Below are 115343 nucleotides of genomic sequence, written 5' to 3'. Positions count from 1 at the left end.
AAGAGCTGGGAGTAAAGCTAGTTATTCGCGACGTGCATGACCTGGACGAAATGTTCAATCAACTGCGCGATCCCGAAAGCGGCGCACACTTCGCCGCTGCCGGTCTCACCGTCACCCCGGAGCGCCGCGAACAGGTCCGCTTCACCCCGTCCTACTTCGAGATCCGCCAGCAAGTCATCTATCGCGTAGGCCAACAGCGCCCGCGCAAGACCAGCGATCTCGAAGGGAAAAAGGTCGCCGTGATTGCCGGCAGTGCCCACGCAGAAGAAATGAAGAAACTCTCCGCCCGCTATACCGGGCTGGACTGGGAGGAAGTCTCCGACGTAGACGCCATGGAATTGGTAGAGATGGTGCAGGAGGGAAAATACAGTTATGCGATTGTAGATTCCAACGCCTACGCCGTTCACCGCGGCCTCTACCCCAACACCGCTGTCGCCTTTAACCTCACCCAGTTCCAACCGGTTTCCTGGGCCTTCCCGCAAAGTGATGACGACAGCCTATACCGCAGCGCCCGCCGCTTTATGTTGCGCGCCAATACCAACGGTATGATCGACCAATTGCGGGAGGAGTTTTTCGGCCATGTCAGCGACCTGAATGTGGGCGGCGCCCAGGCCTTTGCCAAGCGCAGCCGCGAGCGGCTGCCCAAATGGCGCGGCACCATGCAAAAAATTGCTGGCCAGTATGACCTCGACTGGCATCTGCTCGCGGCCCTCAGTTACCAGGAGTCCCACTGGAATCCCCGCGCCCGCTCCCGCACCGGTGTGCGCGGCCTGATGATGCTCACCCTGAATACCGCCAAAGACCTCGGTGTGAATCGCCTCAACCCCGAGGAGAGCATTGAGGGCGGCGCCCGCTATATCGTACAGATTCGCAACAAACTGCCGGAACGTATTCGCGAGCCCGATAGAACCTGGATGGCCCTGGCCGCCTACAACGTGGGCTACGGCCACCTGGAAGATGCCCGTGTGCTCACAGAGCGCATGGGGGGCAATCCAGACCTGTGGCCCGATGTGCGCGAACACCTGCCCCTTCTGGCCAAGCGCCAGTATTACAAGACCACCAAGCACGGCTATGCCCGGGGCTGGGAGCCGGTCACTTATGTAAAGAATATTCGCCACTACCAGGCCCTGCTGAGCTGGAGTAGCCGTATCGAAGAGCAGCGCCTGGCCGCTGCCAACGATGACGACGGCGGGGCTCTTGCCGATAGCGGCGCGCTGGAAGCAGAAGGCAGTGCCGCCCCCGCGCTCTGAGCCCCTAATCGAACTGAACTCTAAATTCCTACAGATCTTGCCGGTTTGCTGCCAGTCGCGCCCATGGGTACAGCGCCACCGCGCTTAATCCTCGACCTGAACACCCTGCCAACTCACCTGCCAGGCCTCGGGCAAAAATGGCAGGTCCTCGGGATCGTCAATATCGGTCAGCACTTGTAGGCGCCGGCACTGCATTGCGCACTCCTGCAATCGATCCAGGGTCTGCTGTGCCACCACTTCGGTGCTCCAACAGATATCCTCAAACAGGCGCGAATCGACTCGCTTTAAACCCAACAGGGTGTAACCGCCATCTTTTGCCGGATACATCACCGCATCAGTATCGACTAGGGCCTCAGCCGCAGCCCGGAGCCGCTCCACATTTAACTCGGGACAGTCTGTCCCCAACAAGAGGACTCCCGGGCCCTCGACAGGGGCGCTTTTTACCGCCTGCCACAGGCGCTGACCGAGATTACCTGCGCACTGACTGTAAAGCGCTACCCCCCGGGACAGTTTCAGCGCCTGCCAAAAAGGGTGGCCGGAGTCCGGCGCAACATGCAGCTCCACCGGCCCCAGGTCGGCCTTTAGCGCCTGCGACAGTGTGTGCCTCAATAAGCGCTCCGCCAGCGAGGCCGCACCGGCCTCCCCCAATACCGGGGCAAGCCGGGTTTTGGCATAGCCCGGCAGCGGAGCCTTGGCCATCACGACCAGGCGCAAAGGGGTTAATACGCGATCAGTCATAACGCTTTGCCAGGCTCTCCGCCGGTACGCCTCGCCAGTAATCAAAGCGCAGCCGCCACATCAGTAAAACCGTGCGCACAACACCGAACTTTTCCCAGCGGCGCCCCGAGGTTGTCACTTTTTTCCGCAAACAACAGGGACGATAGTCACGCCGCAGGCGACGGCTCAGCTCGATATCCTCCATCAACGGCTGCGCGGGGAATCCGCCCATACTGTCGAACAAGGCACGGCGCACAAAAATAGCCTGATCCCCCGTAGCAATACCGCTGAGCCGAGAGCGCAAATTAATCAGAGCGGCGATCAGGGGAAAGCAAAAACTGCGCCCCTCAATTTGAATATCAAAACGCCCCCAATAGGCAGTCTCCCTGTTTAGCTCTCCAATAGATTTGAGGGCCTGTGGCGGAAGCCGACTGTCGGCATGTAAAAACAACAGCCAGTGACCTTTAGCCATCTGCGCTCCGGCATTCATCTGTAGCGCCCGCCCCCGGGCGGCGTGTAGCAACGCCAAACCGGAGCTCTCCAGAATCTCCACGCTGCCATCGCTACTACCGCCATCGACGACAATAACTTCGACATCTTCCCGCGCATCCAATGCTTGCAGATGCTGTAATAACGGCGCCATTTGCTCTGCTTCATTGAATAGAGGCACAATCACACTGAACTGTATCACTTGCGCCTCCAGCGATTAAAAATTTCCAGACAGCGTAAAATACCTGCGGGTGCGTGCGCGCGCTTCCAATTGCCCGCCGCAAATTTATTCGCTTCACTCATGGTGGGGTACAGGTGAATCGTCGCGAGAATTTTATTCAGTCCCAAGCCGTGCTTCATCGCCAAAATAAATTCCGCAATTAATTCTGCGGCATTTTCCCCCACAATAGAAACACCCAGTATTTTATCTTTCCCCGGCACAGTCAGTACTTTGACAAATCCCCGCCGCGCACCATCGACAATCGCTCGATCTAAATGTTCGAGATCGTAGCGGGTTACCTCGTAGTTCACCCCCTGTTTGCGAGCAGCCGTTTCAGAGAGTCCCACACTGGCCACCTCGGGATCGACAAATATCGCACTGGGAACCAGTGAGTAATCCACGGCAAATTTCTTAAGGTCGCCGAAAAGGGCATTCACTGCTGCATACCACGCCTGATGGGAAGCCATATGGGTAAATTGATAGGGCCCGGCAACATCTCCAGCGGCGAGAATATGGCGAAAACGAGTGCGCAGGTATCGATCCAGTGGTAACTTGCCATTTTCCAGCAGGCCTATGTTTTCAAGCCCGAGACCGCTTAGCTTGGCCTTTCGCCCCAGCGCCAAAATTACCTCATCAAACGCCAGCCTGACTTCGCCCGCCTTGCTCTGTGCAAGCAAAATGCCACCGCGCCGAGCGGGAACACCTTCAAATTCAACGGCCTCATGACCCGTTAAAACTTTAACCCCATCGCCGGTGAGCGCCTCAGTAACGGCTGCGGACACCTCAGTATCCAGCTCCGGCAACAAGCGCTCGAACCGCTCAACTAAAACCACCTCTGAGCCGAGCCTCGCAAGCGCCTGTGCCAGCTCACAACCAATAGCGCCGCCGCCCAATAGCAGCAATCGGCGGGGCGGTGCCGACAGATGAAAGAAGCGCTGCCACAAAGTATCACTGGTCAGATAATCCACCCGATCGAGCCCGGGCAGCACTGGAACAATCGGTTCAGCACCGGTAGCCAGCACCACCGCCCGCGCCGTCAAAGTCTGTTCTCCGCCGCTGTTTAGGCCGATTTTAACCGTCCAGGGATCGAGTAGTTCTGCGTTTCCCAGCAGCACTTCCACCCCCAACTCGGTATAGCGCTCTGCGCTGTCATTGGGCTCAATCGCCTCAATCGACGCCCTGACATGCTGCATAACCCGGGGAAAGTCAATCACTGGCGGCTGGAGCACAACCCCAAACGCACCGGCACAGCGCGCCCTATGGGCCTGTCGCGCGCACATAATCAACGCTTTACTGGGAACGCAGCCGGTATTGAGGCAGTCCCCCCCCATTTTATCCGCTTCGATCAAAGTCACTTTTGCTTTTACTGCCGCAGAGATATACGCGGTAACTAAGCCCGCCGCACCGCCGCCAATCACAATTAAATTTCGATCAAATTTCTTAGGCTTCTGCATAAAATAATTATCCGGCCTGACGCCTGTACTTAAGCCAGCGGAGTAGGTATTTTGCCATCAAGGGAAACACCCCCAACAATACAAAAGACAACAGCAGTGGCATAGATAAAATATCTTTGAGGCTTTCCACCTGTGCCAACTGGGTACCTGCGTTGACATAGACTACCGTAGCCGCCAGCATTCCCAGCTGGCTGACCCAATAAAAGGTCCAAACTTTAATATGGGTAAGCCCCACCAGAATATTGATCAGAAAAAAAGGAAAGGCCGGCACTAATCGCAGGGCAAAAAGATAAAATGCCCCCTCCCGATCAACCCCCTTGTTAATCACTTGAAGGTGCCCGGAAAAGCGCCCTTGGATATAGTCGCGAAATAGATAGCGAGCCAGTAAAAATGCGAGAGTAGCGCCGATACTCGAGGCAAAAGAGACAATCACGGTTCCCCAAAAGAGCCCAAACAGTGCGCCGGCGGCAACCGTAAGAATGGCCGCTCCCGGCAGCGACAGCCCCGTGACCAAAATATAAAAAACAAGAAATAAAAAAGCGGCCACAAAGGGCGACGACATCTGCCAGTGCTTAAACTCCTCCGCCCCACTCTTTAACTTCTCCAGGCTCAGCCAGTGATGCAAATCGAGTGCATAGAAGAGTGCCACCAATCCGACAATAGCGACCAACAGCAAAATTTTTTTATTCATAGCTCCCAGGTTCCATACTCCAGCACTAGAGAGCCCCAGCGCAACTACTGCCCTGCCCGGCCGTACAGCCGTAGCAGTGGTCGGCCACACAAATATCTGAACCCTGCAAGTCCACTTCGAGTAAATCGCGCAGATGTAAACGGCCGGGAAGCGGCATATTGAGCTGTTGATTAAAATCACAATCAAATAGGTTTCCCTGCCAATCGACACTGACCAGGTTGCGACACATCACAGCGGCAAGGTTATCGGCACTGTAACTGCGCTTAAGTAACGCCATATAGTCGTGGAACTGCCCTTTTGAAATCAGCATCGAACCAAAGCGCTTGATCGGCATATTGGCGAGGGCGAACAAATGATTGAACTCAATAGAGAAGTGGTCGGCCAGCTCGCGCCGGTAATCCGCCTCTAAGGCGCCCTGCTCCGGCGGTAAAAAAGGCCCCTGGGGGTTGTAGACCAAGTTGAGCTGTAGGCCACTGCCGGGCTTACCGTAGCCCAGCGTATTCAATTTCTGTAGCGCGGCGATACTCTTGTCAAAAACCCCTTTACCCCGCTGCTTATCCACGTTGTCGATGGAGTAACACGGTAGGGAGGCGACTACCTCAACCTGATTCTGAGCGAGAAATTCAGCAGTATCCTCCTGACCCGGCTCAAACAGGACAGTCAGGTTACAGCGATCGATCACATGCACTCCCCGCTCTCGCGCCCCGCTTACCAGCGCGCGAAAGCCCCAGTGCAACTCCGGAGCACCGCCGGTGATATCCAGTATGCGGGTTTTGCGCGCAGCAATCACTTCCAACAACAGCGCCAGGTTTTCATCAGACATCATTTCCGTGCGATTGGGCCCGGCATTGACATGACAGTGCACACAGCGCTGATTGCAGCGGTAGCCAATATTGACCTGCAAGGTCTCAAGCGCCTTGCGGCGAATGGGCGGAAAATCCGACTGTTCCAGCAGGGGCAAGGTCTCAAGCATCGATATCGCCGCTCCACTCTTCAAATAGTGCTTCTGTCGGAGCCAGCAGGGGTTTTATTACTGCTTGTTTTTCCTCCGGCATCGCCTCAAGAGGGGTCACCAAAGCGCTTAACAGCGCCGTATGCGCGGAGGACTCCGGCCGCTCAGTCCCCAGCATCCGTATCGCCTCCCGCGCAACCTGCTGCGCGCGCGCGGCGTTTTGTTGCAGATTGGCAATGGCGATTTCTGCGGTTACCGCCTCTTCGCGCGGGTGCCAACAATCGTAGTCCGTCGCCATCGCCAGCGTGGCATAGGCGATCTGTGCCTCGCGGGCCAGCTTGGCCTCCGGCATATTAGTCATACCGATCACCGATGCCCCCATACTGCGATACCAGTGCGACTCGGCACGGGTAGAAAACTGCGGGCCCTCAATACAGATATAGCTACCGCCGCGATGTAACTGAATAGGTTCCCCGGCTTGGGTTAGGGCAAAAGCCCGCGCCAAACTGTCTGCGACAGCGGGGCAAACCGGGTCGGCCATAGACACATGGGCAACCGCCCCAGCGCCAAAAAAAGTGCTCTCCCGGCGACGGGTCATATCGATAAAGTGATCGGGAATCAGCATATCCAGCGGCCGCACCTGTTCCTGTAGGGAGCCCACGGCGGAGAGTGAAAGAATATAGCGCACACCCAGTTGGCGCAGGGCGTGGATATTGGCCTGATAAGGCACCTCGGAGGGGGTCAGGCGGTGGCCGCGCCCATGGCGGGCGAGGAAAGCCACAGGGATACCTTCGAGCTTACCGCACACGATGGCATCTGAGGTGTCGCCAAAGGGCGTGTCCATCCGAACCTCATCCGCGTCCCTGAGCCCCGGCATATCGTAAAGACCACTGCCCCCAATTACCCCAATCAAAGCCCTCGCCATGTTCACTCCTAAACAGTTGGTTTTTCCGCAGTATAGGAGCGCACGCCGAGCGTGTATATCACTGACACTCAGGCAAAAATCAGGCGCTAAAACGGCATCGACAAAGGGGAAAGGCAGCGCTAGATGAGCCCTGCTCCGGTTGAGATCGCAGCCAGCCAGAAAACCCCCTCTTGTATACAGGCTAAACTACCAGCTATATTTACCCGGGTATAAATATTTAACCCGGATAAATATAGGAAAATACAGTGAGTGCTGACTACATCGCTATCAATCAACAACAGATCATCGCCCGAGGAACACTGGAAACCGTTATTCGCCAAGTGAAGGAGATGAATACGGACCCCGAGCCGATTGTTTTCGAGGCGGAAAGCTGCAAACGGATTGAACTGGATTGGCATAGCGACACCCAGGTGTTACTGGCAGAGTTAGCTGCGAACACAGCCGCCCGCAAAAGCAAGCGTGGGCGCCCCAAATTAGGGGTTACCTCCGGGGAAGTTACCCTGCTGCCCCGCCACTGGGAGTGGTTGCGTCAACAGCCCGGCGGCGCCTCTGTCACACTGCGCAAACTGGTAGAACAGGCACAAAAACAGCTCTCTCCCGAAGAGCGCATCAGCGGCAAGCAACAGGCACTGGATAAATTTATGCTGTTAGTTGCAGGGGATACCCCCGGCTTTGAGGAGGCCAGCCGCGCCCTGTATAGAAACAGTCTGATCAGCTTTGAAAAAGCCATCCACTCCTGGCCCGACGACCTTAAAAAATTAGTACTAAATAAATTTAAAGCGATTGCGGAGATGCACAGCGGTAAGCTGTAAAACGGATTTACTATGTACAAACCACAAGACAACCTATTTGTTAGCGGCGCCTTGCTGCCAGTTTTTCTTAAAAGTGCCGTGCCGATCGCCCTGGTAATGCTGGTAAATGGTTCATTTACCTTACTGGATACTTATTTCCTGGGGATATATGCCGGCTCAGATGCCCTTACCGCCGTCACTTTAACATTTCCGGTCGTGACACTGATGGTAGCCCTATCCTCTTTGATCTCCGCAGGCTACTCCAGTGTTCAGGCCAGACTTTTGGGCGCCGGGGAAAAAGACCAGGCAAAACACGTTTTCTCCCAGGCAATCACTTTAGCATTAATCATTTGTGCTGCATTGATGTTGCTATTTTTTCTGGGCGGCTGGCAACTAACCCTGTTGATGTCAGGCAATGTAAAACACCTAGCGGAGATGAGTTACACCTACCTGGTCATACTTATACTGTTCTCACCGGTATTTTTTATTGGCACTGTCAATTCGGATACCTTGCGCAGTGAGGGGAAGCTCCGCCTAATGACCTTCGCCTCCCTTTCGTCAGTACTACTCAATGCCATATTTAATTATATTTTTATCGCCCATTTAAAAATGGGCGTAGCCGGCTCTGCTTACGGTACAGTGTTGGCAAAAACAATCACACTACTACTCGTCGCAGGTTATCGCCATTTTGGACGGACAGTTATTGATACGCAGATTATCCATTTATCCAAGCAGTATAATCTGTGGTCGAAATTTATCTCCCTGGGGTTGCCAACCAGCTTAAATTATATCGGCGTATCACTGATATTTGCTTCCGTAATTTTCACTATGCAAATCTGGAGTACGGGCAATTACGATTCGACTGCCGCTGCCTACGGTATCAGCACTCGCATTATGACCTTTATTTTCCTGCCACTGCTGGGTTTCAGCCAAGCTTTTCAGACCCTGATTGGCAGCAATGCTGGGGCTAAAAACTGGTCCCGCGTCGACAGCAGTATCAATATCGCTTTAACCGTAGCATTCACCTACTGCCTAGCGCTACAACTCAGCATATTAATGCTCAAAGATACCTTGGGCGCCTTATTTGTCAGCGACCCACAAATTATTGCAGAGGTTGCCCGTATTCTGCCGATAATGACGCTTGTCTATTTTTTGGCGGGACCCTTAATGATAATCAGCACCTTCTTCCAGGCTATTGGCGATGCCAAGCGCGCAGTCATTCTCGGGGTAACAAAAACCTACCTCTTTGTGCTGCCACTTATTTTGATATTACCGCTACTATTTGGTGAGGTGGGGATATGGTATGCCGGGCCTATCGCAGAACTGCTGTTACTGATTTTAACTATTTGTGTACTTTATCAGCGCGGTCGCGATCACGGGCACAAATATGGTTTATATAACACCCAACAGGTACCCTCTTAAGTCTATTTTTGCACCCGCCTCGGCTTTGTACTCTTAGCCCAAGTATCAATTGAGCAAGGGAACCTACGGCTCCCTTGCTCAAGCGAAGAAAAATACCCCCTCAACTCAAGGCAACGGCAAAAGAGCTGGGCAAGGTCTGGCGCTTGGCATCATAGAGATATGACAGCATATCCAAATCGCCTTCACTGGGGTTCCAGCTAGAACTGTTTACCTGGTTGGGCGATATTTTACAGCCGCCGCCAGGGGTGTTTTTTAAGATTCCCAGCGCCTTTGCCTGGTCGTCATACATCATGATGGACTTGCCATCGAAAGCCGAGCCATGGGTTAAAAAGCGGCTTAACGTTTGCACCCGAGTTTGATGTTGCAGGGAGTCCAGAGTGTTCTGCACCGCGAGAGGGGCATCGGAGCGCATATGCTCGTGGGCAAGACCGAGCGTGTGGCCAATTTCATGGGGAAGCGAAGCTATCGCCGCTCGATCAGAGCGCCAGTTTACCCCGCAATATTGCTTGGTATCGTTGGTAAATCCTACAGTGGCACTGCTGCGATCATCCATAATGGTAACCACCCCACGGCCAGCCATACCCACCGGTAGAAATTTAACCGCCGCAAATCTAAACTTGCGATAAATACAAATTTCCCAGTGAGACATGGCCCTTTTTACCGCATTGACATAGGCGGCATCCAGATTTGGGGGGATGTAGTATCTCACCACACCATTTGGCCAAACCCCACCAACCTCTTCATTTCTGTCCAAAGAGAACCCCCCAAAACTTATCTTATAAGATATTTTTCGAGATTTTTTGTCTATTGCTAATCCCATATCGCTAAAGCTCCTGAAATTTTTTTTGTTATCGGCCGACAAAGCAACACTGCCGTACCAAGACTGGCAAGTCAAAAACCAGCTGAGCTAGCTAAAAAGTAAAAAAGGGAAACAAATCACAAAAAATAATTCAGCCATTGCGCGCCCGCATATATGCCCATTCAAAAAAATACAGAGCCCCGCAAATAAAACAAAAACACCCCGGGTAAAAATCGGCAGAAATCTCTTATAAAACAAGGCGTTCACCTACCTTCAGGCAGGGATAGAAAAAATGCTGAACAAAACCTAACTTCCGGTCAACACCAGAAAAAGCTGACAAGCTGTAAAAGTGTACAAATTGTGAAAGTGTAAAGGTTGGTAAAGAGACGAGAAAAAGAAGGCTGAACATCTCCCCAGCCGACTAAGCTGGTGTGTTCACACCCATAAAAAAAGCCACCCAATGGGTGGCTTTTTTGAAAACTAAAAGTTGGCAATTGCTTACCAGCCAGTAATTTCCTTCAGAGCGTCGCCGATCTGAGCCAGGGAGCGCACGGTTTTAACACCAGCGTCTTCCAGAGCAGCGAACTTCTCGTCAGCGGTGCCTTTACCACCAGAGATGATCGCGCCCGCGTGACCCATACGCTTGCCGGGAGGAGCAGTTACACCAGCGATGTAGGAAACTACAGGCTTGGTAACATTTTCCTTGATGTAAGCAGCCGCTTCTTCTTCAGCAGTACCACCGATCTCACCGATCATAACGATTGCTTCGGTCTGCGGATCGTTCTGGAACATTTCCAGGATATCGATGAAGTTGGAACCCGGGATGGGGTCACCACCGATGCCCACACAAGTGGACTGGCCGAAGCCGTAGTCGGTAGTTTGCTTAACCGCTTCATAGGTCAGGGTACCGGAACGGGAAACGATGCCCACTTTGCCCGGCTTGTGGATGTGACCCGGCATAATGCCGATCTTGCACTCACCCGGAGTGATAACACCCGGGCAGTTCGGGCCGATCAGGCGCACGCCCAGCTCGTCGCACTTCACTTTAGCGTCGAGCATATCCAGGGTCGGGATACCTTCGGTGATACAAACAATCAGTTTGATACCAGCGTTGGCCGCTTCCAGGATGGAATCCTTACAGAAAGGCGCAGGTACGTAGATTACGGAAGCTTCAGCACCGGTCTTCTCTACCGCTTCTTTAACGGTGTCGAATACTGGCAGGCCCAGGTGAGTCTGACCGCCTTTGCCCGGAGTTACACCACCAACCATCTTGGTGCCGTAAGCAATCGCTTGCTCGGAGTGGAAAGTACCCTGGGAGCCGGTGAAGCCCTGACAGATTACTTTAGTGTCTTTGTTAATCAATACTGACATGATTATTTACCCTCCGCAGCTTTAACCACTTGCTCAGCAGCATCGGTCAAGCTGGTAGCCGCGATAATGTTCAGGCCACTGTCGCTCAGAACCTTGGCGCCCAGGTCTGCGTTGTTGCCTTCCAGACGCACAACAACCGGTACTTTAACGCCCACTTCTTTTACTGCACCCACAACGCCTTCGGCGATCATGTCACAGCGAACGATACCACCGAAGATGTTGATCAGTACGGCTTTTACGTTCTCGTCGGACAGGATGATCTTGAACGCTTCAACAACGCGCTCTTTGGTCGCGCCGCCACCAACGTCCAGGAAGTTAGCCGGCTTGCCGCCGTGCAGATTTACGATGTCCATGGTGCCCATGGCCAGGCCAGCGCCGTTTACCATGCAGCCGATGTTGCCATCGAGCGCTACGTAGTTCAGGTCGAACTTGGCAGCGTGCGCTTCGCGCGGGTCGTCCTGGGAAGGATCGTGCATTTCGCGCAGGTCAGCGTGGCGGTACAGCGCGTTGCTGTCGATTACCACTTTGGCGTCCAGGCAGTGCAGGTTGCCTTCGGTGGTGATTACCAGCGGGTTGATTTCCAGCAGGGCCAGATCTTTTTCCTGGAACATTTTTGCCAGGCCGAGGAAGATCTTGGTGAACTGCTTAACCTGAGTCGGGTTCAGGCCCAGTTTGAAAGCCAGCTCACGCGCCTGGTAAGGCTGAGCGCCTACCAGCGGATCGATGGTGGCTTTCAGGATTTTTTCCGGAGTCTCTTCCGCTACTTTCTCGATCTCAACGCCACCTTCGGTGGAGGCCATGAAAACGATACGACGGGTAGAGCGGTCAACAACAGCACCGAGGTACAGCTCTTGATCGATATCGGTGCAGCTTTCAACCAGGATACGGGAAACCGGCTGACCATTTTCGTCTGTTTGATAAGTTACCAGACGCTCGCCCAGCCACTTTTTGGCAAACTCTTCAATTTCTGCCTTGGAATCTACCAGCTTTACACCGCCAGCCTTACCGCGGCCACCAGCGTGTACCTGGGCCTTTACTACCCACTTATCACCGCCAATTTCGTCAGCCGCTGCTGCTGCCGCTGCCGGGGTTTCCGCTGCAATGCCTTTGGAAACCGGCAATCCGTATTCCGCAAACAGTTGTTTGCCCTGATACTCATGCAAGTTCATAGTCAATACCAATTCACATATAAAATGTGTTTACTAATTGCAGATCACTCTGCACCTGAGAGAGAAATTTAAAATTTCCGTCGTTGCAAATTTCAAATTCCACAAATGAAACCGGGGCAGCTAATCAAGCAATAATTAGCTGCCCCGAAATCGAAAAATAATCTTACTTGCGCTTCTTGCGATTTACGGTGTGAATCGCATGGCCGTGCACGCCCAGTGCCGCTTCTTTCACGGCCTCAGACAGAGTCGGGTGTGCAAATACCGTCATACCGATATCTTCAGCGCTGGAGCCAAACTCCATCGCGATCGCCACCTGCTGCACTAGATCTGCCGCAGACGGGCCAACAATGTGGGCACCCAGTACGCGGTCAGTTTCCGCGTGCGCGATGATTTTCACAAAGCCCTGGGTATCGTTGGCGGCCATAGCGCGGCCGTTGATCGCAAACGGGAAGCTGCCTACGTTGTAGGGCTCGCCATCGGCTTTCACCTGCTCTTCGGTGCGGCCAACCGCAGCGATTTCCGGGTGGGTGTAGATCACGTTGGGGATCACGTCGTAGTTCATCATCGGCTTCTGGCCGGCGATGCGCTCGGCAACCACAACACCCTCTTCAGAGGCCTTGTGCGCCAACATCGGGCCGCGCACCACATCACCAATCGCCCATACGCCCGGTGCAGAAGTCATGCACAGGTCGTTGACGTAGATGAATCCGCGCTCGTCCATCTTCACATCGGCATCTTCAGACAGCAGGCCTTCGGTGTAAGGGCGACGGCCGACGCAGACGATCAGCTTGTCGAAAGTTTCCTGGTGTTCTTTACCATCTTTGTCCTGGTAAGTAACAACCACTTCCTCGCCTTTCACTTCGGAGCCGGTTACGCGGCAAGCGAGGCGGATATCCAGACCCTGCTTCTTGAAGATCTTCTGGGACTCTTTGGCAACCTGTTGGTCCATGATTGCCAGGAACTTGTCCATGGCTTCCAGAACAACCACTTCGGAGCCCAGGCGGTTCCATACAGAACCCAGCTCCAGACCGATAACGCCAGCGCCGATAACACCCAGGCGCTTGGGCGCTTCGGTGAATTCCAGCGCGCCGCTGGAGTCGACAATAATTTTATTGTCTACCGGAGCGGGCGGAATATTTACCGGTACAGAACCGGAAGCCAGAATAACGTTTTCAGCTTCGTAGACGGTGCTGTTGCCTTCGTCGTCGGTCACTTCCACTTTCTTGTTCGCCAGCAGTTTGCCGGTGCCGAAAATGGAGGTCACTTTATTGGCAGTGAACAGGCCGGCAACGCCGCCGGTCAGCTTGTTAACGATCTCGCCTTTGCGCTCGATCATCTTGCTCACATCCATCTTGACCTTGCCGACTTCAATGCCGTGCACGTCGAGAGCGTCTTTGGCCTCGTGGTACTTCCAGGAGCTATCCAACAGAGCCTTGGAGGGAATGCAACCTACGTTCAGGCAGGTACCGCCGTTTACGTATTTGCCTTCCTTGTTTTTCCACTTTTCAATACAAGCGGTCTTCAGGCCCAGCTGAGCGGCACGGATGGCAGCGACATAACCACCAGGACCAGAGCCAATTACGATTACGTCAAATTTTTCCGACATGATCAGTTCCAGATATTTCTAATGCAGTGTGATCGAGGGGGCCCGCAGGCCCCAGGATTTATTGTTTAAACTTCGAGCAGGATACGCGCTGGATCTTCGATCATTTCCTTGATCGCTACCAGGAAGCCAACCGCTTCCTTACCGTCGATCAGACGGTGGTCATAGGACAGCGCCAGGTACATCATCGGCAGGATTTCCACCTTGCCATTTACCGCCATCGGGCGCTCCTGGATCTTGTGCATACCCAGAATTGCCGTTTGCGGCGGATTCAGAATCGGAGTGGACAGCAGGGAACCGAATACACCACCGTTGGTGATGGTGAAGGTGCCACCGGTCATCTCTTCGATAGACAGCTTGCCGTCGCGGGCGCGAACACCCAGATCGCGGATATTGTTTTCCATATCCGCCAGACCCATGTTTTCCGCGTTGCGCAGAATCGGCACAACCAGACCTTTCGGCGAGGAAACCGCTACACCGATATCCTGGTAACCGTGGTAAACGATATCGTTGCCATCGATAGACGCGTTCACTGCGGTGTAGCGCTTCAGCGCTTCTACTGCAGCTTTTACGAAGAAGCCCATAAAGCCCAGACGAGTGCCGTTGTGGGTCTTCTCGAACAGGTCTTTGTAGTTCTTGCGCAGGTCCATAATCGGCTTCATGTTCACCTCGTTAAAGGTGGTGAGCATGGCGGTGGACTGGGACGCGTCCAGCAGGCGCTCGGCGATACGCTTGCGCATACGGGTCATAGGAACGCGCTTCTCTACGCGCTCACCCGGAGCTACCGCAACTTCAGCAGCAGCAGCGGCGGCAGGTGCAGCAGCGGCAGCCGGCGCAGTACCCGCTTTCATTACATCTTCTTTGAGAACGCGACCACCCTTGCCAGTGCCTTCAACACCGGCCAGGTCTACACCCTTCTCTGCAGCCATTTTCTTGGCAGAGGGCATGGCAATTTTATCGCCAGCTGCGGGAGCTGCGGCTTCGGCAGCCGGAGCTGCCGCTGCTGCCGGGGCAGCGGCTGCGCCAGCGCCCGCTTCAAACTGGGCAATCACCTCATTGGAGAGAACGGTATCGCCCTCACCCTTGATGATTTCAGTCAGGGCACCATCGGCAGGTGCAACAACTTCCAGCACAACTTTATCGGTTTCGATATCCACGATCAGCTCATCGCGGGACACCGCTTCACCGGGTTGCTTATGCCAGGTGGCGACAGTTCCGTCCTGAACAGATTCAGGGAAAGTTGGCGCTTTAATCTCGATCGTCATTTTTTCTGTTTCCTGAGATTGACTCTTCACTTATTACTGCCGCCGGTTACTTGACGGTCAGCGCCTCGTTGATGAACTTATTCTGTTCTTCAAGGTGCGTGGACATATAGCCCGCCGCAGGTGCTGCGGATGGGGCGCGGCCCACGTATTCCAGATCCAGCTTCGGATGGGTCTCCGACAACAGACGACGCAAGTGGTGTTGGCTGGAGTACCAGGCGCCCTGGTTCATGGGCTCTTCCTGACACCAGGCGACACTCTTGATCTTCTTGAATGCGGATACCGCTTCCACAAACTCTGCGTCCGGGAATGGGTACAGCTGCTCGATTCGCACGAACGCAACATCTTCCTGTTCGCGCTCCATGCGGGCTTCCAGCAGGTGGTAGTAAACCTTGCCGGAACACAGAACCAAGCGTTTCACTTTGTCTGGATCTACGCCCTGGTCCTGGATCACATTGTGGAAGCGGCCTTCGGCCAGCTCTTCCAGGCTGGAGGTGGCCAGCTTGTGACGCAGAATCCATTTCGGGCTCATAATCACCAGCGGGCGGCGCATGGGGCGCACTGCCTGGCGGCGCAGCAGGTGGAAGATCTGCGCCGGAGTAGTGGCGTTACACACCTGGATATTGTGCTCGGCACACAGCTGCATAAAGCGCTCAAGACGCGCAGAGGAGTGCTCTGGGCCCTGGCCTTCGTAGCCGTGCGGCAACAGCATTACCAGGCCGCACATACGGCCCCACTTGTGCTCACCGGAGGTGATGAACTGGTCGATCACAACCTGGGCACCGTTGGCAAAGTCGCCAAACTGGGCTTCCCACACCACCAGAGATTTAGGTGTGGTGGTGGCGTAGCCGTATTCAAACGCCAACACCGCCTCTTCGGACAGCAGCGAGTCGTAGATATAGAACGGCGGCTGGTCTTCAGACATGTGCTGCAAAGGCACATAGCTCTGGCCGTCTTTCTGGCTGTGAATCACCGCGTGGCGGTGAGAGAAGGTTCCGCGACCCACATCCTCACCAGTAAAGCGGACCATAAAGCCCTCTTCCAGCAGGGTGCCGTAAGCCAGAGTTTCCGCCATGCCCCAGTTCAAGGGCAGTGCGCCACCGGCCATTTTGCGGCGGTCTTCGTAAATCTTGGAGACCTGGCGCTGCATCACAACGCCATCGGGCACGTTGGTCATACGAGTGGCGACATCCTGCAACTTCGGCAGTGCATAGCCGGTATCGGCGGGCGTATCCCAATCGTGACCCAGGTAGGGGCTCCAGTCCACAAACATGGAGGAGTCCGGCTGCTTCACCAGACCGGTAGCCACGTCTTCACCCGCATCCAGCTTGTCGCGGTAATCGTTGGCCAGCTTGTCTGCGGCAGCCTTGTCCAGGATGCCCTCGCCCACCAGCTTCTCAGAGTAAAGCGTGCGGGTGGTTTTGTGCTTGCGAATGGTCTGGTACATCAGCGGCTGGGTACCAGAGGGATCGTCGGTCTCGTTGTGGCCGCGACGGCGGTAGCAGACCAGATCGATAACGATGTCTTTCTTAAATTCGTAGCGGTAATCCACCGCCAGCAGCGCGGCCAATACGACCATTTCCGGATCGTCGCCATTTACGTGCAGCACCGGCGCATCGATCATCTTGGCGGGATCGGTGGAGTACTCGGTGGAGCGGGCGTCTTCGCGCTTACTGGTGGTAAAGCCCACCTGGTTGTTCAATACGATGTGCACCGTGCCGCCGGTATAGTAACCGCGAGTCTGGGACATCTGCAGGGTTTCCTGCACCACACCCTGGCCGGCAAAAGCCGCATCGCCGTGGATGTTGATCGGCATCACCTTCTCACCGGTGCCGTCGTTGCGACGGTCCTGGCGGGCGCGCACGGAACCCACTACCACCGGCGCACTGATTTCCAGGTGCGACGGGTTGAAAGCCAGGGCCAGGTGAACTTCACCGCCGGGGGTCATCACGTTGGAGGAGAAGCCCTGGTGGTACTTCACATCACCGGAAGTATCGAGGGTTTTCTTGCCTTCAAACTCTTCGAACAGGTCAGCGGGGTTTTTACCGAGGATATTCACCAGGGTATTCAGACGGCCGCGGTGGGCCATACCGATCACCACTTCCTTCACCCCGTAGGTACCGGAGCGACGGATCAGGGCGTCCATCATCGGGATCAGGCTCTCGCCCCCCTCGACACCAAAGCGCTTGGTACCCGGGTACTTGGAGTCCAGATGGCGCTCCAGGCCTTCAGCGGCGGAGAGGCGCTGCAGGATTTCAACCTGGATATCGTTGCCGAAGTTGGCTTTGGACTGGCTGCGCTCAAGGCGCTGCTGGAACCACTGCTGCTCTTCCAGGTTGGAGAGATGCATGATCTCTGCGCCCAGGTTGCCACAGTAAGTATTCTCCAGGCCCTCGACGATTTCACGCAGAGTCGCCTCCTCTTTGCCGAGGAACAGGCTGCCGGTATTGAAGGTGGTGTCGAAGTCACCTTCAGTCAGGCCGTGGTAGCTCAGCTGCAGGTCGGGCACCTGTTCGCGGGCCATCAGACCCAGCGGGTCGAGGGTCGCTTTCTTGTGGCCGCGATGGCGGTAGGAATCGATCAGTTGCAGAACTTTAATCTGCTTGCGCTCGTGCTCAATATTGGCCGAGCCGGCCGCACCGGGAGCGGCTATCGGGCGCGCGCGATGCTTGCTGAGCAGCTCAAAGTGCTGGCGTACAGCGGCGTGGGAAACATCGCTGCTGCCTTCAACGCGGGGGAGGCTATCGAAATAATTGCGCCACTCCTCGGGGACACCGTTGGGGTCGTGCAGATAGGTCTCGTAAAGCTCCTCCACGTAGGCAGCATTGCCCCCGGAGATATGGGAGCTACGCCACAGCTGCTCCATGGTACTTTCGTGCATGTTGATGCCTACCTCAATTGCAGTGTGCTGATCTTCTCTTGAGCCACTGCGCTTTCCTTTCACTCACAAAAGGGGAGGCGCACAAAGCCACCTCCCCTTTTCAGTTTTTTACCGGTTAAAACCGGCTTTTTGTCATTTGCTTGGCACCCTACCTGGCGCCGGGCTCGCGAAGCGCGAACCCCAGCGGGCCGATAATCGGCCGCAGCATCCCCTACACGGCGCGGGTCAGCAGCATATTGCGGATATGGCCGATCGCGCGGGTCGGATTCAGACCTTTCGGGCAAACATTGACACAGTTTTGAATACCGTGGCAACGGAATACACTGAAAGGGTCATCCAGGTTGGACAGGCGCTCGTCAGTGGCCAGGTCGCGGCTATCCGCCAGGAAGCGGTAAGCCTGCAACAGGCCGGCCGGGCCGATAAACTTGTCCGGGTTCCACCAGAAAGACGGACAGGAGGTGGAACAGCAGGCGCACAGAATACACTCGTACAGGCCGTCGAGCTTCTCGCGATCTTCCGGAGACTGCAGGCGTTCGATCGCCGGAGCCGGCGTATCGTTTTGCAGGTACGGTTCGATCTTCTTGTACTGCTCGTAAAACTGTTCCATATCCACAACCAGGTCGCGGATTACCGGCAGGCCCGGCAGCGGGCGCAGAACCAGTTTACCCTTGGGAGCCGCTTCAGACAGTGGCGTAGTACACGCCAGACCATTGCGACCGGAAATATTCATACCGTCGGAGCCACAGACGCCCTCACGGCAGGAACGACGGAAAGACAGGGTCGGGTCTTCGGCCTTCAACAGCTCCAGAACGTCCAGCACCATCAGGTCTTTGCCCTGGGTGTCCAGATCGTAGTCCTGCATGTAAGGCGCTTTGTCGGTTTCCGGGTTGTAACGGTAAATGCTTACTTTCAACATACTCTATTCCGCTCCCGAATCAGTAAGTCCGAGCTTTCGGTTCAAAGGCTTCCATGGTATTAGGCGCGAAGTTTACCGCACGCTTGCCGACACGTTTTTCCGTGGGGAAATACATAGAGTGGCACAGCCAGTTTTCATCATCGCGCTCCTGGAAGTCCTCGCGGGCGTGAGCGCCGCGGCTCTCGGTGCGAGTCTCTGCGGCAACCGCCGTAGCCTCGGCAACTTCCAGTAGGTTTTGCAGTTCCAGCGCTTCAACACGGGCGGTGTTAAACGCGCGGCTCTTATCGTCGAGGCGCACATTCTCAATACGCTCGCGCAGATCTGCAAGCTTCTTCACGCCTTCGGCCATAAAATCACCGCGACGGAATACGCCGAAGTGGTTCTGCATCACGCCCTGCAGCTCTTTGCGCAGGTCCGCAGCCTTCTCACCTTTGTCATTGGTTTCCAGGCGGTTCAGGCGCGCCATAGCGGCTTCGAGATCGGACTCGGAAGCTTCGCGGTGCTCGATACCTTCGCGCAGGGACTTCTCGATAAACAGGCCGGAAGCGCGGCCAAATACCACCAGGTCCAGCAGGGAGTTGCCGCCCAGGCGGTTGGCGCCGTGTACGGACACACAGGCGACCTCACCACAAGCGTAGAAGCCATCGATAATCTGATCGTTACCGGCAGCGTCCTGGGTCAGCGCCTGACCGTGAACATTGGTGGGAATACCGCCCATCATATAGTGACAGGTAGGTACTACCGGGACTGGCACTTTGACCGGGTCGGCGTGGGCGAAGGTCTTGGACAGCTCACAGATACCCGGCAGACGGCTGTTGAGCAGTTCTTCACCCAGGTGATCGAGCTTCAGGAATACGTGATCGCCTTCCGGGCCACAGCCGCGGCCGTCGAGGATTTCGAGGACCATAGAGCGAGCCACAACGTCGCGGGAAGCGAGGTCCTTGGCATTGGGGGCATAGCGCTCCATAAAACGCTCGCCATCTTTATTCACCAGGTAGCCGCCCTCACCGCGACAACCTTCGGTCACGAGTACACCGGCACCGTAAATACCGGTGGGGTGGAACTGCCACATCTCGATATCCTGCACCGGCATACCGGCACGCAGGGCCATACCGACACCGTCACCGGTGTTGATGTGCGCATTGGTAGTGGAGGCGAAAATACGACCGGCGCCGCCGGTAGCGAATACGGTCGCCTTGGACTTGATGTAAACCACTTCGCCATCTTCGATGCACATGGCGATCACACCCACAACCGCACCGTCCTGGTTCTTCACCAGGTCAATCGCAAACCATTCGTTCAGGAATTCGGTTTTGTGCTTAACGTTGTTTTGATACAGGGTATGCAGCAGTGCGTGGCCGGTGCGGTCAGCAGCGGCACAAGTGCGCGCAGCCTGGCCACCGCGACCAAAATCCTTGGACTGACCGCCAAAGGGGCGCTGGTAGATACGGCCTTCCTCAGTACGGGAGAAAGGCAGACCCATATGCTCCAGCTCAAATACGGCCTCAGGACCTACGGAGCACATATATTCGATCGCGTCCTGGTCGCCGATATAGTCGGAACCCTTAACGGTATCGTACATGTGCCAGCGCCAATCATCGTTGGGATCTGAGCTGGCGATCGCACAGGTAATGCCGCCCTGGGCAGATACCGTGTGAGAACGAGTCGGGAATACTTTGGTAATCACCGCAGTTTTATAGCCGGATTGGGCCATCTGCAGGGCAGCGCGCATACCGGCACCGCCGCCACCAATTACAATCCCGTCAAAAGAAATAGTACGCATGTTCGCCATTGCTTATACACCCCAAAGAATTTCAATGCCCCACACCGTGTACAACACGGCAACCGCAGCCAAAATCACTTCTACGAACAAACGCAGAACAGTGGCTTTACCGCCCATCATCCGGTTGGTGATGTAATCGGTAATCACGGACCAGAGGCCAATCCAGGCGTGAATAATGGTGGACAGCAAGGCAACCAGGCTGAACACACGCATCCAGCGCTGGGCGAACAGTTCGGACCAGGCCTGGTAGCCAAAGTCCTGACTAAAAAAGATAAAACCCACTATAAAGAGGGTGTACGCAAGCAGTATTACCGCAGTGACTCGCTGGTAGAGCCAGTCGAAAGTGCCGCTACGACCAAAGCTTGTTACTGTTTTTACCACAACCAAACTCCCGCCAGAAGAATAAGGATTACAGCCAGCGCCAGCACTGATACAGCACTGCGACGACCGCCTTCGAGGCTTTCACCTATCCCCATATCCATAAACAGATGACGAACACCTGCCAGTATGTGGTAAATAAGTGCCGCCAGAGATGCCCAAAGAATGAGCTTGGCAGGGATACTGCTAAATATCGCTGCGATTTCGGCGAATCCCTGCTCGGATTCCAAACTGGCATCGAGCATCCACAGTAATAGTGCAACAACAACGAAGAGCACTACACCGGAAATACGATGCAAAATGGAAACCACAGCGGTAGCGGGAAGCTTTATAGTGGAAATGTCTAAATTGACAGGTCTGTTTTTGTTCACAGGAAAAACACCTTGTTGCCCTGAACGACCGGGCGCCCGTTAGCTTTTCAATGGAGGGACGAGCTGCTTGCAGATCACTTTGCACTCGACCAGATAAAGCCTTACACAAAGTAGCCGTACCATGGCGCAAGCCGCGCGGATTATAGGCATTCACTAGTCAAAACACAACGAACGCCTGCAATTACGCCGGCTTCCCGCCAGTATCGCGCAACAAAGCCGGAATCGCGGGATTTCTCCAGAGATTCCTGTGCACTATCTAGACAAATACTCTACGAGCATGGACCGAAACCGGATATCCTGCCGGCAATAGACTGATGGTCCATTCCTTTTGGTTTGACAATTTGCGGCTCGGCACTTAAGTTTGGCCCCGCTCAAAAGGCCGCCAGCACCCGAAAGCAGCGGGAAAAGGCCGGCATAAGAACATTTTTAGGAGTCCGCAATGTCCGATAAAAAAGCGCAGCTCACAGTCGATGGTATCGACGGTGCCCTTGAGATGCCCGTTCGCTCCGGCACCCTCGGCCCCGATGTGATCGATGTCGGCGGCCTGACCGGCAAAGGCTTATTCACTTACGACCCGGGCTTCGTATCCACCGCCTCATGTGATTCCCAGATCACCTTTATTGACGGCGGCAAAGGCCAACTGCTGCACCGCGGCTATCCCATCGAGCAACTGGCAGAGAAATCCGACTACCTGGAAACCTGCTACCTGCTGATGAATGGCGAGCTGCCCAACGCAGAAGAAAAAAAGAAGTATGTAGACACTATTATGTCTCACACCATGGTTCACGAATCCCTGGTAAACTTCTTTAAAGGCTTCCGTTACGATGCCCACCCGATGGCGATGATGTGCGGCGTAGTCGGCGCCCTCGCCTCTTTCTATCACGACTCCCTGGATATCACCAATCCAGAGCACCGTGAGATCTCCGCCCACCGCCTGATCGCCAAGATGCCAACCCTGGCAGCTATGTGCTACAAGCACTCCCAGGGCATGCCCTTCATGTACCCGGACAATAGCCTCAGCTACTCCGAAAACTTCCTGCACATGATGTTTGGCAACCCCTGTGAGCCCAGCAAGATCGATCCGATTGTCGCCAAGGCAATGGACATCATCTTCCTGCTGCACGCAGACCACGAACAGAACGCCTCCACCTCCACCGTTCGCCTGGCAGGCTCCTCTGGCGCCAACCCGTTCGCCTGTATCTCTTCCGGCATTGCCACCCTGTGGGGACCCGCTCACGGCGGTGCCAACGAAGCGGTACTGAACATGCTGGAGGAAATTGGCGATGAGAGCCGTATCGACGAGTTCGTACAGCGCGCCAAAGATAAGAATGACCCCTTCCGCCTGATGGGCTTCGGCCACCGCGTCTACAAGAATTTCGACCCCCGCTCCCGCGTAATGCAGGGCATCTGCGATGAAGTTCTGGGCGCCATGGGTGCAGAGAATGATCCGCTGCTGAAGATCGCCAAGAAACTGGAGAAAATCGCCCTTGAGGACGATTACTTCGTAGAGAAGAAGCTCTACCCGAACGTAGACTTCTACTCCGGCATTATTATGAAAGCTATCGGTATCCCCACCGATATGTTCACCGTGATCTTCGCCACCGGCCGCACCTCCGGTTGGATTGCACACTGGAATGAAATGATTTCCAACCCGTACAAGATCGGTCGCCCTCGCCAGTTGTACACTGGCTACCCGCAGCGCGATTACGTACCGCTCGAGCAGCGCTAAGCTCAAGCAAAAAACCCGGCCACGCCGGGTTTTTTATTGCCCTAATAATTTAAAATAGCGGCAGATACTCTTTTTGGTTTTCTCAACGCTAATCAACTGTATTTTGTTAAAATTCTAAAAGCAAAGCGCTGGGTTGTGACTTAAGTCTCAATTTTGTAATTTTACCCAATCCCCCTCCCCTCCAGCAGTTAAACCCGCTGTCATCCAATGTAAAATCCGACCCGCCCGCCGGGCTCCAAATAGCTTTACTTTCCTTAAGCTACCGCTCTTAGCTCGCGGAGCGATCAGACTTAATAACAGCTTTTAAAAATCTACTGGGACTAAATTCATGCTTAGTTTTATTTCCGGGATGTTCCGAAATAAGAAAACAGAAGATGCAGCGGACCTTGAAGAGAAGTACACACGCAGTTCCTACGCAGGAGCTAAAGGTGCCCGCACCATCTCTTACGACCCCACTTTAATCAAAGCACTGGAGGATGATCACCGCACCCTGATCAGCATCTTTCAACGCATGTGGTCTGAAGGTTTCGAGAAAAAAAATTATCGACAGCTGTCACAGCTGCTGACCCAATTTAAGTCCGGCTTTCAAGCTCACCTGATTAAAGAAAATGTGCGCTTTTATGTGTACCTGGAGCAGGCCCTGGCTGGCGACGCCCACACCCTACAGGTGGTCAAAGATTTCCGCACTGATATGAATGAGATCGCAAATACGGTTGTACAGTTTTGTAAGCGCTACAACCACGAAGCCTTTACTTCGGAAATGGTGCGCGATTTTAAAATGGACTACCAGAAAATTGGTGAAGCACTGACCCGTCGAACAGCGCTAGAAGAAAAAGAACTCTATGTCCTCTATCAGCCCTCATAAAAGCAACATTTAGTTTTTTTATTAAAGGTAGTGAGATATTTAACCTATTAATGCCGATAAGAAACAATAGCTTACCCTAGGCATATTATTTTTACAGTCTGCTGCCCACAAGGATGGGGCCGCACACTTTTTAAACAGAAATCGCCATATAAAAAACCGAACCCCCATCCTCTGCTGCCTCTTAATTTCTCCAATTAACACCCGCGTCAAACAACCTCAAGTGTTAGCAGCCGCATACCCCAAACGCGCCTAATTTCAGGGACTCATAGCTAACGGCAGTCCGCTTTAGCCTACAGTGCCCGGGATTACAAAATAGATTTAGGCCCCAGCACAGACCTAACCTCGACAGCAATCGCCTTAAAACCAAACAAAATATAAGCACTGAAATTGGGCAAAGCCCTCACCTCAGTCCCGCAACCTCCAAAACTGCCCACACAAGTTAAGTTTAGTTATTTTTTCGGCTGCACCGGATTATTTAACCCCATTCTCTATCGTCATCAATCAATTGGTACTAGACCTTTATTTAATTTTGTTTAAATATATAGGAATTAGAATTCAAAAAAATAACCTATAATGGGAAATTAGTCTAAGAAATTTTATAAGCCTTGTGGCAAATAATTCAAAAAACATAAAGACTAATAGAGAGGCCAAAGCAGTCCGGGGGGGAGGTATGGCGGAGCTAGACGACGCACTTGTCGAGCAGCAATCAAGTGGTATCCATGCTAGCGATAGCAGTTACCCAATTTACGTAATTATCGGCACAGGTCCTGTAGGTGTGCGCTGCGCACAAAAGCTACTGGAGTTCTGTGATGAGGCTCAAATTGTAATCTATGGAGCAGAGACAGAGTCGCCCTACAACCGGGTTAAACTCTCACAATATTTATCCAGTCACGTAGAGCTGGAAGAGCTTGAAAACCCCATCCTCAGCCACAGTGATCACCGCCTTGCCGAATATATTGATCGCAAGATCGTCTCTATTAACCGCTCACAAAAAACCGTTACTGATGCCGATGGGAATATACAGCCCTACTCCAAGCTGATTATTGCTACCGGCTCAAACCCTATTATTCCAAAGATCCAGGGGGCGGATCTGCCGGGTGTTTACCCCTTTCGAAGCCTGCGCAACACCCAGGACCTGCTGGCTTTAAGGGAGCAAAATGCTGATGTTTGTGTTATCGGCGCAGGCGCTCTGGGCCTTGAAGCGGCAACCGCATTAAAGACCCCGAAAAATCATGTCACCCTGCAATCTCGAGGCCACTTGCTGAGCGGGCTCCTAGGTGAGGAGGGTGAAGCCTTCCTTAAATCCGCCCTCACTGCACTGGGTGTAGAATTAAAAATTACAGACACCCTGGTAGCTATCGAGGAAAATGCGAGCAAGCGCATACTCACTTTTGCCAGTGGTGAACAAATTTCTGTGGATGCTATTGTATTGTGCACAGGAATTAAGCCAGAAATTAGCCTGGCTGAGCAGTGCGGAATCTCCACCGAGCGCGGCATCGTGGTCAATGAATGGATGCAAACTTCCGACCCAGATATTTATGCAGTGGGGGAGTGCGCTGAGTTCGAGCAAAAAGTTTACCAGCTGGTCCGGCCGGGATACGAACAGGCAGAAAGTTGTTGCGCACATATTCGCCGCAATCACGGCGGCGCACCGTCATCATCCCCCTACTCCGGCAGCTATAGCGACATCCAGCTAAAAATTGCCCACATCCCCTGCGGAATTATGGGGGAGGTAACTGCGAAGAACCTCGAGCAACAAGAGGGGGTGGAGAGCCATATCTACCGCAACCGCTTTAAGGGGACATATAGACGCCTATTTACCCAAGGCGAATATATCGTCGGGGCAACTTATATCGGCAGCTGGGATGAAGCCAATGAATTGCGCCAAGCCGTAGCGCAAAAACAAAAAATCTCTCTGCGCACACTCAAGCACTTTGACAGTGAAGGGCGGGTTTTTGCCAAAAAATCCGGCAATAGCATCAAAGATTTCCCCGATAGTTACCTAGTTTGCCAATGCAACTCTGTCACCAAAGGGGAATTATGCAAAGCCATTTCCGCTGGCAAGCGCAATTTAAATGAGTTACAGCAGGCAACCACTGCTGGATCAGTGTGTGGTAGCTGCCGCCCACTAATGGCTGAACTCTTAGACGCACCAGTTCCAAACCTGGTCATGCGCCACTCAAAGGGAATACTGATTACCTCAATACTCTCATTGATTCTGATTACGCTAGCTTTCTTGATGCCTCCAGCTCCCGTTTCCTCCTCGGTGCAAACAGCACTTTTCTGGGAAAAACTCTGGTACGACAATTTTTGGAAGCAGGTTACCGGCTACACCATTTTGGCCATGTGCCTTTTCACCGCCGCTCTCAGTCTAAGAAAGCGCTGGAAAAAACTCAGCCTCGGCCATGTTGATCACTGGCGCTATGCACACAGTGTTACCGGCTTGATCGCTCTAATTGCGCTCGCCGTCCATTCGGGGTTTCGCCTCGGTGAAAACCTGAACTTGGCATTGATGCTGGTATTTCTGACGGCAACCGCCACCGGCTCGCTCGTCGGTGTTTTTATGGCACGCAACCACCACTGGACTGATTTAAAGCTGCGCGAACACCGCAAGTGGTGGTCCCGCGTTCACTATGCCCTGCTCTGGGCTCTGCCAGCTCTCCTTGCCTACCATATTTTTGCGGTTTATTACTTCTAGATGAAATCTTATCAATTTAAATTCTGGCACTACGGCGTATTGCTGACGCTGATTATCGGCTCCGCCGTGGCGTACAACCTTAACGTCGACGATAAATCCGTATTTATCAGTGGGGATGCCACTCACGGTCACCACCAGATTGAGCTGGCTTGCACTTCCTGCCACACCGACGGCTTTGCCGGTGAGGATGCTATTCAGCAGGCCTGCCTGAACTGCCATGCCGAAGAGCTGGAGCTGGTAGATGACTCTCACCCCCGGCAAAAGTTTTTAGACCCGCGCAATGCGGTACTGCTGGAAACACTGGATGCCCGGCTATGCGTCAGCTGTCACACCGAGCACAAGCCGCAAATTACAGGAGAAATGGGCGTCACCTTAGCGGGCGATTTCTGCTTTCACTGTCACAGCGATATCGCCGAGGAGCGCAGCAGTCACAAAGATCTCGGTTTTGAGACCTGTGCGAGTGCGGGCTGCCACAACTATCACGATAACGGCTCGCTCTATGAGGATTTCCTTATCGCCCACGTTGACCAGCCCGATTTACTGGAAACTGCAAAGCTTCCCGCGCGTACAGCGGTTCAATCCTGGCTGAATGAAAACCCGGATAAAGCCCCCCTGCAAATTAGCCAGGCAGATATTAGCCAGGCAGACCATGCTGCGGAAATTACTGCCGCCTGGGCACAGAGTATTCACGCACAGACGGATGTGAACTGCAGCAGCTGCCACGCCGATGGGCAGATGCAGTTCAGCAGCGTAGAGATTGTCGAGCAATGTGCCAGCTGTCACAGCGAACAAAAAGAATCCTTCACCGAAGGCAAACACGGAATGCGTTTGTCCAGCAAGTTGGAAGAAGGATTTATTCAGCGGGTCGGGGCCATATCCCCGCAGCAGGCTCGCCTGCCGATGAATGCCGATGCAACGGATGAATTGAGCTGCATCAGCTGCCACGGCCCCCATGAAGTGGATATGCAATTTGCCGCTGTAGAGGCCTGCCTGGGGTGTCACAATGACGAGCACAGTCTCGCCTATCAGGACTCCCCCCACTTCAGCACCTGGCAAACAAACCCCGAGGGTGGCGTCAGCTGTGCCAGCTGCCACTTACCCCGGGAAACTCATGGTGAGCAGGTCGTGGTCAATCACAACCAAAACCACAACCTTCGCCCCAATGAAAAAATGATGCCCGTTTGCCTGAGCTGTCATGGAGCCGAGTTCTCCCTTGCCGCTCTCGCTGACAAAGCCCTGATCAATAGTAATTTCAAGCATAAACCCGCCGAGAAGCATGAGACTTTCGAGCTGATCCGCGAGCGTATTGCAAGGATTTCCAAAAGCAAAAACAAGCAACATCAATCCCAATAGGAGGGGAATAATATGCGTATCGTCACTTGTATTATCGCTGGGCTAGCCCTGCTCACAGGCTGTGAGAAGAACCAGGGAGTTGCACCAGAGCGAATGGCAGATGCCATCTTTGCGGTTATCGAGGCAGACCGGGCCAACTACACCAATAAAGTAGTAAACCGCCTGCAAAATGAGGAAAAAATTCTCGATGCCGACGAGCATTGGCAGGATAAAAAATTACTGCCACTTCCCGCGCAGATGATGCGTATGGGGGCAGAGCGCGTTGCCGAAAAGGACTCTGGATTTAATTATGCCCTGCTCTCCCTGTGGCCAATCAACAAGCAAAACAAGCCGCGCACCGAAATGGAGAAAGAGGGCTTACAGTACGTAATTGACAACCCGGGCAAGAATTTTTACGGCCGTGAAAAACTGGGAGGCACTGAGTACTTTACTGCGGTATATGCCGACGTAGGCGTATCACCTGCCTGCATCAGCTGTCACAATGACCACGTGGATACCCCGCGTACTGACTTTGAACTGGGCGACACCATGGGTGGCGTTGTTATTCGAATCCCGCTCTAATTAATCGATAGCCAAGCTCGGATTGTGAGATCGAGCAACTTACCCGATGAAGGTTGCTGCCTTAGAAGGGTGATGGACAAATGTAACCATCAGGGAATAACGATTAGATAGTATCAAAAGAGTGGCGGCCGAATTCATTTCGACCGCTCCCTCTTTCAAGCTGACTGGTTCTACTCCCGCTACTACCTCGCTGAAATCATTCAGACCAGTGGTCACCCGCTGTGGGCCTATTTCCGGGTCAGTCCAGTCTCCATTACGGTCCGCTTTTTCTTGGGCTTTGCTCCGCAAAGCACGCCTAGGCATTACTATATTAAGGTCAGATAACCACAGAGCAAATAATTCAAGCTGACCTGGTGCAGAGGGCAATGCCAGCGATAAAGTCAGCGCAACGGATCGATAAGTCCCTGCAATCCCTCGACTTTAATTTCCAGCGCCAATGCCATCAGCTGCCCCAAACGCCCCTCGGGAAACCCCTTTTTGGCAAACCAAAGTAAATACTCCTCAGGCAAGTCTATTAATAGACTCCCCGCGTATTTTCCAAATGGCATCTCAAGGCGGGCCAACGCCACCAAGTCCTGTTTATCAAACACTGCTATCCCCCCTAAATACCTGTAATGAAACTTCCGCTTTGGATTTGCTGGCAGCGTAAGCGGACCCTACACTGACTGCGATATTACTCGGCCTGCGCCGATCTTCGATACCTCAACTTTCCAGCAGCAGGGGTGCCTATGCATATCAAAGCTATCAAATATCTCAGCTTGGCCGCGATATTGACTGCGGGCCTTGGAGGTTCAGGCTGTGCCAATATGAGTGATACCGACCGCCGCATCGGCACTGGTGTCGGTATAGGTGCCGTAACAGGCGCCCTGATTAGTGGCGGGCGCCCCGGCGGTACTGCCACAGGTGCCGTGCTCGGTGCTGGAGCCGGCTACCTCTACGACAGGAATAAAAAACGCAGGGATTACTATCGCTATCGCGGCCGCTACTATCGTTATTAACTGATCGCTTTTATCCTTAAATAGCGCGAGGCACTCGCGCTATTTAACTCATTATCAGCGGGCCCGTGAATCTCCAACTCAGCAAGAGAAAATTTACAAAAGTTTCGTTTTTGTTTTTGCGCAGCGCTCGCAGCGATATTCAGTGACTAATTTCCCTTGCTTCACATCAAACTTGCGCTCAGTAACTACTTTCCACTTGTGAAAGCCCTCTCTACACAGAGTACTGCCCTTGTGCTTTTGCCAAGTAGTTTTTCTTTTAAAAGGAATCACATCTCCCATTAAGCCACCTCCCCTGCGGCATGCCCTGAAGCCCAGGCCCACTGAAAATTAAATCCACCGAGCCAGCCGGTAACGTCGAGAACCTCACCGACAAAATAAAGCCCCGGCTGAGTTTTACACTCCATAGTTCGAGAAGAAACCTGTGCGGTATCGACCCCGCCCAAAGTCACCTCAGCGGTGCGATACCCCTCAGTGCCTGCCGGCATCAACTTCCAACTCTGCAGCTTGTCACCCAGCTGTTGTAATTCCACCTCCCCAAACTGCTTTAGAGGACGGCTGCTGATTTGTGCCCGCTGCAAGAAAAACTGTACCAGCTTTTTACTCCAAACTTCTGCCAGTACACTGTGCAGGTGGCTATCCGGACTCCGCTGTCGACGCTGCAGCAACCACTCCGCCAAGTTTTTATCTGGCGCCAAATCAAATGTCACTGCCTCACCTTCACGCCAGTGACTGGAGATTTGTAAAACCGCAGGGCCACTTAGCCCCCGGTGAGTAAACAGCATCTGCTCGTGAAAGCTGCCCTCAGCACAAGAGACTGTCACCGAAAGAGAGGTCCCAGGCAGGGTGCTCTGGCGCTCCAACTGGCGTTTATGCTGGGTAAACGGCACCAGTGCGGCTCGTGTCGGGACTATCTCCAGTCCAAACTGCTGGGCAATCTCATAGCCAAATCCACTCGCCCCCATGGTGGGGATAGAGAGACCGCCGGTAGCCACGACCAGGGACTCACAGGCAACCGTTCCCATACTGGTTTCGACCCGATACCCCTGCCCCACTGCTTTCACCTGGGTAATACTACAGCGAGTGCGGATTTGCACCTTGGCCGCACGGCATTCCGCTAACAACAGGTCGACGATATCCCTGGATTTATTGTCACAAAAAAGCTGACCGAGGGTTTTCTCGTGGTAGGCAACCCCGTGCTTCTCAACCAGGGCAATAAAATCCCACTGGCTATAGCGGGCCAGAGCGGACTTACAAAAATGGGGATTATTACCGTAAAAATTCTCTGCCGTAGTGTAGAGATTGGTGAAATTACAGCGACCACCACCGGACATCAGAATTTTTTTGCCGACTTTATTGGCGTGATCCAATACCAGCACACTGCGCCCGCGCTGGCCCGCTGTGGCTGCGCACATCAGTCCCGCCGCCCCGGCGCCGATGACTAACACATCGACGCGATCGGGCAACTGACTGGAAGAAACCTCTGTCATAGATAAAAAATCGTACCGCAGTAAAACCGATAATCAGGTGCGGGGCAGAGTCACGCCGCGCTGCCCCTGGTATTTACCGCCGCGATCGGCATAGGACACATCACAGATTTCATCGGACTCGAAAAACAGCATCTGTGCCACACCCTCGTTGGCATAGATCTTTGCCGGCAGATTAGTGGTATTGGAGAACTCCAAAGTCACATGCCCTTCCCACTCCGGTTCCAGCGGCGTCACATTGACGATGATACCGCAGCGAGCATAAGTGGACTTACCCAGGCAAACCGTCAACACAGAGCGCGGAATGCGGAAATACTCCACTGTGCGCGCCAGAGCAAAGGAGTTTGGCGGGATAATGCAGTGATCGCCCTCCACATCCACAAAGCTGTTCTCATCGAAGGTCTTCGGATCAACCGTGGCTGAGTGAACATTGGTAAAGATCTTAAATTCACGGGCACAGCGCACGTCATAACCGTAGCTGGAAGTGCCGTAGGAGATGAGCCGGTCGCCATCGTCATTATGGCGTACCTGACCGGCCTCAAAAGGCTCAATCATGCCGTGCTGCTCTGCCATGCGGCGAATCCACTTGTCGGACTTGATACTCACTCCGTCCCCCTGAATAGAATAATTAGTGCTCAATTAAAGAGGCCGAATCATAGCCGGTTTGGGCTGTGCAAAAAAGTGGCAATGCAATGATTTCTCACTTGCTGCCACTGAGTGAATACTGTATAAATCAACAGTATAACTGTATGCACGTACAGACTTAACCGGAGATATAGGCCAGATTCGGTCAAGATTGAGGGATGAAATCGTGGGTGTTGTAGAAAAATTTATAGAAAACAATCCGTTAGAGAGTCGACCCAGCTACCAGACAGCGGCAGAACTACTCCCCATAAGCGATATCTGGCCAGCGGCGAATGAGCCCCGACGGCAACATACCGGCATTGCCAGTGGCCATCCCAGCCTCGATACACTCCTTGCAAGTAGCGGTTGGCCCCGAGGGGCCAGTATAGAGCTCTTGCTCGATCAGACAGGCATCGGCGAACTCACACTATTACTTCCGGCGCTGGCCAATCTCACTCAGAGCGGACAGATGGTCATACTGGTCAATCCCCCCTATATCCCCTACGCCCCATCACTGGCCAGCAGTGGTATCTGCCTGGAGAACCTACTAATCCTACACCCCCGGGGCCTCAAGGATACGCTTTGGGCGATAGAGCAATCCCTGCAATCCGGTGGCTGTGGTGCCCTGCTCAGCTGGCAGGGACGCCTGTCCCCAGCTCACAAAGACCTCTGCCGCCTACAGCAGGCAGCGCGCAATGGCGACTGCCTGCACTTCCACTTTCGCCCCCAGAGTGAATCGGCAACCCCCTCACCAGCACAGCTACGGCTACAGCTCGAACCCGAAGAAACACAGCTGGCGCTGAAGCTCCTACAGCAATCCGGCGGCCCCTCTGGCCAACATCTCTACCTGGCGAGAGCGGCGCAATTGGCCTGCCGCGAGCAGCCGCTACACTAAATAGCCCCGGAGTAACCCGATGCTTTGGCTCTGTATTCAATTTCCCAGGCTCCCTTTGGAAGTGCTGACCCGCGCACAACAACAAGGAGGGAAGCCCTCACCTCAAGTAGTTGTTGAGAAACAGCTGGTAATTGACCGCAACACTGCTGCATCCCAGTGTGGCATAGAGGCCGGCCTCAGTATCACTACAGCCTTGACCCTCTGCGCGAATTTGCAGCTATTACAGCGCGACCCCCAGCGGGAACAACGAGAGCTGCAGCAACTGGCCCAATGGGGTTACAGTTTTACCCCACTGGTCTCGCCCCGGCCGGCAAGCCCTACAAGTCATAGTGAGAGCACAACGGCCCAGCTCTACCTGGAGCTTAGCCGCTGCCCGCACGCCAACGGCGGCATCAGGGCATTGCTGGAACAATTGGATTGCGAACTTGAGCAAATGGGGATTAATCACCTAATGGGGCTCGGCCACAGCCCCAGTGCGGCCTATATGCTGAGCCAGTTAGCGGAGCACCGGCAGTGGCTCGCACAGACCAACACCCCGCCCAGCCCCCAGCAGTGGAAACAGTGGATCAACTCTGCCCCGAGTAAATTGCTCGATTGCGATAACAAAACCATCGCCAAGCTCTATGCCTGTGGCATCAAAAGAGTAAGCCAACTGCTGGCCAGCCCCCTCTCAGAGGTAGGCTCGCGTTTTGGGCACTCATTTGTGGACTACCTGGCACGCCTGAGTGGAAGCCGCCAAGACCCCGTCTGTCTCTATTCGCCACCAGTAGAGTTCCGCAGTGAACTATTTTTCCCCAGCCCCCTGGATAGTAACGAACAACTACTGTTCCCGATCGGGCGTCTGCTCAGAGAGCTCTGCTCACAGTTACAGCGACGTCAGCTTTACGCCCCACAATTGCACTGGTATATGGTTTTCGGTCAGAGTAAAGAGCACTTAATCAGCGTAGAAGTCTCCAGCCCACAACTCGACCTCCAGCATTTAATCGCCCTGACCAAACTACAACTGGAAAGCGTAACACTCGAGCAACCGATACAGTCTATCCGTTTAAGCTGTAATCACCTGCTTCCTCTAGAGCAGGAACTGCGGGATGAGGGCTTTTTTAACCAAGGCAATCGAGTGCAGCGCAAGCGGCGACTTTTAGACAAATTAAAAGCCCGCCTCGGCCATCAAGCTCTCTCCGGGATCAGCCTAAAAGAGAGCGCTCTCCCGGAACAAACCTGGCAAAGTGCAGACGCCCTGATTATTAAAAGTCATTCTCGGGGCCAACAAATTACCCCCATCAAGGCACCGCGCCCCAACTGGCTACTACCCCGCCCCAGCAAATTGGAAAGTACTGAGGGGAAATTATTTTACCAGGGAGAGTTGCAATTATTACAGGGGCCAGAGCGAGTTGATGGCCACTGGTGGCAACACGGACGTCATGGACGGAATTATTACATCGCAAAAAATGCGGGAGAGCAGTTCTACTGGGTTTTTCAGGATCTTACGACGCAGGAGTGGTTTTTGCATGGGGTTTATAGTTAGCAACACTTCGGACAGTTTTGAGGGGGAAATTGGGGGCGTGGTGCTGGAATCCATGGGCGGAGACTGAGAGAATAAGGTTTACGAAGTCTAATTAACGCAGTAACCGCCCATGGAAGACACAATTAAAACAGTTTTTGCCAAAATGTCCAGTGTTGGTAAGCCCCAGCAGAAATTTATGATGGCTCTATTGTCGGTACTGATGGTCTTTCGAGGCAAGGCGACCTATCTGAATCTGGCCAGATTCAGTACCTCAAGTGAGAAACGTTATCGACGCTGGTCACATAGATGCTTTGACTTTACCCAGTTTAACACCACATTATTTGCCAGCGAACTCCAAGAAAATCGTGAATGTGTCGCCGCTACTGATGCCAGTTTCATCAGTAAATCCGGCAAAAAGACTGATGGCGTAGGGTGGTTTTATAACGGCAGCGCTGGAGAATCACAACGCGGCCTTGAGATCTCTACGATCAGTGTCACCGACTTGAAGACAAATACTGCCTATGCCATAGATTCCCAGCAAACGATCGATGAAGAAGGGAAATCGAGGGTTGAACAATATGTGAGCCATGCTCTCAAAGTTCTACCGAAGTTGCTTGATCTTGGGATTAAATACCTTGTAGCAGACGCATTTTATAGCAAAAATTCATTTGTTAATCCAATTCTTCAGGAAGGAATGCATATCGTTGGAAAGTTACGGATTGATGCTAATTTGCAGTGGCTATACGAGGGGCAATACAACGGTCAGGGACGCCCTAAACGGTTTGACGGAAAAGTTGACCTTGAAGATTTATGCCGTTTTGATTTTGCTGGAATTTTTGATGCTCAAGTTAAAGTCTACACGAAGGTGGTGCGCGCCAAATTTTTAAAACGCGCCATACGCGTGGTGCTGCTCAAGACTATCGATGAAGATAAAAAAGGAAGTGCGCTACTGTATTCTACAGATACGAATTTAGATGCAGTGAAATTGGTCTCGTACTACAAATCAAGATTTCAAATAGAGTTCTTATTCAGGGATGCGAAGCAATACACCGGATTAACTCACTGCCAATCCGTACGAAAGGAAGCCATAAACCTTCATGTTAATGCGTCGCTGACAGCGCTGAATTTGCTAAAATTTGAAGATCGCAGAGAGACGCAGACAGATGCATCTACAGTTATCTCAATCGCCAGCTGGAAGCGCCGCAAGTTCAACCAGCATCTGATGAATAGGGTTTTTAGCAGCTTAGGTCTGGACCGAAGCTGTGAAAAAGTCAGCTACATTTATGATCGCTACAGCGATTACGGGGCAATTGCGGCATAAAAGTGTCCGAAGTGTTGAGTTAGGCAAACCCCGGATAATTCCTCAAGAAGTCTAGCCTTCGAAGCTTTAAAAAATATTACGAAATCATTCGGAACTATAGAATCACAGGGTTAATGGCACTCGAAAAAGAAGAGATTAAATTACCTGACCCCACTGAAATTTCTCACAGGCAGGTGTGCCTCACCCATATTATCAACCTGGGATTTTACACTTAAAAAAACCTTTAAATCCATAATTACAGGCCTTTAGAATGAAAATTTATTCAATAAAACACACTAACCTTCCACACAGATCGGCATCCTCGAACTCAATCACCCTTAAGTATTTAGGTTATACATTTGCCCCCGCATCCAACTCAGAACAGTAAAAACCGATCGAGATTTCCATTCTGCGACCCCATAAAACCCTGGTTTCGTAAGGCTTAGCAGTCTTTCAGGACAGAATATTTCTCCGCTAGAGTCACATCATCACACTTTCCTCAGAAAATTGGTGAAGTACTTATAGACAGAAACAGGCAAAATTGATCGAAACCAATACTTTAAACCAATTGAGACGGAGAAGACTCCACGATAAATACTCAAAAAAAATAATCCAGAAAAATAAAATGGCCTTATCCAAAAACCATGAAAACTCAAATGCTTAACCTTAAAAGCCAGATCAGACCTATCTGTGAGAAAAATTTTATGCTTGTCATACCAGCTATTGACTGCCTGGAAGTCCTTCTTCAGTGAAAGCCTGCCAAAAACGTCACTATCATCCACGATAGTAAGCACATCCTCAAGCATTAAAAACTTCATACCCGAATTTTTTAGTCGAATCACATAATCAGTATCATCACCGTAACCTAAATTTACATCCCAAAGAACTTGAGATGCTAACGCTCGTGAAAAAACAATTCCTGGGGTAGAAAAAAAACCATCGTAGCAAAAAATATACTCTGAAAAATTAAAATCTGAAGAATACAAGTTTACTGGTGATACGGACTCAGAAAATGCGCGCCTAATCAAAACCCTAGAACAAACAACAAAACCAGAATCCATATGGCTGCGATAAAAGTCCAAAACATCAAACCTACCTACAACAAAAAAATCGTCCGAATCCAAATAACATATATAGCGACCCCTTGCTAATGATAAACCTTTATTTCTAGCCGCAGAGGCTCCTTGATTCTCCTGGAATATATAAATAAAATTATCCACGGTGATCGATTTTAAATATTCGGCGGTGCCATCCGAAGAACCATCATCAACAACTATGACTTCTAAATCTTCACGATTCTGATCCAAGCAAGACTGAATGGCCCGACCAATAGTACCAACCCTATTGAACGTAGGAATAATTATACTATAGCTATACACTTTTACGAAAACCTTCGACGGATTTTAAAATCCCATACCAATAATACAACAGACAATGGATAATATATTGAGTAACGGAACAGTAGTTTAGGCTCATCAAAAATACGGTATAGCCAGCGCAAGTCAAATTTATCGGCCCACTTAGGATAGTAGTTAACATTCGACCTTGACTGATGAAAAAAACCACCGCACGTAAATCCTGTCCCCCTCCATCCCGCATTCCTGAGCCCCAACAAGAATAACTCTTGCTTTGGCGACCCCATTCCGACAACTACTAGATCAGGTTTTTTTTTGCAGATATCATTAATGACAGCCGCTTGATCACTCTCGACCTCAAAAAAACCATGATGGAAACCAACCAACTCAAGATTAGGGAATACACTAAGGATACTATCTATAGCATCTGATATCGCCTCCTGAGTAGATCCAACAAAGTAAACTGCTTGCTTATTTTTCTCCGCATGTAAAAATACCTTAGGTGCAAGTGAGGTCATATCAAAACTCGACCTTTTAAAGCTTCCAACACCTATGATTCCCAAAAGAAAAACCAAGAGTTGACCGTCAATCAAAATTCGCCCCTCCACAAACCCCGACTTAAAAAACTCTCGCAACCTAAAGTATGAATACATATTGATAAATATATGGGTACAGCCCTCACTCCAAGTATCACCAATCTTACTGGAAATTTTCATATTGAACACCCAACAAAATAACACCTTCAAACAAGCAAGACCTCAACGCACAAAAAACAAAATCAATACGGATAAGTCAACTTAAAAACAACACGCTTGAAAAAAACTGATATTTTTCTTTTAATCTTTACAAAAGAAAACAACTTAAAATACATTCTGATCGAAATTGACCTCTGGCACATATATTTTATCATTAACAACTGGTGCCGTCTTTGATTTAAAGTCAACCTCTCTTTATGCTTTCTATAAAAGGCCAAATAACCAAACTTTTTCTCTGGATAAGCAGTAATTCTATCATCCCCACCTACATGTATATATTGCCCAGCACATTTAGCCTTCTCTGCTTGACCATACTTTTCAACCATCCTTAACCACATATCATAATCCTGGGCCGAGGTTAGGCTTTCATCGAAAAATCCAACATTCTTAAACTTCTCCAAAGAGGAGAACACCTGATTTCCTACATCATTCTGATATCTAATGCTAGACAGTGTTACAACTTCTGGCCTCGCCGTTGGCTTACGTGAACCATCTGAAAATACAAACACATCATCCGAATAAACAAAAGCAAGTTTTTCTGAGTAGGCCGAATGCAATCCAGATAACCGGCCGGGCAGCCACTCATCATCATCATCAACACCTGTAACATATTCACCCCAAGCCAGCTTTATAGCTAAATTCCTAGCAAAACAGGCTCCCATATTTTTACTCAATGCATAATATCGTAAATTTACATTTTTTCGAGAAAAACTCTCAAGTACACGCAAGCTATCATCTGAAGAACCATTATCCACAACAATAACTTCAAAACTTGGGTGACTTTGATTCAAAATAGAACTTAAGCAGCGAAAAAGTTTTCTTGCCCTATTACATGAGACCACATAAACAGAAACTTTATAATCTAAGGTTTTTACAAATGGCATAAAACTCACAACTGAAACCCAACCCCAATATAACCAATCAATATTTGACCAGTTAGACAATTAGAAAATGGAATATTTCACATTAGCTATAAAAACAAGACAGCCCCAACAAAAAGAAACTCTCCATAAATTACATACTTTAGACTCTTCAAAACCCCTAAAAAACCACTCGGCAGTAAAAAAAAACCCATAACAAAGTAGCATATAAAGAAATTAACTGAAAAACTACACAAAAGAGCCCAGCAAAGAGTTTCTATAGATCCAAACCAAATACCCACCCCCATAGACACACAATTTGTGAAACAGGAAAAAACACCAAGCTTGAAAAGCAAGTCGGGGCGGGCTGCCGCATGAAAAAATGAGCCACTTGAACTTAAAACAATCTGGACAGGCAACGAAAGTGCCAATATCTTTAGCACTGGAATAACCTCGCGCCACTGAGAACCCAGCACAACCGCCACCACAACATCAGCATATAGATAAACCCCAACTCCAACTATGATCGCCACCAAAGATAATTTTCTGACGTATAAATTATGAACATATTCAATTTTTTTTAAGTCATCCCTTGAGTTGGTGAGCACAGGTTGAATTGCGGGGTTCATTGCAAAGGTAATGAGCATTAAGGGGTAGCGCATTAACCCGTAAGCTCGCTCATACACCCCCAAGCCTGAAGCACCGAAGTACCTCCCCACTAAAAGGTTGTCCAGACTTCGAGAGAAAAAATTTGCAATATTAAACCCCATCTGATTACATGAAAACTTAAACAAAGATCTCACCAAATAAAACTCCCCCCCAAAGCGAGGCTCACCGACTTTTGACTTTAGGCAAGCCACCCAAAAAAAACAAAATTTCAAAACAGATAAAATAAAAAACCTAAATGCCAAAATTAAAATAGTATCAACAAATAAAAATAAGACAAAAACCAGCATTAAAGAAATTATTTCAGCCCAGAATTCACAATAAGCTATCGGCAAGAAAAAATGTTCCCTCTGCAAAATCGCCAATGGCACAACCGAAAGAGAACCAAAAAAAACAGATAGCGCTAATGGTATAGCCAATCGAGCATCAAAGCTCATCTCATACAGCAAGCCTACAAAAGGGTATATCAACCAAAAAACAACACCGACTGTTATGCCTGAAAAAAAAGTAAGCGTAAAAACCCCATCCCTAAGACCTAATGATATTTCCTTTTCATTAATTATAGCCGGTACAACACCCAATTCAGAAATTATTTGAAAGAAAAAAATAAAAACCTGCATTGCGGCAAAAACACCATACTCCTCTGGCGAAAACAATCTTGCCAGCGTCATTATCGATATCAATTGAGCGAGATAAACTAAATATCTTCCACCAATACTCTTGGGAAGAGCTTTAAGCAGAGCTCTCCAGGCATCATCTTTTTGCATTGCACCCCCAGTAAATTACACCTTGAAATATATCCCCAAGAGAAACTTCTCACGCACCCCTTAAAATTAACCGTTCTGATATATAGAATACAAAAGAGCTTCAGGTTAAAGCTGGAAAACACACCAGTATAATTAAATGAAAACCTAAAAAGCATTGCGCAAAAAACATCCCCCGATGAAACCAAAGGCTTCAGCTGTGTTTTATACACATATTTGAACCCTATTCAAAGCCTAATACAGAGGAATAGCCTAACTTCCCGACTGAAATCGCTTGAGCCTTACGGTAAATCTAGGGCCGTCCCTGGAGTAGAGCATATGCTGATTAGATAGTCGTCAGTATCCCTCGCGAGTTAGGTATCTGATCTTACCTACATTAGATGGCGTTGAAGCTCTCGATACCCTTGTAGAGCTTATCGGAGCAGTAATTTTCACTGGAGCATTTGTGTACAAAACTTAGGGCTTCAGTTACAAGCCGATCAAAACCGACGGCTTGCCCCCCATTTCTAATGGGGCAAAATAGCCACTCTCCCGGCAGAAAAGGCAATGGGATACCGCTGACAAATTTCCTCACCCCTCTAATAAAGCCTTTTTCTAGAATCTGGAGATACTGACTGCGTAGTCCCTTATGCTTTATTTTACAAGACTCAGACTGCTCGCTCGCCTCATGACAGCTGCTTTGCATATTCTACGGCAATTCATATGCCAGAATTGCTATGGGCTTGTCAAGTATTATTGGAGCACACGCACCTTCCTGTCAGGGCTAGGAGCCCCCTTTCGGACTAAAAATTAATTTTCATCTTAGCCTAACTTGGGAGGGGGCACTTTTCTACTTAGCTTAACCCTTTCGATAACCATCATTCTTATTCAACAACAAGTTGAACTGAAGCTTGAAGGGAAAAGGTGAGCGCTCCTGCTTGCCAATATATAGATGGCAAAATATATATAAAGATCATACCATATAACAGCTCTAGCCCGGAGGCCTGAAAAATTTATGCTATATGATATGAAACCCAGGTGGAGACCCCACCATCAGAGTAGCCTAGCTACATTATATCGAACAATCGATTTAGTAGTTATTTTAAGCTCTCTCTTTCTGTGTTGCGCATTACTTAATCATGAAGTAACAAAAAACTGGCTTTTTATTGGTTTTCTTAGCTCAACCTTATTTATTTTTTTTTCCGAATCGGTAAACTTATACCGATCCTGGAGAGTTGATACCTATACCCGCATGCTAGGGTTGACGCTTATTAGCTGGGGCCTTGTTTGCACATCTCTTCTTCTGATTACCTATTTCAGCAAAACAGGAGAAGCTTATTCTCGGCTGGTCATTGGGTTTTGGTTTCTAAGTACGGCCGCCTCCCTATCTCTATGGAGATACCTTTTAAGAGTTATACTTTTTCATATTCGCTCTCACAATCACAATACTCGCACAGGCGCCATTCTTGGCATTACCCAACCTGGCATACAATTAGCGGCTGACTTAGCAGAAGAATCTCACCATGGCATTCGAATCAAAGGGTTTTATAGCGCGCCTGAAGCAAGCTCATGTGACCAAAAATTAATTAGGAATAAAAATTTCAATGTCCTTGGGAGCGTTAATGATGCCGTTTCAGAGGCAAAGCTAGGGAAACTAGAATACATTTATATTGCTTTGTCCATGAAGGATGAAGATCAAATACAAAATATATTAAGATTATTTTCAGATACAACAGCAACTGTATACATCCTTCCAAACCTTTTTGTTCAAAGCTTTCTTCATTCGCGCTGGCATCAAGTAGGAGGCAGCAGTATACTAAGTATCTACGACACCCCAATCGAGGGTATCAACAGCTGGATTAAGCGCTCCGAAGATTTATTGCTAGGTTCTATTCTCCTAATTTTATTCTCACCTCTTATGGTGTTAATTGGACTAGCAATAAAAGCCACCTCAAATGGTCCGATTATCTTTAAACAGTTAAGGTACGGACTCGATGGCCGCCCCATAAGAGTATGGAAATTCCGCACAATGAGCACTCTAGAGAATGGGGCTCGCGTTGTGCAAGCTCGCAAAAATGATCCTCGCGTAACCGCAATTGGACGCTTTTTGCGTAAAACTTCTCTTGATGAGCTACCGCAGCTCATTAACGTTATTCAGGGAAAAATGTCTATTGTCGGACCTCGACCACATGCAGTGGCTCATAATGAGCACTTCCGAAAGCTAATTGACGGCTATATGCTTCGACACAAAGTAAAACCGGGTATTACTGGTTGGGCACAAATCAATGGCTTTCGCGGTGAGACTGACACTACCGACAAGCTGCGCGCAAGAATTGAATGCGATCTTCATTATATTAACCACTGGTCAATCTGGCTAGACATCAGGGTATTGCTCTTAACTCTACCGACAGTTATAACAGCTAAAAATGCTTACTAGGGTGCTACAATTGGAGCCCCATTTAACCAGAATCTTGGTCCTCTGGAATCTATCGAGTTGTTTGACTGCTGACTCAGGTAATAGATAGACATAAAAATATATACAAATAGAATAATGAGAATTAACATACTGCTCAATATTCGTGTAAATACAGAAATTTTCAGCACTACTTCACCTTGGTGGCTAACGGGCGGTGTTAGCCACCATAGAATACCCATATACATAAGCATCAATGTTTGAGGGATAGGCATTACAATAATTCCACTGAGTAATGAATAGATCCCTGCACATATTGATGAAAGAAAAACCCCCTTTAACACCTGAGCTTTCTCTTCAGCTTCATGCTTAATAACTTTAAAGCATCGATGCAAAATTAGAGCAGCCAAATATATTAAACAGCAGGTTGCCACCCCCCCCCACTCATAGAGGAATTGAAGAATACTATTATGCGGGTGCCCTTCATATCTTATAAAATCTGTAAAGGCATAAGCTCCTGGCCCAGCCCCCAGTATTAAGTGAGCTGCCGACATATTCTCGACCAACTCCTGCCACATATAAATCCGACCGGAGCTATGTGTACGAAAAGGGGAATCCGCTCCTTGAACAAATTCGATATTCAAAATATATAGCAGCGCCCCGTAAAAAAAACACACAGCTAAAAAAACCAATAAAGCCCAAACTATATACCGCCTGCAGTTCCTTAAGAATAAAAAAGCAATGACGCCAGTAGCAAGCACAGATAACAGCAATCCACGCGCACCTCCCGAAAGAGCCAAAAATAAGTTTATGAAAAGCAGCACTACAGCAAGGCTTCCCCACCGGGGATGAAGTATAAACATCACTAAGCATGGGATAAAGAAAGCTTGGATTTGATTGAAAAACCTTATCGAGACCACAAATGGATAGAAAACACTTGGTCTAATAGAACCAGTCAAGTAAACGTCCAATACAAAGTAGATTGAAGACTTGAATATCAAACAGGAGTGAAGGAAGAGCAGTACAAATATAAGCTTTTCAACAAGAGCCGCCTTCTGGATATAATAGCCAGATAAAAAAATAGAAAATAAGAGCGCCCAGTGTAAACTTTCAAACAGTGACTGGGGAGTATTTTCCGAAAACAACGCTCCCATAAAGAGTAATATAAAGATTAGTATGAATATATTCTTACATGTCCGCGTATCGGAATTTTTAAACAGGTCACCCCAGGGATTTGTTACTGCAAGAATAAAGGAGAGCAGGGAAATGAGAACAATTTGCGATGATCGCTTAAAATCATATCCACTCATTTCAAGTGTTAAGGGTACTCCCAAGAGCCCTAACGAGAACAGAAACCAAAGAATAAAGCTAAAAAATAGAGTCCAAGAGATTATTTTATTTCTAGCTATAAAGTAATCAGCCCTAAAAGCTAAATGATTCATTCAAAAGGTTCGCTAAAAATGAAAAAACCGCTATATCTAGCGGTTTTTTCATTCAGATCAATTAAGTGTTGCGACACTCGGCAGGAACATATTTCATATTGTTGGTGCTAACACCCCCACATGCCCATGTAACTCCACTACCGGTCGAGGAGGATGTCGGGGTAATAGTAAATGAAACATCGTTGGCATTACTCGCCATAGTAACAGTAATAACTCCCGAGGCATCTGCACATGCCAGGCTAGCCACACTACCAACCGCAGATGTAAATGTATTTACACCAGTACAGTTACCAGAAGTAGCAATTGCACCACCATTATTGGCAATATTCTCAGAAATAGTCGCTTTCGCACCGGAGGCCAGGGTAAGGCCTTCAGAAACACGAGCACGAACTGTGTAATCTTGGTAAGCCGGAAGGGCAACTGCTGCCAAGATGCCGATAATCGCAACTACGATCATCAATTCAATAAGAGTAAAGCCCTGTTGCTTTTTCATTGTAACCGTCTCCATACAGACTATTGATAATAGTGAATCCCGTGAGGACATCGCTGAGTAATATACAAGCTTCATGCCAAAATTAACAAACATTTATTTCAGCTGCTTACCGCAACTATTTTATTAGTTACGCGACCACCTGCAGGGGTAGGCAAACAGCCTAAAACTGACATAACCTCCTCACACCTGACAAAAATTGTCACTCCCTGGCGTTTGACGGCCAGCTTGTAGACCTATCGCTAAGTGTTCAACTTGTTGGCTCATGTTCATTATTTCGCTATATTTCGCCTGATGCTCAAACATACATCTTAGGGGCTTCTGAATAATTTCATAACAGTTCTACGAGCTCTTGAAAGCTGCAGGTGTTGTGTGCAACTCGCCGCAAATGGCTGCAGCCTATACTGAAGTTGCAATCCGGCAGCAAGGCTTCCGAGTCATTCACATTCTAGAAGCTAGAAGCATCGAAGAGTTATACAATACCCCTAGATTTAAAGCTCAGCGCCTTAAGCAGAAGCACACAGTAACCTATATCCGGCAGTGTAACCAATGACAGTTTCTCCTCTTAGCGGCTTAGCCAAACGTTTGGTTGCCGATCAAATTTTCGACGAACCAACCGCTCTATCCGCAATTAAGGCGGCCCGCAGAGAGACTCAAAGCTTTGCCCAGCATATAGTGGAGGCCAAGCTAGTTAAAAGCTCAGAGCTTGCCCAAATTGCTTCGCAATCATTCGGCACGCCGCTATATGACCTTGGGAGCTATAATTTTGAGTTAATCCCCAAAGGCATTATCGACGAAAAGCTTATCAGTAAACACTTTGCTCTACCGCTGTATAAGAGGGGCAATAGGCTGTTTGTGGCGGTGGCAGATCCAACCAACCTTGCCGGCCTAGATGAGATAAACTTTAACACCGGACTAAGTACTGACCCCGTCATAGTAGAGGCCGATAAGCTGGCCAAGGCTATCGAAAGCTACCTGTCCCAAAGTGAAGATATGGGGGCAGGCCTTGATGGCATGGAAGACGAAGAACTCGACAGCCTTGATGTCGGCGAAAGCGATTCCGATCATCACAATGACGAAGAGCCCGGTGGAGATGAAGCACCTGTAGTCCGCTTTGTAAACAAGGTGCTTCTCGATGCGATACGCACTGGCGCTTCGGACATCCACTTCGAGCCTTATGAAAAATCCTACAGGGTGAGGTTTCGCACTGACGGGGTCCTACATGAGATCGCCAAACCCCCTATTCAGCTCGCCTCTCGACTTTCTGCGCGCCTCAAAGTGATGTCCAAGATGGATATCTCTGAGAAACGAGTGCCTCAGGATGGCCGCATCAAGATGAAGCTTTCCAAAACCAAGGCTATCGATTTTCGCGTTAATAGCCTGCCAACTCTGTGGGGGGAGAAAATTGTTCTACGTATTCTTGACCCCTCCTCCGCCAAGCTTGGAATCGATGCCCTGGGCTATGAGGATGAGCAAAAGCAAATCTATATGGACGCCCTGGCCCAGCCGCAGGGAATGATTCTGGTTACAGGTCCTACCGGGTCCGGGAAAACGGTCTCTCTGTATACCGGGCTCAATATTCTCAATACCCCGGAGCGCAATATCTCCACTGCTGAAGACCCGGTAGAAATCAATCTGGAGGGAATTAACCAGGTCAATGTTTCTGCGAAGGTCGGCCTCAACTTTGCCGAGGCCCTGCGCTCATTCCTTCGACAAGACCCGGATATTGTTATGGTGGGAGAAATCCGGGACCTAGAGACGGCCGAAATCGCCATTAAGGCGGCGCAAACCGGCCACTTGGTGCTATCAACCCTACATACAAACTCAGCACCGGAAACCCTGACCCGCCTAATGAATATGGGCGTTCCCACTTTTAATATTGCCACCTCTGTGAGTGTGATTATTGCACAGCGCCTAGCTCGAAGACTGTGCAATGAATGTAAAAAGCCGATTACACTCCCTCCTGAAGTATTAGAGGCCGAAGGTTTCTCAATGGTCACAATCCCCACAAGTGACTGGAGCATTTTTCAACCAGTGGGCTGCGAACACTGCTCTAAAGGCTATAAAGGGCGCGTAGGTGTGTATGAAGTGGTTCGCATTACTAACGGCATCTCCAGAATTATAATGGAGGGCGGCAACTCCATTCAAATTGCCGACCAAGCGCGAGAAGAGGGCTTTAATAACCTGAGAATATCCGCCCTACGCAAAGTCGTGATGGGGGTTACCAGCCTGGAAGAGGCCAACAGGGTGACCAAGGACTAACAGCTGGCTGAGAAACTAAAATTCAGGGGCTCGCTGAATTCGGCATATAGCGAAAAATATCAGGCTCAACCCAAGCCTGAAGAAATGAGCTGTATGCTCTAACATGTTAGCGACAACCAACGTGAAGAATAGAGTATTAACTCTTGTATTTTAGAGAACTATATGCAAGGGATAGAAAGCAGGAAGAGCAGATATGGCTAGTACCACAGCAGTTGAGTACATCTATAAGGGTGTGGATAGCAAAGGGGCTAAAGTTCAAGGCGAGATCAGCGGCACTAGCCCCGCCCTAGTTAAAGCCCAGCTGCGTAAGCAGGGCATTATTGCCAACCGTGTTCAAAAGAAGCCCAAACCCCTGTTTGGAGGCGGAAAGAAAAAAGTAAAGCCCGCTGATATTGCACTTTTCACTCGCCAAATGGCTACCATGATGAAAGCGGGTGTCCCCTTGGTGCAAAGTTTTGATATTGTTGCAGACGGCCTGGATAATCAGGGGGTTAAAGAATTAATCTTTAAAATTCGCGATGAAGTTTCCTCTGGCACTGCATTTGCTGATGCTTTACGCAAGCACCCGCTCTATTTTGATGATCTATTTTGTAACTTAGTTGCCTCAGGTGAGCAATCAGGCGCTCTTGAGACCATGCTGGATAGGATTGCCACTTATAAAGAAAAAACAGAATCTCTGAAGGCAAAAATTAAAAAAGCTATGACCTATCCCATTGCAGTGATTGTAGTGGCAATAGTCGTAACTTCAATTTTGCTGGTCAAGGTTGTTCCACAATTTGCAGAGACATTCTCCAGTTTTGGGGCTGATCTCCCTGCATTTACTCAGTTAGTAGTCGGCATGTCGGAGTGGATGCAAGCCAACTGGTTTATTGCGCTAATAACTGTAATCCTCGGTATCGGGGGCACTATTGAAGCAAAAAAACGCAACAAAAAAGTGGCTGAATTTTTTGACCGACTGATCCTAAAACTACCGATTTTGGGGCTCATTACCTACAACTCAATCTCAGCTAGGTTTGCACGAACGCTCTCCACTACATTTGCCGCAGGGGTCCCCCTTATCGATGCCCTGAAATCAGTGGCGGGCGCCACCGGTAATAGCCTTTACGAAGAGGCAACACTTAAAATCCGAGATTCAGTCGCTACCGGTATCCCCCTCAATGCTGCCCTGCGCTCTTCAGGACTTTACCCAACTATGCTGGTACAAATGGCAGCTATTGGTGAGGAGTCCGGCGCCCTAGATGAAATGCTTGGTAAGGCCGCTGATTATTATGAAGAAGCTGTAGACAACCTAGTTGACAATCTCACCACACTTATGGAACCACTGATTATGGCTGTACTGGGTATCCTGGTAGGCGGCCTAATGATCGCCATGTACCTACCGATCTTCCAGCTGGGTCAGGTTGTTTAAAAAATGCTAGAGATTTTCCTCCTATATCCAGCGCTACTCTCAGGTAGCGCTTTTATTTTAGGCCTAATCGTAGGCAGCTTCCTCAACGTAGTAATCCTGCGTCTCCCAGTTATGATGGAGCGGGAGTACAAGCGGGATTTCTATGACCACTTTGATGATATAGAACCCTCTGCCGCAGAACAGCAGGAGCTAAAAAAGCCCTTCAACCTGCTGCTACCCCACTCCCACTGTCCCAAATGCCAAACTGAGATCAAGGCCTGGCAAAATATCCCGGTTATTAGCTACTTACTACTTCGCGGCAAGTGCCGCTCCTGCGGGACCGGTATTCCCAAGCGCTACCCAGTGGTGGAGTTAATTACCGGCATCCTAACTGCTGTCGTCGTCTGGCAGCTGGGGGCCACCTGGCAGGCGTTGGCCGGATGCATCTTTACCTGGGCCCTTATCGCCCTGACAGGTATCGATTTTGATAAGCAACTACTCCCCGACAACATCACCCTACCCCTGCTCTGGGCCGGTTTACTGATCAATATTTGGGGGGTGTTTGCCCCGTTGCAGGACGCAGTTGTCGGTGCTATCGCCGGTTATCTGTCACTCTGGTTGGTGTTCCATATCTTTAAGATTGTTACCGGTAAAGATGGTATGGGTGCCGGGGACTTTAAAATCCTGGCGGCCATCGGCGCCTGGTTTGGCTGGCAGGTGCTGCCGCTGGTTATCTTGCTTTCCGCCGCCGTCGGCGCCGCTGCCGGTATCAGCTGGAGTATTGCGATGGGGCGGGATCGCAATTTACCCATCGCCTTTGGCCCCTACCTCGCCGGTGCCGGCTGGATCGCGATGCTCTGGGGGGATCAAATTATGGGGTGGTATCTCAATATCTCTGGACTTGCCAGCTAAAGCAAACGGCTCACTACTCCCCAGCCAATTGCATTACTATGACCCCAGCCAGCTATCTGACTGGGGTCTTTATTTTTATCGCGACCTTTTTTGAGGGGGCTAGCCAGTGCTTACAATAGGTTTAACCGGTGGAATCGGCAGTGGAAAATCAGCGGCGGCTGGATATTTCCGCGATCTAGGTATTCATGTGGTGGATGCCGACTGGGCTGCGAGGGTGGTAGTACAACCGGGAAAACCCGCCCTGGAACAGATCGCCCAGCACTTCGGTAGCGAAATACTACTTGAAAATGGGGAGCTAGACCGGAGCAAGCTGCGCACACAGATATTTGACGATCCGGGCGAACGCCAGTGGCTGGAGAGTCTATTACACCCTCTGATTAGACAAGAGATAATCTCCTCGCTAAACGAAAGCCAGGGCCTCTACGCGATTTTGGAGTCCCCCCTGCTGATTGAGTCGGGCCAATATAAACTCGTTGAGCGGATTTGTGTGGTCGACCTTGCCGAGGCTGTGCAGCTTGAGCGTGCCTGTGCACGAGATAACAGCCAGCGGGAGCAGATTCGCAAAATTATGGCTGCCCAACTGAGCAGGGAGCGGAGGCTAGAGAGAGCCGATGATGTGCTGGACAACGCTACAGACTTGGCCGCGCTTAAAACTCAGGTAGAACAGCTCCACCAAAAGTACCTACAGATTGCCCAGTCGAAAGAATCGGGCTAAGTTAATTAGAGTACAATTCCAATCCAGATTACTGTTAAGCCCAAACTATCTTATGCCTAAATCCAGCGTAACCCCGACACTCAACTGCCCCACCTGCAAAAAGCCCATTGAATGGAGTGATAAGTTTCCCTTCAAACCTTTTTGTAGTGAACGCTGTAAGCTGATTGACCTGGGGGAGTGGGCCAGTGAGGGACACAAGATTCCCGGGGAATCGGTATATGACGATGTACTGAGTGATGACCTGGACCCAAACAAACCCCGCCACTGAGAGCAAGTATCCAACCCCACCTGAACAGCTGCCGCTCAGCAGCTATTCAGAGTGAAGCCAAATTGATAAGGGCGCTAGGAAAAGTGCCCTTTGACTGCCGCAATAATCGCTTGATTGGCATCGGGAAAGTGGAACTTGTCCAGTTCGTCGACAGATACCCACTTGATCTCCTGTTGCTCCCGGCCGAGGGCTTCACCGGCAAACTGTGTCACTTGCCAGGTATCCAGCAACACGGTTTTCTCCGGGTAGTCGTGGCGAATTTCTACCAGCGGCCGCAGCTCCTGTAACTCAATCGCCACCTCTTCAAGCAACTCTCTGTAGAGCGCGTCCTGTACAGATTCGCCCTGCTCCACCTTGCCACCGGGAAACTCCCAGCGCCCCCCCATATGCAAATGGTCGGGGCGGCGGGCAATTAGGATTTTGCCATCCTCTCGGATCACTACACCAACAGCGACATGGACAACCTTACTCACACTACTACCTCAAGTCCGATATTCTGCGTTGATAGTGACATACTCGTGGGAGAAGTCACAGGTCCAGATATGCTCACTGCTCTCACCGCGCCCCAGCTCGATTCGGACGGTAAATTCAGGCTTGGAAAACACCTGCTCCCCAGCCTGCTCCCGATATTCTGCGGCGCGGCCACCGGCACTCACCACCTGTACGTCATCGAGGAAAATCTCCACCTTCCCGGTGTCCAACTCGCCTTTAATCGCGTTGCCGATCGCCATTACCAGGCGGCCCCAGTTGGGGTCTGAGGCGTAGAGTGCCGTTTTCACCAAGGGCGAGTCACCCACCTCAAAGGCAACCTCCAGGGCCTCTGCGCTACTGAGCGCACCATCCACTTGTACGGTAACAAACTTGGTTGCACCCTCACCATCTTTGACAATGGCCTGGGCGAGCTCTATATGCACTTCCGTAATTGCCCTGCACAGCTCCCGATAATTGATAGCCTCGCTATCATCGATCACCTTCCCCCGCGCAGCGGTTGCCATTAATACACAGGCGTCGTTCGTTGAGGTGTCCCCATCTACGCTAATGCGATTAAAGGAAGCTCCCACGGCCTCGCGCACCATTTGCTCCAACAGAGGTTGCGCAATACCGGCATCAGTGGCGACATAGGCGAGCATGGTCGCCATATTTGGCTGGATCATGCCGGAGCCCTTGGCAATCCCCACAACCGTGATTTCCTCACCGTTAATCTTGAGTTTACGACTCGCAATTTTGGGCCGGGTATCGGTAGTCATTATGGCTTCGGCCGCCCGCTCCCAGCCAGCGGGCTCCAGCTGTGCAGTAGAGCTTGGAATTGCGGCGAGCAATCTCTCTATGGGTAAGTGCTCACCAATCACTCCGGTACTGAAGGGCAATACCTGTTGTGCAGAAATTTTCAGTGCCTCCGCCACAGCTTCACAAGTAGCCCGAGCATCCGTCAACCCCCTTGCACCCGTAGCGGCATTGGCATTGCCCGCATTGATCACCAGAGCTCGCACATCGCCTCTGGCAATATGCTCTTTCGCAACCGTAACCGGGGCTGCACAAAATGTATTCTGAGTAAACGTGGCCGCAACTGAAGCTCCTTCAGCAAGTTCAATCAGCAGCAGGTCGTTGCGCTCCCAGTCTTTGATCCTGGCGGGCACACTAGCGAGGCGAACCCCTTCAACAAGGGGAATGGATGATTCAGACATAAAAATAACAACTTAGGGCTATACAGCGCTGGCAAACCCGAACCCCTGTTCACCGGAGCGAAATAGCGGAAACCAATGATTGATCAATATTATTGAAGCCTCACCCCGGCAAGGCAAGGCAAAAATAGATTTATCTGCGGAATAAATATTAATTTCCGCAGAAAGTTTTTTGATCGGACAAAAAAATACCCCGCTAAGCGGGGTATTTTCTCAATCTCGGCAGTGGAAAATTAGCTCTGGGCAGAGGAGGCCAATTTACCGTGGCACTGCTTGTACTTCTTGCCGGAGCCACAGGGGCAGGGATCGTTGCGGCCAACTTTAGGGCCGCGACGCTCCGGTGCCGGAGTGGCCGGCTGCCCGCTGGACTCGCCTTCTGGAAGCGCTGAAGCCTGAGCGTGCTGTAATTCGAGCTGCTGCTTGCGCTGCTCTTCCAGACGGCGCTGCTCCATCTCTTCTGCCTGCTCGCGAGTCATAGGCTCTACGTGGGCAAGGATACGCACCACCTCATGCTTGAGGTTCTCCAGCATGCTCTGGAACAGGTGGAAGGACTCGCGCTTAAACTCCTGCTTGGGGTTTTTGTTGGCATAGGCCCGCAGACCAATGCCCGCACGCAAGTGATCCATGCTGGAAAGGTGCTCCTTCCACAGCTGGTCCAATACCTGCAACATAATCTGACGCTCAATTGTCGGCATCAGATTGGTATCACCGGAGGACTCCGCAATACGGGAGACCTTGGCTGCATAGGCCTCCTGCGCAGCGGTGGTAATTTTCTCCCGCAGACTCTCCTCGTGCAGGGTGCGGTCTTCGTCGAGCCACTGCTGTACCGGGAGCTGAATCCCCAGTTCACCGGAGAGCTGCTGCTCCAGAGCTGGAATATCCCACTGCTCTTCCACGCTCTGCGGGGGAATAGAACCAGAGACAATGCCACTGACCACATCTTCACGGATAGCGGAGATGGTGTCACTGATGCTCTCGGCTTCCAGAAGCTCGTTGCGCTGGCCGTAGATCACCTGGCGCTGATCGTTGGCTACATCATCATACTCCAGCAGCTGCTTGCGGATATCGAAGTTACGACCTTCCACGCGGCGCTGGGCTTTTTCGATAGCGTTGGACACCATGCGGTGCTCAATCGCCTCACCGCGCTCCATTCCCAGCATCTGCATAAAGTTCTTCACCCGATCGGAGGCGAAGATGCGCATCAGGTTATCTTCCAGGGAGAGATAGAAACGGGTAACCCCCGGGTCGCCCTGACGGCCCGCACGGCCGCGCAGCTGGTTATCGATACGGCGGGATTCATGGCGCTCAGTGCCGATAATATGCAGGCCGCCGGCCGCAATCACCTGCTCGTGACGCTTCTTCCAGTCCTCTTTGGCTTGTGCCAGTTCCGCTTCCGTCAGCTCGCGCCCCTTCTCCTGGGCAAACGCTGCCGCCTCCGCCTCCCAGTTACCACCCAGCACGATATCGGTACCGCGACCGGCCATATTGGTGGCGATTGTCACCGCGCCCGGGCGACCCGCCTGAGCGATAATCTGCGCCTCGCGCTCGTGGTACTTGGCGTTGAGAACCTGGTGCTTAATGCCCGCCTTTTGCAACTTGCGGGACATCTCTTCCGAGGTCTCGATAGAGGCGGTACCAACGAGAATCGGAGCCTGCTTTTCACGACAGTGCTTCACATCCTCAATAATCGCTTCCATCTTTTCTTCCTGGCTCAGGTAGACCAGGTCGTTGAGATCTTCACGCTGAATTTCTTTATTGGTGGGAATTACCACCACATCCAGGCCGTAAATTTGCTGGAATTCAAACGCCTCGGTATCCGCCGTACCGGTCATACCGGCGAGCTTGGGATAGAAGCGGAACAGGTTCTGGAACGTTGTAGAGGCGAGAGTCTGGCTCTCACTCTGGATCTGAACGGTCTCTTTCGCTTCCAGCGCCTGGTGCAGGCCCTCGGAGAGGCGGCGGCCCGGCATGGTCCGGCCGGTGTGTTCATCAATTAACACCACCTGACCGTTTTGCACGATGTAGTCCACATCGCGGTTAAACAGCACATGAGCGCGTAAAGCGGCGTGCACATGGTGCAACAGGCCCAGGTTTCCAGGGGCGTAAAGAGACTGATCTTCCTTCATTAATCCACTGCGCGACAGCAGATCTTCGATCAATAGGTGGCCCTGTTCGGTCAGCTCAACCTGGCGGGTCTTCTCATCGACAGTGTAGTGCCCTTCCCCACCCTCTTCGGCGCGCTCCAGCTGGGGAACCAGTTTGTTCATCGCCATATAGAGGTGAGAGGAGTCTTCGGCGGCACCAGAGATAATAAGCGGGGTACGCGCTTCATCGATCAGGATCGAGTCCACCTCATCGACAATGGCGAAGTTTTGCGGACGCTGGGTGCGGTCCTCTTTGCGCAACACCATATTGTCGCGCAGGTAGTCAAAACCGAATTCGTTGTTGGTGCCGTAGGTGATATCAGCTTCATACGCCGCTTTCTTTTCTTCCGGCGGCTGCTGGGAGACAATAACGCCCACCGTCATACCCAGGAATTCGTATACCGGGCGCATCCAGTTGGCATCCCGCGAAGCCAGATAATCGTTCACCGTAACAATGTGAACGCCCTTGCCTTCAAGTGCATTCAAGTAGGCCGGCAGGGTTGCAACCAGGGTTTTACCTTCACCGGTGCGCATCTCTGCGATACGCCCCTCGTGCAGGGTCATACCGCCGATCAGCTGCACATCGAAGTGGCGCATACCCATGGTCCGGCGGCCCGCTTCGCGCACTGCCGCAAATGCCTCAGGTAGAATTTGATCGAGCTTTTCCCCGTCAGCGAGCCGCTGCCTAAACTCATCCGTTTTCGCCCGCAGGCCTGCATCGTCAAGCTTCTGGAAATCCTCTTCCAGAGCGTTGATCTTCCCCACGACCCGCCGCATGCGCTTCAGCTCGCGGTCATTTTTTGAACCAAAGACCGATTTAATCAGTTTGCCAATCATTATTTAGAAACCACTTATCTTATTTGCGCTGTCGGCGCTAATACCGGGCAGATCGATGCACCGACACTCCTTTATGCGAGAGGTGCAAGTAAACAGGAAGGCGCAAGCGCTGGCAACTCTTATGCCAAGCTACCAACAATTACGCGTAAAGGAAGGATAGTTCTTATCTGCCTGTGCGGCGGATGTAGCTGGCCGGGTCAACCGTGCGGTTATTTTTGTAAATCTCGAAATGGACATGGGGTCCAGTAGAGCGGCCACTGGAGCCCATCAGGGCAATAACCTGGCCTCTCTTGACCACGTCACCCAAGCCCACTTTAAGTTCACTGTTGTGCCCATAGCGGGTGGAGTAGCCATTGCCGTGATTGATCTCCACCAGCTGGCCGTAGCCGTGACGCTCATCGGCCCAGGTGACAACACCGGCGGCCACCGAGACAACGTCAGAGCCCATTTTGCCGGCAAAATCCACGCCCTTATGCCAGGTTCTGCGGCCGGAGAAAGGATCGGTGCGGTAGCCATAGCGGGAGGACATCCAGCCCTTGCTGATGGGGCGGCCCGCTAAAAACTGTTCATCCTCAAGCTTGAGGTTCGCCATCAAAGATTCGAGCGTATTCAGCTGCATCTGGCGATCTTCAATCTGGTGAGAGAGATCGCCGATAACTTCGAGAAACTCGGGGGGCTGATAGGGTAACTCAGAGGCACCGGCAAGGCCCGGGTCTTCCGGCCCGCCAATAGCCGGCGCACTGCCAAATTCAAACTCGCCTTCATCGAGGTTGGCGACAGAGGTTAAACGCTCACCGAGAGCATCCAGGCGGGTCAAGCGCGCCTGTAACTCGGCAAGTTTAACCGTAAGGGCCGCAAGCTGCTCCCGCGCCTCTCTGTCCGCCTCAGCAATTTCTGCCTGCTGCTTGCGCAGGGCGCGGTTCCAGGCCTTGGCGGTGCGGGAGTCAAACAGATCCGTTTCGGTAACCGGTAAATTCGCCCCCAGCAGAAACGCGCCCACAGGGAGGCTCAGCAGACACAAACCCAACAGGGCCTTGCTCAAGCTGCCAAAATTAAAACTGCGAGTCGCACCGCGATCGTTGACCAGGATTACTTTCATAGGGGCTGTGAGGAGTTCGACATTTTTTAATTTTCATTAGCCCCGATACATAAAGCCGAGGTGCCAAACCCGTAAGGGTACCAAAAATCTATAGACTTTCTGTGAAACAATCATACAAAAAAGCCGGCAGTATAATGCCGGCTTTTTGCGCAAGTATCAAACTGCCAGGATAGGCTTGATATAGGAGATCGGCGCCTCTTCCTGCTCGCCCTCAAAGGTGACCATTTCCCAGGCATCTTCCTGGGCCATCAGGTGGCGGAGGGATTTGTTGTTCAGAGCGTGGCCGGACTTAAAGGCTTTGAACTCACCAATCAGGCTGGTACCCAAGAGGTAGAGATCGCCAATTGCGTCCAGAATTTTATGCTTCACAAATTCGTCTTCATATCGCAATCCACCTTCGTTCAGAATACGGTATTGATCGATCACAATTGCGTTATCAACAGAACCGCCCTGCACCAGGCCCTTGGAGCGCAAGTATTCGATTTCATGCATAAAGCCGAAGGTACGGGCGCGGCTCACTTCCTTTACGAAGGAGGTGCTGGAAAAGTCCACAGACGAACTCAGATTGCGCCCCTGGAAAACCGGGTGGTCAAAGTCAATCGTGAAGGAGACCTTAAAGCCGTTAAAAGGCAGGAAGCTGGCAACTTTATCGCCATCCTCTACGGTCACCGGCTTCTTGATGCGCAGGAACTTCTTCGGAGCCGCTTGCTCCTGGATACCTGCGGACTGAATCAGGAATACAAATGGGCCGGCACTGCCATCCATAATGGGCACTTCTTGCGCGGACAGCTCGACAATCGCGTTATCAATGCCGAGACCCGCCATTGCTGAGAGCAAGTGCTCTACCGTAGCAATGCGAACGTCACCCTTTTCCAGGGTGGTTGAAAGGAGAGTATCGCCGACATTTTCCGCGCGAGCCTCGATTTCAACAACCGGGTCCAAATCGGTTCTGCGGAACACGATACCGGTGTCTACGGGCGCTGGTTTAAGGGTAAGTACAACTTTCTTGCCAGTGTGCAGACCTACGCCAGTGGCGCGAATAGCATTCTTAAGCGTGCGCTGTTTGATCATGAAACTATCTTTTCCCCGTCGGTGGACCACGCCCCTAAGGCGCAGTAAGCCATCGATATTAGCACAATTGCGACGCCAATACCAATTCTGGGCGAGTGGTCACTACAATAGAGCACCACCTACCTACTGAGGATAGATCAAGCAAAGATTGCAGCGCCAACGCATATCACTACGACAGCATTCTAAAGTCGTCAGCTCCGCAAGCGCTGTTAATAATTGTTAATTATTTTAGATAATTATTGCGATTTATTAGTTCCGGTTCAAAGTCTCTGTAAAACAGGGCAAGAGTCCACCCATTCGACGAGGTGGACTCGAGCAAAGGCCGCACCGCAGCGGCAATACCCAGCCGGAGCCGGGCAGACATGAGCGGTGTTCTACCACTGCGGTAGCGCTGCCCTAGTCTGCCTGACGGCGCAGGAACGCGGGAATATCCAAGTACTCCATATCCGCATCCGCCGGGTTCAGCGTAGAATTCGAGCGCTTGGGGCGCTCCGCATCACTGCGCGGACGCGGGTCAATAGCTTCGCGATTCACCAAACCTGCGGAACCGTGACCGGTGTGAGCGGCGTGGTTATCGCGGGCTTCGCGGGTTTCGCGAACCGGCTCGCGGGGCTCCGGGCGGCGAGAGCTATCCACCACCTTGACCGGACGCGCTGCCGGGGTGCCTTCGCCGAGGCCCGCCGCCACTACGGTCACTCGCATTTCATCGCCGAGCTTGTCATCCACTGCGGTGCCAATAACCACAGTCGCCTCATCGGAGGCGATTTCCTGGACAATCTCACCCACTTCAGAGTATTCACCCAGGGTCAATTCCTGACAGCCCGCCTCTTCACTACCGGTGATGATGTTCACCAGGATGCCGCGAGCGCCGGCCAAGTTGACGTTATCCAGCAGCGGGCTGCGCACCGCTTTTTCGGCCGCTTCACGCGCGCGGTTTTCACCGACCGCCGAACCGGAGCCCATCATCGCCATCCCCATTTCAGACATCACCGTGCGCACATCGGCGAAGTCCACGTTCATGATGCCCGGGCGAATCATCAGATCGGCAATGCCCTGTACTGCACCGAGCAAAACGTTATCCGCTTCTTTATATGCGGATTTCATCGTGATCTTACTGCCGAGCACTTCCAACAGGCGATCGTTGGGAATAGTAATCAGGGAGTCAACTTTATCGCGCAGCTCAAGGATACCCTCGTCAGCTACTACCGTGCGCTTGCGCCCTTCAATCTTAAATGGGCGGGTAACCACTGCAACGGTGAGAATGCCGAGTTCTTTGGCAATCTCAGCAACAATCGGTGTACCACCGGTACCCGTACCACCACCCATACCGGCAGTGATAAATACCATATCCGCACCGGTCAATACCTCAGCAATGCGATCGCGGTCTTCAAGCGCGGACTGGCGACCAATATCCGGGTTTGCCCCTGCGCCCAGACCGCGAGTGATTGTGTTACCCAGTTGCAGGATTGTGCGAGCCTCAATATCTTTGAGAGCCTGTGCATCTGTGTTTGCACAGATAAAGTCTACACCCTCAACATCATTGGCGATCATATGCTTAACTGCATTACCGCCGCCGCCGCCGACACCAATCACCTTGATGACAGGCTTATCCTGTACACTATCAACTAGTTCGAACATTGCTGTTCCCCTTTTTTGCTCATGTCGAATTTTACAGCCATGCCTAAAAAAAATCCCCCCGGGATGGCTTAATCTGGTTGCACTCTATTACAAATTTCCGCGAAACCAGTGTTTTACCTTATCCCACCACTGATTATCGTTGCGCACAGGCGGTATTTTGCCCTCTCGAGCCTCTTCCTGCTGCATCGCATACATCAATAATCCAACTCCAGTGGAATAAATTGGGTTGCTGACGATATCCGTCAGACCCGCAATACCCTGTGGCACTGCAAGGCGAACCGGCATATGGAATATCTCCTCAGCCAGCTCAACCGCGCCCTCCATTTTTGAAGAGCCTCCAGTCAGTACAACGCCCGCCGCACACAAATCTTCAAAACCACTGCGACGCAACTCAGCTTGCACTAATGTAAACAGCTCGTCGTAGCGCGGTTCAACAACTTCGGCCAGTGCCTGCCGAGATAAATCTCTGGGCGCACGATCACCAACGCTCGGCACCTTGATGGTTTCACCTTCGCGAGCGAGTTTTGCCAATGCGCACGCATATTTGATTTTCAAATCTTCAGCGTGCGGTGTCGGTGTGCGCAAAGCCATCGCAATATCGTTAGTGACCTGATCTCCGGCAATCGGTATTACACCGGTATGCCGAATAGAGCCACCAGTAAACACTGCAATATCGGTAGTCCCCCCACCAATATCTACCATGCACACCCCCAACTCTTTCTCGTCTTCAGTCAGGACGGCATAACTGGAGGCCAATTGCTCTAGGATGACATCTTCTACTTCGAGGCCACAGCGACGAATACACTTTTCAATATTTTGTGCAGCATTCACTGCACCACTCACCAGGTGGACTTTCGCCTCAAGGCGTACACCGGACATCCCCAGAGGCTCTTTTACCCCCTCCTGGTTATCAATCAGGTACTCCTGCGGAAGCGTGTGCAGAATTTTTTGATCCGCCGGAATTGCCACAGCCCTGGCTGCATCAATAACCCGATCGAGATCCTGCTGGGTTACCTCGCGGTCTTTGATGGCAACTATACCGTGAGAGTTCAAGCTGCGAATGTGACTTCCCGCAATCCCTGCGTACACAGAGTGAATTTCGCAACCCGCCATCAACTCAGCTTCTTCCACCGCGCGCTGAATAGATTGCACAGTTGATTCAATATTAACCACTACGCCTTTTTTCATTCCGGTGGAACGATGGGAGCCGATACCGACAATATTGAGTTCCCCATCACCGGATGCCTCACCGACGATAGCAACTACTTTAGAGGTGCCTATATCCAGTCCAACAATCATGCGCTGATCGGATACCTGTGTCATTTTTGTACCAACCTCGCTGAGCCGTATTCTGATTCAGGGCCTGCTATCGGACCAGAACACAGCGTTCGCTTTTAAACTTTTATCTGTAAAGCAGCCACCCGAGCTGCCTCTATATTTACTTTTCTTCGTCTTTCCACTCAACCGCCACGGCATTGCTGTAGCGTGTATCGACACTGACGACCTTTTGTAGATGCGGCGCCAGCACCCCGCGACTCAAAAATAGAAAGCGGTGTACCCGCTCCAATAAAGCATCATGGCCGAGTTTTAATTCAATTCCCGACACCAACTCCAGATGCCAACCACTCAGGTCATCAAATGACAACCGTTTTACTTCCATATCTCGGGTGGTCAACAACCCGGCGAGCGCTCGGTACTGCAACATGATCCGCTCTACCAGTTCTTCATCCCCGGCCAATTCCGGTAATGCCTGGACACTCATGTGCGCCGGTCGCGGTAATAAGTCCCCGCTCGCTACCAGCAGCTTATCCTCACCCCAACTGGCGAGAGGCTGTGCCTCAGTGATATCTACTTCAACCCCCTTCGGCCAACGCCTGCTCACTGAAGCGGAAATAATCCAGGGATTCGCGAGTAATGTCTGCCGCATTGCCTGAATGTCTGCGGAAAAAAAACCGGCTCGCAGGTGAGGAAGGAGCGCGTCCCTTAATTCCTCTTCGCTTACCGCATTAAAAGCCCCGCGTACTTGCACCTGCTCCAGGGCATCAACATTACTGAGTTCAACCGATGGTGCCCAACGCCACAGCCAGACCCCACCATATAAAAGAGCTGAAAAGCTCGCGAATATCGCCAGCAAAAAAAAACACCGTCTCCAGTTCAGGCGGAGTTTCTCTGTATCACTGGCCCCGAGAGGGCTCGCACCGCGAGCAGTCTTTTTTTTCCTCCCGGCTGATTTCGTTTCAGCGCTTTTCACTAACTACTCAGTCCTCACCGCCAGGCTCGCCCAGGCGCCACTCGGCCAACCTCTGCGAAAGCGCACCGACATTACCGGCGCCCTGAGTCAGAACAATATCACCGGGCTCCAACAAATCGGCCAATACCGGCGGCACCTGATCAATCGTCTCCATAAAGATCGGATCCACCTGCCCCCGATTGCGTATGCTGCGGGCGAGGGTCCTGCCATCGGCACCGGCAATTGGCGTTTCGCCAGCACTGTACACGTCGAGCAAGATCAATTTATCGACTTCGGACAACACTTGAACGAAATCTTCGAACAGGTCCCGAGTCCGGGTATAGCGGTGGGGCTGGTAAATCATAACCAGTCTCCGATCCGGCCATCCATCCCGCACCGTTTTCACTGTGGCAGCGACTTCTCGTGGATGGTGCCCGTAATCGTCCACCAACATCACCTTGTTCGCTTGCCTATCATCACTTACCGCATATTCACCATAAATCTGGAAGCGGCGGCCAACACCCTGGAAGCCTTTTAGCCCGCTGCGAATCGCCTCATCGCTAACGCCTTCATCACAGGCGACGGCAATGGCTGCTGTCGCGTTGAGGACATTATGAATACCTGGCGTATTCACAGAAACCTGTAATAGGTCCCCCTTGGGTCTCTGCACGCTGAAATGACTGCGCAGCGGCTCCTGCTTTACTTCGACAATGCGGTAGTCATTGCCCTCATCAAACCCATAGGTCAGCACCGGGCGAGAGAATTTGGGAATAACCTCCTGAACATTGGCATCATCCCCACAAACCACGGCCAGACCGTAAAACGGCAGGTTGTGCACAAAATCAATAAAGATCTGTTTTACCTTCTCGAAGTCGCCCCCATAAGTTTCCATATGGTCCGCATCGATATTGGTAATCACTGTCACCATCGGCTGTAGGTGGATAAAAGATGCATCGCTCTCGTCCGCCTCCGCCACCAGATAGCGACTTTCACCCAGGGCCGCATTGGCACCCGCAGCATTGACCAGGCCTCCGATAACGAAAGTCGGGTCTTTTTTATCTGCGGCAAAAATTGCGGCGATCAAGCTGGTAGTCGTTGTCTTTCCGTGAGTTCCCGCCACAGCGATACCATAGCGGTAGCGCATCAACTCACCGAGCATTTCGGCGCGGCGCACAATGGGGATTCTCTTCTCCCTCGCCTCTACCAACTCCGGGTTATCGCCGTGTACCGCTGAGGAGTTAACTACAACATCAACGCCGCGAACATTTTCCTCACTGTGCCCGATTTGGACTTTAACACCCAATTCACGCAGCCGGTCGGTTACCACAGATTCACGCAGGTCAGAACCGGATACTTCGTAGCCCTGATTCTGCAATACCTCTGCGATACCGCTCATGCCGGCGCCGCCAATTCCAATAAAGTGAATTCGGCGGATACGACGCATAGCCGGTACCGCATAACTTTTATCTTCGCTCGTCCGCACTGAAGACATGACTTTAACCTTCACCCACTTATTCTTTATTACCTGGCCCGGGCCAGCTCTTCGCTGCAAGCATTCACCACCTGCTCAGTCGCATCCGTTTTTGCCGCTCGCCGCGCGGCAGTCGCCATTTGTAATAGCTGCTGGCGATCCTCTAACAAGCCCTGTAGTAAGCCAGATAACTTCTGCTCATCCATTTCCCGCTGCTGCATAACAATCGCTCCGCCGGCATTTTGCAACCACTCGCCATTACGCGTCTGATGATCATCAATGGCATAGGGGAAAGGCACCATAATTGCGCCGACACCCGCAGCGGCAATTTCAGAAACCGTCAGCGCCCCGGAGCGACAGATAATCAGGTCCGCAGCGCGATAGGCCCCAGCCATATCCGCAATAAAAGGGACCACTTCAGCCTCTACCCCCGCCTCTCGATAGGCCGCTCTGGCAACCTCCAGATGACGCTCTCCGGCCTGGTGGACCACGGTGGGGCGCAGGGAGGGCTCCAGCAGCGCAATCGCCTTTGGGACCAACTCATTAATCGCCACAGCACCGAGACTGCCGCCCAAAATCAAAAGGCGCGGAGACGACTGACTGCCAATGCGCGTGTCAGGCTCCGGCAGCGCTGCAATTTCTTTGCGCACCGGATTGCCCACCTGCCTGGCACCGGGCAAACCACTGGGGAAGGCCTCAAGTACCTGACTGGAAATCCGTGCCAACAGGCGGTTGGTAGTTCCCGCCACCGCATTCTGTTCGTGGATAATCAGCGGTATGCCCCCGAGGCGGGCTGCAACACCGCCCGGCCCCGTCGCAAAGCCGCCAAAACCGAGCACCGCGTCCGGCTGCACCCGCTTAACCACCACCCTGGCCTGGGCAATTGCCCGCAAAATTTGCAGGGGCGCTTTGAGCAGGGCCAACTTCCCCTTGCCCCGGATACCCTCCACCTTGATACAGTGCAGCGTTATATTCGCCTCCGGTACCAAGCGGGATTCAATCCCGCGCGCGGTACCTAGCCACTCCACAGTGGCCCCCTGTTCCTGCAATGCCCTGGCCACCGCCAGCGCCGGAAATACATGGCCGCCGGTACCACCGGCCATCAACAAAAATTTCTTGCCGGAAAAACGCTTATTTACTTCAGACATCAAACCGCCTCTCCGCTACCGCTCTTTATATTGGACTTGGGGGAATGAAATATTGGCAGCTGGCGCAAAAGCTCAAGCCCACCACTACCATTTTCAGCAGGCTGCTTTAATTCAGCCTGAATCCGCATCGCCAAGCCGAGTAATGCACAACACACAATCAGGCTACTGCCACCAGAGCTGACAAATGGCAGAGTCAACCCCTTGGTTGGCAGCAGGCCAGAGGCAACGCCCATATTGACGAAGGCCTGCCCTGCCAATAGCACCGCCATACCAAAGGCCAACAGTGCCGCAAAGAACTTCTCCTGCACGAGAGACGCCCTTACCAGGCGGAGCAGCGAGTAGGTGAGCACAGCGAAAAGCCCAACCAGCACCACACCACCGAACATCCCCCACTCTTCCGCCAGGATCGCAAAAATAAAATCCGTATGGGCCTCGGGCAGATAAAACAGTTTCTGCACACTATTGCCCAAACCGACCCCAAACCACTCTCCGCGGCCAAAAGCGATCAACGACTGGGTCAGCTGATAGCCACTGGCAAACTGATCCCCCCAGGGGTCCAGAAACGTCAGCAATCGCTGCAAGCGATAGGGACTCATCAACGCCATTAGCGCCAGACCACTGGCAGCGGCCGCCACCAATAAAAAAGTGTGAGGAAGGCGCGCGCCGGCCAAAAAAACCATCGCCAATACAGTGCCAGAAAGTACAACCACCGAACCGAAATCCGGCTGCAAAAGCAGCAACAGGGCAACCGTTGCGAGAATCACCACCGGCACCATAAAACTGCTCCAGTGACGCAACTGCTTATTTCTGCGGGTTAGAAAACTGGCAAAAAATACCAGCAAGCAGAACTTGGCCACTTCGGCGGGCTGCACCGTGATACCGGCAAATACCAGCCAGCGCCGGCTACCGTTCACCTCCCGACCAATCCCCGGCACCAGTACCGCAATCAGTAACAGGCAGGCAAACAACAGTAGCGGCCAGGACAATCGCGACCAAATCGCCAGGGGAATCTGACTGACGACAAATCCAGCCACGCCACCGACCAGTAAAAAAGCCAAGTGGCGCTTGAGGAAATACCAGGGGTCAGCATAAATATCTGTAGCGAAGGCAATGGAAGCCGATGCCACCATCACCACGCCGATACTAGCCAGGACCAGGACACTGAGTAACAGCAGTCCATCCTGCCATTCGCCGTGCCGATGCTCTATTGCCAGAGCGCTCACTGGACGCCTCCAGCGGTATCGCATAGCGCCAGAACTGCCCGGCGAAAATCATCGCCGCGCGCTTCAAAATTGCGATACATATCAAAGCTGGCACACGCCGGTGATAACAAAACGTAGTCACCGCTGTGTGCCAATTGCCTAGCTTCAGCGACCGCCTCCGCCATTGAGGTGGCCCTGCGAACTTCGCACTGGCCGTCAAAAACGTCGGCCAACTTGTCTCCATCCACACCGATACAGACCAGGGCCCGCAGTGCCCCGGCACTTTTTCGCAAGGGCGCAAAGTCAGCTCCCTTGCCGTCACCTCCGGCAATCAGCACTATTTTACTGGTTGCCGTCGACAGGCCATCCAGTGCCGCCTGGGTTGCCCCCACATTGGTGCCTTTTGAGTCGTTGACATAAACAACACCGTCAAAATCAGCTACGCGCTCACAGCGGTGCTGCAATCCGCGAAAGCTGCGTAAAACTTTCAGCATCGCCTCGCTCGGCAAGTCCAGTGCGTAGCCCATCGCCAGAGCAGCCAAACCGTTGGCAATATTATGCTTGCCGACCATGGCCAGATCGCTCACCGGCAATAAAACCTCGGTTCCCCGGGCCAACCACTTCTGCCCTTGATGTAAACGCAGACCAAACTGATTGAGATCCGGCTGATCGAGTCCAAAGCTCCACTCGCGCCGCTCGCGGGAGAGAGGCCCCTGGGATAAAGGGTCCGCGCGATTTATCACGAACTGATCCGCTCCGCGATAAATGCGCTGTTTGGCCCGGTGGTACTCCACCATACTGGGGTAGCGGTCCATATGGTCCGCACTCATATTTAAAACGGTGGCGACAGTGGGGGCCAGGGAGTACGTGGTTTCCAGCTGAAAACTGGAGAGTTCCAAAACAAAAATTTCTGGCAGCGGCTCCTCGAGTAAGTCCAGTACCGGCACACCGATATTGCCGCCGACACCAACGCTCAAACCAGCCTCTTCGACCATCTTCCCCAGCAGTGTGGTTACTGTACTTTTTCCGTTGGAGCCGGTGATTGCAGCGAGCTTTGCGCTCGCTTGCACTCGGCTCAGGGCCTGGGCAAACAGCTCGATATCGCCAATCACAGGGATGCCATCGGCGATCGCTTGCTGCAACACCGGTTCCGCAAGCGCCACCCCCGGACTGGCAATAATCAGGCTCGCGGCGAGTAAAGTGCCCGGGCGCAATGGGCCGGTTTCCACTGCCACCTGCGGGAACTCCTGACGAAAAGCTTCGAGTCCCGGCGGGTTATCGCGACTGTCTGCCACGACCGGCGTATGGCCGTGACGCAGCAGGTAGCGCACCACCGATTTCCCGGTAGCGCCAAGACCTATTACTACTTTCTGCTGTGAAGATGTCGCGATCAGGCTCATTTATCTATTTATCGAATTTTCAGTGTTGCCAGCCCGGCCAAAACCAGAATGACGGTAATAATCCAAAAGCGCACTATGACCCGGGGTTCCGGCCACCCCTTTAATTCAAAGTGGTGGTGCAGAGGCGCCATGCGGAAAATTCGCTTTCCCGTTAACTTAAATGATGCGACCTGCAAAATTACGGAAACCGTTTCCATTACAAAGACACCGCCCATAATGAACAGGACAATTTCATGGCGGGTAATCACCGCGATAATGCCCAGTGCCGCACCCAGTGCCAGGGCGCCTACGTCCCCCATAAATACTTGGGCCGGATAGGTGTTAAACCATAAAAATCCGAGCCCGGCACCGCCGAGGGCCGCACAGAACACCGCCAACTCTCCAGCGCCGGCAATGGCCGGGATATGCAGGTAGTTGGCAAACTCCATATGACCAGACAGATAAGCGATAACCCCAAGGGCACCACCCACCATCACGGTGGGCATAATCGCCAAGCCGTCGAGACCATCGGTCAGATTCACTGCATTACTGGAGCCAACGACCACAAAGTAGGTCAGCAATATAAAAGTTACCGGCCCCAGGTTTATCGCAACATCTTTAAAGAAGGGGACAAAGAACTGGGTTTCTGCCGGGCTTGAGGCACTCATGTACAGATAAATAGCCGCACCTAAGCCCGCGATGGACTGCCAAAAATACTTCCAGCGGGCGATAAGACCACGGGGGTTTTTGTAAACGACTTTTTTATAGTCATCCACAAAACCTACAGCACCGAACACAAAAGTCACCAGTAAAGTGACCCACACATAGCGGTTGCTGAGGTCGGACCAGAGCAGTGCCGAGGCGAAAATCGAGGCGAGAATCAGTGTGCCCCCCATCGTTGGGGTGCCAGATTTACTCAAATGGCTTTGCGGGCCATCATCCCGAATCGCCTGCCCTACCTGCAAATGGTTTAACCAGTGGATCATGCGCGGACCCACGAGCAGTGAAATACCCAGCGCCGTCAACGCGGCCATAATTGCGCGCACGGTCAGGTAGTTAAACAGCGAAAAACCGCTGACGTGTTGTTGTAATAGCTCCGCTAGCCAAAGCAGCATTACTTCTCCCCTCTGCTATTGCCAAGCAGTGCCTGCGCGACTAATTCCATACGGGCGCTGCGTGATCCTTTAACCAAAACTGTGGTTTGTTCATCCAGTTGTTGAGTGAGAGCAGTAACCAGGGGTTCCCTCTCTCGATAATTGCGCAGAGACTCTTGTCTCCCCGCAGAAAAGGCCATACTGGCGGCAGTGCCCAAGGGCCCCAGGGTAAACAGCGCATCCAAACCGCGCTCCCGCGCCAAAGCGCCAACACTTCGGTGCATTTCCTCGGCATCGGGACCCAACTCCGCCATGTCCCCCAATACCAAAATCTTTTTGCCCGAACGCTGTGACAGTAACTCAATAGCCGCGCCTACTGAGCCCGGGTTCGCGTTATAGCTGTCGTCGATAACTGTTGCGCCGGCAATACCGGCCTGCTCTTGCAGGCGCCCTGCGACGCCATTCACGGTGTTGAGTCCGCTGATAATTTCCAGTGCAGGTATTCCTGCGGCAAAAGCACAGCCCGCCGCAACCAAGGCATTGTGAACGTTGTGTTCACCGAGTAATTTCAGACTTACCGGGTGGGCAACACCTTCGATAACCAGGTCAAAAGAGGGGCAACCACTGGAGTTCAATACAATATTATCCGCGTGGATAGGGCACTCATTGGACAACCCAATAGCCAGGGTTTTTACTCCCTCGGGGATATTCTGCAACCAATAATTCGCGTAGTTATCATCGCTATTGATCACCGCCGTCGCCGATACGTCCAAGCGGGTATAAATCTGTCCTTTGGCTTTGGCGATCCCATCAACAGAGCCAAAACCTTCGACATGTGCCGGCATTACGTTGTTTACCGCAGTCACCTGCGGCTTGCCGATACTACACAGGTAACCGATATCATCGGGACCATTAGCCCCCATCTCGAGAATCAAGGCATCGTGCTGTGCTGTCAGCCCAAGCAAAGTCATCGGCAACCCAAACTGGTTGTTTAGATTTCCCTCGGTGACACAGGGCGTATGGCTCTGAGAAAAAATGGCTGACAACATCTCCTTGACGGTGGTCTTGCCACAGGAGCCGGTAATAGCCACAACCAATCCGTCAAATTGTTCGCGGCACTGTAAGCCAATTTGCCCCAGTGCGATCGTGGTATCTTCAACACGCCACTGTGGCAAACTGCAACTGGGCACTTCGCGATCGACAACCAAGCCCAGTACCTGGCCATCCAGCTCACCGACAAAGTCATGCGCATCAAAATTTTCACCAACCAATGCGACAAACAGAGACTTGGGGTCGAGCTTGCGGGTATCGGTGCAGACCTGTGCAAACTCCACAGAGCCATTGATCAGTTCGCCACCAAAACGGCGTTGCAGTTGCTCCAGAGTAAGGGGCTTAATCACCTTGGCTCTCCTCGCCTTCACTGAGCTGGCCCGTATTGTCCACGCGCGCTTTAAGAGCAGCCGCAGCCTGCTCGCGATCGCAGAAGTGAATTTTTTCACTGCCGATAATTTGGTAATTCTCGTGACCTTTACCGGCGATCAACACAATGTCTCCCGGCTGTGCGGCAGATACCGCTTGAGCAATAGCGGTTGCGCGATCAGCTTCCACTTCGATATTGCTGGCGGCGCCCTCGAGAATATCGTCGATAATTTTTTGCGGATCTTCGCTGCGGGGGTTATCGCTGGTCACAATGGCACGGTCTGCCATTTCCGAGGCAATACGCCCCATCGCCGCGCGCTTACCTGTATCCCGGTCACCGCCACAACCAAATACACAGCACAAATTGCCGCGACAATAAGGGCGCGCGGCCGCTAGAGCGGCCCTAAGGGCATCTGGGGTGTGGGCGTAATCTACCAGTACGCCCACCTCGCCGGCGCCCTCAACCAGGACTCGCTCCATACGCCCCGGCACCGCTTGGATAGTGGGAAAAGCGGCGAGAATATCTTCAAAAGGCATACCCTCTGCCGCCGCTGCGGCAACCACCGCCAGGGCATTGTGGATATTGAAATCACCGATTAGGGGGGCGTGTAACTCGCCAGAACCCCAGGGGGAATTGAGTTTTACAGAGAACCCCCGCTCGTGGCGGCGCAGATCGGCGACATGCAAGTCGCCCGCCTGCAAGCCATAAGTCAGAACACGCAGGCCGCGTAATTTACAGCGCTCCGCCAGCTGGGCACCAAACGGGTCATCCAGATTGATAATGCCGCGCTTTAGTTTCGGCAGCCCGAAAAGCTTCTCTTTGGCCGCGCCGTAAGCGGCCATATTGCCGTGATAATCCAGGTGGTCGCGGCTCAAATTGGTGAAAATTGCCGTATCAAAAGTCAGCCCGTGTACACGCCCCTGGGAGAGCGCATGTGAGGAAACCTCCATCGCCGCAGCGGCAACGCCCCTATCGCGGTAGCTGGCGAAATCCGCCTGCAAACTCACCGGATCAGGGGTCGTTAGGCCCGTCTCTCGCAATTCGATTTGGCTATCTTTCCAGATACCGTTGCCAATGGTGCCTATCAGTGCGGCACTGCCAAAGTGGCGGGCCAGCAATTGGGAGATCAAATAGGCGCAGGTGGTTTTACCGTTGGTACCGGTCACTCCAACCAGGTGCATTTCACCACTGGGATTGCCGTGGAAGCGCGCAGCAATTTCCCCTACCCGCTTGGCCAGACCGGGCACACTGACCACCTGGATGTCATTGCGACTTTTGCACTCCAGCTTGTCGCCGTCGGCGAGTACCACCGCAGCGCCGGCAGCAATTGCCGCATCGATATATTCACGCCCGTCGACGACAGAGCCGCGCAAAGCCATAAATGCGTCACCGGCTTTAATCTTGCGGCTGTCCAGGGCAATACCACTGACAGGAATATCGGGTATACCGGCGTAACCCGGCACCAATTCTTTGATGGAAACAGAATGTTGTTCGCGCTGACTCACGATTTTGAACCCCTCTCGCTTAACTGCGCGGCCAATTGTCCTTCCGCCGATTTAATTTTTTCCGGTGGAACCTGCAACAGGCGCATAGCACCAGTCATCACCGCACCGAATACCGGCGCGGCTACTTCACCGCCGTAATATTTGGCGTGACTGGGATCATCAATAACAACTACCGCGGCAAGGCGCGGATTATCAGCGGGAATAAAGCCCGCAAATACCGAGCGGTAGCGATTATCCGCATAACCACTACTGCCAACTTTGTGTACAGTGCCGGTCTTGCCGGCAACGCGATAACCCTCTACAGCGGCAAGGCGACCGGTGCCGCGGGAAATCACCGTTTCCAACATCGCTGTAACCTGCTGCGCCAAGGGCTCTTCGATAACCTGCTCAGGCGTTTCCTGCGCTTTGTCGGCGGATAAAACCAGAGAAACCGGGCGCTTAACCCCGGTATTCGCCAGCACACTGTAGGCTTGGGCCAATTGCACGGCGTTGACAGTTAAACCGTAGCCGAAGGCGAAATTGGCCCGCTCGATTGGGTGCCAGCGACTGCGAGTCGGCAGAATACCCGGTGCCTCACCGGGAAAGCCGCTCCCCACAGCTTCGCCCAGGCCCAAGCGATAAAAGAGTTCGCGCAGAGAATTTGGTTCCAAATCGAGGGCAATTTTTGTAATTCCCACCTGGCTCGACTTGGTAATAATTTTGGTGAGATCCATTTTCCCGTAATTAATCGGGTCTACCAGGGTTTTCCCCGGCACCCGAATATATCCCGGGCTGGTATTTATTTCTGTTTTTGGCGTGTAGCGCCCGGTCTCCAAAGCCGCCAGTACCGTCAAAGGCTTTACCGTAGAACCCGGCTCAAACTGATCGATCAGCGCGCGGTTGCGCATGGCTGCCGACTTAACGCCCTTGCGGTCATTGGGGTTAAACGAAGGTTGATTGGCCATCGCCAACACATCGCCGCTCTGTGTGTCGAGAATCACCATAAAGCCCGAAGCGGCACCGTTTTCCAACACCGCTCGCTTTAATTCCCGATAAGCCAAATACTGTAGGCGCATATCGATAGACAGGCGTAAATCCCTGCCCGGTTGCGCCTCCTGGCGAATGGCTAAATCCCTTACCGTGCGCCCTTTCAGGTCTTTAATTACCTGGCGAGATCCCGCCTGCCCCGACAGCCAGTCATCGTAGGCCAACTCCATCCCTTCCTGGCCGCGATCGTCGATATTGGTAAAACCGAGAAGCTGGGCCACCACTTCTCCTGCGGGATAAAAACGCCGATACTCTTTTCTACTGAAAACACCGGTAATTCCCAGCGCCAACACCTCTCCAGCTTCTTCCGGGGACAGGTGACGGCGCAGGTACATAAACTCTTTATTGCGGTATTTTTCCAGGCGCTCGCCCAGTTTGGAGGGTTGCAAATCCAGTGCACGGGCCAAGTGCGCTAAATTTTCATTATTTATTTCACGCAGTAATTTGGGGTTGGCCCACAGACTGTGGACCGGGGTACTGACGGCGAGCAGCTCACCGTTTCGGTCGACGATAGAGCCTCGATACGCGGCAATTTCCTCGGTGCGCAGAGTTCGCGCTCGCCCCTGATCCTGCAGGAAACGGTATCCGCGCTCAGCCGCTGGCACCACTTGCAGCCTGGCCAAATGAAATACCAGTGTCAGGGCGAGCAGGCACAGCGAAACCGCCACCAGCGCAAAGCGCCAGCGGGCAATACCCGGCTGAATATCCTTTTTCTTAACTGCGCCCATGTATTCCCAATTGGCCTTATCTATTTATTCTGCGCCCAGGCTGAGCATGTCACTCTCCAGGCCTGAGCTGCAAAGCTCAACTTGTGCAAACTCTTTTTAATTATCTAAAGGCCAAGGCCCCCCAAAAACGCAGAAACCCCACCGGGCAAACAGCAGGGTATTTACGTCTTAATCTGGAGGCAGCTAGAAGCTAATCCACTACCACCAGTACCTGCTCCGCAGGCGCAGGCATATGCATCTTCAATTTTTCTTGTGCGACCTGCTCGACCCGGCTATATGCCGACCAGGCACTTTTTTCTAAAAGGAGCCGCTCTTGTTCATAGCGCAGCTCATCGTGATTTTTTTGTGCCTTACCCAGCTCGGCGGTCAACTCTCGACTGTGCTGGGTGGTATGGATGACAGATAGGGATGACACTATTACCCCTATCCACATCACTCCCACTCCGAGCAAGGCCTTAGCGGACATCAGCTCAGTTTCCAGACAACTTTTCTGCCACCCGCATTACGGCACTGCGGGAGCGCTGATTTTCGTCGACTTCTACGGTATTGGCCTTCACCGCCTTGCCCACTGAACGCAGCGTCTTGGTTATCTGGCTATCCATAACCGGAAGCCCCCGAGGCAACTGGGGACCGCGCTCTTTTTCCCGGATAAAACGTTTTACCATGCGGTCTTCCAGGGAGTGGAAACTGATAATCACCAGGCGCCCACCGGGTGCCAGTAACTGCAAGGATTTATCCAGCGCACTCTGCAGGTCATTCAGCTCACCATTGATATGGATACGAATGGCCTGGAATACACGAGTCGCGGGATGCTTGCCCTTCTCCCAAGCCGGGTTCGCTTCCTTCACAACTTCGGCAAAATCGAGGGTGCGTGCAAACGGCTCTTCCTGCCGACGCTTAACGATGGCAGCGGCCATCCGCCGGGCAAAACGCTCCTCTCCGTACGCCTTGAACACCCTGGCCATTTCGGCCTCGGCCTCAGTGTTGACCCATTCCGCAGCACTGATCCCCCGACTGGTATCCATGCGCATATCCAGGGGGCCATCCTGCATAAAACTGAAACCGCGCTCCGCCTGATCCAATTGCGGCGAAGACACACCCAAATCGAGCAGTATCCCACTGACCTTACCGGCGGCTTGCCCGGCAGCCTTATCCATATCGGCAAAAGACCCGTGCCAAATGGAAAAGCGGGACTCACCGGCAAATCTCTGCTCGGCAAACTCAATAGCCTGAGGGTCTTTATCCACCCCCACCAACTGACCTTTGGGCCCTAGGCGTTCGAGAATTGAGGCACTGTGCCCTCCCCGGCCAAAGGTGCCATCGATATAAAACCCGTCCGGCTCGGTCACCAGAGCGTCTACGGCCTCGCGCAACAACACACTGCGATGCAATTCTTGAGACACCCCGTACTCCCCTTATAAAGAGAGGGATGCCATTTCCTCAGGCATACCCTCTTCGTTTTCACTATCGTCGAGCCAGGACATCCAGCGCTCCTCACTCCAGAGCTCCAGCTTTTTCCCCTGACCCACTAACATCAATTTCTTTTCCAGCCCCGCGTACTCTCGCAGCGTCGGGGGAATCAACACCCTGCCATTGCCATCTACCTGTAGCTCACAGGCATACCCGATCAGCAGGCGCTGAGCGCGCCGAGCCACTTTGTTAAAACTCGGCAAGGCTTCTATCTTCGGAAGAATTTGCTGCCACTGGGGCGATGGGTATACCAGCAGACAGCGCTCCTCAGTGTGAGCTGTCACCACCAGACAACCCGCACACTCATCCAGCAGCCTATCGCGCACGCGTGCCGGAATTGCCAGACGCCCCTTGGCGTCCATGTTGATTGCGTGGCTGCCCAAATACACGTTCAGTGGTACTCGCTTTGGAGATCGCCCTATCGCGATTTATGCCTGAGTGGCGGGCCCGAGGAGAAAACGGCTCGACTTCAGGTGGACGGTGTAAACACCCACTCACCTGTTACGAATAAACCACAAATTTCCACAATTATCCACTTTTCCCCACGTTCGACACTATAAAACTGGTCGACACAAAGTCAAGGAATTCGACCGCAAAGCCCCTAACCGCCCCCTGTAAAATCGCGGCCTCCAGCGAGGCGGCGGAAACGGCTCCATTTGACACTGTCGTGCCCCCAACCCTAATCCGACCTCTCAAGCCCGCAAGAAGTGAGCTGCGGCTGCATATTGGAGAAGAGATATACACGGCGGGAGGGGCGTAGGACTCGCGGAATCGGCCCCAACTTTAGAGGCAAACAAAAAAGCCCGGCGAGTGCCGGGCTTTCGAAATTGTTGAGCTGGCCTGTAAGCCGGGTTCTGTCGAGGACAATCATTCATCTGGGATGCCTGTCACCAGACACCTCAAGCGACCTACCCGCCCCCAGTGCGGGTCACACCTATAAGGGGGCCTATTTGGTCTTGCTCCAAACGGGGTTTACCGTGCCGCGGACTGTTACCAGCCGCGCGGTGCGCTCTTACCGCACCCTTTCACCCTTACCTGTGCTTCCCCAGACCGAAATCGAGGGAGGCCATCGGCGGTCTACTCTCTGCTGCACTTTCCGTAGGCTCACACCCCCCAGGCGTTACCTGGCGTTCCACCCTATGGAGCCCGGACTTTCCTCCATCGCACAAGGCGACAGCGATTGCCCGGCCAGCTCGGCGCGAAGATTAAAGAGGCGACAGGCGGATTGCAACAGGCAATTGCAGCAATCGACGCCTTATTTTTGTTCCAGGCTCCAGTTGTACAGAATTTTCTTCTTTACTCCGGTGATTTCGGCAGCAATCGCCGCTGCCTTTTTGGGCGGCAACTCCGCCAGCAACAGTGACATGACCCGCTGGGCCTCGCCGTCCAGTTCGCTGTCGCGGGAGCGCTGTGCGCCGCGCACCAACAAAACAATCTCTCCGCGCTGCTGATTGCTGTCAGCGCGAACCCACTCCACCAGCTCCGCCAGGGGCATCAACTGAAAAGTCTCGAAGGCCTTGCTGACCTCGCGGGCAATCACCGCCTCTCGATCGCCGCCAAACGCGCCTGCCATGGCCTCCAGGGTGTCGGCGACCCGGTGTGGGGCCTCGTAGAACACCAGGGTGCGGGTATCCCCCGCCAGCTCCTGTAGAGCCCGCTCACGGGCGCCGGACTTAGCCGGCAGAAACCCTTCAAAGCTGAATTTATCACTGGGGAGACCGGCGGCACTCAGTGCGGCGACAAACGCACAGGCTCCCGGTATCGGAGAGACCTTGATTCCGCGCTCCCGAGCTTCACGCACCAGGCGATAGCCGGGATCGGAGATCAGCGGCGTACCCGCATCGGAAATCAGGGCAATGGTCTGCCCCTGCTCCAGGCGTTGCAAAATCTGCTCGGTGCGCTTGTCATCCGAGTGATCGTGATACGCCATAAGGGGTGTATCGATATTAAAATGGGAAAATAATCTCTGACTGTGACGCGTGTCCTCCGCCGCAACCAGATCGGCACATTGTAGAACTTCGATCGCTCGCGGTACCATATCGGCCAAATTACCAATGGGCGTAGCGACAATGTAAAGCAGCGCCTGATCCGGCCCCATAGCTGTTCACTCCAAATATAAATATTGCGGGAGAAGATTATGTCCGCCTCTTCCCGGCGCACCTCTACTGTAATCACCAGAATGGCAGCTGCCTCACTGGCAGTAGCACTGGCGGCTTGCCAGACACCGGCCTCCCGGCCGAACGTTTACCAGCCGACCTATGCGGCCGGCCACACTGTCAGTCGCAGTGAGGCTGTACGCATGCTGCGCAGTGCCGACACCCTGCCGGCGCCGGCGCGGGATCAACAGCGTCTGCAAGCGGCCGCTATTCTATACGAGCTGGGGGATAAAGAGACGGCAAAAGAGGCGGTAATTCAAATTACCCCCGCGCAGCTGGACGACAACCTCTTTGCCAGCTATGCGCAAATCTACGGCAGTTTGCTCGCCGCAAACGACGATTTCTTTGAGGCCCTCGACCTGGCGACATCTCCGCGCCTGGAAAATGTATGGTCGCAGCTGCCACAGAAGACCGCCCTGCCCCTGCGCAGTCTGCGCGCCGATCTGTGGGGGCTTTTGGGCAACCTGGACAGCGCAATCGATGAGCGGCGTGAAATTACCTATATCGCTCAGTCTGATGAGGCAATCAGCGAGAACAACAACGGCTTTTGGCATCTTCTGACCCAACTACCGTCCAGTGAACTGAAAAGTCGCGCCACGCAGAGCAATGACAGCCAGATGCGCGCCTGGTATCAGCTGGCCCTCCTCGGCCGCGACACCCAGACGGATATCAGCTCGCAGCTGACCGCCCTCAGCCGCTGGCGCGAGCGCTGGCCCGCCCACAGCGCCAACGCCCACCCGCCCCAGGCATTGCAGCTACTGGAGCGCCTGGCCACTCAGCGGGCCGACCGCGTGGCGCTCCTGCTACCGCTATCCGGCCCCCTGGGCAGCGCCGGCAGGGCAATCCGGGATGGCTTTATGGCGGCCCACTACACCGCCCTGAATGCCGGAGGTGCCACCCCGAAAATCATGGTTTACGACACCGGGACCGATCAACCCTTCGAGGAGATCTATCAGAGCGCCGTCGATGCCGGTGCGCAGATGATTGTCGGCCCCCTGGACAAGAGCAAAGTGGCCAACCTGCTCGCCACTGAGAAGCTGCCGGTGCCCACTCTCGCCCTGAACTACGGCGACCAGGGGCGCCTGACCACCGATCTGGTCCAGTTTGGCCTGGCGGTTGAAGATGAGGCGCGGCAGATCGCCCAGCACGCTTACCGGCAGGGCAAGCGGCAGGCGATGGTTCTCGCTGCGGACAGCAGCTGGGGGCAGCGCGGCGCCGAAGCATTCGAACAGGAGTGGCTGCGCCTGGGCGGATCGGTGAGTATTCGCCGGACCTTCAGGGACAACAGCAAATTCTCCGCCCTGGTCAGTGACGCCCTGCTGATTCCCGCCAGCAACGCGCGCAAGAAAGCCTTGCAGAGCCGTCTGGCGGCAAAACTGCAATTTACCCCCCGCCGCCGCGACGATGTGGATATGGTATTCCTCGCCGCCCAACCCCAGCAGGCGCGCCAGCTCAACCCCATGCTGACTTACCACTACGCCAGTGACCTGCCGGTTTACGCCACCTCCCACGTCTTCGGTGGCAATATCAACCGCAACCGCGACAGGGATATGAATGGTATCCGCTTTACCGCCCTGCCCTGGCTGTTTGAAAGCAACCAAACCAAACAGGATATCGAGGAGCAGGCGTCACCGGCGCCGGCCTTTGCCCGCCTGTATGCCCTCGGTGCCGATGCCTTCCGCCTCTACCCGCGCCTGCCCATGCTGCGCCAGTTCCCCGAACAAAAAGTGCACGGCCTCACCGGCGCATTGAGCCTGAGTGCCGATGGTCGCATAGTGCGCGAGCAGATGTGGGCGCGAATCGACAAGGGGGTGCCGGTCCCCATCACGACAGTAGAGCCCCAACTGCCGCAGCGGGAACCGATCGAATTAAGTGGGAACCGTGAAGCTTTTTAAGGGCTCAAGCGGTGCTGTCGGCAACCAAATGGAGGCCGTCGCAGCCCGCTATTTGCAGCGCGCGGGGCTCACCTTACTGGAGCGCAATTATCGCAGTTCACACGGAGAGATAGACCTTATCGCTCGCGACAGCGATACTGTCGTGTTTGTGGAGGTGCGCTTCCGCCGCAAAAGTCAGTTCGGCGGGGCCGCAGCCAGCGTGGATTCACGCAAACAGGCGAAGCTATTGGCCACCGCCAGCCGCTATTTGCAACAACAAAAACTGGACTGTCCGTGCCGCTTCGATGTCCTTGCCATAGACGGCGATGCACAAAACATTCAGTGGATTAAAAGCGCTTTCGAAGCCTGAGGCGCAACCGAGATTTACCCCGTCAAGTTATGGTGAGCCAGAGCTCACCTGAATTAAGGACACAATGGAACAGCGAGTCGTAACCCTTTTTCACCACAGCCTTGAAGCCACAATGAACGCTGGCGAGATACTGGCCCCGCTGATTGCAGAAGCCAGCGAAATGGTGGTGCATACACTCTTGGCAGAGAGCAAAGTCCTGCTCTGTGGCAATGGTGTCAGCGGCGCCCTGGCGCAGAGTTTTAGCTCGCAACTAACCGGTGGCTTCCAGCGCGAACGCCCCGGCCTACCGGCGATGGCGCTCAACAGCGACGGTGTTTCCATGGGAACCGTCGCCCAAAATCACGGCAGCGCCGACACCTTCGCCCACCCGGTTCGCGCCCTGGGACAGCCCGGCGACCTGCTCGTGATCATCAGTAGCGACGGGCGCGACTCAAATCTGGTGCAGGCCATGCGCGCGGCCCGCGATCGGGATATGGGCATACTCGCACTGACCGGCGGTGACGGCGGCGACTGCGCCGCACTGCTCGACACCCACGATATTGAACTGCGCGTGCCATCTGATGTCGCAGCAGAGGTACACCAAGTACACCTTCTGACTATTTTTTGCCTGTGCGACCTGATCGACAGCAGCTTGTTCGGTGGCTACGAGGAATAAACAATGAACAACAGAAAGTTGACCCTGGGGAAATATCTATTGGCTGCCCTCACCGCAACCACCTTGTTAGCGGGATGCAGCACCGTACTGGAGGCCACCCATGACGGCCCGATACAACAGGACCCCGGCCAGCGCTCTTTCGGCACCTATATCGATGATCAACGTATCGAAACGGTGACCACCGTTAATATCAACAAGGCCCACCCGGACCTGAAAATCTCCAACATCAATGTCAACTCGTTTAACGGTGTCGTCCTCCTCACCGGCCAGGTGCCCAGCCAGGAGCTGCGCCTGTTGGCCGGACGCACGGCGGAACGAGTGCAGAATGTGCGCCAGGTCTACAACGAGATCCAGGTGCGTGGCAAGGTCAGCCTACTGGCCAGCACCAGCGATACCTGGCTGACCACCAAAGTGAAAAGCAACCTGCTTGCCAATAAAGAAGTGGACAGTGGCCGTATCAAAATCGTGACCGAAAATGGCGTGGTCTATCTGATGGGACTACTGACCCCCGCCGAGGCCGAGCGTGCGGCCGAGGCAACCCGCTCAATAGGTGGGGTGCAAAAAGTCGTGAAAGCTGTGGAGTACATCAACTAGTCGCCCACAGACGGCATCCACAAAAAACGGAGGCCAAGGCCTCCGTTTTTTTATTGTGCTCAGGTAAGCAACTTATACCCGCTCAATAGCGACCGCTGTGGCCTCACCGCCGCCAATACAGAGGCTAGCGACCCCTTTCTTGGCATCGCGCTTTTCCATAGCCGCCAGCAGGGTGACCAGGATTCGAGCGCCACTGGCACCCAGCGGATGCCCCAGGGCACAGGCGCCGCCATTGACATTGACCTTCTCCCAGGGCAAGTCGAGCTCGCGCATTGCGGCCATAGCCACAACCGCAAATGCCTCGTTAATCTCGAACAGGTCCACATCTGCCGCAGACCAACCGGCATTTTCCAGCAATTTGCCCATAGCACCGACCGGAGCCGTAGTGAACCACTCCGGCTCACGGGCAAACTGGGACTGCCCCTTGAGCACCGCCAGAACTTTCACACCGCGCTTCTCGGCTTCACTTTTGCGCATCAACACCAGCGCCGCAGCGCCGTCGGAAATAGAACTGGAGTTTGCTGCGGTTACAGTGCCGTCTTTGCGGAACGCCGGTTTCAACTGGGGGATTTTGTCCGGGCGGGCATTGCCCGGCGCCTCGTCGACACTCACCTCAACCTCACCTTTACGCGAGGCAATGGTCACCGGAGCGATTTCCCGGGCAAAGTCCCCGCCCTCAATCGCCGCCTGGGCGCGGGCCAGGGATTCCAGCGCGAAGGCGTCCTGCTCTTCGCGGGTAAAGCCGTATTTGTCGGCAGTGGACTCGGCGAAGGTCCCCATCAGCTTGCCATCGGCGGCATTTTCGAGACCGTCAAGGAACATGGAGTCCTTGACCTCTCCGTGGCCCAGGCGCATGCCGGAACGGGCCTTGGCGAGCAGGTAGGGCGCATTGCTCATGCTCTCCATACCACCGGCCACGATAATCTTGCCCTCACCCATCAGCAGGGCATCGCGGGCCATCATCACGGTCTTCATCCCGGAGCCGCACACCTTGTTGACGGTGGTACTCGGGGTGCCCACAGGAATACCCGCACCCAGTGATGCCTGGCGCGCCGGGGCCTGGCCGACGCCGGCCGGGAGCACACAGCCCATCAGCACTTCATCGACATCCGCAGGTGCCACACCCGCATCCTCCAGGGCCGCACGAATCGCCGCAGCACCTAACTGCGGGGCAGTGAGGACTGAAAGGCTGCCCTGCATAGCGCCCATCGGCGTACGCGACATTCCGACAATCACTACGGGGTCCGAAGTTACATCACTCATTCTGGCTGCTCCAAGTTCTGTGCCGCCATCCCTGTGGTGGCGGCAATTGTTTTAATGTCGCCGCATTATAGCCGAAGCCCTACCCCGCTTCGCCAGGGGCTGCGGCTAATACACAGCAGTATCAGCCCAGCGTGTTACTATTTACGCCACCAACAGGGATAAATAGGGAAGTGCTATGGGGTCTACAGGATTTATTGTGCTGCTCAGCGTTGCCGCACTATTTTTTTACATAATCAGCATTTTCAACAAACTGGTTTCACTTAAAAACCGCAGTGAAAACGCTTTTGCGCAGATCGAGATACAGTTAAAGCGGCGCCACGACCTGATACCCAATCTGGTGGAGAGCGCCAGGGCATATCTGAATCACGAGAGGGATACTCTGGAGGCGGTGATCAGTGCGCGCAGTAGCGCGATTTCAGACCTCAAGAGCGCGGCCCAAAACCCCACTAATGCCGCTGCAATCGATAAGCTCGGCCGCACCGAGGGTCTTCTCAACGGCGCCCTCGGCCGTCTGAATATGGTGATTGAGGCCTATCCGGAACTGAAGGCCGACCAAACCCTCACCGAACTCAACGAGGAGCTCAACAGCACCGAAAACCGGGTGGCCTTTGCCCGCCAGGCCTTTAACGACTGCGTCACCAGTTACAACATCTATAAGCAGAGCTTCCCTCCGGTATTCCTGGCCGGCCTCTTCGGGCATCGAGCCGACGCCAAGCTGCTTGAGTTTTCGGATTCGGAAACCTTGCAAGTCGCGCCACGTATCGAGTTTTAAGCTATGAACTTCTATGTTCAGCAGGATAAAGCCAAGCAGAGCAGCCGCTTGCTGGTCTGCCTATTCGCCTTGGCACTCATTACCCTAATCACCCTAACCACCCTGGCGACAGCGGCAATGGTGTCGCTGTCACGCGGCCAGACCTTGCTTCCCTCAGATATAGTGCAAGTCTTGGGCTGGGAAACCCTCGCCTCAATCGCCTTTGTCATCGCCGCCATCGTCGCCCTGGGCAGCCTGTACAAATTCCATCAACTCTCCTCCGGGGGAAAAGCTGTGGCCGAAGCCCTCGGAGGACACAAGCTCAATATTGCCGCGCGGAGTGAACGGGAAAAGCGCGCACTTAATATCGTGGAGGAGATCGCTATTGCAGCGGGTATTCCGGTGCCCGATGTCTACCTCCTTGAAGACACGGCCATCAATGCCTTTGCCGCCGGCCAAACTCCCACAGACGCCGTTATCGGCCTGACCCGAGGCGCATTAGAAAAGCTGACCCGGGAAGAGCTCCAGGGCGTGGTCGCTCACGAATTCAGCCATATTCTCAATGGGGATATTCGCCTTAATAGCCAGATCGTCGGACTGTTGCACGGCATCTTAGTTATTGGCCTGCTGGGGCAACTTTTAGCCAGAGGCCCAGCCCCCCATAGCCGCACAACCCCAGCAAGATATCCACTGCTGGGCCTGGGAATAACCCTGATCATTCTCGGCTATAGCGGCACACTGCTCGGCAATCTGATCAAGGCCGCCGTCAGCCGGCAGCGGGAGTTTCTTGCCGATGCCTCCGCAGTACAATTGACCCGCAACAATCTCGGTATTGCCAGCGCACTGAAAAAGATTGGCGGCTACAAATCGGGCTCACAACTCAGCAGCTCCAATACCGCAGAGTTTAACCATATGCTGCTCGCCGTTGGGGTGAAACACTCGCTACTCAACCTCTTTGCCAGCCACCCACCGCTAGCGGTGCGCATTAAAAGACTGGAGCCCGCCTGGAATGGCCTCTTCAGCAGCGCGGAAAAACCGACAAATAGTGCACCGCAGCCGCCCTCCCCCGGCGAACTGCAAAGTGCGCAGCTCGCCATGGCCGCGCCTACAACACCTTTCCAAGCCGCACTGGATGCCGTCGATAACAGTATTGCCAAACCCGATACCCAGCAAATTGAACTGGGCCATCAACTGCTGGACTCCATTCCAGCGTTGATTCAACAGGCTGCGCACGAGCCTTTTAGCGCCCGAGCACTGGTTTACCATCTTCTTTTACACAAAGATAAGGCCGAGCGAGACAAACAGTTGAAGCTCTTGCAGAAAATCGCCCACCCGGCGGTTATCCGGGAGATGCAAAAACTTAAGCCGCACATGGAGGCACTGCCGAGCAATGCCCGCCTCGCCTTGATCGACTTGTGTATTCCCGCCCTGCGCGCGCTGGTTCCACAGCAGTACCAGGTTTTTAAGCGAAACCTGATTAAGCTCTTGCACAGCAACGGGAAATTAGAGATTTGGGAGTGGGCCCTGTACCGGGTCTTGGTGCACGCACTCGACAACACCCCGGATCGACAGCGCCTCTCCCACAATAAACACGCCAGCAAGGATGCCGCACGCTTTATCCTTGCCGCCGTCGCCCACGCGGGAAACAGCCAGTACCTGCCGGCAAAGCGCGCCTACGAACAAGGACTTAGCGCCCTTAACCTTGAAATCACCCCGCTGCCCGGTAGCGCCGATATCACCCTGCCGCGACTGGATAAAGCCGTTGCAATTGCCGGCCTTATCCCGCCCCTGGAAAAACCCAACCTGCTGAAAGCGATAGTGATCACCCTGAACCACAACGGGGTTATCAAGGCGGAGGAGATCGAATTACTGAGGGCCGTCGCCGACAGCCTGGATTGCCCGATGCCGCCAATTATCAATAGATCCCACCAATAAAAAGTGCGTTAAATTCACTATTTGTAGCAGCATTGATACTGATATCGACGCTGCTGCGCCCTAGTGCTGGTAAACCGGCCCAATACCCACACTCCACAAGATAACTGAGCCAATAAGCACCGTAACCATCATAACCAGCGCAACCGTCAATACCGCACAGGCGTATAGGAAGGCGCGCTCCTTATTCATATTCATCAGAATCGGGATACCGGCAAAGACCAGGTAAATCGAATAGACCCCGGCAATACCGACCGACGCCATCGTCAGCCAGGGGTGAGGGTACAGCACCACAATACTCGCGAGGAAGATTGGCGTAGTAATAAACACCGCAAGGGCAGTGCCCTCATAGTGGCGTGTCGGCTCATCGCCCTCCACACCATATGAACGCGCCATCCAGTTGATAAACTCTCCCAGGCAATAGACCCCCAGTAGCAGTGCAAAATAAGTGACGACCGACAACACTGCCGCACTCTCAGGAGTCAGCTTTGCCAGGTGCCCCCCAACCTGGAAGCCTACCCGGGTTACACCAAAGTAACCGGCCACAGTAGGTATCAGTGCCAAGAGCGGTATATGCGTTACAAATACCTCAAAAAATGAATGTCGATCGGCGCGAATCGCCTTCCACTCTTTTTCCGGATTGGTCAAAATACCGATTGTATGACTGAGTAACCGCACGCCAAATCTCCCTTCCAATGCCCTGCCTTGCAGTATCGGTGGCGCACAACAGATTAACCAATGCCGAAAGGGAATTAGACGTCACTTTTAAATTTACTTGATTTATATCAGCCGTGAATAGACAGGCAATTGCGCCCACTGCGCTTTGCCTTATAAAGCGCCTGGTCGGCAGCTTTGAGGATAGCCTCAGGTTTTCTTAGCTTTTTGCTGCGATGGGCGACACCGATACTCACAGTAATTTTTATTGGCTTTCCCCCGCCCCGCCCTCGGAAAGAAGCCCCCGCTGAAAGACGCCCCGATGACCTTAGCCTCAGCGGGTAGTTTGCGATTTTTTCTCTGATCTCTTCCAACCGGGCCTCTTTTGCCTCGCGATTGCGCCCCGCAAGATAAATGGCAAACTCCTCTCCACCGTAGCGAAATACAGTACCGCTAGCGTGACGGGCGAGTTGTGCGGCGACCATTTGCAAGGCCTGATCCCCCACCTGGTGGCCATAGCGATCATTTAGCTTTTTAAAATAATCGATATCGACCATAGCGAGGCTGTAATTCCATGCCGGAGTTAGCATCTGATAGCGAAAAGCCCGCCTGGAGTGAAGCCCGGTCAGCTCATCGCGAAACGCCAACTCATAACTGGCTCCCAGTAGCGATGCAACCAGCAGGATTCCCGCTACAGAGCCAATAAACTCGAGGGGAAGACTCAACCAGACGCTAAATAGCAGCAAAATAATGCAACTAAACAGACCCATTGCCGTGGGGCCAGGGTAGAGAAACAATAAAGCAAAGGCGCCGAATGCAGAGATACCGCCAATCAATTGCGGCAGAGTAAACCCGGACAACCCAGCGGGTAAACTTTCCAGTGGAAATACCAAATTCAGGGGGGAGCAGCAGTCGTAGAACCAGGCAAAACCCACCCCCTCAATCAGTAACAGCAAGCTCCACAGCAATCCAAAAATACTGAGTACACTGCGATCACGGCTACAGGTAAACAGAACCAGATTTACCGCAACCAGTGAGAGATAGAGGGGAAGGTCCCGCTCTAGGCTCGGGAGCAATTGGGCTCTGGCGCCCATATATAGGGCCATAATAAGTAGCGCTGCAAGCGCCACCCGGCTGGAACGAAACCCCAAACCGAGCAGTCCCGCCATCCCCAACAACACAATAGGCAACTGCGGGCTGTATAAAGGGGTCAGGTCGATCCAGGGGAGGTACTGCGCAGTGAGAAGCACCAGAAGCATCCCTGGCAGCCAGATAAAGCGCAGCCACTGAAGATACGGCGGCATGATATTTGCGGCAATAATAGTTAGCCAGCCATTATACGGACTTGGAGCAAGCCCACACCCGGAACCGCATCACAGAAAAGGGGGCGGGAGCTGGCAGGGCTTTAGGAATTCACCCTGCCAGGGAGGAAGAGCGCTATTTAACGACTCGCAAGGCTGGCTTTTTCACCGATTTTTTACCCAAACTGGTGGGTGGAGTCGGCTCTGGCGGCTCTGGGGTTTCCTCGGCCTCAAATACCATTCCCTGCCCATTTTCCCGCGCATAGATGCCGACGACAGACCCTACTGGGACCTGAATATCCGTCGGTACGCCACCAAAACGAGCATTAAACCTGATGGCGTAGTTGTCCATGGTCAGGCTGGCAACCGCTGATTCCGAGATGTTCAGAACTATCTGGCCATCATCGTTTACATGCTGCTGCGGCACCAGAACACCAGGGAGGTGTGTATCAACCAGAATATAAGGAGTGCACCGGTTATCGGTTATCCACTCGTAAAACGCCCGCAGGATATAGGGACGATTGGATGTCATAGCCGGCTTACTCACCAGTATCCCCTCAACGCATTTCCCGTTCGTATTCAGTCAGGCTCTGCTGGAATGCTTCGCGAGCAAACAGGCGATCCATATAATCCAGCAGCGGTTTCACCTGCTTGGTTTTTGGAAGGCTGATTTCAAACTGCTCGAGACGCCACAACAGCGGGGCCATACAGCAATCTACCAGAGAGAACTCTTCGTTAAAGAAATATGGCAGATCGGTAAACATCGGCGCAATACCAACCAGGTTATCGCGCAGCTCTTTGCGGGCAGAGGCCGCGTCCTTACCACCAGCCAGGATCTTGTCCACCAGAGGACACCAGTCGCGCTCAATACGGTGCATAATCTGGCGGCTCTGAGCACGGGCAACCGGGTACACCGGCAACAGCGGCGGATGCGGGAAACGCTCGTCCAGATACTCCATCATCACCTTGGTCTCAAATAGCACCAGGTCGCGATCTACCAGGGTCGGCAGGGAGTTGTAAGGGTTGAGGTCAGCGAGTTCAGCTGGTTTATCATCGGCGTCCACATCGGTGATATCGACGGAAACCCCTTTCTCGGCAAGTACGATACGCACTCGATGGCTATAGTGGCTGCGACCATCGGAGAAGAAGGTCATCGAGGAGCGCTTGTTGGTAGGCACACCCATGTTCAAACTACCTCAAACTTTAAGCCGGCTAGAGCCGACCTTTTATTCAAAATATAAAAGGGCAGTGAGCAAGCTCACCACCCATTAGAGACAAACTATCGACGGCTTTAGTGGTGCACGTCCTTCCAGTATTCGCGGTTCAGCAACCAGGCGAAGATAAAGAACACAAAAATAAATGCCAACACATAGAAGCCAATACGTTTGCGATCTTCGGCTATCGGCTCAGCGATGTACTCCATAAAGTTGACGAGGTCATACATGGCCCCATCAAACTCTTCCGGAGTCATGGAGCCTTTCACCTTGCCCACTTCCAGACTACCACAGGCGGCATCCATAATCGGGTTACCGAGCTCATCGCGAACAATTTTACCGTGGTCGCGCTTGGGACCGGGAGCGCATTCCTGCAAACCCTGCAACTCCATCAGCACGTGGGGCATAGCCACACTCGGGAAGACCTTATTATTTACCCCAGTAGCACGACTGTCGTCCTTATAGAAGCTACGGAGGTAAGTGTAGAGCCATTCCGGTGAGCGCGAACGGGCAACCAGCGTCAGGTCCGGCGGCGCGGCGCCGAACCATACCTTGGAATCATCCGGGCGCATGGAGATCGTCATCAGGTTACCGATCTTGTCGTCACCCAAAACCAGATTCGCCTTCATCAACTCAAGCGGGATATCCAGATCAGTGGCCACACGCTCCCAGCGGGAGTAGTTGGCACTGTGACAACCCATGCAGTAGTTGACAAAGTACTTGGCGCCGCGCTGCAGGGACGGTTTGTCCTGCAGATCGATATTGATGTGATCCAGCTCCACTTCAGATTCTGCACCTACCGCTTTAATCGGGATAAAGGTCAGCAGGCCGACAACGATAATACCGATAAACAGGATGCCGAAAGTTTTACCACCAGACGGGCTGGTTACACGCTCGGGCTCTGGGTAAACCTCATCGCGGCTAGTCAACCAAGGCAGTATTGCAAAGAAGCCAGCCAGCAACAGGGCTGCAATACCCACAAAGGTATTCACAAAACCGTTCTTACTCGCATCTTCATCGCCAAAAGTAAAGTTTGCGAATGCCATCCACAGGAACAGCACTGCAAAAGCCCCACTAACAATCCACGACCCCAGTCCTTTGCGCGCCTTCGGATTAGACCAAATAGGCATGGTCATGAAGAAAGCAAAGTAGAACAGGGTTCCCACTTGAGACAGGAAGTTACGTCCCGGAGTTGGAGATTTAACACCCAGGTAACCGAGGATAATAAACACTGCGGCAAACAGGAGCAGCAAACCCTTGGGCAACCATCCTTTGTAGCGGATCGAGCGAACCGGGCTCTTATCCAACCAAGGCAGTACAAACAGAATTGCAATAGCAGCACCCATTGCAACAGTACCCAGGAACTTAGCCGGCAGAGGACCAATATCGATAGTTACGGCACGCAAAATTGCGTAGAACGGTGTGAAGTACCAAACCGGTGCAATATGCGGTGGTGTCTTCAGCGGGTTCGCTTCTTCGAAGTTAGCGTGCTCCAGGAAGAAACCGCCCATTTCCGGGAAGAAGAACACAACGGTGGCGAAGATAAACAGGAATACTGCAATACCTACCAGATCGTGAACAGAGTAGTAAGGGTGGAAAGGCACGCCGTCTTTGGGGATACCGTTCTCGTCCTTATTCTTCTTGATCTCGATACCGTCCGGGTTGTTGGAACCCACTTCGTGCAATGCGAGGATATGCAGAACGACCAACAGCACCAGTACCAGCGGCAGCGCAATCACGTGCAGGGAGAAGAAGCGGGTCAGGGTAATACCGGAAATCAGGTAGTCCCCGCGAATCCACTCAACCAAGGTGTCGCCAACAGCGGGGATTGCTCCAAACAGAGAAACAATTACCTGGGCACCCCAGTAGGACATCTGGCCCCAGGGCAGTACGTAGCCCATAAAGGCCTCTGCCATCAGCACCAGGTAGATACACATACCGAAGATCCACACCAGCTCGCGGGGCGGCTTATAAGAGCCGTACATCAGACCGCGGAACATATGCAGATATACCACTACGAAGAAGGCGGACGCCCCCGTCGAGTGGAGATAGCGTATCAACCAACCCCACTCCACATCGCGCATGATGTACTCAACCGAGGCAAACGCCTCCTCGGCAGAGGGGTTGTAACTCATAACCAGCCAAATACCGGTCAACAGCTGGTTAACCAGAACCAACAGAGAGAAAACGCCGAAGAAATACCACAGGTTAAAGTTTTTGGGCGCGTAGTACTTGCCCATGTGCTTATCCCAGGCCTGGTAGATCGGTAGTCGCTGATCTACCCAATCACCAAAATCTGCGAGCCATTTCATGCGGTGCCCTCCTGGTCTACGCCAATCACGATTACATCGTCGTTCTCATAGGAATATGGCGGCACCTCCAGGTTGGTAGGCGCGGGAACACCGGTGTAAACGCGGCCAGCCATATCGTATTTGGAACCGTGACAGGGGCAGAAGAAGCCGCCCATCCACTCGTCGCCACCCAGATCGGCAGCGCCCACTTCCGGGCGGTACATCGGTGCGCAACCCAGGTGCGTACACAGGCCAACCAATACCAAAAGTTGCGGCTTGATGGAGCGGTTTTCCGGGTCTACATAAGCCGGCTGAATAGATTCCTCGGAGTTGGGGTCGCGCAGTTGCGGCTCCACTTTCTCCAGATCTTGCAATATTTCCTCGGTGCGGCGCACAACATAGACCGGCTTACCTCGCCACTCTACGGTGACCATCTGGCCCGGTTCAATTTTGCTAATGTTGTATTTAACCGGAGCGCCTGCAGCTTTCGCCTTGGCACTCGGCTTCCAGGAAGCGACGAAGGGAACGGCAACCCCCACCGCACCTGCACCACCAACAACCGAGGTGGCCGCAGTTAGAAAGCGGCGCCGTCCTACATTTACACCGTCATCACTCATGACGTAGTTCTCCCATCACAGCGACCCCCGTTAGCCCGGAGATGCACTGGCCCAAACCCAAAAAGTCTTGAAAGAAGTCCCGCCCGGCAGATTGCCCGCGCGAATAAACCCCACAAATCAAGCGGATACAAATCGGCGCAATGTTAAAGAAAATGCCAATTTGATACAAGGCAATGCTATGGGGAACGTCGGGAATCACGCGGCGAAACCGCGATAAATCCAGCAAAGTCACAAGAGCGCTGGATAACCACAGATACGGGTATAAAAAAGCCCGGCAGAAGCCGGGCCAAAAAGAAAGCTTAACGCTTGGAGAATTGCGGCTTCTTACGCGCTTTGCGCAGACCCACTTTCTTACGCTCAACCTCACGGGCGTCGCGGGTAACATAACCAGCGGCACGCAGCGGTTGACGCAGCGCTTCGTCGTACTGCATCAGGGCACGGGTCAGGCCGTGACGGATAGCACCCGCCTGACCAAAGGAACCGCCACCTTTAACAGTAACAGTGATGTCGAATTTCTCGACCATTTCAACCTTTTCCAGCGGCTGACGCACGATCATGCGCGCCACTTCACGGCCGAAGTATTCGTCCAGGGTACGACCGTTTACGCTGATCTTACCTTCGCCTGCTGTGAGGAATACACGAGCAGTAGAGGTCTTGCGGCGGCCGGTACCGTAGTATTGAGTAGTTGCCATCAGATTTATTCCCGTTTAGATCGCCAGTTCAATCGGCTGTTGAGCCACATGAGGATGTTCACTGCCGCTGTATACTTTCAGCTTCTTGAACATGGCACGACCCAAAGGACCTTTCGGCAGCATGCCTTTAACGGCGCTTTGAACGGTGCGCTCGGGCGCTTTTTCGATCAGCTTTTCGAAGCTGATGGATTTGAGACCACCGGGGTAGCCGGAGTGGCTGTGGTAGATCTTGTCTTTGGCCTTGTTACCGGTCACGCGAACCTTTTCAGCATTAATTACAACGATGTAATCGCCAGTGTCCACGTGGGGCGTGTATTCAGGCTTGTGCTTGCCGCGCAGACGGGTTGCGATCTCGGCAGCGATACGGCCGAGGGTCTTGTCCGCAGCGTCAACAATGTACCAGTCGCGTTTTACCGCTTCTGGCTTGGCACTGTAAGTCTTCATGTTATAAACACCTGTAATATGACCCCCAGAATTAGGGGCCGTCCCACAAAAGAGCGCGGATAGTACAAAAGGAGTGTACGCTTTTCAAGCAGAAATTACCCGACTCGACAGACTCACTCTGGGCGGTGCGGCCGCTCCAAATATTCGCGGGACTGCATCTCCAGAAGCCGACTCACTGTGCGCTCAAATTCAAACTTGAGGTGGCGACCGTCGTACAGTTCCTCCGCCGGAACTTCCGCTGAAATGACCAATTTAACGCTCCGGTCATAAAACTCATCTACCAGGTTGATAAAGCGGCGCGCCTGGGCGTCCATCCGCTCATCGAACTTTGCCACCGATCCGAGGAGCACCGTATGAAACTCCCGGGCCAGCTCGATATAGTCATTTTGCGATCGCGGCCCATCACACAGGTCCACAAAATCAAACCAGGCAACATCGTCTGCTACCTTTAGGGCTCGGATCGGGCGCCCCTCTACCTGCAACTGAACTTCGCTGCGTACCTCGCAACCGCTGACACTCAACTGGGAAAAGCTCTGTTCGAGATTGCTGTCCGCCTCGCTACCCAGCGGGGAGTGATACAGCTGCAATATCTCCAGAGTGCGCAGCCGGTAATCGGTCCCCCCGTCCACATTGACAACTTTGGTATGCCTCTCCAGCAGATCGATTGCCGGGAGAAACCTCGCCCTCTGCAATCCATCCCGATACAGGCCACTGGGCACAATATTTGAGGTCGCCACCAGGGCCACTCCCCGGCGAAACAGCGCATCCAGCAGGCCGGCCAATATCATGGCGTCGGCGATGTCCGAGACAAAAAACTCATCAAAACAGAGCACCCGAGCGCGGCGCGCAATCTTGTCCGCCACCTTCTCCAGCGGGTTCTTCTCTCCAGCGTACTCCTTTAGATCCTGGTGGACCCGCCGCATAAAACGGTGGAAGTGGGTGCGCTGCTTTTCTGCAAATGGCAGGGACTCGAAAAATGCATCCATCAGATAGGTTTTGCCGCGCCCAACCCCGCCCCAAAAATAGAGCCCCTTCTCGGGCTCCGAGGCGCCGCCGCGCAAACGGGCGAGGAAATTAACGATTGCTCCACGCTGGGACCTGGCCACAAGGCGCTGGTGAAGATCCTGCAACTCCTCAACCGCCCGGCGCTGGGATTGGTCTTCGAGAAAATCAGGGCGCTGCAGATCGCTCTCATAGCGCTCGAGCGGAGAAGAAAATAGTGGTTTGGCGGGCAACATAGAGGAAAATTTCTTCGACTACTGAATAACTGGCGCGCACTCTAACAAATTCAACCAATCGGCGCATAGGTCACAATATACGTACAGTCGACACTTCAGACTGCGGTGCAACCACCCGAAATAGCCAGCCCTCCCTGCAAACTGGCAGTGGACGCCGGCCATCCCACCGCAATTCGCCGACAACCTTAATTGTCAGTGTAATAATCGCGTATACTGGCCGTTCAATTATGGGGCCGCAGCAGAAGTGGCGCAAAGTGCAGACAGGCGCACAGCCGGGCTGAGGCCGCCCCCACGAGGTGACCGGTACAATAAAAGCAAGTTGAGGAGGTGCAAGTGCACTCTACATCGGTATTAATTTTAGTCGGCGTCCTCGGTATGACCCTGGGTGCATTCCTCGCTTTTCTTGCGGTGCGCGGGCGTACCAGCGTGGAGCGCTCGGAGGAGCTGGAACAAAAGCTGCGCGAGGCCAACAACAAGCTTGAAGACTTCCAGCTACAGGTCAACGACCACTTCGATCAAACCTCACAGCTGGTTCACAACCTCACCGAAAGCTATAAAGAGGTTCACGAATACCTATCAAACAGCGCCCTGCGCCTATCCAGCCAGGATATTGGCCGCCAGATGCTGAAGGCGGGTAGCGGTCAATTAAAAGACAATGACCAGCAACTGCAAGATATAGAGCCACCTCGCGATTGGGCTCCGAAAGAACCCGGCGCCAAAGGCACTCTGGCCGAGGACTACGGCCTCGAAAAAGAAACTCACGAGAGCAGCTAGTGCAGCACAATCGACACTGCACAAATCGCAGCTGATGCAGCTTTTACAGCAATAAAAAAGGCGGGTAATTACCCGCCTTTTTTATTGGGCAGTTACAGGCTCTGATAGTAGTCCATCAAAATCTGCGCCACTTCAGGTCGAGAAAACTCCGGGGGCGGTGCGATACCATCACCGAGCATTTCGCGCACTTTGGTGCCCGAAAGCAGGATAAAGTCCTCTTTGGTGTGATCCGGCACATCGCGCATCATCACTACCTTATTCAACTTCTTGGAATAAGCAGTGTGGTCGGCGCGGAAAATCTCAATTTCAAGAGCGCCTTCAGGCACCTTCTCATTAAAGATTGTCTGCGCGTCAAAAGCACCGTAATAGTCGCCAACACCGGCGTGGTCGCGCCCAACGATCAGATGGCTACAGCCACAGTTCTGGCGGAAGACAGCATGCAGCACCGCTTCGCGGGGACCGGCATACAGCATATCGAAGCCATAACCTGTCACCATCACCGTATTTGCCGGGAAGTACAGCTCTACCATTTTGCGAATAGAGGCATCGCGCACCGGGGCGGGGATATCGCCGGGCTTAAGCTGGCCGAGCAGCATATGGATCAACACACCGTCCGCTTCCACGCCATCCAGGGCCATCTTGCACAGCTCTTCGTGCGCGCGATGCATCGGGTTGCGAGTCTGGAATGCCACCACTTTATTCCAGCCGCGCTCCTTAAACTCATTGCGAATTTCAACTGCGGTGCGAAAGGTATCCGGGAAGTCACTTTGGAAGTAGCTAAAGTTCAGCACCTCAATCGGACCTGAAATCAGAGTTCGACCGGCAGATTTGAACGTTGCAACGCCGGGGTGTTTCTCATCCAGAGTGCCAAACACCTGTTCCGCCATGGTATCCATCTGCTCTTCAGAGATGGTTTCAATCGCCTCAACATCCATCACGGCGAGAACCGGGTTACCCTCTACATTGGGGTCACGCAGGGCAATACGGGAAGCGCCTGCGATCTCACTGGCATCTTTAACAACGTTAACAACCGGTACCGGCCAGAACAAACCGTCAACTGTGCGCAGGCTTTCAGCAACGCTCATCGCATCCGCCAGGTTCATATAACCGTGCAACGGATTAAAGTACCCCGCCCCGAGCATTACCGCATTAGCGGCGGCAGCAGAACTGACCACGATTGACGGCAGGGACTCCGCCTCTTGCATCAGCTGGTGGTGTCTTTCACTGTCGTATACAAAGCGCGGCTGAAGCTCAACACTGCCATGAGGGCGAACTAGGGACATTTAGGTCTCCAAATAAATAGTAGTTACCGGTTAGTCTTAAAATCTCGACTGGCCATTATACGCATCTAGCGCAAGTGACCAATGTCAACGGGATATAGCAGTCACATTATATCGTGCAAATACAACTCCCCGAGCAATCGCGCCAGCCCCCAACTCGCTATAAATCACTAGAACAAAAGTATACGGGAACATAAGAGCAGCTATACCAGGCGGTGAAAATATAAGCACCCACCCTGTAAGCCCACAAAATAACCAGCGCATCGGGGTCGGGCCACAGGGTATTTATAACTCAGCACAAGCGTACCGCGAAACAGGCTTGCAGCGGGGGCAGCAACAATTTCCTCTATCCGGCGTTATGCGCAGCGATTCCACCTGAGGACGTGTGTATAATCATCCCAAAGAGGAGTCACGAGTGTCACAGAACCGATTTCTACAAGATTGGGCCCTACCCGCCTTGATAGGCCTTGCCATGGCCGCCCTACTCTTGGTTATATTCCCACAGCTTCGCGGTGCCCCGCCCAAGGCCAGCGAAAACAATATTCAGAGTCCCACGTCTTATGCCCACGCTGTTAATATGGCGGGCCCCGCTGTAGTTAATATATATACTCGCATGGCCATGCCGCAGCGCCAGCACCCCCTGTTTAACGACCCCCTTTTTAGGCGCTTATTTGACAATATGGACGTCCCGCAAAGGCAGAGGATGCAGTCCAACCTCGGTTCCGGAGTGATCGCCAGCGACAACGGTTATATCTTAACCAATCATCACGTAGTCGATCAGGCGGATGCTATCGTTATTCTGCTGGCCGACGGCAGAGAGGCGCAGGCAAGACTCGTCGGCAGCGATGCAGATTTTGATTTGGCCGTTCTCAAAATTGATCTGGACGGCCTGACCTCAATTTCTGTCGGAGAACCCGACAAAGCCCAGGTGGGCGATGTCGTCCTGGCTATTGGCAACCCTTTCGGGGTTGGGCAAACCGTGACTCAAGGCATTATCAGTGCAAAAGGCCGCCACCTTGAGAACTCCGGCACCGGCAGCTACTTGCAAAATTTCTTGCAGACAGATGCCGCCGTCAACCCGGGAAACTCCGGGGGAGCACTGGTTGACTCCCGCGGCCGCCTGCTGGGTATCAACACCTCAATCCTCAATCAATCCGGCTATTCTGGCGGTATCAGCTTTGCCATTCCCGCCAATATCGCCTTCAAGGTAATGCAGGATATTATTGCTTACGGCCGCGTCGTGCCCGGCTGGCTCGGTATCGAAGCCACCGGCATCAGCCCGCAAATGGCCAAGGAGTTCAATTTAAACTCTATCGGCGGTGTCATGGTGACAGCCATCTACAACGAAGGCCCCGCCTACACAGCGGGTCTCCAGCCTGGGGATGTCATTACCCATATCGATAACCTGCCCATCGGCGACGGCAAGCAGGGAGAGGCCACTATGGCCACCCTGCGCCCCGGTGACACCATCTCGATTACATTTATTCGAGATGGAATCTCCCACACGGTGAATGCCACGGTTTCAGAAGAGCCCCAGACAAAGACCACAATAGAATAAACCCTTAAGGGAGAGTCTCTATGCGTTCGCTAGTTTTAGCCCTGTTTTTTGCAGTCACTGCAACTTCTGCAGTAGCGGGAGATCGAGAGGATTTACATCAACTGCTGACTGACTTTATCAGCAAGGCTGCCACCGACGCCCAAGCCCACCAACGCTTCTGGGCCGAGGACTTGGTATACACCAGCTCCGCTGGAGAGCGCTTTGGGAAAAGTGAAATTCTGCAAGGGATGCAAACCCCGGCAACAGAGCCCGTAACAATGAGCTATGCCGCCGAGGAAATTGATATTCGGTTGCTGGGGGACGCGGCTGTTGTTGCATTTAAACTGTCTGCAAATGACAGCGGCAAGGATGAACAGAGTTATTACTTCAATACAGGGACATTTATCAAGCGCGGCGGTGAGTGGCGCGCACTCGCCTGGCAGGCTACTCGCATCCCCTCGGCAAAATAAGATTTTTATAGGCACCCCGGCAAAAGAAAGCTGCCGGGGCGCTTCACTCACAAATCTTTAACCCGAAAACCCGCAGAGCGGGCATGAGCCTCCAACCCCTCTCCGAGAGCGAGAGTGCGCGCTACGCGCCCCAAGGCATCCGCACCTTTTGCCGAACAGTGAATCACCGAGCTGCGCTTCTGGAAATCGTAAACTCCCAATGGAGAGGAGAAGCGGGCTGTGCCACTGGTGGGGAGAACGTGATTGGGACCGGCACAGTAATCACCCAGAGCCTCGGCCGTATAGCGCCCGAGGAAAATCGCTCCGGCATTGCGGATTTTTGGCAGGTAGGCCTCTGGAGTAGCAACAGAGACCTCCAGGTGCTCCGGGGCAATCCGGTTAGAGATTTCTATCGCCTCCTGTACGGACGCCACCTGGATCAAGGCCCCGCGATCAGCGAGAGAGCGAGCGGCGATATCGGCTCGGGGCAGTTCGGCCAGGAGCCGCTGTAGCGAAGCCTCAACCCGATCGAGATACTCCGCATCCGGGCACAGCAAAATAGACTGGGCCTGCTCATCGTGCTCAGCCTGAGAAAGCAGGTCCATCGCGATCCAGTCGGGCTCGGTTTGCCCATCGCAAATCACCAGGATCTCAGAGGGGCCCGCGATCATATCGATAGCGACATGGCCAAAAACAGCGCGCTTGGCGCTGGCGACAAAAATATTGCCCGGCCCCACAATTTTATCGACTGCGGGAATAGATTCGGTACCGTAGGCTAGCGCCGCTACCGCCTGGGCACCACCAATGGTAAAGACCCGGTCCACTCCGGCAATTGCCGCCGCCGCCAATACCAGGTCGCTCAGCGCCCCCTGCGGCGCTGGAACCACCATATTAACGGCATCCACTCCAGCCACCTTCGCTGGAATTGCATTCATAAGCACAGAAGAGGGGTAACTCGCCTTACCCCCGGGCACATAAATACCGACACTTTGCATCGGGGTAATTTGCTGCCCCAATACCGTTCCATCGGCCTCTGTATAATGCCAGGACTCCTGCCGCTGGTGCTCGTGGTAGCGCTTAACACGATCAGCGGCAACTTCCAGGGCCTCGCGCTCTTCAGCGCCAATGCGCTTCAGAGCCGCAGTCAGCTCAGTAGCCGGAAGAATAAAGTCATTCGCACTTGCAAGGTCTCGGTGGTCGAATCGATTGGTAAACTCGATAACAGCCTTATCGCCCTGGGTCCGCACCCGCTGCAATATCTCAGCAACGGTGCTTTCGACCTCTTGGTTCGCCACTGCTTCCCAAGCGAGTAACTGCTTCAACTGCCCATCGAAATCTATATCGACTGTATTTAGCCGGCGAATTATTTTGTTCGTCATAACACTTCAGAGATCTACTTGGTTTGTGCGACGGCTGCGGCGAGCTTTTCAATCAGACTGTTGATTGGTGCATATTTCATCTTCATGGCTGCTTTATTGACGATCAGCCGACTACTAATTTGCGCAATGGTCTCGCGAGCTTCGAGGCCATTGGCCTTTAGCGTATTGCCGCTATCCACAATATCCACGATCTCATCGGCCAGATTCATTAGCGGCGCGAGTTCCATAGCCCCATACAGCTTAATAATATCGACCTGACGCCCGATCGAGGCGTAATGCTTCTTGGCACTTTGCACAAACTTGGTAGCGACCTTGATGCGGCCACCGGGCAACTGCCCGCCTTTGATACCCGCTGTCATCAGGCGACAGCGGGCAATACCCAAGTCGAGGGGCTCATAAATACCATCAGAGCTGTGCTCGAGTAACGTGTCTTTACCCGCTACACCGATATCAGCAGCACCGTGCTGCACATAAGTTGGCACATCCACACCCCGCAGGAGAAGAAGATGCACCCCTTCGCAATTGGTTGGAAATATCAACTTGCGACTCTTGCTGAGATCCTCAGCAGGCTCCAATCCCGCCGCCTTGAGAAGCGGCAAAGTCTCCTGAAGAATCCGCCCTTTTGTCAGTGCGATTGTAATTTGTGCAGTCATTATGATTTACGCCAGTCCATCATTGGCTCTAAAGGTTATTTGGCCCCAATCAGCCTGGGACACGCCGAATATTCGCGCCGAGCTGTCGTAGCTTCTCTTCAATACACTCGTAACCGCGATCAATATGGTAAATACGATCTACCAGAGTCGTGCCCTCCGCCACCATACCGGCAATAACCAGGCTCGCTGATGCGCGCAGGTCAGAGGCCATTACTGGGGCGCCTTTGAGTTTTTCCACTCCGGTGACAATCGCGGTATTACCCTCCAGAATGATATCCGCTCCCATTCGATTCAGTTCATGCACCTGGATCAGGCGATTCTCAAAGATTGTCTCGACTACCGTCCCCTTGCCTTCAGCCACAGCATTCATTGCGGTGAACTGCGACTGCATATCTGTGGGAAAAGCGGGATAAGGCGCTGTGCGGAAGCTTACCGCTTTGGGGCGGTTGCCCTTCATATCCAGCTCGATCCAATTGTCGCCACAACTGATATGGGCGCCGGCCTCTTCAAACTTGAGCATCACCGCATCGAGGATATCGGCGCGGGTATTGAGCAGGCGTACCTTGCCCCTCGCCGCAGCGGCGGCGGCCAGGAAGGTGCCGGTTTCAATACGGTCCGGCATAACGGTGAATCTGCAGGGGGTGAGTTTGGGCACACCGTGAACACGCAGGGTATCGGTGCCGACCCCTTCGATCTGAGCCCCCATCGCAATCAGGAATTCAGCCAAATCGACGATTTCTGGCTCGCGTGCAGCGTTGTGCAGCGTTGTCGTTCCCTCGGCCAGTACTGCGGCCATCAGCAGGTTTTCAGTGCCGCCAACCGTCACTTTTTCCATGACAATATTGGCACCCTTGAGACGACCATTGGAGCGGGCCCGGATAAAACCGCCGTCGATGGTGATCTCAGCCCCCATAGCCTCCAGGCCTTTAAGGTGAATATCGACCGGTCGACTGCCAATTGCACAGCCACCGGGGAAGGAAACATTTGCCACACCATGCCTGGCCAACAGGGGCCCCAGGACCAGAATTGAGGCCCGCATGGTCTTAACCAGCTCGTAGGGGGCGGTCAGGTCATTGACTGAGCGGGGATCAATTTCAACACCCAGCTTTTCATCAATAGTGACTTCACACCCCATACACCGGAGCAGGGTAATCATGGTGGTAATATCATTGAGGTGCGGCAAATTATCGATTTGCACAGGCCCATCAGCCAACAAAGCAGCAGCCAATATCGGCAGGGCTGAATTCTTCGCACCGGAAATCCGCAGAGTCCCGGAAATTGGGCTGCCACCCTCTATTATCAACTTATCCATTCGATCTCTTATCTAGATCGCCAACACCTCAGCGGCAATGGCAGGTTAACGACTGGCTTCTTCTGGAGTCAGAGTCTGCATTTGCACGGCATGCAAGGTGCCATCGGCGATCTTTTCACCGAGAGCGGCATAGACAAGCTGTTGTTTTTTTAAACGACTCAGACCTTCAAAGGTACTGCTCACCACAGTCACCATCAGGTGACTACCTTCGAAAGCCACTTCAACAGTGCTATCGGGGATTTGCCCTGTGATCAGGGACTTGATTTCGTCTGGTTGCATAGGAGGGAATTGCGATTAGTTAAAAACAGCTCGCAAGTGTACTTGAATCAAGCGGAGTGCGCAGCTGCGCACTCCAAAGTTCGCGGATCAGCTCACTTTATTCGCCGCATCGTCTGCCGCCGACCAATTGGAAATCACCTTGTCGATGTCTCCATAGGTCTGCATTGACTGCGAGAACTGGCTGCGGAAAGTCTTACCTAAGTTGACCCCATTCAGAATGACATTAATCAACTTCCACTGGCCCGCCCGATTGCGCACCAAGGTATAGGAAACTTTTGTTACCCCCTCTTTACTACGCACCTCTTGCAGCACGTTGACACGATTGCCCTGGGGCGTAGTACCGGGGTTAATCACATTCACGTCCAGATCGCCAAAATTGACTACACCGCGCGCAAATGTTGCGACGAGATCCCGGCGGAAGGCGTGGGTAAAGCGAGAGCGCTGCTCAGCGGTTGCCTGCTTGGCGTAGCGCCCCATCACGCCGCGAGCGATAAAATCGAAATCAACGACCGGGGTAAGTACCCCTTCAACAGCACTGTAGTATCTTTGCGGGTCTGAATTCGCATACTGGGCATTGGATCGAATCACCCCCAGCAGCTCATCGGACACCCCTTTAATCATAACGTATGGATTCTGGGCAGCATTGGCTGCAGGCACTACTGCAGATACAAAAACAACACAAAGCGCAAACCTAATCCATCGCGACAAACCGTACCGGCCAATCCAAAATGATACGTTCACAAATTATCTCCAGTTAGCAAATCATTCCTTGGACGCATATGGCGCAATTTAGTGCCATATTTGTACCACATATCAATCCTCCCGCAGCCCAACCGAGACTGTGTCGATCATCCATTGAGTGACATAGCTGACAGCGGAGACGGCAAACTATACCATGACCGCATCGGGCAATGTGGCGGTGTACGAGTGTGTCATTTGGCACATTGGGAAGACATACTGACTTTTTCCACCGCTACCAGCCCGCTAATATAGATTAGCACGACAGCAAAAAGGCGGGCCCCTTTCAATTAATGGGCCCTTAAGACAGCAAATTATCCCCGCTGTCGCATAAGCTAACACTGAGATTGTCGCAGACTAGGCGAACCTTACTGTGACATATTAAAGAGCGCGAGAGTGATTCGAGGTAGTTGATGACACAAAATCTAATTTTGGAAGCCGGGCGCCGCACCGTCCGCATGGAAACTGAAGCGGTAGCAGCACTGGAAAACAGAATTAATGGCGAATTCCAGCGGGCCTGCGAAATGATTATGCAGTGTCGCGGCCGCACCATTGTTACCGGCATGGGTAAATCCGGGCATATTGGCCGCAAGATCGCTGCAACCCTTGCCAGCACGGGAACCCCGAGCTTCTTTGTTCACCCCGGTGAGGCCAGCCACGGCGATCTCGGCATGATCACCCGGGACGATGTTGTTATCGCTATATCCAACTCCGGCTCCTCCGCCGAAGTCCTCACCCTGCTCCCCCTGCTAAAACGCCTGGGCATCCCGCTGATTAGCATGGCGGGGAAAACTGACTCTCCCCTGGCACAAGCTGCGGAAGTCAACCTGGATATTTCCGTAGCCACAGAGGCCTGCCCACTCAACTTGGCACCCACCTCTTCAACAACCGTAACCCTCGTGATGGGTGACGCACTGGCAGTTGCCCTGCTTGAAGCCCGCGGCTTTACCGCCGAAGATTTTGCCTTTTCCCACCCCGGTGGCGCCCTCGGACGCAGACTCCTGCTGAAGGTCGAGGATGTGATGCACGCTGGTGACGAATTACCCCAGGTAAATCCAGAAACCCCACTAGCAAAAGCCCTGCTGGAAATGACGAGCAAAGGGTTCGGTATGACAACCATCGTCAACAGCGACGGTGAACTGCTCGGAGTCTTTACCGATGGAGATTTGCGCCGGGTCATCGACCAAAAAGTCGAACTCGATAAAGCAATTATGGAAGAAGTAATGAGCCGTCGTCCCAAAACGGTTTCCACTGACACCCTTGCCGCTGAATCTCTACGAATTATGGAAGATTACAAAATCACCGCATTAGTCGTGGAAGATAAGGCGCACCACCCAGTTGGCCTACTCCATATGCACGATATTCTGCGCGCCGGCGTTATCTGAGATAATAGCGAGCAATTATTTATGATGAGCGGGCCATGCCCGCCCCCACAGGTAAAGAGAGATTACCCCGGTGATATCCGAACAAAAGATAAATGACTCCTTGAAAAATATCCGCTGGCTTGTTCTGGACGTAGATGGCGTCCTGACCGATGGCAAGCTCTATTTTGACAATAATGGCAACGAGCTTAAAACGTTTAACACCCTGGACGGGCACGGCATAAAAATGCTGCAAAACTCCGGAGTTCGCGTGGCAATTATTACCGGCCGGCGCAGCAATGTAGTAGAGCGCCGCGCACACGATCTGGGTATTAATAAGCTAATCCAGGGTCGCGAAGACAAGTTTGCCGCCCTACAGGAGCTGCTCGCTGAAGAGTCTTGCCGACTGGAGGATATTGCCTACGTCGGCGATGACTATCCCGACCTTCTGGTGATGACCAAAATCGGCTGCCCTATTGCGCCACCCAATGCGGCCCCACCGGTGCGCGAGCGAGCCCTGTGGATCACCGGTGCACGCGGCGGTGAAGGTGCCGTGCGCGAGGTCTGCGACCGCATTATGATTGCCCAGGGGACCTTTGACGCGGCACTCGCCCCCTATATCGGAGAAAAGTAATGCGCTCCTGGCTGCCTCTCGTACTGGTCACTCTACTTATCAGTGCCGGACTCTGGTTTTCCGAGAGTCCGCCAGAGCAACTCCTGGGCAAAAGACCCACCCCGCAACAGCAAGACCGCGCTGCGGACTTGATTATCAAGGGGGCGGAGACCCGCCACTTTGACCAGACGGGCAATCTGGCTTACCGCGTGGACGCAGAAGAGATCACCTACTTTCAGTTCAAGCGCCGGGACCGGGCTAACCTGAAAGAACCGCGCATGCTGTTCTATACCGACGACACCGCCAAATGGGCAACCCGCTCCAAGCGCGGCACCGCCTTCAACCGCGGGAAGCGCATCGTGCTCAATGGCGATGTACAGATTGATGAACTCCCCACCCCGGATGGCGTCAAATTAGAGACATCGCGAATCACAATCTTCCCCAACAGGGAATTCGCCGAGACTGACAAAGTTGTTATTATTAGCTCCGGCCCCAATCGCACAGAAGGTAAGGGGCTGCGCGCCTACCTGAAAGAAAACCGGATGGAAATCCTGTCCGATGTAAAGAGCAGCTATGACACCCAATAACCGCCACTTTTCGCCCCTCAAGGCCCTTATCGCGATTGCACTGGCAGCAATTACTGCTGCTGCGCAGGCATTGCCCGATGACCGGACCCAGAAAATCTCTGTGGGCTCAGACTCCATGTCGGCCGACCGCGCCAACCACCTGGTGGTTTACAGTGACAATGTAGTCATCACCCAGGGCTCCCTGCAAATCAGGGCAGACCGCGTCGAAGTGCACTTTACCGAAAGTGATGAAATCAGCCGGGTGGTAGCCGTGGGCCGCCCAGCACACTTCCAGCAAAAGATTTTAGAGAGCCAGGAACCCGTCAAGGCCCGCGCTGATCGCATAGAATACGCCATCAGCTCCGAAGAGTTACAGCTTATCGGCGAAGCTTATATCGATCGGGATGGCAACACTCTGACTGCCGAAAAAATTGACTACGACCTCGCGACGGAGCAAATGAGCGCCCGCAGCCAGCCGGGCCAGGGCAGAGTTGAGATGATCTGGAAGCCTGAAAGCAGCGAGACCAGCGAACCCGCCGACACCAACGCCAGCCAGTAATCCAGCCAGACTCCAATGCCAGTAAACAGCGCTATTTACAATGATGTAATCCGCAGCCATATAGCGCTGCGGTCAGATTTCAGGATTCACTATGCCAACGCTACAAGCGTTACACCTCGCTAAACAATATAAGAAAAGAAAAGTTGTTCAAGATGTCTCTGTCAGCGTATCCAGCGGACAGGTTGTCGGCCTGCTGGGCCCCAATGGAGCCGGCAAAACAACCTGTTTTTATATGATTGCAGGGCTGGTGCAGGCTGATGCCGGGCAAGTCCTAATTGATAGCGAAGATATTACCCGCCTCTCCATGCACGGTCGCGCCCGCAAGGGTATCGGCTACCTGCCCCAGGAGGCCTCTGTTTTTCGACGTCTATCGGTACGCGACAATATTCTCGCAATCCTTGAGACCCGCAAGGGACTCAATCGGGCGGAGCGCGAAAAACAGGCCAGGGAGCTACTCGAAGAGTTCAATATTACCCATATCGAAAACAGCCTCGGCATGGCCCTGTCTGGCGGAGAGCGGCGCCGGGTAGAAATTGCCCGCGCCCTGGCTACAGACCCGAGCTTTGTACTACTCGATGAACCTTTTGCCGGGGTCGACCCCATCTCGGTAAACGATATCAAATACATCATCCGCCACTTGCGGGACAGGGGTATCGGGGTATTAATCACAGACCACAATGTGAGGGAAACCCTGGATATCTGCGAAACCGCCTATATCGTCAGCGAGGGCCATATTATTGCCTCAGGCACACCGGATGACGTCCTGGCCAACCAGCAAGTCCGCGAGGTGTATTTGGGACACGAGTTCACCATTTAATGGCAAATGATGACAAGTATAACAAAATACCCCAAATACCGAGAATTTCATCATAATTTATGGGTGAATTAGCCCCTCCCCTAGCGGCTATCGGCACGCTTATTGCTTGTAATAGTTAGGGGGCCGGGGTAGTCTGCGCCATCTCGGGTTAACTTTGATAGACCCATTGTCGCACTGGCCTGCAACTCTAAACTATGAAGCAGTCTCTCCAGCTCAAGCTCGGCACACAGCTAACCATGACCCCACAGTTGCAGCAGGCAATACGCCTCCTGCAACTCTCCACGTTGGATTTACAGCAGGAAGTCCAGGCAGCCCTCGACGGCAATCCCATGCTGGAAGTTGAGAGCGAAGATTTGACCCCAGCGGCAAATACGGAAAAAAACGCTCAGCAAGAACTACCATCCAGTACGGGAGAGGATTTAACCCCCACCGCGAGCGAGGAAAAAGAGCTTGGCGATGCCGACTGGAATCAGGATATTCCAGCAGAGCTGCCCGTTGATACCCAGTGGGACGATATTTACAGCAGCTACAGCGCCCCAACCGAGGGCGAAGACCCCAACTTTGAGCGCAACACCGCGATCGACACACTGCAAGACCACTTGCGCTGGCAATTAAACCTCACCACCCTGTCCAGCCACGACAAGCGAATTGGCGAGCATCTTATTGACGCCATCAGCCCCAACGGCCTGCTCAATACCACAGTTAACGATGTTGCCACCTCTCTGCAGATCGAAGAGGATGAGGTGGTTGCCGTCCTTAAAGCCGTGCAACAATTCGAGCCGGCCGGCTGCGGAGCCCGAAACCTGCAAGAGTGCCTGCTGCTACAACTACAGCAACTGCCTGTGGGGACCCCCTGGCTAAAAGAGGCGCAGACCATTATTGAGCGCCACCTGGAACTGCTCGGAAAACGGGACTTCAGGCAGCTCAGCCGGCGCACACGCCTCACTGAAGCCCAGCTCGGCGAGGTCATCCGCCTTATTCAGACGCTCACCCCCAACCCGGGGGAAGAGTTTAGCGGCGAGCAGCCCGCCTATGTTATTCCCGACATTATTGTGTCGCGCAAGGAACAGCGCTGGCTGGTCGAACTGAACCCCGAAATCACCCCCAAGATCCGTATCAATGGCCACTACGCCTCACTGGTAAAGCGAGCGGACAACTCGCGGGAGAACAACTTCTTGCGGGATCACCTACAAGAGGCCCGCTGGTTTCTGAAAAGCCTGCAGAGCCGCCACGACACCCTGCTGAAGGTCGCCACTTCGATTGTGGACAAGCAGCAGGGTTTTTTTGAGGAGGGCCCCGAGGCGATGAGACCCATGGTTCTGGCGGATATTGCTGAAACCATCGGCATGCACGAATCCACGATATCCCGGGTCACTACCCAGAAGTACATGCTGACCCCGCGCGGAGTCTTCGAACTCAAATACTTCTTCTCCAGCCACGTCAGCACCGACTCCGGCGAAGACGCCTCATCCACGGCGATTAGGGCCCTTATTCGCAAACTTATCGATACCGAAGTCCCCAGAAAGCCGCTGTCCGACAACAAAATCACCCAAGAATTGGATAAACAGGGGATTAAGGTTGCACGTCGAACGGTAGCGAAATACCGCGAATCCATGGGTATCCCCTCGTCAAGTGAGCGGAAACGGCTCGTTTAGCCCCCCCCCCAGAACCGCCAACCACCCTGACCCCAAAACAATGGCCAGTCACAAACCTCTGGCGCCCCTACCGCCCCGCCTGTAACCAAAACCCAAAATTTGAGTGTATCCTTCCATTCTGGCCCACTTCCTAGTAGGGTTGCGACCCGTTAGGGGGTGAGCGCCGACTTGTGATGCACCTTTAAGGAGAAATCCATGCAGATCAATATTAGTGGCCACCACGTCGACGTTACCTCACCTATGCGCAGCTACTGCGAAACCAAAATGGAGAAGCTGTCCAGGCACTACGACAATATCACCAATGCGCAAGTTATTTTATCTGTCGAAAAGCTGATCCAAAAAGCTGAGGCGACCGTACATATTAATGGTCACGATCTCTGCGCTGGATCTGAGGACAGGGATATGTACGCGGCAATTGATGCGCTCACCGATAAGCTGGACCGCCAACTGAAAAAACACAAAGAGAAGTTGCAGAACCATCGCTGAACTATGACACTGGAAGCATTACTCTCTCCCCGCCTCAGTCTTTGCCACCTGGCGGGGAGTAGCAAAAAAAAGCTCTTACTCAATATTGCCCAGGCCATCGCCGAACAATATCCCCAACACGATTCCGATACGGTTTTTAACCAGCTGATCGCCCGTGAGCGCCTGGGCTCCACCGGAATTGGCGACGGCGTCGCCATTCCCCATTGCAGATTGCCCGGCTGTGAAAGCCCCATCGGGGTTCTCTGCACCACCGAACCTGCCATTGATTTTGACTCTGTGGATCGCCAGCCTGTCGACTTGCTGTTTACGCTTCTGGTCCCCGAAGACGCCGAACAGGAACACCTGGATACACTGGCAGAAATCGCCGCCCTGTTTTCCGACAGCCTGGTAAGGGATAAGCTAAGACAGGCACAGAGCAGCGATGAACTCTACGCCCTGGCAATTGATAGCACCGCAGCCGCCTGAGAGCGGTCCGGTAACTGGCACTCAACGCTGAAATTTGCCCCGGTGCCCAGGCAGTACAATAAGCGAAATAATAAAGACTTGTGTAAAGAGGAGGGGTCCCCATGCGCTTGGTGATTATTAGTGGCCGCTCCGGCTCGGGTAAAAGCTCTGCCCTACAGCTGTTGGAGGATGTCGGCTTCAACTGCATCGACAACCTGCCCACCAGCCTACTCCCAGAACTGGTTAAGCGGGTCAGGGCGCAGCCACCGAAAGAAAATACCCCGCTAGCCCTGGGGGTCGATGCCCGCAACCTCTGGCAGGACATCAGGCAAGCTCCCGGCGTTATTGAATCCCTGCGCCAAAGCGGGGTTCAGTGCGATGTGATTTACCTGGATGCGCGGGAACCCGTATTGGTACAGCGATTCAGCGAGACCCGGCGCAAACACCCCCTCAGCAACGATTGCACCCACCTGTTGGAAGCCCTCAACCAGGAAAAAGAGCTGCTCACCCCCATCTCCACCGTTGCGGATATGGTGATTGACACCAGCTCCCTGAGCCTGCACCAGCTGCGCGAACTGATAAAAAACCGCGTGGTGGGCGAACAATCCAGCAGTATGGCGATCCTATTCCAGTCCTTCGGGTTTAAGCACGGGGTGCCGGTGGATGCGGATCTGATTTTTGACCTGCGCTGCCTGCCCAACCCCTACTGGGAACCGAGCTTAAGGGAAAAAACCGGTAGGGATATCGAAGTCGCAACCTTCCTGCGCTCACACCCAGAGACGCTAAAGATGGAGGCCGATATCACCAGCTTCCTGGAAAACTGGCTGCCCTCTTACCAAAAAAGTAATCGCAGCTACACCTGTATCTCTATCGGTTGTACCGGAGGGCGGCACCGATCCGTCTATATGGTTGAGCAGCTGGTAAAAAAGTTTTCCAAAGAATTCGCCAACGTTCAGATTCGTCATCGGGAACAGCAAAAGTAGGCTTTTATCGATCAGCGCCATGCAGAAACAGCAACTGACCATCATCAATAAACTCGGCTTGCACGCCCGCGCCGCCAGTAAGTTTGCGCAGACCGCCTCCCGCTTCTGCTCCACCATCAAAGTGCACTGTCAGGGCAAAGCCGTAGATGGCAAAAGCGTAATGGCACTGATGTTACTCGCCGCCGGCAAAGGCACAGAGCTGGGACTGGAGGTAGAGGGGGCCGATGAATCTGCCGCCCTGGAGGCCATCAGTTCACTCATCTCCAATCGTTTCGGCGAAGCGGAATAGAGGCCGGTATACTATTGCCAAACCGAGGCCCACTCACAAACACTAAATCGTTGAGCTTTTACACTACCTCCCATTTTCACCACTAGCAGTAAGGACTTTTTGTGCCCAGCTCTCCCCAAGCCGAAATCAAGTTCCGCGCACAGAATCAGCTGGGTGAGCTGTATGCCGCGCTAGATAGCGGCACGGGGCAAGAAGTCCGGCGCATGCTCAAAACCCTGACCCCACAGAGCATCGCCCAATTACTGGAGAGCTCCCCACCGCGTATTCGCCAGGTACTTTGGAACCTTGTCGATCGGCAAACAGAGGGTGAGGTTCTACAGGAGCTCACCGACGATGTGCGCAGCCAGATCCTCGCCACCATGGATACGGAGGAAATGGTGGCGGTGGTGGAGGGCCTCGATGCCGACGACATCGCCGATATACTGCAACAACTGCCAGAGCGAGTCGTCGCCGAAGTACTCTCGTCGATGACGGAAACCGACCGCCTCCGGGTCGAAAGTGTCCTCGCCTACGATGAGAGCACAGCCGGCGGCTTGATGGATACCGACACCATCTCCGTCCGCCCCAACCTTACACTGGATGTGGTGCTTCGCTACTTGAGGCGCCATGAACAGTTGCCGGAGTCTACCGACAGCCTGTTTGTTGTTAACCGCAGAGGCCAATATATCGGCCTGTTACCGCTGTCCAAGATTCTCACCACAGATCCATCGGTAACTGTTCGCGAAGTGGTCAATACCGATGTGGAACCCATACCCGCAGATATGCCCGACACCGAAGTGGCGCGACTGTTTGAAAAATATGATTGGATTACCGCGCCGGTAGTCGATGAGGACAACCGCCTGCTGGGACGAATCACCATTGATGATGTGGTCGACGTCATCCGCGAAGATGCCGACCACTCCCTGATGAGCCTCGCAGGCCTCGACGAGGAAGAGGATACCTTCGCCCCAGTAGGGCGCACCGCGCGGCGGCGAGCCGTTTGGCTGGGTATTAACCTACTCACGGCACTTCTCGCCTCCTGGGTGATCAGTCTGTTCCAGAATACCCTCGACAAGGTGGTCGCCCTGGCAGTGCTAATGCCTATTGTCGCCAGTATGGGGGGCGTGGCTGGCAGTCAAACGCTCACCGTGGTCATTCGCGGCATGGCCCTCGGCCAGATTGGCCGCAGCAACTTGAGCTGGCTGCTCTCCCGTGAACTGGGCTCGGCGGCACTCAACGCCCTGCTGTGGGCTCTGGCGATGGGACTGATCACGGCCATGTGGTTTGACGATATATGGATCGCCGTCATTATCGTCGCCGCCATGGTCATCAACCTATTAACCGCTGCGCTCGCCGGGGCCATACTGCCCGTTGCGTTGCGCGCTATGAAAATTGATCCCGCCCTGGCCGGTGGTGTAGCACTGACTACAGTCACCGATGTAGTGGGCTTTATGTCTTTTCTGGGCTTGGCCACTTGGTACTTTAGCTGAGTAGCCTCTGAAGCAAACCCCCTTATTTACCGAAAGCGAACCGAAGATGTACGAATACGACGACTACGATGACGACCTGCCAAAAAGTAAAACTCAGGTCAAAAAGGAAATGCACGAACTCCAGGACCTGGGCAAGCAGCTGACCGAGCTCTCCAAGGCCCAGCTGGCCCAAGTTCCTATCGACGAGGACCTACTGGAGGGCATCGAGACTCTGCACCGGATCAAATCCAACGAAGCGCGCCGGCGCCAGATGCAGTACATCGGCAAATTGATGCGCAGTGCCGACCAGGAGGCCATTGAAGCGGTATTAAACCGATTTAAAGAGCGAGACCAGCAACACCTGCGTTTCGATAAGATGGCCGAAGACTGGCGCAAACGCTTACTGGAAGAAGGCAATAGCGCCCAGGGTGAGTTTTTTAATCAGTACACCGGTATTGATCACCAACAGCTGCGCCAATTGATCAGAGATTCCCACCGGGAGATCAAAAATAATAAGCCGCCAACCAACCAGCGCAAACTCTTCCGCTATCTTCGCGACTTTTTTATTCAAGAAGCAGAATAAGATCTCGGGGGCGCTCAGTAGCAACCCGCTGCCAGCGCCCTAACCCTACTTAAACCTTGGGAGATTATGGTGTTTTCTTGTCTTCCGGTGCTGGGACAAAATCCAGGGCGAGGGAGTTGAGACAATAGCGCAACCCGGTTGGCTCCGGACCATCTTTAAAGACATGCCCCAAGTGCTCCCCGCACTTTGACAACACCTCTGTGCGCTTCAACCCCCAGCTGTAGTCGTCCTTTAAGATAATATTTTGCGGGTAGGCTACGTCCCAGAAACTGGGCCAGCCAGTGCCGGACTTATATTTTTGCTCAGAGCTAAAAACCGGTAACCGACAGCCCGCAGTGATATAAGTCCCTTTTTGTTTGTTGTACAGAAGCTGCCCGCTAAAGGCGCGCTCAGTCTCCTTTTCCCAAAGAATATTGTAGCGCTCCTGCGGCAGAATCTTCTTCCACACCGATTTGGGAATCTGTTCGAGATCAGTCCCCTCCGCAATATGCCTCTCGGCCTCGGCGACCGTCATAGTCTGATCGCGCTGCGGATCATCCGCCGCCGTGCAGGCCGAAAGGGTAACGGCGGCGACAACTAGGGAAAGTGAATACCGTGCCATCTGCAATGCTCCTTTTACAGGGAATCAATGAGATGGCTTTTGCATTACGCCATTAAAGCTCAGGCCGCAGGTGGGCGCTGCTCGTCAGAGCTCGCCTCAACCTGTGACTTGCTGTCCCCGTGCTCCAGGACCGCTCCCTGGCGTTTAGCGCCATCTCCATCAAACAGCTTCTCAAATCGCATTTGTGGGTCCGCCCAACCACCGCTGATGCGGTAGCTCACGCTGGCAACCTTTTTAACCTGCTTTTTAAACGCCTTACTGATCAGGTAGACCCCCGCCGCTGCGGGCAAGCCCCCAGCCAGGGCGGCAACCAGAGCCAGATTGTTGCCTACCGGCAAGGTGGCTACTAAGGTCAAATCCAGATCTTCGCGGAGCAAGTTGACCCGCCCCGCCATTTGCAGCTCACTGGTAGGCCCCTCCACCTGGATTGGTACCGCAATAAGCAGCTGGCCATCGCCCTCAAAGACCACTTCACCGCGCACCCGATCAAAGGCCATACCGCTCTTGTAGAGATCGGAGAAATCAAGGCGCAGGCGCCGGGCCCAGGTATCAAAATTAAACAGTGACAACAGGCGCAATACGGTAGAGCCCGTGGCACCCGTTGAGCGCAGGAAGCGGCCATCGCGAATATCAATCTTAAGCTCCCCGGAGAGAAGGCTGCCCTTGGCCTGTGCCGGAGAACCCGCCCATCGAAAAGCGGTAGCAAAACTCGCGGACTTGCTCTCAATCAGCGGCTCATGCCCCATCTTGCGCTGGATATCTGCGAGGTCATCGGCCACCAGTCGACCGCTAAATTGCGATGACTCCTGACCCTCGGCATCCCTCGCCCACACCAGCTCAGCGCCCAGTTCCTCACCCCGCTGACCCTGTCCTTCGAGGCGGAACCCCCTTACCGTACCGTGAATATCAGTCAGCACCAGGCGATCCGTCGATGATCTCACCTTAAATGACCAGGGGCCCAGTACCTCCTCACCGATTTGGAGGATTTCGGTGCTGAAATCGATCTGCGGCACACTGGTAAAATCAAATCCGGCCAAGGGGTCTGAGACCACCTCTTCCACAAAGGGGTCCAGAGGAAATGCCTCAGTGTCAGGCTGCGGCTGTTTTTCAGGCATAGGGAGGCGCAGATGCGCGAGTTGCAAGCGCAGCGGTGCGCTGCCATCCAATACTCCCGTCAGATCCCCGGCCGCCATTTCACTATCAAATTTGAGGCTCCAGTCTGCCCCCACGCCCTCGCCGCTCACGTGGATATGCTCAATATCCACAGAGCCTAACTGCAACTGATCAGTACTGACATCCAGGCGTATCGGCAGTGGCGTACCGGTAGTCTCGACATCCTCGGAGGGGAGAACTGTTGCGTCGGCAAGAGCTTTGTCAGTGTTCGGGAGCGCCGGCCCAGGGGATTGATAAATACCCAACAGCGACTTCCAGCGGGGGAGATCCACCGTGGAAATATCTCCGGTCACTGTCAGCGCCCGCTCGGAGGGCAGATTTGCCTCGGCATTCAAGCCGATTGCAGCGCGCTCCAACTCTCCATCAATCAGCCAGAACTGGCCCTGCAAATGCTCGCCATAGTCCATATGGAACAAGCTGCCCTGCTCCCCAATCGGCACCCGCAATACGAAATGAGTTTCTGCCTCCGCCGCCTTGCCCAAAGGCTCAGGCAGGTTCACGGCCACACCGGTCAGGTTGGAGGTGAGTTCAAATACAGCCGCGTAGGGTACTTCCTCGGACTTGGCCGGAATGGTCACCAGGGCCTGGTAGTCCATTTCACCTTCCAGCCACTGCAACTCCGGCCGCGAGCTCCAGTCATACACCGATTCAACCCGTGCGCTGCCGTCGATAACCACCTGGGTATCCCGCGCATCCCCCTCGCCGAAATGGCGGATGCGCGCAGTCAGTGGCCGCCCCCACAGCTTGCCGGTCAGCCGGGTTCCCTCAAGGCCGGTGCTACTGTCGTACTTCACCCGGCCATTTAATGCCGTTGTATCCAGGCGCAGGCCTTCCAGTTGGAGACCACCGCGACTCAAATTCAGTTCGATCTGCTGCTTGGACATTACCGCTGCCCGCCCCAGAGGCAGTGTCAAAGAGACAGCGCCATCCAGCTGTCCGCTCAGGGCCCAATCATCAAAGGCGCTTCCCAGGTGATCTCTGAGCGGGGATTCACGCAACAGCCGCAGCCCATCGGCAGCGGGCCCAACCACATGGGTTTGCACATCCAGGCGCGAACCTCCGTTCGCCTGTGGGGTCACTGCAACCTGGATATCTCCCGCATCCATATTCCAAAGCTTGGCCCTATCGGCGTTGACCCGCACCCTGTCATCATCGAGCAATAAACGGCCATCCACATCCCTGACCCCGGGCCAATCACTGGCGTAATCCAGACTCGCACCAGAAAAGTCGAGCGCCAACTGGATAGTCCTGCGCTCGGGGTGACCCGCCAGGGCGCGGAAGGATTCATCCTCGCCATCCGGGCTATAACTGCTGCCGCGATAGATAAAGGCCGCACTCTCAACGCGCCCCCGATTATTGGTGCCCAGGCCGGTTTTCAGCCATTTGCGCAAATCTTCACTGACTACAAAGGGCACCAGCTCTTCCTGGACAAGTACCTGCGTATCTTTCAATGACAGGGAAAGCACCAAATCCGCCGGTCGCGTCTGGGCGTGAAAAGGTAGCGACAGCATAAACTGGCCACCGACTCGACCGAGCTCCCCCTCCAACTTCAGTGGCCCCGACAGAACACTGACCTGGTTTTCCGCCTTATCGACATCCCAGGCGATGGTGCCGCCGGCCTGCTCAAACCCAAAGGCGTTTTTATACAGGTTGGGGAAGTGCGCACCGAGAGGAGTCCCATCGAGTTCAACCCAACCGCTGGCACCCTCTACTTGCAGGTATCCGCTCAACTGATTAATCGCCGGAGCTCCCCGAAACGCCTCCACGGCAATATCGTTCAAGTTGGCACTGATCTCTAACTGTCGCCCCGCACCCGCTCGCAGGCGTACACTGTACAGCTGGCCTCGGGGTTTTAGCGCACGCAACCACTCATCGGCAGCCCCCTCGAGCAGTGACAAGCGATTTAAAATACCGCTCCAACCAGCGAGGTCGACCACATCGGCCATCAGGGCCAGTCCCTCTCGATCGCTGTGAACCTGCAAATTGAGCGGTGGCATTTGCAGGCTCTGCCAATCGATTTCAATATCCTGCAGCGCTAAACGCCAGTACTCTCCCGGCAACCAGCGCCCCGACAAGTCTCCAGAGAAGGCGCGCAGCGGGGCTAGGATATGCCCCTCGATATCCCCGCTTTTCTGTATATCGGCCAGGCTCTCAACCTGGGCCAAGTCCACTTGTCCCACAATGCGATACCCGCTGGCGGCATCGCTGTGCAGCCACAGGCGGCCATCTGCCCACTTCCTGCCCCGCCAGTGAAAACGATCGGGCAGCGGTGTCAGCTCATGGAGCAAACTGACAATATCCTCATCGAGCAGCAGCTCATTGAGCTGCATATAGCCGCGCAGGGAAAAGTGCTCTTTATCTTTGGGGTTGCCGCGCCCCTCCAATACGAGCCGCAGGGTCTCCTCATCAACCTGACGGCTCTCCCCTTCACGGGAAATAAATGCCCTTGCGGTCAAGCGGTGGAGACTCCCACTATTTTCCAATTGAATTTCCGGCAGATTGATTTCAGCCAGCTGCTCATCGGGCAGGCGGACCGTAATAGCGGCATCGCTGATTTGGATTTTGGGGCTCAACTGAAACAGGCGGGCCGGATCTGCCGCTTTGGCATTGGGCGCCGTACTGCCTTCCAGTTTTAGCGGGACATCGGGAAAACCCTGTAGGTGCCAGAGGCCGTTTTCATCGCGACTGAGCCCGGCGGAAAACTTGTGCATTTGCAGGTCTTTCCACACCAGCTCCCGGTGCCAGAGGCTGGAAAGCAGATCCAGTTGGAATAGGCCGTGCCCCATACCCAACTCGCCATTCTCCCCCAAGCGCAGCCCATCCAGCTGTAGAGCTACCTCTAGGGCCTCCCAGCGCAGGGAGATGCGATCCATCTGCACCGGGACACCCAGCTGCCCGGACAGCCAGCGACTAATCTGCGGGCGATAATTCTCCACTTGTGGCGAAAGCAGTCGGCCCGTCTGCACGATAATGGCCAGTGCGATCACCAGGCTTACCGACAGCAGCCAGAATTTTCTTGCAATCCAGCGTATTACCGCCATCGCTATAGCCTCACCACCGTGCAGATATGGGCCCAGTGCCGACAACAGACACTCGGCCCCTGCGGGCGGGTGAATAGAGGATTACACAAGAACAATGTCATACTGCTCCTGGTTGTATATAGGCTCTACCTGGAACTGAATAGGCCGGTCGATAAACTCTTCGAGATCGGCGACATTGGCCGACTCTTCATCGAGCAAGAGATCTATCACCACCTGACTGGCCAGCACCATAATTTTTTCACTATCGTAAGAGCGCGCCTCGCGAATGATCTCGCGGAAAATCTCGAAGCAAACCGTCTCTGCACTTTTTAGGGTTCCCCGCCCGCAACAGACCGAGCAGGGTTCACATAAAATCTGCCCCAGGGACTCCCGGGTCCGCTTGCGGGTCATTTCCACCAAGCCCAGCTCGGAAACCCCGGTGATACTGGATTTGGCATGGTCCCGCTCCAGGGTCTTCTCCAGCGTGCGCAGGACTTGCCGCTGGTGTTCCGGATCTTTCATATCGATAAAATCAATAATGATAATCCCGCCTAAATTCCTCAAACGCAACTGGCGGGCAATGGCTGTCGCAGCCTCCAGGTTGGTCTTGAAGATAGTCTCTTCCAGGTTGCGATGGCCAACAAAAGCACCGGTGTTGACATCAATGGTGCTCATCGCCTCTGTCTGCTCTACGATCAGGTAGCCACCGGACTTCAGGGTTACTTTATTGTGCAGTGCCCGCCTTATTTCCTCTTCGACACCGTATAAGTCAAACAGCGGGCGCTCACCGGGATAGTGCTCCAGGCGTCCGGCTATTTCCGGTGCGTATTTACTGGCAAACTCCGCCGCGCGACCATGAGCCTCACGGGAGTCTATACGAATCTTTTCCGTATAAGGGCGCGCGAGATCACGCAGTGCACGCATAAATAGCGGCAGATCCTCATAAATCACCGAGGGCACAGGGCGCTCTCTGATACGCCCCTCCAGCTCGCCCCACAGTTTGTACAGGAATGGGATATCCCGCAGCAGTTCTTCCTCGCTCACTCCCTCGGCAACGGTGCGCAAAATAAAGCCCCCGTCGGCGGATAAACCGTCTTCGGCAAGGCGCAGAGAAGCCGCCTCAACCAACTGGCGCAAGCGCTCGCGCTCACTCTCGTCTTCGATGCGGTTGGAGATACCGATATGGCGGGTCTGCGGCATATACACTAAGTAGCGGGCGGAAACCGAGAGATGCGTAGTCAGGCGGGCCCCCTTGCTGCTGATCGGGTCTTTCACCACCTGCACAACCAGTGACTGCCCCTCCCGGACTAAAGCGCGGATGTCTGCCACTTCGGCATCCCGCGCCTCCATACCTTCGTCGTCGAGGGGGGCAATATCCGAGGCGTGGATAAAGCCCGCGCGCTCGAGACCAATATCGACAAAAGCTGCCTG

The 115343-nt window shown here is 53.4% G+C and carries 104 protein-coding genes and 1 other RNA gene (2 of these 105 running past the window's edge); 39 read left to right on the top strand and 66 right to left on the bottom strand.

Going from position 1 to position 115343, the window contains the following annotated elements; translation table 11 throughout:
• Positions 1 to 1250, top strand: the 3' portion of a protein-coding gene (gene mltF / locus ACJJIK_RS20605; protein WP_444930091.1) for a membrane-bound lytic murein transglycosylase MltF. 229 nt of this gene lie to the left of the window's left edge; 1250 of the gene's 1479 nt are visible here — the last part of the coding sequence; its start codon lies beyond the left edge, outside the window; the stop codon is at positions 1248 to 1250.
• 84 nt (positions 1251 to 1334) lie between these two features.
• Here mltF and ACJJIK_RS20600 read toward each other — a convergent pair whose 3' ends face one another.
• From ACJJIK_RS20600 to mtnP, 6 genes are read right to left on the bottom strand one after another with little or no spacing between them, the layout of a single operon-like run.
• Positions 1335 to 1988: a TIGR04282 family arsenosugar biosynthesis glycosyltransferase gene (locus tag ACJJIK_RS20600; RefSeq protein WP_444930090.1), complete on the bottom strand. Its 654-nt coding sequence runs from the start codon at positions 1986 to 1988 to the stop codon at positions 1335 to 1337.
• The gene (locus ACJJIK_RS20595; protein WP_444930089.1) at positions 1981 to 2658 is read right to left on the bottom strand and encodes a TIGR04283 family arsenosugar biosynthesis glycosyltransferase; all 678 of its coding nucleotides are present in this window, start codon (positions 2656 to 2658) and stop codon (positions 1981 to 1983) included. The genes ACJJIK_RS20600 and ACJJIK_RS20595 overlap by 8 nt, the downstream gene beginning before the upstream one ends.
• The gene (locus ACJJIK_RS20590; protein ID WP_444930088.1) at positions 2655 to 4130 is read right to left on the bottom strand and encodes a dihydrolipoyl dehydrogenase family protein; all 1476 of its coding nucleotides are present in this window, start codon (positions 4128 to 4130) and stop codon (positions 2655 to 2657) included. The genes ACJJIK_RS20595 and ACJJIK_RS20590 overlap by 4 nt, the downstream gene beginning before the upstream one ends.
• 7 nt (positions 4131 to 4137) lie before the next feature.
• Entirely contained in the window at positions 4138 to 4821 is a 684-nt protein-coding gene (locus ACJJIK_RS20585) for a TVP38/TMEM64 family protein (RefSeq protein WP_444930087.1), read from the bottom strand.
• Positions 4822 to 4846: 25 nt separating this feature from the next.
• A complete protein-coding gene (gene arsS, locus ACJJIK_RS20580) occupies positions 4847 to 5794 on the bottom strand; it encodes an arsenosugar biosynthesis radical SAM (seleno)protein ArsS (RefSeq protein ID WP_444930086.1) in 948 nt (315 codons plus the stop codon).
• Complete coding sequence (gene mtnP / locus ACJJIK_RS20575) at positions 5787 to 6698, bottom strand: S-methyl-5'-thioadenosine phosphorylase (protein ID WP_444930085.1); 912 nt, start codon at positions 6696 to 6698, stop codon at positions 5787 to 5789. Before mtnP ends, arsS begins: the two co-directional genes overlap by 8 nt.
• A 245-nt stretch (positions 6699 to 6943) precedes the next feature.
• On the opposite strand from mtnP, the gene ACJJIK_RS20570 reads away from it, so the two are divergent.
• A complete protein-coding gene (locus ACJJIK_RS20570) occupies positions 6944 to 7510 on the top strand; it encodes a DUF2239 family protein (RefSeq protein ID WP_444930084.1) in 567 nt (188 codons plus the stop codon).
• Between the two features lie 12 nt (positions 7511 to 7522).
• On the top strand, positions 7523 to 8911 hold the full coding sequence (locus tag ACJJIK_RS20565; RefSeq protein WP_444930083.1) for an MATE family efflux transporter: 1389 nt from the start codon (positions 7523 to 7525) through the stop codon (positions 8909 to 8911).
• A 100-nt stretch (positions 8912 to 9011) separates the two neighbouring features.
• On the opposite strand, the gene ACJJIK_RS20560 is transcribed toward ACJJIK_RS20565, so the two are convergent.
• From ACJJIK_RS20560 to sdhC, 10 genes are all read right to left on the bottom strand, one after another.
• The gene (locus tag ACJJIK_RS20560) at positions 9012 to 9665 is read right to left on the bottom strand and encodes a M12 family metallopeptidase (protein WP_444930082.1); all 654 of its coding nucleotides are present in this window, start codon (positions 9663 to 9665) and stop codon (positions 9012 to 9014) included.
• 543 nt (positions 9666 to 10208) lie between these two features.
• Positions 10209 to 11081: a succinate--CoA ligase subunit alpha gene (gene sucD, locus ACJJIK_RS20555; protein ID WP_108734154.1), complete on the bottom strand. Its 873-nt coding sequence runs from the start codon at positions 11079 to 11081 to the stop codon at positions 10209 to 10211.
• A 2-nt stretch (positions 11082 to 11083) separates the two neighbouring features.
• Positions 11084 to 12250 (bottom strand): ADP-forming succinate--CoA ligase subunit beta, encoded by a 1167-nt coding sequence (sucC, locus tag ACJJIK_RS20550; RefSeq protein WP_444930081.1) that lies wholly within the window; start codon positions 12248 to 12250, stop codon positions 11084 to 11086.
• A gap of 163 nt (positions 12251 to 12413) precedes the next feature.
• Positions 12414 to 13856 (bottom strand): dihydrolipoyl dehydrogenase, encoded by a 1443-nt coding sequence (gene lpdA, locus ACJJIK_RS20545; RefSeq protein WP_444930080.1) that lies wholly within the window; start codon positions 13854 to 13856, stop codon positions 12414 to 12416.
• Positions 13857 to 13921: 65 nt separating this feature from the next.
• Positions 13922 to 15118 carry a 2-oxoglutarate dehydrogenase complex dihydrolipoyllysine-residue succinyltransferase gene (odhB, locus tag ACJJIK_RS20540; RefSeq protein ID WP_444943721.1) on the bottom strand — a complete coding sequence of 399 codons (1197 nt, stop codon included), beginning with the start codon at positions 15116 to 15118 and terminating at the stop codon, positions 13922 to 13924.
• A gap of 46 nt (positions 15119 to 15164) precedes the next feature.
• Positions 15165 to 17996: a 2-oxoglutarate dehydrogenase E1 component gene (locus ACJJIK_RS20535; RefSeq protein WP_444943720.1), complete on the bottom strand. Its 2832-nt coding sequence runs from the start codon at positions 17994 to 17996 to the stop codon at positions 15165 to 15167.
• Positions 17997 to 18207: 211 nt separating this feature from the next.
• Positions 18208 to 18912: a succinate dehydrogenase iron-sulfur subunit gene (locus ACJJIK_RS20530; RefSeq protein WP_444930077.1), complete on the bottom strand. Its 705-nt coding sequence runs from the start codon at positions 18910 to 18912 to the stop codon at positions 18208 to 18210.
• A gap of 19 nt (positions 18913 to 18931) precedes the next feature.
• Complete coding sequence (gene sdhA, locus ACJJIK_RS20525; RefSeq protein ID WP_444943719.1) at positions 18932 to 20704, bottom strand: succinate dehydrogenase flavoprotein subunit; 1773 nt, start codon at positions 20702 to 20704, stop codon at positions 18932 to 18934.
• A gap of 3 nt (positions 20705 to 20707) precedes the next feature.
• Entirely contained in the window at positions 20708 to 21076 is a 369-nt protein-coding gene (gene sdhD, locus ACJJIK_RS20520) for a succinate dehydrogenase, hydrophobic membrane anchor protein (protein ID WP_444930075.1), read from the bottom strand.
• Positions 21070 to 21444, bottom strand: coding sequence for a succinate dehydrogenase, cytochrome b556 subunit (sdhC, locus tag ACJJIK_RS20515; protein ID WP_444930074.1), 375 nt, complete (start codon positions 21442 to 21444; stop codon positions 21070 to 21072). Before sdhC ends, sdhD begins: the two co-directional genes overlap by 7 nt.
• A 439-nt stretch (positions 21445 to 21883) precedes the next feature.
• Between sdhC and gltA the strand changes: the two genes are divergently transcribed.
• The 5 genes from gltA to ACJJIK_RS20490 all read left to right on the top strand — a co-directional run bounded on the left by gltA (position 21884) and on the right by ACJJIK_RS20490 (position 28650).
• Positions 21884 to 23173, top strand: coding sequence for a citrate synthase (gene gltA, locus ACJJIK_RS20510; protein WP_444930073.1), 1290 nt, complete (start codon positions 21884 to 21886; stop codon positions 23171 to 23173).
• Between the two features lie 328 nt (positions 23174 to 23501).
• Positions 23502 to 24038 carry a hemerythrin domain-containing protein gene (locus ACJJIK_RS20505; RefSeq protein ID WP_444930072.1) on the top strand — a complete coding sequence of 179 codons (537 nt, stop codon included), beginning with the start codon at positions 23502 to 23504 and terminating at the stop codon, positions 24036 to 24038.
• Between the two features lie 670 nt (positions 24039 to 24708).
• Entirely contained in the window at positions 24709 to 26736 is a 2028-nt protein-coding gene (locus ACJJIK_RS20500) for an FAD-dependent oxidoreductase (RefSeq protein ID WP_444943718.1), read from the top strand.
• Positions 26737 to 28089 (top strand): cytochrome c3 family protein, encoded by a 1353-nt coding sequence (locus ACJJIK_RS20495; protein ID WP_444943717.1) that lies wholly within the window; start codon positions 26737 to 26739, stop codon positions 28087 to 28089.
• A gap of 12 nt (positions 28090 to 28101) precedes the next feature.
• Positions 28102 to 28650, top strand: coding sequence for a Tll0287-like domain-containing protein (locus ACJJIK_RS20490; protein ID WP_444930069.1), 549 nt, complete (start codon positions 28102 to 28104; stop codon positions 28648 to 28650).
• A gap of 380 nt (positions 28651 to 29030) precedes the next feature.
• On the opposite strand, the gene ACJJIK_RS20485 is transcribed toward ACJJIK_RS20490, so the two are convergent.
• Positions 29031 to 29240 (bottom strand): DUF3820 family protein, encoded by a 210-nt coding sequence (locus tag ACJJIK_RS20485; RefSeq protein WP_444930068.1) that lies wholly within the window; start codon positions 29238 to 29240, stop codon positions 29031 to 29033.
• Between the two features lie 138 nt (positions 29241 to 29378).
• Here ACJJIK_RS20485 and ACJJIK_RS20480 point away from each other — a divergent pair, with 138 nt between their 5' ends.
• Positions 29379 to 29648, top strand: coding sequence for a hypothetical protein (locus ACJJIK_RS20480; protein ID WP_444930067.1), 270 nt, complete (start codon positions 29379 to 29381; stop codon positions 29646 to 29648).
• Between the two features lie 93 nt (positions 29649 to 29741).
• Here the strand turns inward: ACJJIK_RS20480 and ACJJIK_RS20475 are convergent, their stop codons facing one another.
• Genes ACJJIK_RS20475 through dcd form a run of 3 tightly spaced genes read right to left on the bottom strand, consistent with a single transcriptional unit; the run spans position 29742 to position 31738 of the window.
• Complete coding sequence (locus tag ACJJIK_RS20475) at positions 29742 to 29927, bottom strand: hypothetical protein (RefSeq protein WP_444930066.1); 186 nt, start codon at positions 29925 to 29927, stop codon at positions 29742 to 29744.
• Positions 29927 to 31135 (bottom strand): NAD(P)/FAD-dependent oxidoreductase, encoded by a 1209-nt coding sequence (locus tag ACJJIK_RS20470; RefSeq protein WP_444943716.1) that lies wholly within the window; start codon positions 31133 to 31135, stop codon positions 29927 to 29929. Before ACJJIK_RS20470 ends, ACJJIK_RS20475 begins: the two co-directional genes overlap by 1 nt.
• A 33-nt stretch (positions 31136 to 31168) precedes the next feature.
• Positions 31169 to 31738, bottom strand: coding sequence for a dCTP deaminase (gene dcd, locus ACJJIK_RS20465; RefSeq protein WP_444930064.1), 570 nt, complete (start codon positions 31736 to 31738; stop codon positions 31169 to 31171).
• A 205-nt stretch (positions 31739 to 31943) separates the two neighbouring features.
• Between dcd and imuA the strand changes: the two genes are divergently transcribed.
• From imuA to ACJJIK_RS20450, 3 genes are all read left to right on the top strand, one after another.
• A complete protein-coding gene (gene imuA, locus ACJJIK_RS20460; protein ID WP_444943715.1) occupies positions 31944 to 32651 on the top strand; it encodes a translesion DNA synthesis-associated protein ImuA in 708 nt (235 codons plus the stop codon).
• Positions 32652 to 32670: 19 nt separating this feature from the next.
• Complete coding sequence (locus ACJJIK_RS20455) at positions 32671 to 34176, top strand: Y-family DNA polymerase (protein ID WP_444943714.1); 1506 nt, start codon at positions 32671 to 32673, stop codon at positions 34174 to 34176.
• A gap of 109 nt (positions 34177 to 34285) precedes the next feature.
• Positions 34286 to 35476 carry a transposase gene (locus ACJJIK_RS20450; protein WP_444943713.1) on the top strand — a complete coding sequence of 397 codons (1191 nt, stop codon included), beginning with the start codon at positions 34286 to 34288 and terminating at the stop codon, positions 35474 to 35476.
• Between the two features lie 467 nt (positions 35477 to 35943).
• Here the strand turns inward: ACJJIK_RS20450 and ACJJIK_RS20445 are convergent, their stop codons facing one another.
• The 4 genes from ACJJIK_RS20445 to ACJJIK_RS20430 form a co-directional block, all read right to left on the bottom strand.
• On the bottom strand, positions 35944 to 36834 hold the full coding sequence (locus ACJJIK_RS20445) for a glycosyltransferase family 2 protein (protein ID WP_444930060.1): 891 nt from the start codon (positions 36832 to 36834) through the stop codon (positions 35944 to 35946).
• A gap of 2 nt (positions 36835 to 36836) precedes the next feature.
• Complete coding sequence (locus tag ACJJIK_RS20440) at positions 36837 to 37526, bottom strand: WecB/TagA/CpsF family glycosyltransferase (protein ID WP_444930059.1); 690 nt, start codon at positions 37524 to 37526, stop codon at positions 36837 to 36839.
• A gap of 62 nt (positions 37527 to 37588) precedes the next feature.
• The gene (locus ACJJIK_RS20435) at positions 37589 to 38449 is read right to left on the bottom strand and encodes a glycosyltransferase (RefSeq protein WP_444945091.1); all 861 of its coding nucleotides are present in this window, start codon (positions 38447 to 38449) and stop codon (positions 37589 to 37591) included.
• An 86-nt stretch (positions 38450 to 38535) separates the two neighbouring features.
• A complete protein-coding gene (locus ACJJIK_RS20430; protein ID WP_444930058.1) occupies positions 38536 to 39858 on the bottom strand; it encodes an oligosaccharide flippase family protein in 1323 nt (440 codons plus the stop codon).
• A 991-nt stretch (positions 39859 to 40849) separates the two neighbouring features.
• On the opposite strand from ACJJIK_RS20430, the gene ACJJIK_RS20425 reads away from it, so the two are divergent.
• Positions 40850 to 42271, top strand: coding sequence for an undecaprenyl-phosphate glucose phosphotransferase (locus tag ACJJIK_RS20425; protein ID WP_444943712.1), 1422 nt, complete (start codon positions 40850 to 40852; stop codon positions 42269 to 42271).
• On the opposite strand, the gene ACJJIK_RS20420 is transcribed toward ACJJIK_RS20425, so the two are convergent.
• Positions 42268 to 43689 carry an O-antigen ligase family protein gene (locus ACJJIK_RS20420; protein WP_444943711.1) on the bottom strand — a complete coding sequence of 474 codons (1422 nt, stop codon included), beginning with the start codon at positions 43687 to 43689 and terminating at the stop codon, positions 42268 to 42270. The genes ACJJIK_RS20425 and ACJJIK_RS20420 overlap by 4 nt on opposite strands.
• Before the next feature lie 61 nt (positions 43690 to 43750).
• Complete coding sequence (locus ACJJIK_RS20415; RefSeq protein ID WP_444930055.1) at positions 43751 to 44182, bottom strand: pilin; 432 nt, start codon at positions 44180 to 44182, stop codon at positions 43751 to 43753.
• 546 nt (positions 44183 to 44728) lie between these two features.
• On the opposite strand from ACJJIK_RS20415, the gene pilB reads away from it, so the two are divergent.
• From pilB to yacG, 5 genes are all read left to right on the top strand, one after another.
• Entirely contained in the window at positions 44729 to 46441 is a 1713-nt protein-coding gene (gene pilB, locus ACJJIK_RS20410; protein WP_444930054.1) for a type IV-A pilus assembly ATPase PilB, read from the top strand.
• 193 nt (positions 46442 to 46634) lie between these two features.
• Positions 46635 to 47849, top strand: coding sequence for a type II secretion system F family protein (locus ACJJIK_RS20405; protein ID WP_444930053.1), 1215 nt, complete (start codon positions 46635 to 46637; stop codon positions 47847 to 47849).
• Between the two features lie 3 nt (positions 47850 to 47852).
• Positions 47853 to 48740, top strand: coding sequence for a prepilin peptidase (locus ACJJIK_RS20400; RefSeq protein ID WP_444930052.1), 888 nt, complete (start codon positions 47853 to 47855; stop codon positions 48738 to 48740).
• A gap of 106 nt (positions 48741 to 48846) precedes the next feature.
• Positions 48847 to 49455, top strand: coding sequence for a dephospho-CoA kinase (gene coaE, locus ACJJIK_RS20395; protein WP_444930051.1), 609 nt, complete (start codon positions 48847 to 48849; stop codon positions 49453 to 49455).
• A 52-nt stretch (positions 49456 to 49507) separates the two neighbouring features.
• The gene (gene yacG, locus ACJJIK_RS20390; RefSeq protein ID WP_108734183.1) at positions 49508 to 49723 is read left to right on the top strand and encodes a DNA gyrase inhibitor YacG; all 216 of its coding nucleotides are present in this window, start codon (positions 49508 to 49510) and stop codon (positions 49721 to 49723) included.
• 74 nt (positions 49724 to 49797) lie between these two features.
• On the opposite strand, the gene mutT is transcribed toward yacG, so the two are convergent.
• The 21 genes from mutT to rsmI all read right to left on the bottom strand — a co-directional run bounded on the left by mutT (position 49798) and on the right by rsmI (position 74965).
• Positions 49798 to 50196, bottom strand: a complete 399-nt coding sequence (gene mutT / locus ACJJIK_RS20385; protein WP_444930050.1) for an 8-oxo-dGTP diphosphatase MutT — start codon at positions 50194 to 50196, stop codon at positions 49798 to 49800.
• Between the two features lie 9 nt (positions 50197 to 50205).
• The gene (gene argJ, locus ACJJIK_RS20380) at positions 50206 to 51408 is read right to left on the bottom strand and encodes a bifunctional glutamate N-acetyltransferase/amino-acid acetyltransferase ArgJ (RefSeq protein WP_444930049.1); all 1203 of its coding nucleotides are present in this window, start codon (positions 51406 to 51408) and stop codon (positions 50206 to 50208) included.
• 230 nt (positions 51409 to 51638) lie between these two features.
• Positions 51639 to 54386, bottom strand: a complete 2748-nt coding sequence (gene secA, locus ACJJIK_RS20375) for a preprotein translocase subunit SecA (RefSeq protein ID WP_444930048.1) — start codon at positions 54384 to 54386, stop codon at positions 51639 to 51641.
• 163 nt (positions 54387 to 54549) lie between these two features.
• Entirely contained in the window at positions 54550 to 55485 is a 936-nt protein-coding gene (locus ACJJIK_RS20370) for a peptidoglycan DD-metalloendopeptidase family protein (protein ID WP_444930047.1), read from the bottom strand.
• Positions 55486 to 55641: 156 nt separating this feature from the next.
• Positions 55642 to 56556 carry a UDP-3-O-acyl-N-acetylglucosamine deacetylase gene (gene lpxC, locus ACJJIK_RS20365; RefSeq protein WP_444930046.1) on the bottom strand — a complete coding sequence of 305 codons (915 nt, stop codon included), beginning with the start codon at positions 56554 to 56556 and terminating at the stop codon, positions 55642 to 55644.
• Between the two features lie 396 nt (positions 56557 to 56952).
• Positions 56953 to 58194, bottom strand: a complete 1242-nt coding sequence (gene ftsZ, locus ACJJIK_RS20360; protein ID WP_444943710.1) for a cell division protein FtsZ — start codon at positions 58192 to 58194, stop codon at positions 56953 to 56955.
• 87 nt (positions 58195 to 58281) lie between these two features.
• Positions 58282 to 59517, bottom strand: coding sequence for a cell division protein FtsA (gene ftsA / locus ACJJIK_RS20355; protein ID WP_444930044.1), 1236 nt, complete (start codon positions 59515 to 59517; stop codon positions 58282 to 58284).
• A 115-nt stretch (positions 59518 to 59632) separates the two neighbouring features.
• Complete coding sequence (locus tag ACJJIK_RS20350; RefSeq protein ID WP_444943709.1) at positions 59633 to 60328, bottom strand: cell division protein FtsQ/DivIB; 696 nt, start codon at positions 60326 to 60328, stop codon at positions 59633 to 59635.
• 124 nt (positions 60329 to 60452) lie between these two features.
• Positions 60453 to 61916, bottom strand: coding sequence for a UDP-N-acetylmuramate--L-alanine ligase (gene murC / locus ACJJIK_RS20345; RefSeq protein WP_444945090.1), 1464 nt, complete (start codon positions 61914 to 61916; stop codon positions 60453 to 60455).
• Positions 61917 to 61945: 29 nt separating this feature from the next.
• On the bottom strand, positions 61946 to 63043 hold the full coding sequence (murG, locus tag ACJJIK_RS20340) for an undecaprenyldiphospho-muramoylpentapeptide beta-N-acetylglucosaminyltransferase (RefSeq protein ID WP_444943708.1): 1098 nt from the start codon (positions 63041 to 63043) through the stop codon (positions 61946 to 61948).
• Positions 63043 to 64266 carry a putative lipid II flippase FtsW gene (gene ftsW, locus ACJJIK_RS20335; protein ID WP_444930040.1) on the bottom strand — a complete coding sequence of 408 codons (1224 nt, stop codon included), beginning with the start codon at positions 64264 to 64266 and terminating at the stop codon, positions 63043 to 63045. The genes murG and ftsW overlap by 1 nt, the downstream gene beginning before the upstream one ends.
• On the bottom strand, positions 64263 to 65645 hold the full coding sequence (gene murD / locus ACJJIK_RS20330) for a UDP-N-acetylmuramoyl-L-alanine--D-glutamate ligase (protein WP_444930039.1): 1383 nt from the start codon (positions 65643 to 65645) through the stop codon (positions 64263 to 64265). Before murD ends, ftsW begins: the two co-directional genes overlap by 4 nt.
• A gap of 8 nt (positions 65646 to 65653) precedes the next feature.
• A complete protein-coding gene (mraY, locus tag ACJJIK_RS20325) occupies positions 65654 to 66739 on the bottom strand; it encodes a phospho-N-acetylmuramoyl-pentapeptide-transferase (protein ID WP_444930038.1) in 1086 nt (361 codons plus the stop codon).
• The gene (locus ACJJIK_RS20320; RefSeq protein ID WP_444930037.1) at positions 66739 to 68118 is read right to left on the bottom strand and encodes a UDP-N-acetylmuramoyl-tripeptide--D-alanyl-D-alanine ligase; all 1380 of its coding nucleotides are present in this window, start codon (positions 68116 to 68118) and stop codon (positions 66739 to 66741) included. Before ACJJIK_RS20320 ends, mraY begins: the two co-directional genes overlap by 1 nt.
• On the bottom strand, positions 68111 to 69643 hold the full coding sequence (locus tag ACJJIK_RS20315) for a UDP-N-acetylmuramoyl-L-alanyl-D-glutamate--2,6-diaminopimelate ligase (protein WP_444930036.1): 1533 nt from the start codon (positions 69641 to 69643) through the stop codon (positions 68111 to 68113). Before ACJJIK_RS20315 ends, ACJJIK_RS20320 begins: the two co-directional genes overlap by 8 nt.
• Complete coding sequence (locus tag ACJJIK_RS20310; RefSeq protein WP_444930035.1) at positions 69640 to 71397, bottom strand: peptidoglycan D,D-transpeptidase FtsI family protein; 1758 nt, start codon at positions 71395 to 71397, stop codon at positions 69640 to 69642. The genes ACJJIK_RS20315 and ACJJIK_RS20310 overlap by 4 nt, the downstream gene beginning before the upstream one ends.
• Positions 71398 to 71587: 190 nt before the next feature.
• Complete coding sequence (gene ftsL / locus ACJJIK_RS20305) at positions 71588 to 71863, bottom strand: cell division protein FtsL (protein WP_444930034.1); 276 nt, start codon at positions 71861 to 71863, stop codon at positions 71588 to 71590.
• A 4-nt stretch (positions 71864 to 71867) separates the two neighbouring features.
• A complete protein-coding gene (rsmH, locus tag ACJJIK_RS20300) occupies positions 71868 to 72800 on the bottom strand; it encodes a 16S rRNA (cytosine(1402)-N(4))-methyltransferase RsmH (RefSeq protein WP_444943707.1) in 933 nt (310 codons plus the stop codon).
• 12 nt (positions 72801 to 72812) lie between these two features.
• Entirely contained in the window at positions 72813 to 73256 is a 444-nt protein-coding gene (gene mraZ, locus ACJJIK_RS20295; protein WP_444930032.1) for a division/cell wall cluster transcriptional repressor MraZ, read from the bottom strand.
• A 438-nt stretch (positions 73257 to 73694) separates the two neighbouring features.
• Positions 73695 to 74063, bottom strand: an RNA gene (gene rnpB / locus ACJJIK_RS20290) — RNase P RNA component class A.
• A gap of 59 nt (positions 74064 to 74122) precedes the next feature.
• A complete protein-coding gene (gene rsmI / locus ACJJIK_RS20285) occupies positions 74123 to 74965 on the bottom strand; it encodes a 16S rRNA (cytidine(1402)-2'-O)-methyltransferase (RefSeq protein ID WP_444930031.1) in 843 nt (280 codons plus the stop codon).
• Between the two features lie 39 nt (positions 74966 to 75004).
• On the opposite strand from rsmI, the gene ACJJIK_RS20280 reads away from it, so the two are divergent.
• The 4 genes from ACJJIK_RS20280 (at position 75005) to ACJJIK_RS20265 (ending at position 78516) form a co-directional block, all read left to right on the top strand.
• The gene (locus ACJJIK_RS20280; RefSeq protein ID WP_444943706.1) at positions 75005 to 76918 is read left to right on the top strand and encodes a penicillin-binding protein activator; all 1914 of its coding nucleotides are present in this window, start codon (positions 75005 to 75007) and stop codon (positions 76916 to 76918) included.
• Positions 76905 to 77267, top strand: coding sequence for a YraN family protein (locus ACJJIK_RS20275; protein ID WP_444930029.1), 363 nt, complete (start codon positions 76905 to 76907; stop codon positions 77265 to 77267). The genes ACJJIK_RS20280 and ACJJIK_RS20275 overlap by 14 nt, the downstream gene beginning before the upstream one ends.
• A gap of 64 nt (positions 77268 to 77331) precedes the next feature.
• Positions 77332 to 77922, top strand: coding sequence for an SIS domain-containing protein (locus ACJJIK_RS20270; RefSeq protein ID WP_444930028.1), 591 nt, complete (start codon positions 77332 to 77334; stop codon positions 77920 to 77922).
• Positions 77923 to 77925: 3 nt separating this feature from the next.
• Positions 77926 to 78516: a BON domain-containing protein gene (locus tag ACJJIK_RS20265; RefSeq protein WP_444930027.1), complete on the top strand. Its 591-nt coding sequence runs from the start codon at positions 77926 to 77928 to the stop codon at positions 78514 to 78516.
• A 72-nt stretch (positions 78517 to 78588) separates the two neighbouring features.
• Here ACJJIK_RS20265 and ACJJIK_RS20260 read toward each other — a convergent pair whose 3' ends face one another.
• Complete coding sequence (locus ACJJIK_RS20260) at positions 78589 to 79779, bottom strand: acetyl-CoA C-acyltransferase (protein ID WP_444943705.1); 1191 nt, start codon at positions 79777 to 79779, stop codon at positions 78589 to 78591.
• Between the two features lie 175 nt (positions 79780 to 79954).
• Here ACJJIK_RS20260 and ACJJIK_RS20255 point away from each other — a divergent pair, with 175 nt between their 5' ends.
• Positions 79955 to 80551, top strand: a complete 597-nt coding sequence (locus ACJJIK_RS20255) for a LemA family protein (protein WP_444943704.1) — start codon at positions 79955 to 79957, stop codon at positions 80549 to 80551.
• Between the two features lie 3 nt (positions 80552 to 80554).
• On the top strand, positions 80555 to 82465 hold the full coding sequence (locus ACJJIK_RS20250) for a M48 family metallopeptidase (RefSeq protein ID WP_444943703.1): 1911 nt from the start codon (positions 80555 to 80557) through the stop codon (positions 82463 to 82465).
• Positions 82466 to 82525: 60 nt separating this feature from the next.
• Here ACJJIK_RS20250 and ACJJIK_RS20245 read toward each other — a convergent pair whose 3' ends face one another.
• The 9 genes from ACJJIK_RS20245 to zapE all read right to left on the bottom strand — a co-directional run bounded on the left by ACJJIK_RS20245 (position 82526) and on the right by zapE (position 90913).
• Positions 82526 to 83140: a Yip1 family protein gene (locus ACJJIK_RS20245; RefSeq protein ID WP_444930023.1), complete on the bottom strand. Its 615-nt coding sequence runs from the start codon at positions 83138 to 83140 to the stop codon at positions 82526 to 82528.
• 107 nt (positions 83141 to 83247) lie between these two features.
• A complete protein-coding gene (locus ACJJIK_RS20240; protein WP_444943702.1) occupies positions 83248 to 84420 on the bottom strand; it encodes a diguanylate cyclase in 1173 nt (390 codons plus the stop codon).
• Between the two features lie 133 nt (positions 84421 to 84553).
• Positions 84554 to 84949: a ClpXP protease specificity-enhancing factor gene (locus ACJJIK_RS20235; protein ID WP_108735312.1), complete on the bottom strand. Its 396-nt coding sequence runs from the start codon at positions 84947 to 84949 to the stop codon at positions 84554 to 84556.
• A 25-nt stretch (positions 84950 to 84974) separates the two neighbouring features.
• Complete coding sequence (locus tag ACJJIK_RS20230; protein ID WP_108734210.1) at positions 84975 to 85601, bottom strand: glutathione S-transferase N-terminal domain-containing protein; 627 nt, start codon at positions 85599 to 85601, stop codon at positions 84975 to 84977.
• A gap of 107 nt (positions 85602 to 85708) precedes the next feature.
• On the bottom strand, positions 85709 to 87943 hold the full coding sequence (locus ACJJIK_RS20225; RefSeq protein ID WP_444943701.1) for a cytochrome b N-terminal domain-containing protein: 2235 nt from the start codon (positions 87941 to 87943) through the stop codon (positions 85709 to 85711).
• Entirely contained in the window at positions 87940 to 88539 is a 600-nt protein-coding gene (gene petA, locus ACJJIK_RS20220; protein ID WP_444930020.1) for a ubiquinol-cytochrome c reductase iron-sulfur subunit, read from the bottom strand. The genes ACJJIK_RS20225 and petA overlap by 4 nt, the downstream gene beginning before the upstream one ends.
• Positions 88540 to 88838: 299 nt before the next feature.
• Positions 88839 to 89231, bottom strand: a complete 393-nt coding sequence (gene rpsI, locus ACJJIK_RS20215) for a 30S ribosomal protein S9 (RefSeq protein WP_444930019.1) — start codon at positions 89229 to 89231, stop codon at positions 88839 to 88841.
• Positions 89232 to 89246: 15 nt separating this feature from the next.
• Positions 89247 to 89675 carry a 50S ribosomal protein L13 gene (rplM, locus tag ACJJIK_RS20210; RefSeq protein ID WP_444930018.1) on the bottom strand — a complete coding sequence of 143 codons (429 nt, stop codon included), beginning with the start codon at positions 89673 to 89675 and terminating at the stop codon, positions 89247 to 89249.
• A 113-nt stretch (positions 89676 to 89788) separates the two neighbouring features.
• The gene (zapE, locus tag ACJJIK_RS20205; protein ID WP_444943700.1) at positions 89789 to 90913 is read right to left on the bottom strand and encodes a cell division protein ZapE; all 1125 of its coding nucleotides are present in this window, start codon (positions 90911 to 90913) and stop codon (positions 89789 to 89791) included.
• A gap of 333 nt (positions 90914 to 91246) precedes the next feature.
• On the opposite strand from zapE, the gene ACJJIK_RS20200 reads away from it, so the two are divergent.
• Positions 91247 to 91687, top strand: a complete 441-nt coding sequence (locus tag ACJJIK_RS20200) for a YhcB family protein (RefSeq protein WP_444943699.1) — start codon at positions 91247 to 91249, stop codon at positions 91685 to 91687.
• A 92-nt stretch (positions 91688 to 91779) separates the two neighbouring features.
• On the opposite strand, the gene sat is transcribed toward ACJJIK_RS20200, so the two are convergent.
• Positions 91780 to 92970: a sulfate adenylyltransferase gene (gene sat / locus ACJJIK_RS20195; protein ID WP_444943698.1), complete on the bottom strand. Its 1191-nt coding sequence runs from the start codon at positions 92968 to 92970 to the stop codon at positions 91780 to 91782.
• Positions 92971 to 93382: 412 nt separating this feature from the next.
• On the opposite strand from sat, the gene ACJJIK_RS20190 reads away from it, so the two are divergent.
• Both ACJJIK_RS20190 and ACJJIK_RS20185 read left to right on the top strand, forming a co-directional pair.
• Positions 93383 to 94525: a S1C family serine protease gene (locus tag ACJJIK_RS20190; RefSeq protein ID WP_444930014.1), complete on the top strand. Its 1143-nt coding sequence runs from the start codon at positions 93383 to 93385 to the stop codon at positions 94523 to 94525.
• A gap of 20 nt (positions 94526 to 94545) precedes the next feature.
• Positions 94546 to 94974: a nuclear transport factor 2 family protein gene (locus ACJJIK_RS20185; protein ID WP_444943697.1), complete on the top strand. Its 429-nt coding sequence runs from the start codon at positions 94546 to 94548 to the stop codon at positions 94972 to 94974.
• 47 nt (positions 94975 to 95021) lie between these two features.
• Here ACJJIK_RS20185 and hisD read toward each other — a convergent pair whose 3' ends face one another.
• The 5 genes from hisD to ACJJIK_RS20160 form a co-directional block, all read right to left on the bottom strand.
• Positions 95022 to 96332: a histidinol dehydrogenase gene (gene hisD / locus ACJJIK_RS20180; protein WP_444930012.1), complete on the bottom strand. Its 1311-nt coding sequence runs from the start codon at positions 96330 to 96332 to the stop codon at positions 95022 to 95024.
• 14 nt (positions 96333 to 96346) lie between these two features.
• Positions 96347 to 96985, bottom strand: a complete 639-nt coding sequence (gene hisG / locus ACJJIK_RS20175) for an ATP phosphoribosyltransferase (RefSeq protein WP_444943696.1) — start codon at positions 96983 to 96985, stop codon at positions 96347 to 96349.
• Between the two features lie 49 nt (positions 96986 to 97034).
• The gene (gene murA / locus ACJJIK_RS20170) at positions 97035 to 98297 is read right to left on the bottom strand and encodes a UDP-N-acetylglucosamine 1-carboxyvinyltransferase (protein WP_444943695.1); all 1263 of its coding nucleotides are present in this window, start codon (positions 98295 to 98297) and stop codon (positions 97035 to 97037) included.
• 45 nt (positions 98298 to 98342) lie between these two features.
• Positions 98343 to 98576 carry a BolA family protein gene (locus tag ACJJIK_RS20165; RefSeq protein ID WP_444930009.1) on the bottom strand — a complete coding sequence of 78 codons (234 nt, stop codon included), beginning with the start codon at positions 98574 to 98576 and terminating at the stop codon, positions 98343 to 98345.
• Positions 98577 to 98663: 87 nt separating this feature from the next.
• On the bottom strand, positions 98664 to 99197 hold the full coding sequence (locus tag ACJJIK_RS20160) for an MlaC/ttg2D family ABC transporter substrate-binding protein (protein ID WP_444930008.1): 534 nt from the start codon (positions 99195 to 99197) through the stop codon (positions 98664 to 98666).
• Between the two features lie 530 nt (positions 99198 to 99727).
• Between ACJJIK_RS20160 and ACJJIK_RS20155 the strand changes: the two genes are divergently transcribed.
• From ACJJIK_RS20155 to yjgA, 12 genes are all read left to right on the top strand, one after another.
• Positions 99728 to 100699, top strand: a complete 972-nt coding sequence (locus ACJJIK_RS20155; protein ID WP_444930007.1) for a KpsF/GutQ family sugar-phosphate isomerase — start codon at positions 99728 to 99730, stop codon at positions 100697 to 100699.
• 73 nt (positions 100700 to 100772) lie between these two features.
• Positions 100773 to 101309: a KdsC family phosphatase gene (locus ACJJIK_RS20150; protein ID WP_444932387.1), complete on the top strand. Its 537-nt coding sequence runs from the start codon at positions 100773 to 100775 to the stop codon at positions 101307 to 101309.
• Positions 101309 to 101875, top strand: coding sequence for an LPS export ABC transporter periplasmic protein LptC (gene lptC / locus ACJJIK_RS20145; RefSeq protein ID WP_444930006.1), 567 nt, complete (start codon positions 101309 to 101311; stop codon positions 101873 to 101875). The genes ACJJIK_RS20150 and lptC overlap by 1 nt, the downstream gene beginning before the upstream one ends.
• Positions 101862 to 102413: a lipopolysaccharide transport periplasmic protein LptA gene (lptA, locus tag ACJJIK_RS20140; protein ID WP_444930005.1), complete on the top strand. Its 552-nt coding sequence runs from the start codon at positions 101862 to 101864 to the stop codon at positions 102411 to 102413. Before lptC ends, lptA begins: the two co-directional genes overlap by 14 nt.
• Before the next feature lie 91 nt (positions 102414 to 102504).
• Positions 102505 to 103230, top strand: a complete 726-nt coding sequence (lptB, locus tag ACJJIK_RS20135) for an LPS export ABC transporter ATP-binding protein (protein ID WP_444930004.1) — start codon at positions 102505 to 102507, stop codon at positions 103228 to 103230.
• Between the two features lie 194 nt (positions 103231 to 103424).
• Complete coding sequence (locus ACJJIK_RS20130) at positions 103425 to 104885, top strand: RNA polymerase factor sigma-54 (protein WP_444943694.1); 1461 nt, start codon at positions 103425 to 103427, stop codon at positions 104883 to 104885.
• Between the two features lie 195 nt (positions 104886 to 105080).
• Positions 105081 to 105371 (top strand): ribosome hibernation-promoting factor, HPF/YfiA family, encoded by a 291-nt coding sequence (hpf, locus tag ACJJIK_RS20125; RefSeq protein ID WP_252465170.1) that lies wholly within the window; start codon positions 105081 to 105083, stop codon positions 105369 to 105371.
• A 3-nt stretch (positions 105372 to 105374) separates the two neighbouring features.
• Complete coding sequence (gene ptsN, locus ACJJIK_RS20120; RefSeq protein ID WP_444930002.1) at positions 105375 to 105836, top strand: PTS IIA-like nitrogen regulatory protein PtsN; 462 nt, start codon at positions 105375 to 105377, stop codon at positions 105834 to 105836.
• Positions 105837 to 105937: 101 nt separating this feature from the next.
• Positions 105938 to 106798, top strand: a complete 861-nt coding sequence (gene rapZ, locus ACJJIK_RS20115; protein ID WP_444930001.1) for an RNase adapter RapZ — start codon at positions 105938 to 105940, stop codon at positions 106796 to 106798.
• Between the two features lie 19 nt (positions 106799 to 106817).
• Positions 106818 to 107087 (top strand): HPr family phosphocarrier protein, encoded by a 270-nt coding sequence (locus tag ACJJIK_RS20110; RefSeq protein WP_444930000.1) that lies wholly within the window; start codon positions 106818 to 106820, stop codon positions 107085 to 107087.
• A gap of 101 nt (positions 107088 to 107188) precedes the next feature.
• Complete coding sequence (mgtE, locus tag ACJJIK_RS20105) at positions 107189 to 108556, top strand: magnesium transporter (protein WP_444943693.1); 1368 nt, start codon at positions 107189 to 107191, stop codon at positions 108554 to 108556.
• A gap of 46 nt (positions 108557 to 108602) precedes the next feature.
• Positions 108603 to 109118 (top strand): ribosome biogenesis factor YjgA, encoded by a 516-nt coding sequence (gene yjgA, locus ACJJIK_RS20100; RefSeq protein WP_444943692.1) that lies wholly within the window; start codon positions 108603 to 108605, stop codon positions 109116 to 109118.
• Between the two features lie 64 nt (positions 109119 to 109182).
• Here the strand turns inward: yjgA and msrB are convergent, their stop codons facing one another.
• The 3 genes in view from msrB to rng are tightly spaced (at most 59 nt apart) and all read right to left on the bottom strand, a layout consistent with a single transcriptional unit that may run on beyond the window.
• Positions 109183 to 109719, bottom strand: coding sequence for a peptide-methionine (R)-S-oxide reductase MsrB (gene msrB / locus ACJJIK_RS20095; protein WP_444943691.1), 537 nt, complete (start codon positions 109717 to 109719; stop codon positions 109183 to 109185).
• 59 nt (positions 109720 to 109778) lie between these two features.
• Positions 109779 to 113978: a YhdP family protein gene (locus ACJJIK_RS20090; protein ID WP_444943690.1), complete on the bottom strand. Its 4200-nt coding sequence runs from the start codon at positions 113976 to 113978 to the stop codon at positions 109779 to 109781.
• 36 nt (positions 113979 to 114014) lie between these two features.
• Positions 114015 to 115343, bottom strand: the 3' portion of a protein-coding gene (gene rng, locus ACJJIK_RS20085) for a ribonuclease G (RefSeq protein ID WP_444929995.1). It continues 159 nt past the right edge of the window; 1329 of the gene's 1488 nt are visible here — the last part of the coding sequence; its start codon lies off the right edge, out of view; the stop codon is at positions 114015 to 114017.

It is taken from the genome of Microbulbifer regidiadema (SeqCode), from assembly GCF_052466995.1.
The sequence above is the reverse complement of the archived record's forward strand: the minus strand, read 5'-3'. Positions and strand labels throughout refer to the sequence as shown.

Excerpts from the sequence above, each read along its gene's own strand:
- ftsL (WP_444930034.1), bottom strand. The coding sequence starts at position 71,863 with ATGTCCGCTAAGGCCTTGCTCGGAGTGGGAGTGATGTGGATAGGGGTA.
- pilB (WP_444930054.1), top strand. The coding sequence starts at position 44,729 with ATGACAGTTTCTCCTCTTAGCGGCTTAGCCAAACGTTTGGTTGCCGAT.
- murA (WP_444943695.1), bottom strand. The coding sequence starts at position 98,297 with ATGGATAAGTTGATAATAGAGGGTGGCAGCCCAATTTCCGGGACTCTG.
- ACJJIK_RS20450 (WP_444943713.1), top strand. The coding sequence starts at position 34,286 with ATGGAAGACACAATTAAAACAGTTTTTGCCAAAATGTCCAGTGTTGGT.
- ACJJIK_RS20185 (WP_444943697.1), top strand. The coding sequence starts at position 94,546 with ATGCGTTCGCTAGTTTTAGCCCTGTTTTTTGCAGTCACTGCAACTTCT.
- ACJJIK_RS20530 (WP_444930077.1), bottom strand. The coding sequence starts at position 18,912 with ATGTTGAAAGTAAGCATTTACCGTTACAACCCGGAAACCGACAAAGCG.
- rapZ (WP_444930001.1), top strand. The coding sequence starts at position 105,938 with ATGCGCTTGGTGATTATTAGTGGCCGCTCCGGCTCGGGTAAAAGCTCT.
- lptB (WP_444930004.1), top strand. The coding sequence starts at position 102,505 with ATGCCAACGCTACAAGCGTTACACCTCGCTAAACAATATAAGAAAAGA.
- lptC (WP_444930006.1), top strand. The coding sequence starts at position 101,309 with ATGCGCTCCTGGCTGCCTCTCGTACTGGTCACTCTACTTATCAGTGCC.
- ACJJIK_RS20495 (WP_444943717.1), top strand. The coding sequence starts at position 26,737 with ATGAAATCTTATCAATTTAAATTCTGGCACTACGGCGTATTGCTGACG.
- ACJJIK_RS20535 (WP_444943720.1), bottom strand. The coding sequence starts at position 17,996 with ATGCACGAAAGTACCATGGAGCAGCTGTGGCGTAGCTCCCATATCTCC.
- ACJJIK_RS20110 (WP_444930000.1), top strand. The coding sequence starts at position 106,818 with ATGCAGAAACAGCAACTGACCATCATCAATAAACTCGGCTTGCACGCC.
- ACJJIK_RS20310 (WP_444930035.1), bottom strand. The coding sequence starts at position 71,397 with ATGGGCGCAGTTAAGAAAAAGGATATTCAGCCGGGTATTGCCCGCTGG.
- ACJJIK_RS20455 (WP_444943714.1), top strand. The coding sequence starts at position 32,671 with ATGCTTTGGCTCTGTATTCAATTTCCCAGGCTCCCTTTGGAAGTGCTG.
- lpdA (WP_444930080.1), bottom strand. The coding sequence starts at position 13,856 with ATGTCGGAAAAATTTGACGTAATCGTAATTGGCTCTGGTCCTGGTGGT.
- ACJJIK_RS20440 (WP_444930059.1), bottom strand. The coding sequence starts at position 37,526 with ATGAAAATTTCCAGTAAGATTGGTGATACTTGGAGTGAGGGCTGTACC.
- ftsA (WP_444930044.1), bottom strand. The coding sequence starts at position 59,517 with ATGACACAGGTATCCGATCAGCGCATGATTGTTGGACTGGATATAGGC.
- ACJJIK_RS20235 (WP_108735312.1), bottom strand. The coding sequence starts at position 84,949 with ATGACATCCAATCGTCCCTATATCCTGCGGGCGTTTTACGAGTGGATA.
- ACJJIK_RS20565 (WP_444930083.1), top strand. The coding sequence starts at position 7,523 with ATGTACAAACCACAAGACAACCTATTTGTTAGCGGCGCCTTGCTGCCA.
- ACJJIK_RS20270 (WP_444930028.1), top strand. The coding sequence starts at position 77,332 with ATGGAACAGCGAGTCGTAACCCTTTTTCACCACAGCCTTGAAGCCACA.
- rplM (WP_444930018.1), bottom strand. The coding sequence starts at position 89,675 with ATGAAGACTTACAGTGCCAAGCCAGAAGCGGTAAAACGCGACTGGTAC.
- sat (WP_444943698.1), bottom strand. The coding sequence starts at position 92,970 with ATGTCCCTAGTTCGCCCTCATGGCAGTGTTGAGCTTCAGCCGCGCTTT.
- yacG (WP_108734183.1), top strand. The coding sequence starts at position 49,508 with ATGCCTAAATCCAGCGTAACCCCGACACTCAACTGCCCCACCTGCAAA.
- secA (WP_444930048.1), bottom strand. The coding sequence starts at position 54,386 with ATGATTGGCAAACTGATTAAATCGGTCTTTGGTTCAAAAAATGACCGC.
- rpsI (WP_444930019.1), bottom strand. The coding sequence starts at position 89,231 with ATGGCAACTACTCAATACTACGGTACCGGCCGCCGCAAGACCTCTACT.
- ptsN (WP_444930002.1), top strand. The coding sequence starts at position 105,375 with ATGACACTGGAAGCATTACTCTCTCCCCGCCTCAGTCTTTGCCACCTG.
- ACJJIK_RS20260 (WP_444943705.1), bottom strand. The coding sequence starts at position 79,779 with ATGAGTGATGTAACTTCGGACCCCGTAGTGATTGTCGGAATGTCGCGT.
- zapE (WP_444943700.1), bottom strand. The coding sequence starts at position 90,913 with ATGTTGCCCGCCAAACCACTATTTTCTTCTCCGCTCGAGCGCTATGAG.
- ACJJIK_RS20165 (WP_444930009.1), bottom strand. The coding sequence starts at position 98,576 with ATGCAACCAGACGAAATCAAGTCCCTGATCACAGGGCAAATCCCCGAT.
- murG (WP_444943708.1), bottom strand. The coding sequence starts at position 63,043 with ATGTCTGAAGTAAATAAGCGTTTTTCCGGCAAGAAATTTTTGTTGATG.
- ACJJIK_RS20405 (WP_444930053.1), top strand. The coding sequence starts at position 46,635 with ATGGCTAGTACCACAGCAGTTGAGTACATCTATAAGGGTGTGGATAGC.
- ACJJIK_RS20265 (WP_444930027.1), top strand. The coding sequence starts at position 77,926 with ATGAACAACAGAAAGTTGACCCTGGGGAAATATCTATTGGCTGCCCTC.
- mraY (WP_444930038.1), bottom strand. The coding sequence starts at position 66,739 with ATGCTGCTTTGGCTAGCGGAGCTATTACAACAACACGTCAGCGGTTTT.
- ACJJIK_RS20225 (WP_444943701.1), bottom strand. The coding sequence starts at position 87,943 with ATGAAATGGCTCGCAGATTTTGGTGATTGGGTAGATCAGCGACTACCG.
- mtnP (WP_444930085.1), bottom strand. The coding sequence starts at position 6,698 with ATGGCGAGGGCTTTGATTGGGGTAATTGGGGGCAGTGGTCTTTACGAT.
- murD (WP_444930039.1), bottom strand. The coding sequence starts at position 65,645 with ATGAGCCTGATCGCGACATCTTCACAGCAGAAAGTAGTAATAGGTCTT.
- ACJJIK_RS20400 (WP_444930052.1), top strand. The coding sequence starts at position 47,853 with ATGCTAGAGATTTTCCTCCTATATCCAGCGCTACTCTCAGGTAGCGCT.
- ACJJIK_RS20590 (WP_444930088.1), bottom strand. The coding sequence starts at position 4,130 with ATGCAGAAGCCTAAGAAATTTGATCGAAATTTAATTGTGATTGGCGGC.
- ACJJIK_RS20240 (WP_444943702.1), bottom strand. The coding sequence starts at position 84,420 with ATGCCGCCGTATCTTCAGTGGCTGCGCTTTATCTGGCTGCCAGGGATG.
- hisD (WP_444930012.1), bottom strand. The coding sequence starts at position 96,332 with ATGACGAACAAAATAATTCGCCGGCTAAATACAGTCGATATAGATTTC.
- ACJJIK_RS20280 (WP_444943706.1), top strand. The coding sequence starts at position 75,005 with ATGTCCGCCTCTTCCCGGCGCACCTCTACTGTAATCACCAGAATGGCA.
- odhB (WP_444943721.1), bottom strand. The coding sequence starts at position 15,118 with ATGACGATCGAGATTAAAGCGCCAACTTTCCCTGAATCTGTTCAGGAC.
- msrB (WP_444943691.1), bottom strand. The coding sequence starts at position 109,719 with ATGGCACGGTATTCACTTTCCCTAGTTGTCGCCGCCGTTACCCTTTCG.
- lptA (WP_444930005.1), top strand. The coding sequence starts at position 101,862 with ATGACACCCAATAACCGCCACTTTTCGCCCCTCAAGGCCCTTATCGCG.
- ACJJIK_RS20475 (WP_444930066.1), bottom strand. The coding sequence starts at position 29,927 with ATGGGAGATGTGATTCCTTTTAAAAGAAAAACTACTTGGCAAAAGCAC.
- ACJJIK_RS20130 (WP_444943694.1), top strand. The coding sequence starts at position 103,425 with ATGAAGCAGTCTCTCCAGCTCAAGCTCGGCACACAGCTAACCATGACC.
- ACJJIK_RS20470 (WP_444943716.1), bottom strand. The coding sequence starts at position 31,135 with ATGACAGAGGTTTCTTCCAGTCAGTTGCCCGATCGCGTCGATGTGTTA.
- ACJJIK_RS20430 (WP_444930058.1), bottom strand. The coding sequence starts at position 39,858 with ATGCAAAAAGATGATGCCTGGAGAGCTCTGCTTAAAGCTCTTCCCAAG.
- gltA (WP_444930073.1), top strand. The coding sequence starts at position 21,884 with ATGTCCGATAAAAAAGCGCAGCTCACAGTCGATGGTATCGACGGTGCC.
- murC (WP_444945090.1), bottom strand. The coding sequence starts at position 61,916 with ATGTCTTCAGTGCGGACGAGCGAAGATAAAAGTTATGCGGTACCGGCT.
- ACJJIK_RS20420 (WP_444943711.1), bottom strand. The coding sequence starts at position 43,689 with ATGAATCATTTAGCTTTTAGGGCTGATTACTTTATAGCTAGAAATAAA.
- ACJJIK_RS20505 (WP_444930072.1), top strand. The coding sequence starts at position 23,502 with ATGCTTAGTTTTATTTCCGGGATGTTCCGAAATAAGAAAACAGAAGAT.
- ACJJIK_RS20255 (WP_444943704.1), top strand. The coding sequence starts at position 79,955 with ATGGGGTCTACAGGATTTATTGTGCTGCTCAGCGTTGCCGCACTATTT.
- ACJJIK_RS20500 (WP_444943718.1), top strand. The coding sequence starts at position 24,709 with ATGGCGGAGCTAGACGACGCACTTGTCGAGCAGCAATCAAGTGGTATC.
- ftsZ (WP_444943710.1), bottom strand. The coding sequence starts at position 58,194 with ATGTTCGAACTAGTTGATAGTGTACAGGATAAGCCTGTCATCAAGGTG.
- hisG (WP_444943696.1), bottom strand. The coding sequence starts at position 96,985 with ATGACTGCACAAATTACAATCGCACTGACAAAAGGGCGGATTCTTCAG.
- lpxC (WP_444930046.1), bottom strand. The coding sequence starts at position 56,556 with ATGATCAAACAGCGCACGCTTAAGAATGCTATTCGCGCCACTGGCGTA.
- ACJJIK_RS20415 (WP_444930055.1), bottom strand. The coding sequence starts at position 44,182 with ATGAAAAAGCAACAGGGCTTTACTCTTATTGAATTGATGATCGTAGTT.
- ACJJIK_RS20230 (WP_108734210.1), bottom strand. The coding sequence starts at position 85,601 with ATGGGTGTGCCTACCAACAAGCGCTCCTCGATGACCTTCTTCTCCGAT.
- ACJJIK_RS20160 (WP_444930008.1), bottom strand. The coding sequence starts at position 99,197 with ATGATTAAAGGGGTGTCCGATGAGCTGCTGGGGGTGATTCGATCCAAT.
- ACJJIK_RS20155 (WP_444930007.1), top strand. The coding sequence starts at position 99,728 with ATGACACAAAATCTAATTTTGGAAGCCGGGCGCCGCACCGTCCGCATG.
- ACJJIK_RS20250 (WP_444943703.1), top strand. The coding sequence starts at position 80,555 with ATGAACTTCTATGTTCAGCAGGATAAAGCCAAGCAGAGCAGCCGCTTG.
- ACJJIK_RS20480 (WP_444930067.1), top strand. The coding sequence starts at position 29,379 with ATGCATATCAAAGCTATCAAATATCTCAGCTTGGCCGCGATATTGACT.
- ACJJIK_RS20435 (WP_444945091.1), bottom strand. The coding sequence starts at position 38,449 with ATGCCATTTGTAAAAACCTTAGATTATAAAGTTTCTGTTTATGTGGTC.
- ACJJIK_RS20370 (WP_444930047.1), bottom strand. The coding sequence starts at position 55,485 with ATGAAAGTAATCCTGGTCAACGATCGCGGTGCGACTCGCAGTTTTAAT.
- rsmI (WP_444930031.1), bottom strand. The coding sequence starts at position 74,965 with ATGGGGCCGGATCAGGCGCTGCTTTACATTGTCGCTACGCCCATTGGT.
- argJ (WP_444930049.1), bottom strand. The coding sequence starts at position 51,408 with ATGTCTGAATCATCCATTCCCCTTGTTGAAGGGGTTCGCCTCGCTAGT.
- yjgA (WP_444943692.1), top strand. The coding sequence starts at position 108,603 with ATGTACGAATACGACGACTACGATGACGACCTGCCAAAAAGTAAAACT.
- ACJJIK_RS20600 (WP_444930090.1), bottom strand. The coding sequence starts at position 1,988 with ATGACTGATCGCGTATTAACCCCTTTGCGCCTGGTCGTGATGGCCAAG.
- hpf (WP_252465170.1), top strand. The coding sequence starts at position 105,081 with ATGCAGATCAATATTAGTGGCCACCACGTCGACGTTACCTCACCTATG.
- petA (WP_444930020.1), bottom strand. The coding sequence starts at position 88,539 with ATGAGTGATGACGGTGTAAATGTAGGACGGCGCCGCTTTCTAACTGCG.
- ACJJIK_RS20585 (WP_444930087.1), bottom strand. The coding sequence starts at position 4,821 with ATGAATAAAAAAATTTTGCTGTTGGTCGCTATTGTCGGATTGGTGGCA.
- sdhA (WP_444943719.1), bottom strand. The coding sequence starts at position 20,704 with ATGGCGAACATGCGTACTATTTCTTTTGACGGGATTGTAATTGGTGGC.
- ACJJIK_RS20425 (WP_444943712.1), top strand. The coding sequence starts at position 40,850 with ATGCTATATGATATGAAACCCAGGTGGAGACCCCACCATCAGAGTAGC.
- ACJJIK_RS20490 (WP_444930069.1), top strand. The coding sequence starts at position 28,102 with ATGCGTATCGTCACTTGTATTATCGCTGGGCTAGCCCTGCTCACAGGC.
- arsS (WP_444930086.1), bottom strand. The coding sequence starts at position 5,794 with ATGCTTGAGACCTTGCCCCTGCTGGAACAGTCGGATTTTCCGCCCATT.
- sucC (WP_444930081.1), bottom strand. The coding sequence starts at position 12,250 with ATGAACTTGCATGAGTATCAGGGCAAACAACTGTTTGCGGAATACGGA.
- sucD (WP_108734154.1), bottom strand. The coding sequence starts at position 11,081 with ATGTCAGTATTGATTAACAAAGACACTAAAGTAATCTGTCAGGGCTTC.